Below are 115,343 nucleotides of genomic sequence, written 5' to 3' on the forward strand. Positions count from 1 at the left end.
AAATGAGCAAATTTATCGTCCGCGGTGGCAACAGATTGACCGGGAGCGTGAAAGTAAGCGGCGCAAAAAATTCCGTACTACCGATCATAGCCGCCTCTCTATTGGCAGAAGAAGGAGTTAGCGTCATTGTGGACGCACCTCCGCTAGACGATGTAATGACTATCAGCAAAGTGCTGGAATCTCTGGGTGCAGGTGTTACATACCAGAACGATATCATCGAGGTTGATGCTAGAAGCATCACATCCTGTGAAGCGCCTTATGAATGGGTGCGGAAAATGCGGGCTTCTTTTTTGGTAATGGGCCCTTTATTGTCCCGTATGGGTCATACACGCATTTCTTTGCCCGGCGGCTGCGCCATCGGTACAAGGCCGATTGACCAGCATCTGAAGGGATTTGAAGCGCTTGGTGCCGAGATTAGCTTGGGCCAAGGCTACATTGAAGCGAAATCAAACGGTCGACTGCGTGGAGCCAAGGTGTATCTGGATGTGGCCAGCGTTGGCGCGACTGAAAATATAATGATGGCCGCAGCACTCGCCGAAGGCGTGACTGTGATTGAGAATGCCGCGAAAGAGCCGGAAATTGTCGATTTGGCTAACTACCTGAACGGGATGGGCGGCATTGTACGTGGAGCTGGGACCGGCGTCATTCGTATCGAGGGCGTAGAACGGCTTCATGGTGTAAAACATCATGTGATTCCTGACCGGATTGAAGCAGGTACCTACATGGCAGCTGCAGCGATCACAGGCGGGGATGTATATGTTGAAGGTGCGATTGCTGATCATCTCGGACCTGTAATTGCCAAGATGGAGGAAATGGGCGTTACGATCATTCCTGATGAGAATGGCGTGCGCGTCATCAGCGACAAGCCACTGAAGGCTGTTGATTTGAAGACATTGCCGTATCCGGGTTTCCCTACCGATATGCAGTCGCAAATGATGGCGCTGCTGCTTCGCTCCGTAGGTACCAGTGTCGTAACGGAGACCGTTTTCGAGAACCGGTTTATGCATGTGGATGAATTCCACAACATGAACGCCGAGATCAAGATTGAGGGCCGTTCAGCGATTGTGACCGGCAATGCTCAGCTTGTCGGCGCTAAAGTGTGCGCTACGGACCTGCGTGCAGGCGCTGCGCTTATTTTGGCGGGACTCGTTGCCGAAGGGACTACGGAAGTGAGTGGTACGCATCACATTGACCGCGGGTATGTGAATCTGGCCGAGAAGCTGTCGGGACTTGGTGCAGACATTTGGCGGATTTCCATGGAAGAGTCGGTTGTAGCGGCATCCAAAGAAGAAATCGCCAAACCGGAAGCTACCAAAAGCGAATCGTTCAAAAGCGATGAGCTGAAGCCGCGCTTTCAGATTCAGCCAACCTGGGTATAATCGTAAATAATATAAATGGAATAGGCTGCTCCGCATTTGCGGTGCGGCTTTTTTTTAATATAAAAATTTCTATGCTTCACGCTATAAATTATCCTTCTATTTCTCACTGAAACGGATACCGTCCTTTTGGGGACGGCAAAGCCGTTTCCACTTGTGCTGATTGAGAATTTTGCTAACTTCACGGCAATTTGATTCTCTCACTCTCAGAATAGCGTTCTAGCAGTTGTGGAAAACTCATATCTATAAGAATCACCGGTGACTTACGGAAGGAGCCATAGAGATGAAAGATTTCCACTACTTGCGGCGCAAATTCAAACGCCGTTACGCACGCACCCGGCGCGGAGGACCCCGTATCCAGCGGCTGGCCCCGGCCGCCTGGCTCGCAGCGCCGCTGCTGGCGGCGCTTCTGCTGCCGCTGGCGATTGTCCCGCTGCGCGGAGGCGGGCAGCCGGTGCCCAAGGCCGTGCCACAGGCCACGGAACGGCCTGTGCTGCCTGAGGCGGCTGCGGGGGAGGCCCCGCAGCCGGAAGTGCATGTCTATTTGTCGCAGAGCGGACAAATAGAGACCCTGCCGCTGGAGGAGTACGTCAGCGGCGTGCTGGCGGCCGAGATGCCGGTGGACTTTGAGCTCGAAGCGCTCAAAGCGCAGGCCGTGGCCGCCCGCACGTTCATTATGCGCCGCCTAGTGGCCGGCGACAGCAGTGGCGTGCCCGTTCCGGGCGCGGATGTGACCGATACGGTAAGCCATCAGGCTTACGTCTCGCAGGCAGCGCTGGAACGGGATTGGGTGCGCGGCGGCAAAAGCGCCGGGCTGGCCAAACTCCGCCGCGCGGTCCGCGAAACGCGCGGCGTCATTATGACCTATAAGGGGCAGCCGATCACCGCCTCCTTTTTCGCCTCCAGTGGAGGCTATACGGAAAATTCGGAAGACTACTGGAATGCTGCCGTGCCTTATTTGCGCAGTGTAGCCAGCCCCTGGGAGCAGGAGATTACACCGAATCTCGCGGCAACCTATACCTTTAGTATTTCAGAGCTGATAGGCAAGCTGGGGTTAAGCGGCAAGGCTTTACCTGCTTCCAAGGATCTTGCAGCTTCCGGAGGGGCGAAGCCGGTCTCCTCTTCCTCTGCTCAGATGCCTGTGAAAGTGCTGTCGCTGACGGCGGGACACCGGGTCAAGGAAATCTCGATTGGAGGAACCGTATTTACCGGACGGGAGGTGCGCGAGAAGCTGGGGCTGCGCTCCAGCCAGTTTACCTGGAAGCGAAAGGGCAGCGAGATTATAATCACAACTTACGGGAATGGACACGGAGTCGGCATGAGCCAGTGGGGGGCAAACGGCATGGCCAAGGAAGGCAGCACAGCGACGCAAATTCTCAAACACTATTACAGCGGTATCTCTTTTGTTCAAGTCTCAACTCTTCTGAAAAAATAACTTGAAAGATACGTATAAAAGCGAAGCGCCCGGTAACACTGGTTACTGAGGTGATAAACATATGAATGAACAAGAAAAAAACAAATCAACCCATGATGAATCTCTCAAAAACAAGCAGGGAGATTCAGGCGCTAAGCCTTCTTCATGGAACAGGCTGTTCTCCAAACGGTGGGTATTCCCGGCAGTCTACACGGCGGCAGCGGCTATTATACTAACCTTGGTGTGGGTCTATCAGGATGCCGGCCAGAAGCCGCTGAACTCCGACACCAACGCAGTCGTTTCACTGGATGCCGCTAAACCCAGCAAAGAAGCCGGTGCAGCAAACGACCCTGAGGCTTTGGAAGTTGTCGCTTCGGCAGAAACTCTGACCTGGCCTGTAGCCAGTCCCGGAGAAGTGGAAGTGGTAAAACCGTTCTATGATGAGAATGGGACGGAAGAGAATCATGTAGCGGCTATGGTGCAGTACAATGACACCTTCGTGCCGAATGTCGGAATCGACATCGCACGTGAGGACAACAAGACGTTTGATGTCAAGGCAGCGCTTAGCGGTGAAGTAACACGGGTTGAAGATGTTGCAGTGTTCGGCAAGGTTGTAGAGATTACCCATCCGAACAATCTGAAGACGGTATATCAAAGCCTCGGCGACACCAAAGTGAAGCAAGGCGATGAAGTGAAGCAAGGCGACACGCTGGCAACGGCCGGACGCAGTGAAATTGAGAAAAATCTTGGCAATCATGTGCACTTTGAAGTGTACGAGGATGGCAAGGTAGTCAATCCTTCGGATCTGCTGCCGCAGCGTTAAGCATAACTTTTAGACAGGAGGCGAATGCCTCCTGTTTTTTTGTTGCTGTTTTCCGCCGAAATGGGCCCTTCTTACGGTTGTCCAGGAAATAAAATGAGCCTTCCAGGGCTTGTCATCCCCTGAAAGCGCGAATATATAGGCCCGCCCCTCATATAATGTACCAAACTATCCACAGTTGGGAGGCGGGAGCGTGCACGATTACATCAAAGAACGTACGATCAAAATCGGACGCTGCATCGTGGAAACCAGGCATACAGTCCGGACCATTGCCAAGGAATTTGGCGTTTCAAAGAGCACGGTGCATAAGGACTTAACCGAGCGTTTGCCGGAGATCAACCCTGATTTGGCCGATCAGGTGAAGCACATTCTCGAATATCACAAATCAATCCGTCATTTGCGGGGGGGAGAAGCCACAAAAATTAAATATAAGAAAACGACCGGTAAAAAACGTGAGGTTGCCGTAGCCGCAAAGCCATGATATTTTCGGAATTTTAAGCAAAAATTCAGGTTTACTACATTGTGTATATCCCCTAAAGTATGGTATTTTTAAATGTGGTACTCACTAACTAATCTCATTTAAAATAACACTTTGGGGGCTCTTTCATTATGCTTAGCAAGGATATCGGAATCGATCTCGGTACGGCCAATGTGCTCATTCATGTTAAAGGGAGGGGAGTCGTTCTGGATGAACCCTCCGTGGTCACACTTGAAAGTGATACGAAGAAAGTCCTTGCGGTAGGTGAACAGGCGCGTCGCATGGTAGGGCGGACACCTGGCAACATTACAACCATTCGTCCTCTTAGGGATGGCGTTATTGCTGATTTTGCCGTTACGGAAATGATGTTGAAATATTTCATCGACCGCGTTGGCGGCCGTACCTGGTACGCTAAGCCCCGCATTTTGATCTGTGCCCCCACGAATATTACATCAGTTGAACAGAAATCGATCCGTGAAGCGGCGGAACGCAGCGGGGCCAAGGATGTTTATATGGAAGAAGAACCCAAGGCCGCGGCAATTGGAGCGGGTATGGATATTTATCAACCAAGCGGAAATATGGTCGTCGATATCGGCGGCGGAACGACGGATGTAGCTGTCCTGTCCATGGGCGACGTCGTTACCGCCTCCTCCATTAAAATTGCAGGGGACAAGTTCGACGATGCCATTTTAAGATATATCAAACAGAAATATAAACTGCTCATCGGTGAGCGCACGGCTGAGGATATTAAAGTCACCATCGGAACAGTCCGGCCGGGCGGCATGCAGGCAGAAATGGATATTCGCGGCCGGGATATGGTCAGCGGACTTCCACAAACACTGACGATTAACTCCGGTGAGGTTAAAGAAGCATTATGGGATCCGGTTTCCTCTATTGTCGCTGCGGCAAAATCAGTGCTCGAGCGTACACCGCCGGAGCTGTCGGCCGACATTATCGACCGCGGGGTTGTACTGACCGGCGGCGGCGCACTGCTTAACGGGCTGGACGAGCTGCTCTCGGAGCAGCTGCATGTTCCTGTCTGGGTAGCTGAAGATCCGATGCACTGTGTGGTCAAGGGAACGGGGATTATGTTGGATCATTTGGACAAGGTCGTTAAGAAAAAGTTCTAAGCTGCCGATAATAAAGGATAATAGCAGATTCAGGAAGGGGAATTGCCCTCATGATTAGAGGATTATATACGGCCGCTGCCGGGATGGTCACGCAGCAGCGCAGACATGATACGGCGACGCAAAATATTGCCAATTTGAATACAACGGGGTACAAGCAAGTCGATAGTGTCAGCCATGCCTTTCCCGATGTATTGATTTCAGCCATGAGTGGCGGCACCACGAAGCCGGTAGGCCGCCTCAACACAGGGGTTTTTGCAGAACAATCTGTTTCCCAATATTTGCAGGGCGATCTGATTGAAAGCGGAAAGTCGATTGACTTTGCCTTGTCTACTGACTTACAGGTTGCGGACCCTGCTACCGGAGACAACATAGCTTTTGACGGGTCGGGCAAATATGTAACTCCTGAAGGCGAGGTTATCTACCGGCCGCAGGCATTTTTTACAGTTCAAGATAACGAAGGCAATAATTTATATACACGCAACGGAAGCTTCAGCGTTAGCGCGACCGGACAGGTGATCAGCGCCGGAGGATTTAATGTTCTAGATGCTAACGGCAACCCGCTGGTCTTGACAGGCCCGCAGGATAATCTTAAAGTGGACGGGCAGGGCAATCTGATCAATACGGCTACAGGGCTTCCTTCCGGAACCAAAATTGGCGTCAGTGTAATCACGAGACCGCAGGAACTAGTGCGCGACGGTAACGGTGTCTTCCATGCCGATGATATTGAGGCTGCGGAAATCCGCTATGCTAACGCAGGAGATAACCTGCAGGTGCGCCAGGGATATTTGGAGAATTCCAATGTGGACCCTACCCAGGTAACGGTTGATATGAATGCTGCATACCGGGCGTATGAGGCGAACCAGAAAGTCATTCAATTCTACGACACCAGTCTGCAGAAGACCGTCAATGAAGTCGGTAGAGTATAGAGGGGGATTAATCCATGAACAATTCGTCAATCAGCGCTTCTGTCTCGATGTCCAGCCTTCAGCAGCGTCTGGATATTATCGCGGATAACGTTGCTAATATGAGTACCAATGGCTATAAGAGCAAAGAAGGTTCGTTTGAGGACGTTCTGACCCGTGTTCAGCAGCAGTCCAAAGACTACGATCAGCCCGGCCGCAGCATGCCGCTTGGCTTCAATATCGGCTTTGGGGTCCGTGTGCCTGGGGTCTCGACCAACTGGGAAGAGGGTCCGCTTCAAGAAACAGGGAATCCGACGGATCTGGCGCTGCAAGGTAACGGGTTATTCGGGGTTCAGGTGAATGGAGCTACCGCTTATACACGTCAAGGGGATTTTCATTTTACACCGGATGCCTCCAACCCCGATAATATGATGTTGGTAGATAATACAGGCAATCCTGTATTGAATACAGATGGCAACCCTTTAACAGTACCTGCGAATGTAAGTGCCGCTATTGATGAGAGCGGCCGTGTACTCACGAAGACCAGCGAGAATGCGCCTGCCCGGGTAGCGGGTACAATTATGATTGTAGAGCCGCTAAGCAAGAGTGCGATGCAGGCAGTCGACGGTAATTTTTACGTGCTTGCTGACGGAGTCACAGCGCAGCAGGCCTTCCTCCAAAGAGCACCGGGTGAAGCCTCTGCAGTAGGAGTGCGTTCCGGATATCTGGAACAGTCCAACGTTGACCTCAGCAAGGAAATAACGGAAATGATGCAGATTCAGCGCACCTATCAGCTTGTCTCACGGGCACTTTCCTCCAGTGACCAGATGCTTGGCCTGGCCAATTCTATGCGCGGGTAGGTGAAGGAATGAGTCGTCAGGACAATAGGAAACCGGAAGAAGATCAACGGCAGCCGGTGAAGAAGCGGAGAGTATCCACATGGGCCATTATCCAGTGGATTATGATTCCCTTGCTGCTTGTAGCTGCGCTTGCGAGTGGTCTTGTAGTCGGTTACGTCGTTCTAGGCAAAAAGGAATTCAGTGATGTGCTTCTGTGGAGTACCTGGAAGCATGTATATGATTTGGTGTTCGCACCTTAAATATGAGGTGTTTTAAAGCTCCCTGGTTGTCTAAGGGAGTTTTCTTTTTTATGCTGGAAAATGTATAATGATTGGGGACCAAGGAACGCCAAAAGGGCCCTCTCCGCCATGCTGCCGCGTGCGGTGGAGAAAGCCCCTTATCTTAACCTCCACTGCTGCAGGTGGTGAAGGATAATTATAGTTTTTACCGAAGCCGCCAATATTTATGCAGACTTTGTAAAAGAATAAAACCAAAGTACTGCCCAGCGGATTGTTTAAATACGCGGTTACATCCGAAAGGAGCTTTGCGACAATGCTGGATATCAATCAAATTCAAGAAATAATACCCCATCGGCCTCCATTTCTGCTGGTGGACAAAATTACAGAAATAGAAATGGGCAAACGGGCTGTCGGCATCAAAAATGTGACGGTAAATGAACCGTTCTTCACCGGTCACTTTCCGGGTTATCCGGTAATGCCCGGCGTTCTGATTACAGAAGCTCTTGCACAGGTAGGCGCCGTAGCTATTCTGGGACTTGAAGCCAACCGGGGCAAGATCGGTTTTCTGGCCGGACTGGACGGTTTCCGTTTTCGTGGCCAGGTAGTACCGGGAGATACGCTAACGCTTGAGGTGGAGATTACCCGGCTTAAAGGGAGCATTGGAAAAGGCCAAGCCACCGCGAAGGTGGAGGGCAAGATTGTAGCCTCTGGCGAAATTATGTTCGCGCTCAGCTAGCACCTGTTATACAATCATATATCATAATATGGATAAGGAGAGATTCATATGACTGAATTAAGCCCGAAAGCGCTAGAAACATTGACACGTTGGCTGCAGGACCCTTCTGTGGATGAGAACACGAAGGCAGAACTGAACCTTCTTGCGAATGAAAAACAGGAACTGGAAGAACGCTTTTATAGAGATTTGGAGTTTGGTACAGGCGGATTGCGCGGGGTTATCGGCGCAGGCAGCAACCGGATCAACCGATATACAGTAGGCCGGGCCACTCAAGGTTTCGCTAATTATATACTGGAGCAGCATACTGGAGAATGCAGACCTTCCGTAGTCATCGCGCATGACTCCCGACGCTTCTCACCCGAATTTACGCTGGAGGCTGCGCTTGTGCTGGCCGGAAACGGCATTGAGGCACATTTGTTTCCATCCCTGCGTTCGACGCCGCAGCTTTCCTTTACTGTCCGTCATTTGAAGGCGTCAGGTGGCGTTGTTATCACGGCAAGCCATAACCCGCCGGAATACAACGGCTATAAAGTTTATAATGCCGAAGGTGGACAGCTGGTACCGGACGAGGCGGAGAAAGTCATTTCCTACATATTGGAGGTTGATTCCTTCAATGGCGTAAAGCGGATTTCCCGTGAAGATGCAGAAAGTCAAGGCTTGCTGCATTGGCTGGGAGAGAAAGAAGATGAAGCTTTTACAGATACAGTAGCTGCTGTGAGTGTTGCCCGTGAAGAGATCACTTCTACTCTCGGCAAAGATTTCAAGATTGTGTACACTCCGCTGCATGGAACGGGCAATTTGCCGGTCCGTAGTGTGCTGAAGAAGATCGGCTTTACGCAGGTCCATGTGGTGCCGGAGCAGGAGCAGCCGGATTCTGAGTTCTCGACGGTGAAATCACCGAATCCCGAGGAGCGGGAAGCCTTTACCCTGGCTATAAAACTTGGAGAAGAATTGAACGCCGACCTGCTGATCGGTACCGACCCTGATGCAGACCGGATGGGGGCCGTCGTACGGGACAATGAAGGGAACTTCGTTGTTTTATCTGGTAACCAGTCCGGGGCCCTGATGATCCATTACTACCTGAGCCGTTTGCAGGAACAAGGCAAGCTGCCGAAGAACGGTGCTGTTGTCAAGACCATCGTGACGAGTGAAATGGGCGCGGCGGTTGCCGAGCATTATGGTGCTACTGTATTTAATACGCTGACTGGCTTCAAATATATCGGGGAGAAAATGACCCAGTTCGAACAGTCCGGGGAGTACACGTACCTCTTCGGTTACGAAGAGAGCTATGGTTACCTTGCCGGCAATTATGCCCGGGACAAGGATGCCGTTCTGGCTTCCATGCTGATTGCAGAAGCTGGGGCATACTACAAAGCACAAGGCAAGACGCTTTATGATGTGCTTCAGGAGCTGTACAGCAAGTTTGGCTTCTTCCTGGAAAGCCTGGAATCACGCACGCTGAAGGGTAAAGACGGTGTGGCCCAGATTCAGGCAATCATGAATGACTGGCGCAGCAATCCCCCGCAGGAAATCGCGGGTGCTTCTGTAAGCGAGGTTCTGGATTACACTCTGGGGCTGAATGGCCTGCCTAAGGAAAATGTGCTGAAGTATCTGTTATCCGACGGCTCATGGTTCTGCCTGCGGCCTTCCGGCACAGAGCCGAAGATCAAGGTGTACTTTGCGGTTCGCGGTGAATCGCTCCAGAATGCCAAGGATAAGGTTGCTGCACTTACGCAGCAGGTTATGGCCCGCGTTGACGGGAAATAATACGAGATAGCTAACTTCCCGCAGAAACGGATACTGCTCCTAACCGGATGCACATCCGTTTCTGCTTGAGTTTAGAGCGATTTTAATTAATATGTAGCTTGGCAGTGAAGACTGTTTTATAAACGGTACTAGGCTTCAAAGTGAAAGAGGAGGTACTTTTGGTGCAGCAGAAATGGCAACGATGGAATATAGCTTCGCGAAAGTGGTTGTGGATTATCGTAATAATTGGTGTCTTGGCTGCGCTCCCGGTTGTTTATGACCGGCTGCAGACGGAGAAATCATCCAAAACGGTTGAATTTGTATTTGATTACCGCGATCTGGTTGAAGTGGCCAGCTACCGCTCTAATCCGAAGGATTATATTTCCGACCAGCTTGACCGTTTAAAGGATGCCGGCGTTCAGAGCATGGCAATTTATGAAAGTACGCTTGAGGATTACCGTAAGGCCCGCCGTTTGATGTTATGGGGAGCGGCTGATATCGCTAATCTTACCGACACTGTGATTCCGGAGAATGAGAACTATACATATGTCCTCTTTACGAGCGCAGATAATAGTGATGCACTCTCGTCGATGATACGTGAAGCGTTCAGCGGTCTTGACATTGGAACAGAGGACTGGAGTTTCCGCGGACAGCAGGGTCTGATCATCAAGACTCCGATTGAAGATGCTACAATGAAACCGCTACAGCCGGATCCGATGACGCTGGACATGCTGCATGGCAAAGGGTTCAACATTGTCCCCCGTCTAGTGGACTCCTTAAAGTATAACCAGGAAGCAGTACAGAAACTGCTGGACCGCTATGAGGAACTCGGGGTCAAGCGGATTCTTTTCGAAGGCGAGTCGGTCAAGGGATATAATGATGACGCTGACTTAAAGAGTTTAGACGCCTTTGGAAAACTTATGAAGGAACGCGGAATGGGGATTGCTGCAATTGAGAATATTAAGGCCCAGCAAAAAGGTTTTAATAAACTCGCCTATGAGCTCGACTATAACGTCGCACGGTTGTATTCTCTCAGTGAAAAAGATTCCGGCTTGTCACCGGAAATCATTGCTGACCGTTTCGCGCTTGCAACCAAAGACCGTAATATCCGGATGATTTATCTCAATACGATTCCGGCAAGAAACACCGCTAAAGCTCAGGTGACCGACACGTTGGATAACCTCATAACAAGTCTAAGCGATCCCGGGGGTGCTGTAGATAAAATTGAGGATAACGGTTTTACCCTGGGACAAGCTACGGCTTTTGAAGTCGTAGACTCCTCCTATCAGCGGTATTTCAAGCTTGGGGCTGTGATTGGTGCGGTATCCATGGTTGCTTTGCTTGTCTCTTTTTTCATTCCATGGCTCACACTTCCTGCCTGGGTACTGGGATTGCTGGGAAGTGCCGGACTGCTTGTAGTAAAGCCTCAGCTTTTTGAACAGGCGTTGGCACTTGCGGTAGCTATCAGCGCCCCGACTGTGGCGACAGTAATGGCGATCCGCAAAATTAATGAACAGGGACCGCCGCTTCGAACCAATAAACTAACCTATACGGTCATGAGTCCCAAGCGGCGTTTGGTGCACAGTCTTGTACTTTATGTGAAGACAGCACTGATCTCGCTTAGTGCCGTACCGTTTGTAATTGCACTTCTGAACAACATTACGTACAGCCTTGTGCTCAATCAGTTCCGTGGTGTCAGCCTGCTGCACTTGGCGCCGATTGCCTTGACTGCGCTGTATGTACTTCTGTACCGTGGTGAATTCACTTTTAACAAGACAGGCCAGCTGCTGCGTACTCCCATTACACTCATAATGGTTATCGCTGCCGGCGTTCTGGCGATCATGGGCTGGTATTACTTAACCCGGACCGGCAACAGCGGCAGTGTAAGTCCATTGGAGATGACTCTCCGGACCTTCCTGGAGAATACAGTTAATATCCGGCCGCGCAATAAAGAATTCCTGCTGGCACATCCGCTGTTCATTTTAGGTGCTTTCATGGCCTATAAATACCGGAATGCTGCGTTTATTATGATTATTGCGGTTATCGGCCAGCTTTCGATGGTGGATACCTTTGCCCATATCCATTCTCCTGTGTTGATCTCCCTGATCCGCGGATTGCTTGGGCTGGGAATTGGTCTGATTATCGGGCTCATCGCTGTTGGCGTATGGCAGATTGCAGAAGGGTGTTGGAAACGATGGTCGCCGCTGCTCAAAAAATAATCCTCTCTGGCTATTATGGTTTCCGCAACAGCGGGGATGAGGCAGTGCTGCAGTCCATTCTAGATGCGCTGCAGAAGCATTCACAAGCTGCCGGCATACCGGTTGAACCTGTTGTATTATCCATTGATCCGGAGTGGACAACGGCCACTTATGGTGTGAAAGCTGTCCACCGGATGAAGCTGGGTGAGGTACGCCAGGCCATTTACGAGAGTTCAGGTCTCATCAGCGGCGGCGGAAGCCTGCTGCAGGATGTGACGGGCAGCAAGAGTATTCCCTATTACCTTGGGATTATTAAGCTGGCTCAATGGATGAGAAAGCCGACATTTATTTATGCCCAGGGCATCGGTCCGGTAAACCGGAAGCTGTTCCATCCGTTGATCAAATCCGTTTTCCGTAAATGCAGCTATGTGTCTGTGCGGGATGAGCAATCTCGCCAGCTGCTGCAGACTATGGGTCTTGACCGGAAACTTGTTGAGGTTGTTCCTGATCCTGTGATGGGACTCTCTCTTCCAGAGGGTTCCCAACCCTTAGAGGAGATTACCGCCGACACTGCATTGAAGACCGTCGGGATATCGGTCCGTTACTGGGAGCAGTCCCGTAAGGAATTGGATGCCATTGCGCAAGGCCTGCTAAAAGCCTGTGGGCAAGTTCCGCTGCATCTGCGTTTCCTGCCTTTCCATCATCCCTCAGATAATGAGGCTTCGCGTTATGTGATGCAGAAACTGGAGGAAGGTATTGCACGTCAGGGCGGCAGGATCAGCATCTGTGAAGATGCGCTCCATCCCCGGCAGATGTTGCGCGAGGTAGGAGAATGCGATATGCTGATCGGGATGCGGCTGCACAGTCTCATCTATGCTGCCGGAAGGCGTGTGCCGCTGATGGGGATCTCCTATGATCCTAAGATTGATCATTTTCTTGAGCGGGTCGACTGTCGTCCCATCGGTTCTACGACTTCGCTGGACGGCGGAGAAGTTGCCGCTGAAGTCCTTCATCTTCTGGAAGCAGGAGATGATTGGAAACGTAAGCGTGAGCCGCTAATTGCTGCCTTAGTAGAAGAAGCCGAGGCTCCTGCCCGGCAAATTGTTGAATATTTCCACCGCAAAGGATGATTGATAGTGAAAGCAGAAAGTCCGGTACCTACAGTTCCAATTTTTGGCATCAGGGTGTCTAAAATCGATATGAAAGCCACAGTCGCTTATTTGACAGAAGCTGTCCGCAACCGTGAACCGCATCAGGTAATTACTGCTAATCCGATCATGGTTATGACCGCGCTGGAGAATCCCGCTTACATGGAGATCATGAAATCGGCGGAGCTGGTGGTGCCTGATGGGACAGGCGTCGTATGGGCTGCGGAATATTGTCGTGAACCCGTGGCGGAGCGTGTGGCCGGATTTGATCTTTTACATGAATTGCTGCGCCAAGGCGAAAGATATACCTGGAAGGTCTATCTGCTGGGCTCTACCCCGGAAGTGATTCACGAGACGTCTTCCCGGTTACAAACTCAGTATCCCGGGATCGTAATCTCGGGATATCATGATGGTTTTTTTGGACCCGACGACGACGAAAAGATTATTTCTGGAATTCTGGAGGCTCAGCCGGATCTGCTCTTTGTTGCCAGAGGCGCTGACAGCCAGGAACCTTGGATCGCCAAGTACAAATCCAGACTGAACATTCCGGTGATGATGGGGGTCGGAGGGAGCTTTGATGTGATCTCGGGCAAGACCAAACGGGCTCCCATAGCCTTCCAGAAACTTAGAGCGGAATGGTTATATCGTCTTCTTAAAGAACCGACACGCTATAAAAGAATGCTTGCGCTGCCGAAATTCGCAGTAAAAGTGATGCGTGAGAAAGATAAAGTGACAAAAGCTCAGTAAAATGCGGGTATTCACCGTGAAAATAAGAATAGCAGCCCAAAAACGGAATTGGAATTTGTATTTAGTTCAGCGTATAATTCAATGCGGTAGAGAAATGGGGGTCGACTGATCAAATGTTAATCATATACATCGCCGGATTTATTGTGTGCATGGGACTCGCCTTACTCTTGACGCCGCTGGTGAAGAAATTCGCTATTAAGATTGGCGCTACAGATGTGCCGAATGCCCGTAAAGTGCATACGAAGATTATGCCCCGCCTTGGCGGACTTGGTATTTTTCTGGCGTTTGTGTTGGGCCTGCTTGCCGTATTGCCAATTATTCCTTATGACTTCACTCCGCGGGAGGTAAGCTTCATCAAAGCGCTGCTGTGTGGTGGCGGAATGATTGTTCTGATCGGCGGTTTGGATGACCGGTTCGAACTTTCGGCAAAGGTGAAGCTGCTGGGCCAGATTGCGGCTGCCTGCATAGTAGTCTTCGGTTTTGGTATTACTGTTGATTTCGTAAATATTCCTTTTCATAATACGTATTCTTCGCTGGAAAGCTGGATTGCTATTCCACTGACTATTTTCTGGATTGTGGGTGTCACGAATGCCGTTAACTTGATTGACGGGTTGGACGGGCTTGCTGCCGGGGTATCCGGTATCGCAATTGCCACCATTGCAGTGATGGCCTTCTTGATGGGAAATACAATGGTTGCACTCCTGTGCCTCTTGCTGCTGGGCAGCATCATAGGATTTCTGTTCTTTAATTTTCACCCCGCCAAAATTTTTATGGGTGATACAGGTTCACTGTTCTTAGGTTTTTGCTTGGCTCTGCTTGCACTTCTTGGGTTTAAGCAAATTGCCGTCGTTTCTTTTATTACACCGCTCCTCATTATAGGGGTGCCTTTGTCTGATACATTCTTTGCTATCGTACGCCGCAAGCTGCAGAAGAAACCAATATTCGCACCGGATAAAGGCCACCTGCATCATTGCCTGCGCGAACTGGGGTTCAGCCACCGTCAAACGGTACTGATCATTTATGGAATTGCTACATTTTTCGGTGTATTGGCTGTTATCCAGACCTCTGCCTCACTTTACGAAGCAAACTGGGTTACTTTTGTAGTCATTTGCGTAATGCTGTTCTTCCTGCAAATTGGTGCGGAGATTACCGGTGTCATCAGTAAGACCAAACGTCCTGTGATTGACTTTTTCCTGAGAATGCGAATGAAGGTTAGTCAGGAACGAGGCTCGAAGCTGTAGGGTTTGTTTATAGATTTGTAGTGCTATTATATATTTTTTTTGAAAAGCTCATCCTGATGAAGGGTGGGCTTTTTGCATTTTAGAGGGTGTTTATTGAAGGAATATGTTGAAGCACGAATGATAAGTGTATAGAAAATTCAAGGAATTCCTTCAAATTATCTTCTCTAGGACCGATAAAATAATTAATATCATCAAAAGGGAGAGATTAATGACATGCAGCGCATGAGAAAGCCATTTGTATGGACGCTTCTGTTCGCCTTAATTGTATCTTTAATTCCAACTGGACTTATGAATACTGCAGTGGCTGCAGATACGCTTAAGCCTACCAGTTATTTTACGCCAGATAATACGAAATTGAGAAACACTGTTGATCTGACATTACTGCCTCCAATAGAAAAACAAATCTCAAGAACCAATGTATTGCAAGTAACGGATGCTAATTTACCAGTTACAGGAACGTTTACGAAAGTTACGAGTTCTACTCTGGGGGCCAATGTACAACGTTTGAACTGGGATGATGGGAAATGGGTAGAAGATGCTACACATGTAACGCCAGGTGTTGTTCAGTTGGATATTGACAGCCCTGACAACCGCTTTAGCGCAAATCTGACATTGTTTCCAGGCATGAACAAGATTACTCTTACGGGGTCACAGGGAAGCAATGACCGTTCTGAGGCTTTTTATGTACTATTTGATCAGGTTCCTTATGTCGAGAGACTTCAAGTTCTGGGTGGCTCAGAGAAGCTTAATTTGAACGAAGGAGCACAATTAGTCGTAGCCACCAAAGAAATTACACTTGAAGGTAAAGCGTTAAATGCAACAAAGGTTACTGCTGCCATTAATAATGAAAGTGCATCAAACACCTCTTTACTGCAGGATGGAACGTTCTTCTCGCAGCGTATGGCGCTTAATCCGGGTGTCAATAATCTGAAATTAGTCGTGCAGAATGGCTCAGATACGTTGAGCTTTGAATATACGCTTTTTTATTATGATGAGAAGAATCCTATAGTTAAAATGTATTTGGTTGATTCGCACAATCAGGGTCAGGACCTGCTGGGTGGTCAGCCGGTGATGACAGAAGGTTCAGATACTGCAAAATTAATGGTTCAAATGATGATTGAGGATACTGCGGGAGTCCCTTTTGCGGGTTCGGCAGTAGTGAAAATGAATGGAGCAGTATCAACGCCTACCTATGGGAGCGGTATAACATTGGACAGCGCTGGTCTTATCGCATTGAACGCGGGAGATGAGGTTTTGGTACCCTCTCCTATCAAGAATGCACCGTCCTATCGGCTGGTTTCTTTTGAGATGCCGCTGGCCCTAAACAAAGACAATGCAACGCCAGCGAACAGATTAGAGACGCAAACACATAATCTTTCGGTAGCTTACGGAACTAAAACTATAAATCGTTCTTTTGATTTTCAGTATATGAAAGATAGAATCGTAATCACGGATATGAAATATCTTGCAGGATACGATGGAACTGGCGTTATTCCACCCGGGATAGCTCTGAATGGGGCTAAGGTGGATGCCAGTGAGTTCTATATCTCGGTTAAAACAAATGCAGCAGTGACTAGCCCGGCGAAACTGATTGCGAAATATTTACCGATTTCCACTGCAGGTCTGACACCGGAGTTGGTAACTTCTGTTTCAGATACACAGCATATCTTTAAAATAAAGGATTTCCAAAACGGGAACCAGACCGTTAGATTTAACATTGAGGGTTCCTCTGCATATAAGGATGTTAATATTTCCTTTGCCTCTAAAAGCTATATTTATGTATCCAACCTTACAGATGGACAGACTATTGTTATTGATTCCGAGGCTGGCAAGAGCCTTGCTATTAAGGGGCAATATATTGATTTCAATTCAAACTCCGATTACTTCGTGGCTGAAATGTATGTGAATGGAACAAAAGAAAGATCAACCGGCTTAGATAAAACTTGGTTTAAAAGCGCCGCAGGTGGATTTGAAGTTAATTTAGCGATTAATGCGACCACGGGTCCATTAGTGTTTGGAGAGAATAAAATTGTCTTTACAGGCACAGGTACGGATGAAAAGGGGCAAACCCGGGAAGTCCGCAAGGAACTGCGCATTTACATTCTCGATGAGAACGTATCAACCATAAGTAAGTTTCAACCCGCGGTGGGTACTGCTAGAAGTACGTTTCCTGATCGGGAGTTTGGACCAACGGATGAACTGCTGACCAAACTATTTAACTTAACTCCTGATTTTATATACAAAGATAATCAGTATACTACCAGCTTGAAGACTTATGATCTGGTACTTAGAGGAAGCGGTGCGGTAAAACTCAATTTGAATATGGGAACAAAAAATATCCTGTCACTTGATATTCCTGCCATTCCCAATCCACCGATTACTCCCAGCCCGAGTTTTGCAGATAAACGCTATACCACCAGTTTTGCTGGGAGTCAAAAAGATTTTGTAATGCGGATTCAGGATCTTGTGAATGATACGCCAGGAACGTATATTTACACTCTTGAGCTGATAAATAGTACAGGAGCCAAAACCAGTCAGAAACTGGAGATTGTTAGAGAAGTAAGTGCGTATCGTATTCTCTCTCCTCAGCCTTCTGTAGGTACTCAATATGTTGTTAATAAAAACTTTGTTCATTTTGATATTGAAGCTGAAGGGGCTACAGATGTCATCATAGACAAAGAAAAAGCAGTCAAACGTACGGATTTGGGGCCAGGGAGATTTGCACTGGACTATGTAGGGTTGAAGGCAGATAAAGCTAACAGCATCAAAATTCAAATTGTTCGCGGTGCTACGACAAGTACAGACACTATTTCAATATTCTATACCGGTACAGTAGCAGTCGATGCACAATACATGTCACCTAAAACAGCAGACAAATACAGTGTGTTTAACAAAGCAGTGGAATTAACCTTCCCTAAAGGAACGGTAATGCAAAGTACGGATACGCGTAATTTGACGAAGTACTATCCTAATAACAAGTTACGGTTTGGGATTGCAGACCCAGCCACGGGTGTTGTAGAACGGCGTAACGATTATGGGAATGTCATCGGCTTCCCTGAAACCTTTAAAGAGAGTGGCATACCAACTTGGACGATTCCAGATGAATTTACGCTCCGGTTCAATTCTCCTTATGAGAGCAGCAATTTTGGACGTATATCGGAAGTGTATTGGATCAGCGGAGGATTGGGTGAGCTTGGAACCACATCAACGCCAGGGCATATTCCAGCTACGAATGGTTTGGCTCCTTATTCTGTAGATGGATTGTTTGGGGATCCACAGACTCCTGCGGAACGTATCATTACACCGTCTAAGCGGGGGAAATTGACATTAGCCTTTGATCCGAATGTTGTACAAGACGCGGGAACTATTGTTACAGTCTTCAAATACAACAATAAACGGGAATGGGAGAATATTGGCGGTACTGTAGATACCAATAAGCACACGATCTCCGTTCCTTTTGATGAATTTGGGTATTATAAGGTAATGAAAATGAGCCGAGGCTATAATGACGTTACGAATCATCAATGGGCGAGAAATATTTTGAACGCTCTTTACTCAAAGGGGATTATGAAAAATCTTCGGTTTGAGCAATTTGGAACAGACGATCAAGCGACACGAGGTGAATTCGCAACACTTCTGGTTAAAGGGTTGAATCTTCCACTTAACTATGATGACAACAAGACGTATTCCGATCTGGTGCCTGGAGCAAGTTCAATCACATGGGACTACGCTCATATTGAAACTGCGTCGAGAGCAGGCATAGTGACTGGACTTACCGATGGAGTATTTGCTCCGGATCAGCCAATTACTCGTGAGCAGGCAGCTGTAATGATTGCCAGAGCCCTGAAATTGAAATTGGCAGCTAACGATCAGAAATTAAAGGATTCAGTCGCCAAGTCGTTTTTGGATTCCGGTAAAATAGAATCTTACGCCTTGTCGGCAGTCCAAGCAGTTTCGAAGGCGAAAATTATGAATGGTGCTGAAGTAAGCATAGCTGGTCAAAAGAAGGCTTCTTACAACTTTAATCCTAAGTCTAATATGACCAGAGCTGAGGCAGGAAAGATCGCAGTAGAACTGTTAAAGAAGAGCACCACCATCTTCCCTAAAACCCTGAGCTAGATACATTTTAATTTGTTATGATATTACGGAGGGCTGGTTACTTGCCCTCCGTTTTGTATGCAAATGGAGTTGTTAAGGGTATGCCTTTATAAATCAATTTTCTTTGGGTATAATAAGAAACGAACTATATATAGTTCTTCGGAGCAGCTGTGACTTCATGCAGGTTGCATTTCCATTTAGATAACTTTGTAATCTGCTCCCATTTACGTTACAATAATATTGAAAATAATATTTTCTGAAAGGTGAAAGCCATCCATGAAACCGATTTTAGCAAAAGCACAATTGGATTATATGAAAGCAAAGAATACGTTTGAGAATAGAGCGAAAATCCTGGAAAAGGAAATCACAGCAAAAAGAGCGTTGCAGGAAATCTCACAGGATCTAATGGAGGAACTTGTACAAGCTACAGGATTCCATGATGCATACAATGATCTTGTTATTGCGGAGAATGCATTAATTGAATGGTCTCATACTACAATTAAGCATGAGAAGAGCTATCGGGAGAACCGCGTAGCGATTGACACTATGTACGAGAGTGTCAATTCAAGCCCTGAGAAGCGGCAGGAATTGATTCAGCTATCGATGAAGATCCGTTAGTTATATGCTATAAAGTGAAAGCGCCGGTTACGGCGCTTTTTTGTTTTGGCTGATAAAGAAATTTCTGGGTTTGAAAAAAGGTGATTATGTTTATTAACTTAACAAATATTGTTTAATGACGTTTCGAAAGTTCATGTGCTATACTGTTTCCCGTAGTCACCCATGATTAGCAATAGTTAGTAGAACTACATATGCTCTTCTATTGGAGCGGCATCGGGATGCCAAAAAAACTTTTTATGAGTAAGGCGCAACTTTTCCGGAACTTCTGCGTTTAAAGTGTAGAGTCATTTGCACCAGACATTTGGGATGACCCAAATTAATGAAGGCGCAGTGATTGGAAAAATTAGCTTTACGTGACTTGAGGCACATTGTATAATACTTAGGTAGAATTAGGAATCTAGTATTGTCATGCCTTAAACCGGTTTACAAGTTTCTGTGATACCCGTCACAGACATTATTTATACTTAATATGCTCAACTCGGGAAAGGGGGTGCATCGGCTAATGAGTGACATGAGCTACCCAACTAAAGAAAAATCTCAGTTCATGAACGTCCAAGGAGGAGAAAAAAAGGTTATGAAGAAAATTTTATCCGTAGCATTATCTACAGCAATGGCATTCTCGATGTTTGCCTCTGTAGCATTTGGTGAAACTGCAACAACTCCACAAGCGAAATTTGATGCTTTGGCAGCGAAAGGTATTCTTGAAGGGTACCCAGACGGTCAATCTCATCTTGAAAAAGATCTGACTCGCGCTGAATTCGCGAAGATCATCACTAAATTGTTTGATCTTCCAGAAGTAACTCCTACAACATTGTCTTACAAAGACAAAGGTTACACTAAAACTATGTGGGCAGCGCCATACATTGAAGCTGTAACTGCAGCTGGATACATGAAGGGAACTGACACTGTAAAAGGTCTCTTTAACTTCAATGGTAAAGTTACAGTGCAAGAAATTGCAGCTGTACTGCACCGTGCTTTGAAACTTGAAACTCCTACTACAACTGACAACAATGCAGCTGTATGGGCTAAAGGTTACGCACAAGCAGTTGTTGACGCTGGTCTAGTTGCAAAGGGTCTTGATTTCAAATCCAACGCTACCCGCTCTTTGGTAGTAGAAGCGGCTTATGCTGCTGCTAACTACTCGAAAGCTCCTACAGTAGTTTCGGGTGAAGCTTTGAACCCAACTAGCGTATTGGTGACTTTCTCTGATAAATCTACAACAACTGTAACTCTGACTACCGCTTTGGTAGAAGGCGTTGAAACTACAGTTCCTTTCAAACACAACAACGTTGATTACACCGTGAAGGTTACTCTTGCAGCTCCTAAGGTTGTTTCTGTAAATGCTCCAAATGCTAAGCAATTGCAAGTAACATTCAACCGTGCAATTGATACTTCAACTGTAGTTTCTAGCGATAAGCTTAAAACTGGTGTTATCAGAGTAATTCCTTTGAATAACCAACCTGCTATTACTGTAGATGGTGCTGAAGTGAGCGTTAACGCTGCTGGAACTGAAGCAATTGTTACCTTCCCGGGTCTTGAATTCCTTAAAGGCCAATACACTGTTGTTGTAACCGATGCAGTTAAGACAACTGCTGGAACAGCTCTTGCTCAGTACAGCCAGATGTTGACTGTTGCTGATACAGTGGCTCCAACAGTTGCAAGCGTAACTGCTGTGGCTAAGGATACTACTAATAAAGTGCTTGTGAAGTTCAGTGAGCCAGTTAAACCAGCTGGAATCATTGCTAGCGTGAACGGTGTGTCCGCTTCAGTAACTCGTGAAACTTACGACACCTTCAGCTTGACTGCAGGAACATTGAAGACTGGTACAACTTATGATGTATCCTTGTTGAATGTTAGTGACTTTGCTGGCAACCTGATAAGTCCTAATCCGATCAAAACAAGCGTAGCTGTAACTTCTGATACTGCTGCTCCTGCAATTACTTCTGTTACTGCAACTGGTGATAGCCTTATCACTGTTAAGTTCAACAAGAAAGTTAACTATCAGTCCTTGATTGGTAACGTTAAATTCTTGAATACTTATGGAGAGTCCCAAGGAACACTTAGTGTAGAAGCAACTGCTGACAGCGACACTGTTAAGTTTAAAGTTCCTGCTGGATTCAAACTGCCAGATTCCGGTTCTTACACTGGATCACTTGTTTTCGGAGCGACTGTTAAAGACACATTGGGCAACACGCTTGGTACACCAGTGACTCAACCGATCACACTTGTGAAGGATACTACGGCTCCTGTAGCTTCTAATGCATCATTCAGCACTGATAAAGGTCTGGTTGTACCATACTCCGAAGATGTTACGCTGGTAGGTGGAACACCAACATTGATTAGTGATTCTACTGGTCTAGTAGTAACTGGTATTGATTTCAGTGGTGCTAAGATTGTTGACGGTAGTAAGCTCACATATCCAAATGTGAAGGGTCTTAGTGGAACTTATACTCTGCGTCTTCCTGCTGGTCTAGTAACAGATTTGGCACTTGCTAAGAACAAATCAGTTGGCACTACTGTTAATGTTACTGCAGCAGCTGCAACTACAACTGACACTGAAAGACCTGTAGTTACAAGCATCACTTACTCTGAGGGTGTTAAAGCTGATACTGAAGTTGTCTTCACCGTAACAGTTAAAGACAACGTTGGTCTGAATGTGGCATCCCTGCGTGATTTGAATAGCTATACTTTGGGCAGCAAAGCACTTCCTATCAATTCCTATCCGCAGCTATTGTCATCTAAAGGAACTTCAACAGCTCCTACAGAAGCAGTAGTTGAAGTACGCGTTCCTAAAAATGCAATCAGCAAAACTGAAGCAATTGAATTTATTGCATCCGGTATTACTGATACTGCAGGAAATGGTACTTACGGTGCTACTATTAAGCCAGTATTGGCAGATGGTGTTAAACCAACCTTGGATTCAGCAGCTGTCTCTTCTGGAGATACTTCACTTCTGCAATTGACATTCTCTGAGCCGATCAATGCTGCTACTCTTAAGGCTAGCGACTTCGTAATTATTGTGAACAACAGCTCGACTGGAACAGCAATTACTGGTGGTTTCATCGCCGGTGTTGGTAACGATGCAGGTAAATATTATGTTAGACTTGCAGGATATCCTGACCTCAATGCTAACAACGTAAACAATATTTCTGTTAAAGTTATCGATGGTGCAACTGCTACAGATATCGCAGGTAACACTATCGTTGGTGATAAGACAGTATTCGCTAAGTAATCTCCGATTACCGAAGCAAAGAATAGCCTCTTCGGAGGCTATTCTTTTTTTTTTAGATTTTTATGTAATAAGGCTTACAATCCCAGTACATTGGAGGTTAGTATGAAACCAACTTATAAAATAATGACAGCAGCTGTGCTTATTACAGGCAGTCTGTGGGGTGGATCCCTCTTTTTTGGTGAAGCTGACGGTGCAGGTGTAGGCAACCAGCCAGGAACGTCCGAAGATCCAGTAGTTACTAAAAGCTATGTAGATCAACAGATCCAAAAAGCGATTCAGGGCGGAACTATCGCTACCCAGGCTCCAGCGGCCACACCAACGCCTGCAGCAATCCCTACCCCTACAGCAACACCTAGCCAGAATAAAGGCGATGAAGTTGAGATCGTTGATGTGAAAGCAGGTCAGACTCTAATTGCCGGAGCGGGTGCCGAGTTTATTGTTCGCGCCGGAAAGGCGGCTATTTATTCTCAGGACAGCAATGGTGTTGCTGATTTAACGGATGGAGCAGATTTGGTTAACGGTACTGCAGTACCATCCAATCATCTGTTATCTTTCCCTCGTGCCGGACGGGGCATAGTGGTGCAAGAGGGTCAGGCCGGTGGTCTGGTTGTCATGGTACGCGGAGCCTACACATTGAAATAGGCTCGAATATAAATAGGATGTCCTAATATCGGATTCGTCATACTTCGGCACAGTTTACCACTGTTGACAAACATTGAGGCGATTGGGGCCCTGGTAAAGAGCACACAATAATTCCTGTAATCTTAAAAAAATTCAGGAGGTGCTGTAACATGGCACGTACTAATCGCACAGTTGTACCGGAGAGCCGGGCAATGCTTAAACAGATGCAATACGAGATCGCTGCTGAATTCGGACTATATGGAGCTTCTTATGGTGGCGGGGCTGACACCGAGTTTGCTTCTGAACTTGGGGTTTTGGGCGGTGCTGGTGGGATAGGACGAAGTCAGTATCTCGGACATCTTACATCCAGAGACAACGGATCCGTGGGTGGGGAAATTACCAAGAGACTTGTTAAACAAGCAGAGCAGTCTTTGTTAACTTAATATCCGAACACTCTAGGGTTTGCTTACGGGATTTACTGTTTTATTAAATAAGCTACTGCCTTACGCAATGACGGGTAACACTGGCTATAATTGACACCATCCGGCAAATAAGATAATATGACTTTTGAGGAAAGCCATAAACCTTTTCCATGCGGAAAAGGTTCATTTTTTTAAGTTATGCGGTATTCCGATATTTATACTATACTTATTTTATGTGGCCTGTTATTTGTTAAGGAGCCCCCTTATACAGTGTCAGACTATCCATATGGGAGGTTATTGTACATGTCGATTAAAGGACGTCATTTATTTACTTCCGAGTCCGTAACGGAGGGACATCCGGACAAGATCTGCGATCAGATCTCTGATGCGGTACTGGATGCTTTTCTGGCTAATGATCCAAATGCACGTGTCGCCTGTGAGGTAGCGGTAGCAACGGGTCTTGTGCTCGTCATTGGCGAAATTAGTACAAAGTCGGAGTATGTAGATATACCGGCCATTGTACGTAATACGATTAAGGAAATTGGCTATACACGGGCGAAATATGGCTTTGATTATAATACTTGTGCCGTTCTCAGCTCGTTGAATGAGCAGTCTGCAGATATTGCCCAAGGTGTAAATGCTGCGCTGGAGAACCGCGACCCTGCACAGGTTGCTGAAGAAACCGCCAACATTGGTGCCGGTGATCAGGGGTTGATGTTCGGGTTTGCTACGAATGAAACGCCTGAACTGATGCCGTTGCCCATTGCTTTATCCCACCGTATTGCCCGGCGCCTGTCTGAGGTCCGTAAGAATGGCACTTTGGAATATTTGCGTCCTGATGGCAAGACACAGGTGACCATTGAGTATGATGGCGAAAAACCGGTACGTGTAGATACTGTAGTGGTATCCACACAACATGCCGAAGAAATTTCGCTTGAGCAAATTCAGGCTGATATTAAAGAGCATGTTATATTGCCGGTTGTTCCTGCCGAATTGCTAGATGAGAATACCAAATACTTCATTAATCCGACAGGCCGTTTCGTTATTGGCGGTCCGCAAGGTGATGCAGGCTTGACTGGGCGTAAGATTATTGTCGATACTTATGGCGGATATGCCCGTCATGGTGGAGGGGCATTCTCAGGGAAGGATCCGACTAAGGTCGACCGTTCCGCAGCTTACGCCGCCCGTTATGTCGCCAAGAATTTGGTGGCCGCTGGTCTTGCCGACAAATGCGAGATTCAACTGGCCTATGCCATTGGCGTTGCTAATCCTGTCTCGATTAATGTAGATACATACGGAACAGGTAAAATCAGTGTGGAAAAAATGGCTCAGTTAATCAGCAGCAACTTCGATTTGCGGCCGGCCGGAATCATTTCCATGCTGGATCTGCGCAAGCCGATTTATAGACAAACTGCAGCTTACGGTCATTTTGGACGTACAGATATTGATCTTCCTTGGGAACGTGTGGACAAGGCAGAAATGCTTAAAGACCAGGCTGGAATATAAATTATAGCTTTAGATCAGGCCTGTAAAGGCAATTCTTCTTATCATGGAAGAGCTGCTTTTACGGGCTTTTTTGTATGGTTATGCTGAAACTATAAATAAGTGAACTTATCTTATAGAGGAACTCTTCTAAACTTTGGAAGCCGTTTAGCCGAAATATAAGAATATATGTAAAGACGAAAGTATGGCTTGAGAGGAGTCTATCACCGCATGAAAAGGAAAATTTCAATATTAGCAGCACTCATTCTGGCAGGGGATCTGCTGCTCAGTGCAGGGTATTCGTCAATCGGTCCCGGGAATTCAGCAGTTTATGCTGCAAGCGAATTCAGCATGGCAACTTCACCAACAGCAGGTGAGGTCAATGTAAATGTATCGTCCTCCATTAAGCTGAAATTCGATCGTCAGGTGTATCCGCAGAGTGGAGATATCACTCTTACTACGCGAGACTCAGGCACGCCATATGTGACGGTGCCTATCGGCAGTTCTGGGCTAATCAGCAATTCTACGGAATACGAAGTTAAATTAGGCAAGCAGCTGGAGAAGAACAAAACCTATACCGTCACTGTTCCCAGAGGACTGTTTAAGGACGGGGCGGGTGCTGACTCAGCGGCTGCTTCATGGACATTTACCACATCACCTGAAATGAACCTGAATATTGGGGCAAGCGAATTCAATCCGGCGAACTATTCACGGGTAGATTCCGCAACACTGACTCAGCTTAGCTTTAAGCTGAACAAGAAGCTGCAAAAGAGCGGTGGATCCATTAAACTCATTTCCTCGGCAGACAATTCGGTTGTTCAGGAATTCAAGGTCAATGATGGAGATTATTCAGTCAATTTGCAAAGCGATGACTCTTCCACGATAGTGAGATTGAATCTTGCTAGTAGACTTACGGCAGGAAAAAGTTATTATGTTCTAATCGATCCTTATGCCTTTAAGGATGATGAGAATAAAACCTTCGCTGGAATAACTAGTGGGAACATTTGGAGTTTTTCCACAAAGGGAACAGGCGCTGCGGTAAATGTATCCCCAGCCAGTGGTGCTACTGCCGTATCCCCAGCCGGCAACATTCAGCTGAACTTTGACCAGCCGATGACGCCGGTTAATGGAGTGATCAAATTATCTTCCACTAATGCAGCGGATACAAGATACTTTGATGTGAACTCCTCGGCTGTTACCGGTGGTGGGACCAGAACCATAACGGTGGCATCGACATCGGCGACGAGTCCGCTGATGAATAATACTATTTACACAGTCACTATTCCTGCAGGCGCGTTTAATGACCAAGATGGCAATGCTTTTCCTGCCTCAGGAACACCATATGTATGGAGTTTTACAACTACCTCACAAACAGGTTACGCTGTAGACTCGCTCAGCCCGGCAGACCGCAGTGAATCTGCGGCGCTTGATCAGCCCATTAAGATTACCTTCAACCGTCCAAGTAAATATATTGAGACGAATCCTGTGAGCCTGTATAAGAGCAATGGAACTAAATTAGGATCAAAAGTAATCGGGAATAACGACAGTGAATTCGTAATCGTGCCTTCAAATACGCTCGAAAACGATACGGTTTATTACGTTGATGTTCCTCCAGGTGCTTTTGTTGAAAAAAATAATCCGAATTCATATGAGGGACTCAGCGGGAAAAACTCTTGGAGTTTCCGAACGGTGGCATTAGATAAGAGGGCACCGGTTCTGGTGTCTACACAGCTCGAAAGTAACCGCACGATCCGGCTCAAGTATGATGAAGCAATTCGTCCGTCAGTTGCTCTGCTGTCTTCTAGCTTTAATGTAACCGTCAACGATGAGAGAAGGACAGTAGAGAGTGTATATATCCAAGGCGACAGTGTGTATGTAACCCTTAGCACGGGTGTAGCAGTAGGCCAAGTTGTCAAAATAGCCTATACGGGTGGCCTTAGAACGATTCAGGATGCCGCCGGCAATGCAGCATCTACGTTTTCACTACGACAGGTAACGAATACAGTCCAAACGGCACTTCCTGCACCTAAGGACGGAATTTTGTCAGGAAAAACACTAACGCTGAATTTCAATGATACGCTTAAAGCGATTTCCACCAACGCCTTCAGCCAGTTTTCTGTTTATGCGGATGGTGTTTCGCTTGGAGTGGTTTCCTCCACTTCCAGTGGCTCCACGGTGATTCTGGGGCTAAGTAGTGATGCACCGAATGGACAGACGATTCGCCTAGCCTATTATGCCGGATCTTATCCTGTCCAAGATCAATATAGCCAGAATATAGCGAATTTTAACGATTTTTATATCCGTAATACCAGTGATTCAACTGCACCTGTCTATCAAAGCGCTGCAGGCTCTGGAAATAAGATTGTGCTTACATATAATGAGGGATTGTCAACGGCTAATCTGCCGATGAACAGCCAATTCTCCGTACTTGTGGGGAATACACCTAATTATGTGACAAACGTAGAAGTAAGCGGGAATCTGGTAACCTTGACGCTAGCGAGTGCCTTGAACACGAATAACTCGACTACGATCTCTTATGTACCGGGAACGGCCGGAGTTAGTGATCTGAACGGCAACCGGGCCGCTTACATTAACCTGCAGCCAGTGTCGGTTTCAGGCACCAGCAGTAACAGTAACGGTACAACAACAGTGCCGTTTATTAATTCAGCGACCATCTCCGGTGATGAGCTTATTGTAAACTTCAGCAAAAATATGCAGGCGTCCTCAAGCTTGTACACCAACCAATTTGGTGTGAGAGCTGATGGTAGCAGCGTGGGTATACAATCGTATACTGTATCGGGAAGTACATTGAAGCTGCTGTTGTCCACGGTAGTCAAACCCGGACAAACCGTCGTTTTATCCTATATGTCCGGTTCCGGTAATATTCTGGATCTGAACGGCAGTGCGCTTGCCTCATTCAGCTCACTTTATGTTCAGAATCTCACCGGTGTAGGCACATCCACAACCGGGCGTCCTTCGTATCTGGGAACTCTGGCAGCAAGTGAATTTGGCAAAGAGTATCCGCTATTGAAAGGGGACTCCGCAGCTTCTGCGGAAGACCGTTCCTTATATAACCAGTCGGTAAAAAGATATACCCTTACGGCTGACCGATTGACTGCCAGCTATGATTATCTCAATAAAACGGGCAGTCCGTCTCTGGCATTCGAAGTCCCTTCCACGGAATTGGGGGCCTATGTAGTTGTACCGTTCAAGCCCCTGCTGGAAGCAGTCAAACGCGACAGTAAGGCAACCTTTGCTATACGTTATGGAGACAGCCTGTACAATCTAGCACTAAATGACATAGATATGACCGGCCTTGCGTCCAAATTAATTGCAGACAGCAGCAATATTTCGCTGGTGTTAAGACTTGAAAAGGTACCTGCCGGCACGTTTGGGCCATTAGAGGCAACGCTTAAAACTCAGGGACTGCAGAGTGTAACCAGCCTTATGGATATCCGTTTGACCGCTGCGGTCAGCGGCAATTATTCTAATAGTACGGTTCTAAGTGTTCCGGGTGAATATACAGCCCGTACAACTTCTTCTTTAGTCAGTGACCAGACATTAGCGGCGAGACTGGATCTTGTCTACTCTGAAGCGGCATATCTGCCTAGCAAAATCAGCGGGGCAGGAAGCTATACCTTCATTCAGGCGAAGGTGGTAGGCAATCAGGTGGTAGGGACGTTCCTGTCTACCCGTGGCTTTTCAGATATGAGCAGGCACTGGAGCAAATCAAGTGTAGCGTTGCTGGCAGCCAAAAACATTATAGACAACAGCTACGGCAGCACCTTTAAGCCGGAGCAGAAGATTACCCGTGCCGAGTTCGCGGTGATGCTAAGCAGAGGACTTGGGCTGCTTGGTGACCGTGAGACAGCACAGCGCTTCAGTGATGTTCAAGCCTCTACCCAAATTGGGGATGCTATTGGTGCTGCGGCCAAGGCCGGAATTATAACCGGCAATACAGATGGCACGTTCCGTCCCAACGCCAATATTACCCGTGAGCATATGGCGACAATGATGATTCGGGCTATGGAATACACCAAAAATCCGATTACGCTTAGCGGCACATCAACATCCGTACTTTCGGCCTTTAAAGATAAGAGCAAGGTTTCGGGGCAAAGTGCCGAGTTTGTGGCCAAAGCTGTGCAGGAAGGAATTATTCTGGGTATGCCTGGCGCCCAGTTTCAGCCTCAAGGCAATGCCACCCGCTCTCAAGCAGCAGTAATGCTGCAGCGGATGCTGACAAAGGCCGGTTTTTTGTAAAAATATAAGAATTTATATGCTTCAAGCTATAAATTATCCTTCTATTTCTCGCTGAAACGGATACTGTCCTTTTGAGGACGGCGAAGCCGTTTCCACTTGCAAGCGCATGAGTATCCGAGTGTGCCATTTCTACCGACAATAGTTGTATGTCCGCTCTCAAGCGTCCGGTTTTGCGCCGGGCGCTTTTTGTCAGTTCAAATTGATGAATCTAGTAATATTCGCAACTTTTTCCCATAAATTCAGTCTATTAAAGGTATAACGGGAACATAGAAAACGGTTTATAGATTTTTGAAAATAGATGTGAACCTATGGGGAAGTTTAAATTTTTAACAATGAGATGGGAGAGTTACGCTGAAATGAATGAAGTATTCAAGGACAAGAATAGCAGAGCAGATTTACGGGGAATGAAAATGTCGCCAGCTAAAAGATGGATCGCCGCTTCATTGGCAGGAGTGCTGTGGATCATGCCGGTAATCGGCAGTGAAGGGTTGCCTCATTTCGGGCCAGGAACCGCATCGTTGGCTCAAGCAGCAGCCTCTATCAAAGTAACCAAATTGGGTGAAGAGGTAATCACTTCAGGGGCAGTGATGATGAAATATAAATTCTCCACCACCCGCTCCGGCAAGAATGCGACAGGGCTCGCGGATGTAATTCGTGTAGATCTGAATAACCCCTACGTATCTCTAGACGTTATGACCGGCAAAGGCGGCAACTTGACTACGCGCCAAAGCACAGGCGGTATGGCTGCGGAAACCGGAGCAGTGGCGGCAGTTAATGGAGACTATTTCAATACAAATGGTGAAGGCGCGCCTATCGGTGGACAGGTAACGGGCGGAGTCGTTGTTTCAACGCCGTCGCAGCTTAATGGAATGTACGCCTTTGCTGTTACCAAGGACCGCAAGCCTGTGATCGACGAATATACGTTTGAAGGGCTGGTGACGGCGGAGGATGGTTCACAATTCCCGTTATCCGGCATCAACAAAGGAGCCTATACTCCGGATGGAGGCGGTTCCACATACAGCCATGCCAATGCAGCCTATGTTTATACGGATGCCTGGACAGCGCGGGAGCGGCCAAAGGACAGCTCGGCCAGCCCCACAGAGGTTCTGGTTGAAAATGATATCATTACCCAGATTTCAGAAGCCGGTAAACCTCTGGCAATAGCAGTTCCTAAAGGTGCCTATATTCTGCGGACACATGGACTAGCTTCGCAGTTTGTTACGGGGCACCTGGCTGTAGGGCAAAAGCTGGTCACAGACTATACGCTACGCTCCAAAACAACGCAGCAGGAGCTCGATCCCGCCAATCTGCAGATGATGATAGGTGGACATACGATACTGGTCAATGGCGGCCAAGCTGCGACCTTCTCGCGCTCAACCAGCAGTCTTGGCGGTTACCGTGCCCGCACAGCACTGGGGTATTCACAGGATGGACAGTATGCCTATGTTATCGCAGCCGAGAAGAATGAGAACAGTGCCGGAATGTCGCTGGCAGAGCTGCAATCCTTCATGACGAACATCGGTGTCTGGAAGGGGCTTAATCTGGACGGAGGCGGCTCTACAACGATGGTAGACCGGCCTTTGGCCGAAACCTCCACCACTCTAACGTTTAATACAGAGTATGGCAAAGAGCAGCGCAGCATTGTCAACGGGCTTGGAGTATTTACATCTGCTCCAAAAGGCGAAGTGAAAGGGATTAAAATCAGCGGCAGCCCGGTGCTTCTGATCGGACAAAAGGAAAGCTATTCTTTAAAAGGCTATGATACGTACTATAATCCAATCGATGTAGCTGCAGCAAACCCGGCTTGGGTAGCAAGCAATGGCAGTGCAAGTGTAAATACAGGGGAAGTGACCGGAGTGAAACCGGGGACAGTCACTTTGACAGCGACCAGCGGTACCGCCAGCGCGTCTACTAAGGTCACTGTTCTGGGTGGTGAAGATCTGAACGGTCTGTCTGTCGGAACGGCTACAGCGCCTCTTACGGCCGGTGCATCGGTATCCGTGCCTGTGACGGCAGCTGCCAAGAGCGGAGCGACAATTTCAGTACCGAATTCAGCACTCAAATGGGAGTTCGTCGGTTTTAAGGGCAGTGTGCAGGATGGCAAGCTCACAGTTGATTCTGTCAATCCTGGTGTGACTACCGGATATGCGATAGCCCGTTATGATGGTTTCAGCACTGCAGTTGTATTGTCGGCAGCAGCAGCTTCTACCTGGGAAGACTTTGAGAATGTAACCTATCCGATTGCCTTTACTTCCAATGTCAACACTGTAACAGGATCTGTGGGGGTTACGGCCGGCAGTGCTGAACGGGCAGGCTCCAAGGTGCTGTCGCTCAGCTATGATATGACGGCCGGCAGTGGCAAAATGTATGCCTACGCCCAATTCAATGGTACGGGCGGTAAAAGCATCCCGGCAGCAGCGACCTCAATGTCGCTTGATGTCATGGGCGATATGAGTTTAAATTGGCTGCGGGCTGAAGTAGTGGACAGCAGCGGAACTACAGCTTATATTGATTTGGCCAAAGTTATCGACTGGAACGGCTGGAAAAGCTTGAATATTGATTTGTCAGGCTCCGGAATTAAATTCCCTGCTTCCTTAAAGAGATTGTATGTGGTGAATGTAGAGGAAGGACAAGACGAGCGGGCCAAAACCGGCACCGTTGCTTTTGACAATCTTTCCTTTGTGATGCCGTCGCTTTCCAGTGAAGCCGGACTTCCGAAGGGAACCGCTGTAATGAAAATTGGTTCCAAATCCATGGCGCTGAACGGAACGGATAAACCCATTGACGTAGCTCCGGTTGTTAAGGGGGAGAGTACTTATGTGCCGATTAAATATGTGATGGACGCGTTTGGCGGCAGTGCGGGTTGGAATTCGAGCACCAAGAAGATCTTGGTATTGCGCGGTGCAAAAGTTATGGAACTTACTGTGAATAGCAAGGAATATGTGTTGAACGGGAAACGGCAGAGTGCTGAAGTAGCTCCTTTGATCCTACAGGGCAGGACTTTAGTACCTCTAAGATTGGTCTCAGAACAGCTAGGTTTGACCGTAAAATGGGAACAGAACACGAAGACCGTAACTATCGAATCGTGATATGTTAGTATAAAGGAAAGCCTTTAATACGATTCGATAGAAATGGGGCAAGCATCCGTGGAATTTCAGGCCGATGCGATAGATCGCGTCATTAAGAATACCATCGACGTGATGGAGAGCAGCAAGTATCAGATATTTGAAATATTGCAGGTTGCACGGGATGAGCTTGTTGCACTCACCAAAGAACTGCAGCGCGTTATGGAAGAAACGGATGAAACATTGCAAAAGGTAGACAAACTGGAGCTGCAGTACCACCGCTCCCGCATCCGGCTGACTGAGGTTAGCCGGGATTTTGTCCGCTACTCGGAGAAAGATATCCGGATTGCTTATGAGAAGGCGACAGAGCTTCAGCTTGAGCTCATGATGACAAGGGAAAGGGAAACCTATCTCCGGAGCAGACGGGATGAACTGCAACAGCGGGTTCGAAGTGTGGAGAACTCAGTGGAACGTGCCGAATCGATTGGTTCGCAAATGAGCGTTGTCCTGGAATATTTGTCCGGAGAACTAGGACAAGTGACTAGAATTGTCGAAACTGCGAAGAACAGGCAGATGATCGGACTAAAAATAATCCTGGCTCAAGAAGAGGAACGGAAGAGAATTGCCCGGGAAATTCATGACGGTCCCGCTCAAATGCTGGCGAATTTAGTCCTTAGGACGGAAATTGTAGAAAGAATGCTGGTAAAGCAGGAATTTGCCCTGGTGCAGGACGAAGTAATAGACTTAAAGGGACAGGTTCGATACAGCCTCGAAGAAATGCGCAAGGTGATTTTTAATTTACGTCCGATGGCTCTCGATGATTTGGGGCTGATCCCGACACTCCGTAAATACGTTCATGATTATGAGGAGAAGACGAAGATCAGAACCTCCTTTGAAACGAGGGGCAAGGAGCACAGGCTGTCTTCTGCCATGGAGGCGGCGGTGTACCGCCTGGTTCAGGAAGGCTTGTCCAATGCGGCCAAGCATGCCTTTCCCAGCTATGTGCTAGTAGAGATCACTTATCAGGCGCAGCTGATTAAGATCGTCGTAAAGGATAATGGATTAGGCTTTAATGTTAAGAAGGTAAGCGAGCAGAGCAACCGTGAAAGCTTTGGACTGGTAGGCATGCGGGAGCGGGTGGAACTGCTTGAAGGAAGAATGGAAATTTTGTCAGCGGAGAATCAGGGCACAACAATTGTAATCCACATTCCGACGAATGTGGATAAGAGAAAGGAGTAATGTGATGGAGAACACAAGTTCTGGCAAATCGCCCATTCAGGTTCTTTTGGCCGATGATCATCAATTGTTTCGTGAAGGGCTGAAACGTATTTTAAATATGGAGGATGACATTGAAGTCATTGGCGAATGCGGTGACGGCATCCAGGTGTTGGAGTTTTGCAATGTCAATAAACCGGATATCGTGCTTATGGATATCAATATGCCTATCGAGAACGGTGTGGAGGCTACTCAAAAGCTGCGTGAAATGTTCCCCGAAGTCAAGGTTATTATTTTGTCGATTCATGATGATGAAAGCTATGTATTTGAAACACTGCGCAAGGGTGCCAATGGCTATTTGCTGAAGGATATGGAGGCAGAGTCGCTTATTAACGCCATTCGTTCCGTCTGTGAAGGCCATGCATTTATCCATCCCAAGGTTACGGGCAAGCTGATTAATCAGCTGCGGCGCATGACCTATCTCAATGAGACGGGAGCAATGACCGAAACGGCCGTTAAGGAAGCAGGCGTCAAATTCGTCGCAGGCGACAACAATCCATTGACCCGGCGCGAGGCAGAGGTACTGCGGCTGATGGCCGAAGGCAAGAGTAATAAGATGATCGGAGAGTACCTCTTTATTAGCGAGAAGACCGTTAAGAACCATGTCAGCAGTATTTTGCAAAAAATGGAAGTTGACGACCGTACTCAAGCAGTCATTAATTCTATCAAATACGGCTGGGTAACCCTATAACAGGCTTAACCTTAACTGAACGTTTTGGAGAATCCCAATGATCCGGAACAACATTACATAACAGACTGCAGCGATTCAGCTGTAATCAAACGTATTGTTTCAGTGCGCAGTTATATTCGATTTGGCAAAACGCTGATGTAAATATGTACCCGGCTATACCCAGTCTTGTTGGAACCATGGGCAGGCACCGACCTTTTAACTCCGGCATATAGTGTCGGTATACAGAGGAGGTGCATCTCCATGGTAGCCCAGTTAATCTGGATTGCGGTTATATACGGATCCGCAGTTGTCCTTGTTCATATTTTGCGCAACCGGGAACTGACCCGGCAGACGGCACGTTCTGGGAAGCGGCTGCATTATATTCTCATTACCCGTAATCATGAAGCTGTTGTCGAGTGGTATATCCGGGTAATCGGTATTCATGCTTTTCTGACCGGAAAGTTATTTCGGGTGACAGTAATGGACGATGATTCAAGTGATGCTACGATAGCTGTGGCTTCCAGGTTGGCTTGCAGCGGTTCTTCCATTGATGTGGCCCGGTTCATGCACAATCGTAGCTTACAGGCAGAAAGCCCGTTACAGCAGGGTATACTGGTCGATTTGCGGTTTCCCGGCACAACTGCTCCGCTGCCGTTTATGCGGATGCCGGAAAGCGGGGGATATCAATCAGAGCGCGGCGAATGAGAACTAAATACGCAAGAATCGGGTGAAGCACACTCTCCATGAATGGAGTGGTGTGCTTTTTTGTGTCTCAGGATAAATTAAGGAGGGATTGCGGATGAGGGTTGCCCTATATGCTGTGAAGGATAAGGAACGCTGGCACCTGTGGGTTTCGCTGAATATCCAGGTAGACAATGTCTGGTGGAGCGGGGCGGGAGGTGAAGGCTGGAATGGACAGTCTGCGGACAAACGGGTATTGCTTTCTGCGGATCTACCGCTCGGTTGGGCAGTCAAACTTCGTGACAATGTCAAACCTGTGAAGGGCATGCAGGAATGGACGGAAGAACATTGGGCTGGTTATCTGGCTAATCTATTGCAGGCTGAGATTAATGGGGAGCGGGAAGCGGGGGGCGAATGGAAGAACAGTACCCAGGTTCATCCAACCGCCAGTTTTAAGGAGCGGACTGAGCGTTTTGCACTCAGCGCGCAGGCGGATCGTTTAGTGGAGGCGCTGTCCGGCCGGTCTTTGCTGCAGTCTGAAGTTGAAGCGCTACTGGAGGAGAAGGATCCGGAACTGGCAAACACTTGGCAAGCTGCAGCGCAGCTCGCACATTTGCAGGGGCGGCTGAAGCTTGAGGCCGCTTGCAGCAGGGAACTGGGTGGTGCTACATGGAGAGAGAGCGAAGGCAAGGATGTCCGTGCGCGGCTGCCTAACGCAAGCAGCCTCCTGCGTGCGGCGGCGCTTCGCCTGCCGCGGCTCCGCTTGCCCCTGCGCGGCGCTGTCGCCCGCCGCGCGGACATGCGCTGCCTGCGCTGCGGCAGCGCCGCCACCGGCCGCACGGCATGCGCCGCGTGCGGCCTCGCCGGCTGCGCCTACTGCGAGGCCTGCCTCGCGCTCGGGCGCAGCCGGGCCTGCGCGCTGCTGCTGCGCAGCGCGGCCCTTCCGGCCGTACGGTGTACGGCCGGTGTCAGTCCCACCGTAGCAGCGCGCCGGTGGGGACTGAGCAGCGCGCAGGCGGGAGCCGCCGGCGCTGCACTGGGGTTCCTGGCGGAGCCGCGCCAGCGCTCCGCCGCCCAGGGCCCAGAGCGGTTCCTGCTCTGGGCGGTTACAGGAGCGGGAAAGACGGAGATCACTTTCCCGCTCCTGGAGGCGGTGCTACGCGCCGGGGGACGCGTGCTGATAGCGACACCGCGGCGCGACGTCGTACTGGAGCTGGCTCCGCGGCTGGGCCGGGCGTTCCCGGACAGGACGCTCTCCGTGCTATACGGCGGCAGTCCGGACCGCTGGGGCCAGAGCCAGATGGTGCTGGCGACCACCCATCAGCTGCTGCGTTTTCATCAGAGCTTTGATCTGGTCATTATTGACGAGCTGGATGCGTTTCCCTACATAAATGATCCAATGCTGGCCTTTGCTGCCGAGCATGCGTGCAAGCCGGATGGCCGTTTTATCTATTTGTCGGCGACGCCGCCACCGGAGCTGCAGCGCCAAGCGCATAGCGGCAGACTTCCGCATGCCAGAGTACCTGTGCGTTTTCATGGTCATCCCCTGCCCGTACCGCAGCATCTGACCATGGCGCCGGTACAGCTATGCTTGAAGCGCAGAACTCTGCCCGGGAAGCTTAAGAAGGCGCTGGGCAGGTCTTTTGCCCGGGAAGCGCAAATATTTGTGTTTGTGTCGCGGATTTCCCATATTGCCGGACTGCTGTCACTTCTGCGCCGGAGTTTTCCGGGCAAGACCATTGAAGGCACCTCATCCCAGGATCCGGAAAGAGCAGAGAAGGTGGCCGGATTCCGCAGCCGGGCAATCTCCCTGCTGGTGACAACTACGATTCTTGAACGGGGAGTGACAGTCCCGCGAAGCGATGTGTTTATTCTGGATGCTGACAGTGGTCTGTTCGATGAGGCCTCACTTGTCCAGATGGCAGGCCGGGCAGGGAGGTCGAAGGACGATCCAGGCGGATCGGTGATCTTTTTATCTTCTCAGTGGACAAGGTCACAGCGCGGAGCCATTTCGCAGATTCGGACAATGAATGCCATTGCCCGCAGGCAAGGGTTGATAAGCAAGGAGAGATGGATATGAAATTCTCACGCTTAAGGCTGGCAAATGTTCGATCCTTATTTGCCCCTTCCCTGCAGCAGTGCCTGATCTGCGGGAAACACAGCCAGCCCGCAACAGAACTGCCTGGAATCTGTGCGGGCTGTGAAGCGGCTATTCCCTGGATTCGCTGTCCACGCTGCAGTAAATGCGGACGCCATGTCGGCTGTCCCGATTGTACCCGCAGCAGCGAGCCAGGTCCAATTGTGTGTAACCGCAGTGCGGTTGCTTATACGAGTGTGATGCGTGAGATTCTGGGACGGTACAAATATCGCGGCGATGAGAAGCTGGCTTCAATGCTTGGCCTGATGCTGGACAGGGCATATTCCATTCTGAAGGAAGAACGGGAGCAGCTAATGCACAGCAGCCGTCCGGTGCAGAGCAGATTCTCAAACACCACACTTCCTGCCAGAAAAAACGAGCGGAATCGCTTCTGGCAGGCCGACTTGCTGGTTCCTGTTCCTGTCAGTGACTCCCGGCTCGTGGAGAGAGGGTTCAACCAGGCCGAGCGGCTGGCGGAGATTATATCCCGGCGCAGAGGGATACCACAGCTCCCGCTGCTGATCCGTACCCATCATACCGGCAAACAGAGTTTTAAGACCCGGGCAGAGCGGCTGGCAGATATGAAGCACGCTTTTGCCGCTAGCCGAGATTCTAAAGTTCTGTCAAGTTTTGAAGATCTGTTGGAATCATTGAATCCGCAGGACCGGCCTTTGCAGATTATCATTGTTGATGATATTTATACCACAGGAAGCACCATACGTGCGTGCGCGGAAACGGTAATCCGGCTAAGCGCGAGTTTGGGCTGCACTGCGGAAATATACAGCCTGACCTGGGCCAGATCTTAGAACGGTCATTTCACTTCCATTTTGAAGGTATGCGTGAGCAGCGCAGCCAGTGAGACCGGGAACACAATTACAATCAGCATTACGATCTTTCCGGTCTCGATGGTTCCAATACCGGATACATAGGGAGCAGCCACCACGGAAAAAGGCGAATACCAAAAAAATTTGCTGCCGCTGAGTCCAAGGCTAAGATTAGTAATCGTAGCGGCTACTGCCACCAGCACGGGTACAAGCAGTGAGCGGCTGAGCTGGCTGAGCAGAGCGAACAGAGGCAGAACCGCAAGCTGACCCAGCAGGAACAGCCCTGCGCGAGCCAATTGATCGTTCAACAGTTCTGTAGGCAACGGCTCTCCTTTAAAAATCCAAATGGTAATATACATCCCTATAAACTCAATAAACGTGCTGACCAATAAAATCAGGAAAGCTATGAATAGTTTGGTGAAAATAATCGACATTCTGGAGCGTGGATAAGTGTATAACACGGAAGCCGTAAAATCTGTATATTCCTTGGAGATGATCTGACTGGCTATTAGAGCTATCCAAAGGGTTACCATCATGAATGGATACATCAGCTTTTCATTCGAGAGATAGCCTTCCCAAGACATTGGCTCTCCGAGGCGCATTACCATAAACAACAATGGGCCAAACAGGCTTACTGCGGGGAGAGGCCAGAAGAGCGGCGATTTTCGGAACTTGAGCCATTCACAGTACAGCATGTTAGTTCAGCTCCTTTTGGCTGGTGACATGAATGAAGAAATCCTCGAGTGAGTCGGCGCGGATGGCCAGCTCTTTCACTTCAATCCCGTGCACCACCAGCTGGCGGTTGATTTCACCGCTGTAGTCGAAGCCCTCGTACAAGCGGAGCACCCCCTTTTCCCACACCTGGAACTTGTGAATTCCAAGCTGGTGCTCCAATAGCACGGCCGTCTGCTGATCATCGTCTACTTTAAGCTCAAGATAGTGGCGGTTTTTGCCCTGGATCTCTTCGTAATCCAACTGCTCAATGAGTTTGCCTTTATGCATAATACCGATCCGGTTGGCCATAAGCTCGATTTCGCCCAAAATATGACTGGAGATCAGCACGGTCAATTCCCGCTTCTTCTGCAGGTCTACAATAAGCTCGCGGGTATCCTTAATGCCAAGGGGGTCAAGCCCATTAATCGGCTCATCCAGGATGAGCATGTCCGGGCGATGCATGAGTGAACGGGCAATGCCGAGGCGCTGGCGCATGCCGAGTGAGAGCTGTTTTGCTTTTTTATGTGCGGCCTGCTGCAGACCGACCAGCTTCAGATGCTCCATCACGGATTCCCTCTCGGGAATGCCGCTCATCCGGCGGTGAATTTCAAGATTCTCGGCGGCTGTCAGATGTGGATAGAATCCCGGAGTTTCGATAATAGAGCCAATCCGGCTGTAAAGCGTTCTGTGCAGCGGATTGCCAAGCCATTCGATGCTGCCTGAGGTAGGCTGGATTAATCCCAAAAGCATGCGCAGAGTTGTAGTTTTGCCGGTTCCGTTCTGGCCGAGAAGACCATAAATATCACCTTGGCGCACGGTCAGGTTCAAATTTTCAACCACAGCCGCATTTCGGTAGTGCTTGCTTAAGTCACGGGTTTGCAGAATAGGAATCATTGAATGTCTCTCCTCAGTAAAGGTATGGACTCAGCTTAGAGGAATACCCTTACTTAACTATGACTTAATTCTTACTTTTTCTTTAATATTCCATAATTCAGAGAGAGGAAGCCTTAGGCAGCTGTAAAATAAAAGAGGTGCGTTCCCCTGGTATCGAAGCGGCATGGAGACTTCCCCCCTGCTTGAGCGCCAGCTGTCTGGCTATCGTGAGTCCCAAGCCGCTGCCGCTGCTGCCGGATGTGCGTGCGGGTTCAAGCGTGTACGTTCTTTCGAAAATAAGCTTCAAGTTCCCCGGTGAAATCCCCGGTCCGTTATCCCAGATTTCAAGCGAAATGTGATCCTCCGTTTCGGTGAGCCGAGCCCCGATCTTTCCGGAGGAAGCACCGTGCCGCAAGCTGTTGGACAGCAAATTGCCTACGATGCGTTCCACGGCCATGCTATCGCCAAGCGCATACAAGCGTTTTTCCGGAATCTCCACAACAGGCTCCAGGGACAGGTTGAGAAAAATAGGATAGAGGCCGACCAGCATTTCCTTGGTCAATCTGTTCATGTCAATGGGGACGTTTTGCAGGGGGAGATCCCCGGCTTCAATCTTCGCCAATTGAAAAAACTGATCCAGCAGCTCATACATCGAGCGTGATTTTTTATAAGCGATGTTCATGAATTGTTTCTGCTCCGCACCGCTCAGATTCTCATCGGTTTGCAGTACCTCCAAATAGCCCATCACAGAGGTCAACGGGGTGCGTAAATCATGTGAGATATTCGATACCAGCCGTTTATGCGCGTCCTCTGCTTGCCTTGTACGGGATTCAGCATTTTGCAGACGATCCAGAAGACTGTTAATGCTGGAAGCTAACTTGCGAAGTATAGGGTTTTCGCTAAAGGTCCGAACTCGCTCATTGGGCAGAGTTTGTCCAGGTTCTGTGAAGGTAGTCTTGTTCAAAAGAAACTCATGGACATGATTCAGTTCGCGATGAAGCCGCAGTAAGCGGAAGGCAAGGACAATGGCCAACAGGACAGCAAGCATCAGGCTGATAAGAAGGACAAGAACCGTCATGCTTCACCCCATTTGTAGCCCATTCCCCAGACTGTGATGATATGCCGGGGGAGGGAAGGATCCTCTTCAATTTTGGAGCGCAATCTGCGGATGTGTACAGAAATGGTGTTTTCTGCACCCGCACCTGCATAATCTTCACCCCAGATTCGGGTATATAGATTTTCCCGGGTGAACACTTTTTTGGGATGAGAGGCCAGCAAATAGACGATTTGAAATTCCGTGGCCGTCAGACCGAGGGAGACACCGTTTTGCAGGACTGAGCATTGCTCGGGATCAATTAGAAGATCGCCGCAGGAGATGTATGGATTGCTTTGTTCAAGTAGGGGATCGGCTGAAAAATCAATATACCGCCGGATAAGCGCCTTAGCACGGGCTATTAATTCAAAGATACTGAAAGGCTTAATGATATAGTCATCAGCTCCGCTGCCGAGACCGATGATTTTATCCGTTTCCCCGTCTTTGGCGGTCATAATTAGCACGGGCACGTAGCTGACCGCACGGATTCTTCTCAGCACCTCCAGTCCATCCATACCTGGCAGCATCAGATCGAGCAATACAAGCTGAAAAGGGCCGTTGCTCTCAAAAGCTGCCTTTGCCTCAAGACCGTTCCCGATCCGTATGCATTCCATGCCTTCCTTATGAAAATATCGTTCGAGCAGTCCGGAAATTTCCTGATCATCTTCAATGACAAGAATACGAATCATGTGATTTCTCCTTTGATATGACCGTTTAGCATATTTTTTGCTATTATAATATAATTAAAGCGATTTTTTAGCCGATACTAATCATAGACGGAATTTCAGCTATCATGTAATCTAGAGCATAAGACGTGAATTCACTGTAAAGAATGTAAGAAGGGAGCCGCTGCCGAAATGAATTTAGACAATTGTCCAAAGTGCGGCCGGTTATATGTCAAAAATATCATGGACCTGTGCCAGTCCTGTCTCAAAGAGCTTGAACATCAATATGAAATCTGCGTAGAATATCTGCGCAAAAACAGAGGCACCAATATTCAGGAGCTGTCCGATGCTACGGAGATTCCGATCAAGGAAATCACCCGTTTTATTCGCGAAGGCCGAATTTCCATAGCAAATGCGCCTAATATGATGCTGCCGTGCGAAGTGTGTGGAACCTTGATCCGTGAAGGTCATATGTGCGACAGCTGCCGCTCCCGTCTGACGAAAGATCTTGCGAATGCTGCTAAAGAAAGTGCTGCTGCGGAACCTGTTAAGAAGTCATCTGACGGTGCCTACCGGGCAGTAGATAAGCTCCGCGGTATATAAATTCTGTAAAAAAACGTTTGCAGCTATAAAGAATGTTTCAACGTAGGCCGATAAACTTAGTAAAGATTATCGGCTTTTTTATATCAAAAGGAAGGTGGAAGTTATGAAAATTAACGAGACCGGACGAATTAATGCGATTAATCCGTATCAACGCAGTGCGGAATCGCAAAGGCAGGAACAAATGAAGAAGAGTACGCGTAAAGATGAGGTTTCTATTTCCGACGAAGCTATTAAGCTCTTGCAAGCCCAGAACAGCGGCAAGGTTGATGCAGAACGCGCACTTAAGATTGACAGCTTGAAGCAACAGGTCTCCGCAGGTACCTATGAAGTAGACGCAGCCAAACTCGCAGAGAAACTCGCCCCTTATTTTAAGCAATCCTCCGAGAATTAGGTGAACCCATCCATGACACTTACACCATTGTTAGAATCCTTGGAACGGCTGGATGAAGTACATGTTCATATGCTTGCTCTGGCCGATTTTAAGAGGCAGACCATTAAGGAAAACAAGGTAGAAGATCTTATCAAGATTCTCAACAAGGAATCTAAGCAATTAAAGCTGATCGAACAGCTGGAAGAAGAGCGGGGGCAAGCGGCGTATGCTTTTTTGCGGGGGGTCGGGATAAATTCCAACCTGAACCTCAATCTGACCGAACTATCCCGGCTCGTGTTTGATCTGGAAGACAAACACAAACTGCTGGAGCTCCAGAAGAAGCTTTCAGGAACCTTGCAGAAGCTTAAAGAAGCAAATACGCTGAACCAGCAGTTGCTGCAACAAGCGCTCTCGTATATAGATTTTTCGATTGAAAGCATGTCTTATTATTCTGAGACAGAAGCTACTTATCATCATCCGGCGGGAAAATTAGCTGGGGTGCAACGCTCCGGACTTTTTGATTCTCGGGCCTAATTTTGGAGGAGTAAAAGATGACTTCAACTTTTCACAGTATTGAAACCGCCAAACGAAGCCTGAATACACAAACGGCAGCGTTAAATACAACAGGACATAACATCGCCAACGTAAATACGGAAGGCTACTCAAGACAGGTTGTGAAGATGCAAGCCTCGCTTTCAATGGAAGCTTATGGATTCTTGCGCTCAACAGCAGCCGGTCAGATGGGTGCTGGGGTCGAATTCACATCGATTGAACGGGTGAGACAGAGTTTTCTGGATGATCAATTCCGCAATGAAAGCTCAAATTCAGGCAGCTGGGATGTCAGATTCGATACCCTGCAAAAGCTTGAATCTATTGTGAATGAGCCATCAGATACTGGTATTCGCAAGGTTCTGGATAATTTCTGGAGTGCCTGGTCTGATCTAAGTCAGGACCCGGAGAATATTACCAACCGTAAGATTATCAAAGAAACGACCCAGGCGCTTACAGATGCAATGAATCAAATCAGCACCCAGTTGGATGCCTTGACCTCTGACCTGACCAGTAATGTTTCTCTCAAAACTACAGAAATTAATTCTTTATTGCAGACTGTAGCAGATCTTAATAATAACATTACCAAACTGGAAGGTTTGGGAGATAATCCGAATGACCTGAGGGATCAGCGTGACTTGGCGATCGATAAGTTGTCCAAGCTTGCCAATGTTCAAGTCACCCAGCTAAACGATGGCTACCAAGTCACTTTAGGCGGACAATTGGTCGTAACCGGTGATCAGGTCACAGCTGTGACAACAGAGAGTCTAAAGGCTGCTTACGACGGCGGGACATTGAATGGCGGCGAAGTCTATGGGATGTTCATGTCCAGAGATAAATACGTCTCCGATTATAAGGTCCAGATGGACCAGTTAGCCAATACCCTTGCTAATGGTGACATTGAAATCACCTTGCCTGCCGGAACAGTTTTACCTGAAGGTACTGTCCTGAATACCGGAGCCAATAACACACCTGTTACATATTCGAATGCGAATAATAACCGGACGATAACAGCGGACACCAAAGTAACCGTCAAAGGAATTAATGGACTGCTGCAATTAGGTTACACTGTGAGCGGCACAACACCGGAGAAGGGGCTCGCACTCTTTACTTCCAAAGATAGTGGAGCAATCACAGCGGGCAATATTACGCTTAATCCGTTAATTGCAACCGACCCTAACAAAATCTCCACATCCATGCGTGTCACTGGGGTTGGCACCACCAACGAGAAGGTTGTTATCGGAAATAACGATATGGCATTAGCTATGGCAGGACTAAAGACAGCCAAATTTGACTTTGGAGCTGCTTTGTCTACACCAGGCACAGTTGATGATTATTTCAGCTCTATAGTAGGACAACTGGGTGTTCAGACACAGGAAGCTGAACGTCAAGCCAAGAATGCGGAACAGCTGACAGAGCAGGTAGCGTTGAATCGTGCTTCAGTCAGTGGAGTATCGCTGGATGAAGAAATGACAGATCTGATCAAGTTTCAGCATGCGTACAGCGCAGCTTCCCGGTTCATGACCACGTTTGATGAGCTCCTTAACAAACTAATTAACGGAACAGGCCGAGTAGGTCTCTAATCTACGGAAGGAGGTACATCAATGTCTATACGCGTAACTCAAGGAATGATGAGTATGCAGACGCTCAGCAATCTGAACAGAAATAACAGCACTAGAAGTGATCTGTCCAATCAGGCCTCCACCGGCCGCAAGATCAATAAGCCTTCCGATGACCCGGTGGGTGTGACATACTCACTTCGTTACAGAGCGGAGCTTGCTTCTAATGAGCAATTCCAGAGCAATGCTGACGCAGCCGTGAGCTGGCTTGATTTTACGGATACAACCATGCAGCAGGCAACAAATGTGATGAAACGGATGAAAGAATTAACGATACAAGGATCTAATGGAACACTACCTCAATCCGGCCGAGATGCAATTAAGTTGGAAATTCAGCAATTAAAAGAACAAATGGGCAATATTGGTAATGCTCAAATAAGAGGAAAGTATATTTTTAATGGTCAAAATTATGATAAGGTTCCATATGAGTTATCTGGCACAGTAACGAGTTTTTCTCAAATTGATACGGATTCTGGTTCGGTTAATTATGCCATTGGTGATCAATCGACATTCCAAGTGAATACTCCAGGTAACGATTTTTTTGGGAAATCTACGGATGCTGATAACGTTTATAAAGTAATGGATAATTTAATAGCTGCACTTGCAAGCGGTGATACGTCACAAGTAGCCGCACAAACTGCTAATATGGACTCGAGAACTAATAAAATGCAGTCTGCTCTGTCTGAAGTGGGAGCGAGGACAAATCGAGTGGAATTGGTTCAGGCCCGGTTAGATGACCGTAATTTAAATTTAACTACGCTGCAGTCCAAGGTAGAGGATGCAGATATTGCCGAAGTGTTAATTAAGTCAACAACTGCTCAGACTATTTATGAGGCTGCTTTAAAATCTTCAGCTCAAATATTACAACCATCGCTAATGGATTTTATGAGATAGACTTGATTCTTTGAAACCGAAATGAGAAGCTATGGACAAAGCAGTCCATAGCTTCTTTTGTTAATATCCCAAGGAGGATGAGAGAATGACATCAGACCACGTACATCATGAGGGAGCAAATTTAACTATAACACCCATATATTCATTTCCAAAAGGATTGCCAGGTTTTGATCAGTTGAAAGAGTTTTTACTTCAGGAGCACAACGAGGTATTCAGCTTATTAAGCGCTGTAGACCAACCAGAGATTAGTTTTATTATGGTTAATCCATTTGATTTTATACCAGATTACGAATTTTCCCTGTCTGATGATACGATGTTGGATATAGAAGTCAACAATCCCGAACAAGTTGCAGTGCGTTGTATCGTGACATGGCATAGTGAGCGAGAGAAGATAACGATTAATTTGCTAGCCCCTCTTATCTTTAATGTTGAATCTTTTAAAGCCAAACAAATTGTATTACAGAATACCATATATACTACTAAACATCCTTTGTGGTCAGAGTCTGAAATAGATGGTGAAGGCGGTGATTCCTGATGCTGGTGCTCACACGAAGAAAAGGGGAGTCTATTGTTATCCAGAATGATATCGTGATTACAGTGCTCTCTGTTGAAGGCGACGTCGTAAAAGTTGGAATCTCTGCTCCGAGGGATATTGATATCTATCGAAAAGAGATTTTCGAAGCTATCCAGCAGAATAACCAAAGTGCAGCTATGGATTTGGAAAAAATAAAGAATGTTATGTCAGATCTCGATGGAACAAACAAATAATAATCATCAGAGATTGAGAAGTATGCATTGATTTGGTATGAATTCCTCTACGGATTAAAAATAATTACTAAAGTCAAAAAAAAAATGATATTGACTATAAACAATGCTACCCGTTAAGTCGATATATAATTTAGAGCGGTAATTCTTCAGGGCGGCCGACCTGTGAAGACGCTAATACCACATGGATGTGGGAATAAAACCATTTCAGGGAGGAAATATCAAATGATTATCAATCACAATCTACCGGCTTTTAACACACACCGTAACATGGGTCTGAATAATGCTGCAGCAAGTAAGAACATGGAGAAATTGTCTTCGGGTCTGAAAATCAACCGTGCCGCTGACGATGCTGCAGGTCTCTCCATCTCCGAAAAAATGCGCGGTCAAATTCGCGGTTTGGAACAGGCACAACGTAACGTTCAAGACGGTATCTCATTCGCTCAAACAGCTGAAGGTGCAATGAACGAAGTTTCCTCCATGCTGACTCGTATGAAAGAATTGAATGTACAAAAACTCAATGGTACTTATGGTGCTGGCGATAAATCTAATATCAATGCTGAATTGAATCAATTAGGTTCGCAAATTGATAGCATCATGTCTAAAACTACATTCAACGGAATCAAAATTACTTCTAATGTTAGTGTACAGGCTGATGACAGTAAATTTACAATTGCTATCGCTGGTGTAGCAACATCTGGCTTTACTGGTCTTAAATCTACAACTGTTCTCTCTAACGTAAGTGTTGCTATTGAAAAAGTTGCAACTCAACGGGCTAACCTCGGTGCTGTACAAAACCGTCTGGAATACACTTCCAACAACCTGGGGACTACTGTTGAGAACTTGACAGCCTCCGAATCCCGTATCCGTGATACTGATATGGCTAAGGAAATGGTTGCTCTCTCCAAGAACAACATCTTGCTGCAAGCATCCCAATCTATGTTGGCTCAAGCTAACTCCGCTCCACAGGGCGTATTGTCCCTGCTTCGTTAATTTTTACTTTAAGCATTTCATTCAAAGATCCTGCATTTGCAGGGTCTTTTTTTTTGTTATTTCATAAACATTTCAACAGGTTGACCGATATATAAAGTAACAGCTTGGGATTATTAACCGGACAATATTATGTAGATAACCTAGAGACAAGCGAGGGATTAGATATGGACTCATGGATTTCTGCCAGTTCAGGAGTAGGTGCACAGGTACAACATCCGGGTTTTGGAAAAAAAGATGTTGTTATGAGTGATGACCCGGCATCATCTATAGCACAGAAGACAACCCAATCTGTGAGTACAGGGGATAGCCAAAAGTCACATGAACAACTAGTTGCAGAACTGCAAAAAGCAATTGATGCCATCCAAGGGCCGCAAAAGTCACTGGAGATCTCTGTACATGAAAAAACGCATGCCATTATGATCAAAGTACTTAACAAGGAGACAGGCGAGTTAATACGCGAAGTGCCACCAGAAAAAATTCTGGATTTAGCAGCACGGATGATGGAGATAACAGGAATAATTGTTGATAAAAAAGTATAAGGAGGCGCTTTATGGTTACAAGAATTAGCGGATTAGCTTCAGGGATGGATATTGACTCTATAGTAAAAAAATTAATGACAGCAGAAAGTGCACCCCTCAATAAATTAAACCAACAAAAACAACTGATGGAGTGGAAGCGTGATAACTATCGTCAAACCAGTGTTAAGCTGGTTTCATTCCTCCAAGATAAACTAGATACGTTAAGTAAAAGCAGCTCCCTCAGTGCACAAAAAGCTACTACGACAGGTAATACAACTTCTGTTAGTGCTATTGCTACACCCTCAGCTAGTGGTTCCCTTGAGGTCACAGTTACTTCATTGGCTACGGCTGCTAGAATAACCTCCTCAGCACCCCCTACCAAAAGTGATGCAACAACCACTGATTGGGGAAATGTTAAACTATCAGCAATTACAGGTTCTGGTATTGATTCCAATAGTACTGCCAAAGTTGCAGTTACAATTGGTGGCGCCAGTATCGAAATAGATCCCCAGACCGAAACTTTAAGTTCTTTTGTTAAAAAGATCAATGACAGTACAACTGCTGGTGTATCTGCTCTGTATGATTCTGCAACTGGTCAAGTATCCATAACAAGCAAGAGCACTGGGGTACAGGGCAATGCTATTAAGTTAGATGGAGCTGGAGCAGCAGTATTTACAGCATTAAAGTTGAATAGCTCATTTTTAAGTGGAGGGGCAGATGCTAAGCTTAATGTTAATGGCATGGAGATTACCCGTTCGACTAACAGTTTTACTATGAATGGCGTTCAACTGACGCTTAATAGCGGCAGTGGAGGGGTCTCTACTAAAATTGAAGTGAACAAAGACGTTGATACACTTGTTTCTGCTGTAAAAGGTTTTGTGGATGCATATAATGAAGTTTTGACCTTTATGAATAGCAAAGTTAGTGAGGAACGTTATACCAAGTACACACCTCTTACTACTGAACAAAGAAAGGATATGTCCGATTCCGAAGCTGAGCTTTGGGACTCTAAGGCAAAGAGCGGAATGCTCAAAAATGATAGTATTTTAACCTCAGCAATCTCAAGCATGCGAACAGCAATCGTAGAAGGAGTTCAGCTAGCTGACGGTTCGAAAATAGACTTTACTCAGTTGGGTATAACAACGGGAACCTATGAAACTAAAGGTAAATTAAGTCTGAATACGGATAAGCTGAAAACAGCATTAGAAAAAAATCCAGATATAATTAATAATTTTCTGGGGAAAAACTATTCAATTTCATCTTTGAATAACACATATACATCAGATGATGGTATATTAGCGCGTATGAAGAAAATCTCTAATTCAACACTTGTGAAATTAGCTGAAACTGCAGGTACATCTAAGATTAGCTCTGATTTAACAGCATCTTTCATGAGTACTAGTATGATGGGGGAAACACTGACTAGCTTGGATAAAAGGATTAGCGAACTTACAGCTAAATTAACAATGAGGGAAACGAACTATTACAAAAAGTTTACAGCAATGGAAACAGCCATAAGTAAGTACAATAATATATCATCAAGTCTAATAAGCTCTTAATAATAAGGGGGAGGAAATTTGATTAACTCGCCGTATCAAAAATATCAACAAGCCCAGGCACAGACGGCATCTAAGCCAAAACTTTTAATCATGCTTTATGATGGTGCTATTCGTTTTGTGAAGTTAGGCATGGATGGCATTTCACAAAAAGATTATGAGAAAGCTAATAATAACCTTTGCAAGGCACAGGCTATTATTAATGAGTTGATCTCAGCTTTGGATTATAATTACCCTATTTCAAATGATTTGCTTAAAGTGTACGAATATATGCAACATAGATTGATTGAGGCAAATGTAAATAAGAAAAATACTCAGGCCGAAGAAGTTCTAGAATATTTAATAGATCTTAGGGAAGCTTGGTTCGAGGCCAGCAAGTCACAGGGATTAAATACGGTGCAAGATGGAAGATAAACATTTCCAGTTACTCTTTACAGAGTTACAGAGAATATCGGCGCAAGCAATAAGTGATATTTTTGCAATGGATGCAGATGAATTAGTGGCATTTGTAGAACGGAAAGAAGAGATTGTATGCGCAATGAAGCCCTATCTATCTTTGATTTCTTCCAAAGATAAACAACTAATTAACCAGATGCTTAAAGATGAGAAAGTTATTGTGGATAGAATGTATGAATTGAAGAATGAAGCTGGAGAATGGCTTCAAAACCTTAGTACCGTCCGTGTTCAACAAAATGCATACAAACAATCTTTTTCGATAGACAGTCTATTCATAGATCATCGTAAGTGATAACAAATAAAATGAAAACCCTCAACCATTTTATGGATGAGGGTTTTCATTTTTAAGAGGTTCATTCTTAGGGGATAAAGTCCGATATATACAATATAAATTAATCCGGAATGGTGGTATCGCCGTGTCATATTTCCAACAGAATCAGGCAGTGTTACGACTACGTTTTCCTCATGTTGCTGATAAAGTATCTAATATAGAAGAGCAAGATATTGAATTAATTAAGTATTCTGAACCGGTTGAAAAAGATGAGAATTGGCTGGAAGCGGTAAGAGGTTCGGTAGGTGACCTAAGTATTATTCTTTTGTATGGATTTGGACAGGGGATTAGCATAGCTGATTTAGTGGAAATGTATCCAGATCGTTTATTATTTGTATACGAACCAAATGAAGAAAATTTCCATGATAGTTTGAATACGATGGATTTAACGCTGATATTGGAGCATCCAAATCTATATTTTTTAGCGGTTGGTAAATCACAGTTAAAAGCTCTATTTCATTCTATTTCTACACACATGCGTAAAGATATGGCTTTTGTAGCGTTAAGACATTACCTGGAGCGCAACGCGGATTCTCTCCAAGATATAAAAAAGAAATTTCAAGAGTACTCTGAAACGTTTGATTCAAACAAACTTACACGAAATTTATTTCGTAGGGATTGGATCCGAAACAGTATGTATCATATGGCAGGAATGCTGTCTTCGCCAAGTATTAAAGAATTCTATAAAGAATATGAAAATGCTACAGCTGTTATCATTGCTTCAGGCCCATCTTTGCAAGCGGATATTGAATGGGTAAAGCGAATCAAACCCCATGCGTTAATTATATCTGCTGGTTCAAGTATTCAAGCATTAGTCAAGAATGGAATAGAACCCCATTTAGCTACTCTTTTAGATGGTGGAGCCATTAATAACAAAGTTTTTGCGGATCCTGCTGCTTTAAAAGCTCCTTTTCTATTTGTTTCATCATCTTATTACGGAATTTCAGATAAAAAAGATAAGCACAAGATTCACGCTATCGTTAAAAATGATGAAGTTGCACAATACTATATGGGTATAGAAGCCGATGAGGCTGAGATCATACCAACCTCAACAGTGACTGGAACTGCTATACAAGCGGCAGTATGGTTAGGGGTCAAAAGAATTGTCATGATGGGGCAGGATCTCTCCTTCCCGAATAAAAAGTATTATGCTGATGGTGTTGGTCATAGTGAACTTAATATACTAAATGCTATGGTGAAAAATTCTGATCACAAGGTATTAAGTGTTCAAGGAAATTACAATGCTACTAGTTCGGCTTTTATGTCCATGAAAGACGGATTGGAGAATCTAATTTTATCTCTTCCTGATATAGAATTCATAAACTCTACTCGTAATGGCGCTGTAATTGAAGGAACTTTGTGGAAACCAATTGAGCAAGTATATGAGCTGTTAGCTGATGAAATTATAGATCAAAGAGCAATAGAAAATAAAATTGATAATAAAGAGTTTGCTGGATATAATGAAGCACTTGAAAAAGTGGAAAACAGAATTTCTTCAACCTTACGTGATTTTCCTGAGATTATTCGGGAGTTCAAAATCCTCAAGAAATTATTTAGTGATATAAGAGAACTTAGTCGTACCAATCCTCTTAAATGTCAGCGTAAAATCGTGAAAATTGAGCAAGTATGGGGTGGTGTTGTAAACCGTCCTTGGTTTGAAGCATTGATTGAAACATTATTGCCTATAGAATTGCAGGAATACGATAGGGAATTGCCCTCTATTATATTGGAGAAAAACTTAGTGCAAAAATGTAATCTTATTGATAAGTATCTTGGAACACTGGTTAAACAAATTGAAAGTGAAATTCCCTTCCTGGAAGAAGTATTTATAGAATCCTTGCGAAGAATTGAAGCATTAAGCGATAAAGTACAAGGGGGCAGATAACTTGGAAGAGGGACTTTATAATGGAAAGAGGATATTAGTAACTGGTGGAACAGGTACGATAGGCCGCCACTTAATACAAAGGCTATTAATGGAAAACCCGAAGGTTATACGTGTCTTTAGCCGGGACGAACACAAACAATATGAAATGGGTATAGATTTCAAACAAGATTCAGAACATTTAAGATTCCTAATTGGAGATGTTAGAGATCAGCAGCGTCTTAACAGAGCCATGGAAGATATTGATTATGTATTTCATTGTGCAGCCATGAAACATGTTCCTGCATGTGAATACAATCCTTTCGAAGCAGTGCAGACAAATGTAATAGGGACGCAGAATGTTATTCAAGCGGCAATCGAAAACAAAGTGAAGAAGGTATTGTTTATTAGCACAGATAAAGCTATTTCTCCCACAAATACTTATGGTGCCACTAAATTAACAGCAGAGCGCTTAATTTCGGCTACAGAATATCATAAAGGAGCAAAGTCTACAATTTTTTCATCTGTACGCTTTGGAAATGTAATGGGTTCCAGAGGATCTGTTATTCCTTTATTTCAGAAACAAATATCCGAAAAACGTATGATTACACTGACTGATCCAAATATGTTAAGGTACATGATGACTCCTTCTCAAGCTATTGAACTTATACTAAAGGCTAATGAGATGGCCTTAGGTGGAGAAGTATTTGTGTTAAAAATGCCACTAATAAAAATAGGTGAACTAGCTGAAGTTCTTATAGAAGACGCTAAAATAAGAAATGGAATTATCGAAGAAATTATTATTGATGTAATAGGACTTCGTCCAGGAGAAAAAAGGTTTGAAGAACTGATGACAGATGATGAGGCTATAATTGCTTATGAGACTTTTGATATGTACATTATCCCGCAATTTGGGATGAGTAATTCTAGTCACTGGAGAGAGTATGATAAAGTCCTGGAGAAACCTTTTCCAAATGAAGCCCAAATTATTAAAAAAGATCAAATAAAAGATTGGTTGATTACAGAGCAAATAATGTAAGGTGATAAATGATGCGCTTGAATTGTTTTTAAACAGCTACATGGAACAGAATAAATCAAAGGAAGTTATTTGATGAAGTATTTTATTCGTGCAGATGCATCGGAGAAATTAGGTATAGGACATGTTATGAGATGTCTAGCATTAAGTTCAGAACTCATTGAACAAAAGCATGAAGTGATATTCATCAGTAGAGAGCTTAACCCATTTGTTTCTGAATTAATTAATATGCAGGGTTGCTCAATTATCCAAATTGAACCCCCATTACTCTTGGGAAGTGCTTTGGAATCAGAGCTTATTATCCAACTCATCAATAAGAACTATAGACTAACAAAAGAAGATTGGTTAATTATTGACCATTATTCTCTGGATTACAGGTTTGAATCTCACCTTAGAAGCTTGTTTAATAATATTTTGGTCATTGATGATCTAGCTGATAGATTTCATGATTGTAATATTTTACTGGATTCTGGCCTAGACAAAACTAAGGAGATTGAATACAACAGGTTAATTCCTAATTCAGCAATAAAACTCTTAGGCCCGTCGTATGCTTTACTTAGGAGAGAGTTTTCCGATGTGAGTCAAACTATAAATAATATTAACGAAGAACGTGTACGGAATATTTTGGTTTGTTTTGGCGGAACGGATCCTACGAACGAAACACTAAAAACGATCAGAGCTTTGGAACCTTGTCTAAACGATATTAGTAACGTTAAAATTATCTTAGGAAAGACGAATCCTCATATAAAGGAACTAACAAATTTATATAAGAAAAATAATAAACTGCAATTCTTAATCCAACCAAGCTCAGTTGCATTAGAAATGGCTTCTTGTGATTTAGCAATCTGCGCAGGTGGAAGTATGACCTGGGAAAGATATTGTCTGGGTTTGCCCGGAATAGTCATAGCTATAGCGGATAACCAATTAAAAAATGCTCAACAAGGTCAATTAATGGATATAGATAAGTATTTAGGCTTTCATCAATTTGTAACAGAGGAAGATATTAGACAGACATTTGAAAGTATAATTCATTCAAAATCGTGGCTTCAAAGTGCTAGGCAAAAAGCTAGGATGATAGTTGATGGTAAAGGGGTATCGAAGGTAGTGGATCTATTAAGCATGAAGCAGAATCCCCTAGTGCTACGAGATGTAGAACGGAATGAAATTTTATGGATGTGGGAATGCCGGAATGATGCTGAATCAAGGTCCAATTCAGTTCATACTGATGAGATACCCTATAGCGAGCATGTCAAATGGGTAGAACAAAGTAAATCAATGTTAAATAGAAAATTGATGATTGCTTGGGATGGAGAATTTAAGATTGCAGTGGTGAGATTGGATAAAGATGGCGATAGTGCTATTGTTAGTCTAAATGTGGCAAAGGAGCATCGAAACAAAGGGAATGCTCTGGAAATATTAAGAGAGCTTGAAACTACAGTAATAAAGTGGGATCGCAGGATCCATACCTTACATGCCCTGATAAGAACAGAGAATACAGCTTCAATAAGGGTGTTTTTAAAAGCAGGTTATAAACAATGTAGCAATGATAATGAATTCATAAAGATGCAAAAAAAATTGTTTGAAGAAGAAGGTTAGAAGATGAGGATAGATGACATGAATATAATTATAGATGGCAGAGTAATTGGGAAGGGATTTAAACCATTTATCATCGCAGAGATGTCTGGAAATCATAATCAGTCTTTGGAACGAGCGTTGTCCATTGTAGAGGCTGCTGCAAAAACAGGAGTGGACGCTATTAAGTTGCAAACGTATACCGCTGATACAATGACACTTAATGTTGACTCCTCAGACTTTATGATTAGTGAGGAGAAAAGCTTATGGAGAGGGAATTCATTATACAATTTGTATAAACAAGCATACACTCCGTGGGAATGGCATTCAGAGATCTTTAGAAAGTGTAAAGAATTGGGTCTCATTGCCTTTAGTTCACCTTTTGATGAGTCAGCAGTAGATTTTCTAGAAACGTTAGAGGTGCCTGCATATAAGATTGCCTCTTTTGAGAATACAGATCTTCCACTGATTAAAAAGGTGGCTGCTACTGGTAAACCTATAATTATGTCTACAGGTATGGCGTCTGCTGCTGAATTGGATGAGGCAGTACAGACTCTTAGAGAGTCAGGGTGTGAACAGTTAGTACTATTAAAATGTACTAGTACTTACCCCGCAGAGCCTACTAATTCAAATCTTGCAACCATCCCACACATGAAACAGCTATTTAATTGTGAAGTAGGATTATCGGATCACACTTTAGGAATTGGAGTATCGATAGCAAGCGTTGTTCTGGGAGCAACCGTAATCGAGAAACATTTTACATTATCAAGAGCAGAGGGCGGTGTGGATTCTGCTTTTTCTATGGAACCTCACGAAATGAAAAGTTTAGTTGAAGAAACTACAAAGGCATGGCAGTCGATAGGTCGGATTTCCTATGGTGCTACCGAAAGTGAAAGGGATTCACGGAAATTAAGAAGATCTATTTATGCATCTGAAAATATAAAAAGCGGTGAGAAGATTAGTATGGGAAATATAAAAATAATTAGGCCTGGTTATGGCCTCCCGCCAAAATTTTTAGATATGGTAATGGATAGAACTGCTGCGGTAGATATCCCAAAAGGGACACCAATAACTTGGGATTTAATCTAGTAGACTAAAAAATCGGGGTGCATGATGAACTTTGTTGCCATTATTCAAGCTCGTATGGGATCTACCCGTCTCCCAGGCAAGGTGTTAATGCCGCTTGGTGATACTTGTATTCTTGATTACGTTGTTACTCGTTGCCAAAAGATTCAAAAAGTTTCGCAAGTGGTAGTCGCTACTTCAATTTTGAAACAGGATGATGATATTGAAAATTGGTGTAAATTAAATGGTGTGAGTTGTTTTCGTGGTTCGGAAGAGGATGTATTAGAACGGTACTATGTATGTGCTCAAAACTATAAAGCCGATTATATATTACGAGTAACAGCTGATTGCCCATTCGTAGATTATGAGTTAGCCAGTTTAATGATTGAAGCTATGGTAACTAATCCATCCGATATATTGTTATATGAGGGGCAGATACCCCGTGGGTTGGCTGTTGAAGTGATTTCCTTACAAGCATTGGAAAAGGTTAATCTTCAAGGGACTGAGTCTAGGCATCGTGAACATGTCACTTATTATGCCTACGAAAACAAAGAAAATTTCACCTGTGTCTCGTTAAAGTTACCTAAATATTTAGATCACCCTCAATTAAGAATAACAGTGGATACCCCTGAGGATTATGAGGTTTGCCAATTGATAGCAGAAAAGTTTGTGGATAATAATACAATTAGCTCTGCGGAAGTGATTCAATATCTTTTGGATTTTCCCAAGGTATCTGAGATTAATGCACACATAGAACAAAAACCTGTAATTTAAAAATTAATTAAGTTTATAGGTAATCATGTATATCTAAAAGGAGTGGGGATAATAAATATTTTACTTACTGGAGGAGCCGGTTTTATCGGTCGTTGGGTTGCAAAGAGGTTATTGGACGAAGGGCATCAGTTATGGATTATAGACGACCTATCTAATGGTCGAGAAGAAAATATTGAGGAATTCCGCGAACATGCGTGTTTACATCAATTTATTAATGGAACAATCCTAGATGTTGCTCTTTTAAGTCGTTTGTTTAGTGAAAACAATTTTGAAGTATGCTACCATTTGGGTGCTTCAATTAATGTACAGGATTCCATTGATAATCCATCCACCACATTTAATAACGACACTGTAGGCACATTTAATATTCTGGAGCAATGCCGTAAATATCGTACTAAAGTGGTATTTATGAGCACCTGTATGGTATACGACCAATGCAGCAAAGGAGACGGTATATCAGAGCTACATCCTACAAAGCCAGCCTCCCCTTATGCTGGCGCAAAGGTTGCCGCCGAGAATATGGTTCTCTCGTATTTTTATGCTTATAATCTGCCTACGGTGGTAATACGTCCCTTTAATACTTACGGACCGTTCCAAAAGACAGGTGGAGAAGGCGGAGTAGTTGCGATCTTCATTAAAAATCAATTGAGTGGTAAGGATCTTAATATTTATGGAGAAGGTACGCAAACTCGTGATCTTTTGTATGTAGAGGACTGTGCTAAGTTTGTAACAGCGGCAGGTTTCTCCGATACAGTAAACGGAGAGATTGTAAATGCTGGATTAGGACGGGATATTGCAATTAATGATTTGGCACTGCTTATTGCAGGAGATTCATCGCGAATTAAGCATATAGAACATATTCATCCGCAGAGCGAAATTCAGAAGTTACTATGTAATTCGTCGAAGGCCAAGCTTCTGCTGAATTGGGAGCCGGAAATTAGTTTGGAAGAAGGAATTGCACGTACTACCGAATGGATTAAGTCTGGAGGTCTTGATTAAAATAAAGAAGCTCAAGGGGGAGACTTAGTGTCTGATAAATCTAATGGATTTTCTACCAATCCGGTTCGCTCAACGATGTTGCCATATGGACAGCAATGGATTGACGAACAGGATATTGAAGCTGTTGTAGAAGTACTTAAGGGAGATATGATTACCCAAGGGCCTGCTATCGAAGCGTTTGAGAATAAGGTTGCTGCGTATGTAGGAGCTAAGTATGCTGTTGCTTTCACAAATGGAACTGCTGCGCTTCATGGAGCTTGTTTTGCTGCTGGGATCGGGGAAGAGGATGAAGTGATTACTACACCCATTACTTTTTTGGCCAGCAGTAATTGTGTACTCTACCAGGGCGGGACCCCGGTGTTTGCAGATATTGACATGAACACGTATAACGTAGATCCAGCAAAGATAGAATTGAAAATTACAGAACGGACAAGGGCGATTATAGCTGTAGACTTCACGGGGCAGCCTGTAGAAATTGATCGGATTTCAATGCTTGCTCGTGATCGGCAACTGGTGCTCATTCAAGATGCAGCCCATTCTCTTGGAGCTAGTTTCGGGGGGCGAAAGATTGGTTCATGGGCAGATATGACAATGTTTAGCTTCCATCCTGTTAAGCATGTAACAACAGGGGAAGGGGGCATTATCACAACCGATAATGAAGAGTATTATCGTAAGCTTATGCTATTTCGCAGCCATGGGGTGACTAAGATTCCGGGAGAACTGACTAAGAATGAAGGACCTTGGTACTATGAAATGCAGGAGCTAGGATATAATTACCGAATGACGGATTTGCAAGCTGCACTAGGTGTAAGTCAGATGGATAAATTGGATGGTTTCATTGCAAGAAGGCGTGAGATTGTATCAATGTACAATGAACGGCTGAGTAATTTACCAGGTGTTATAATTCCGATGCAGCATCCTAAAGCGGAATCCAGCTGGCATCTCTACGTTATACGTATTCTACCCGCATCTTCTCAAGGAAGCCGTCGGGAGTGGTTTGAGGCACTTCGTGCAGAAGGAATCGGTGTCAACGTACATTATATTCCAGTGTATCTCCAACCCTTTTATAAAAAAATGGGTTATCAGTCAGGTTTATGTGAAAATGCAGAGCGTTATTATGAAACTGCAATAACGTTGCCTTTATTCCCAAAAATGAGCAATAGTGATGTTGATGATGTAGTAGCAGCTCTTGTGAAAGTATCCAATAGATTTTCTTGAAAAAGAGTTATTTTTAATGAAGGATTCTATTCAAAGTTTAAGGAGATATTATGAATCTCACAAGTGAAATTCTAAAAGATTTAATTTATAACTCCGACCTTTCATAGGACAAAGTATTAAACAGTTAGAAAATCGTTTTTTGAAATAAGGAGATCTGAAAAGGATTATGCACTGAAAGATATTATTGCTGCAATAGATGATAGTTCAAAGTCAATGAACTGGAAGTTAGAGTGCTATATCCTTTCTTTTTTACTAGACTACTCTGGAGAAGAAAAATACTTGAATAAATAAATGTATCATTTAGAGTCCAATCCTGAAATTGATACCAATGAGTATAACTTCTTGTACTGGCAGCTAACCAAAACTATGTTTGTGTCACCCAAATTAAATACGAAGAATTTTCAGATTCGGATGCGGATGATATATGCTCAAATGTTAAATTTTTTAATGAACAGTTCAACAGGAAAACAATTGGATTCCTTCGGACGAGAGGGATCAAGGGTAGTTATCGTTATGACTGGCCAATTGACGTCGCTGCAGCATGCTCCTAGGCAAATTGCTTTAGAAAATTGCTATACACTTATTAAAAATTATAATAAGAAAGTGTTACTGATAAATGCTGCTAATATGCCTAGAAGTTTTCTTCACTCCCTGATTCAATAGATTAATAGTGGGTTAAATTACAATAAACTATGCTGTGCTATTGTGGTTTTCAATAAGAGTCTTTTGTAGAATAATGGTGAAAGCAATAACTTAATGTTTTAATGGTATTTTATTGCAAGTAAACATTTTCTTTTCCAATTGACAATAAAGAAGCAGCGGTGGTATAGTCGACTTGTGAGCAAGACTCACGTTCATCTGATGACGAAGGGAATGTTTAATCAATGGAAGGTAAAGTTAAATGGTTTAACGCAGAAAAAGGTTATGGCTTCATCGAAACTGCCGATGGTGGCGACGTATTTGTACACTTCTCCGCGATTCAAACTGACGGTTTCAAGACTTTGGATGAAGGACAATCCGTAGAGTTTGATATCGTAGAAGGCGCACGCGGACCACAAGCAGCTAACGTCATCAAATTATAATCATCCGGCGAAGCCGACCTACATATATGGTAGATGGTTAGCAATTGAGACTACGCTAGCGCGGACCTTGGGATTACTCCCGAGGTCCTTTTTTGTTGTTCAGGTAATTAACAGAGTAGCAAAATAAGAAAGAATGAGCGTAGGTTAAATCAACAGTTCCCAACATTTTACCAATTTTTTGTTAGATTCACCCTTGTAGAGGGTAATGTAAGACGTTGGGCTCTCAATGTGCCTCGACATACACAACTATGGCGTATGCTTCCGGGAGGATGTGGAAGAAGCGATGAGTGAAGCCTATGCCCATCAAACACTCAGGAGGATGAACAGCTGAATGAAGAAAACATGGCGTGGATTTATGACCGTACTACTTGGAGTTAGCATGTTGTTCGGGGCTCTGGGCAGTGTTTCTGCCGCTTCTGTGCCAAAGGATATTAAGGGACACTGGGCACAAAGCCAACTGCAGAACTGGCTGGACAAAGGATATTTGGGTGGATACCCTGATGGTACGGTTAAGCCCAATAAGGTGATTACCCGGGGCGAATACGTTGCTTTTGTAAACCGCCTCTTTGGATTCACGGATACGGCGGCTATCAGCTTCAAGGATCTTCAAAAATCCTACTGGGCTTACAATGAAGTAGCGAAAGCTGTAAAAGCCGGATATATCGCCGGTTTTAGCGACAAAACCTTTCGCCCTTTAAGTCCGCTGACAAGACAGGAAGCAGCAGCAATTACTGCCAGATTACTTAGTCTGAACACAGGCAGCACTACACTTGCATTCAAGGATAGTGCCCAGATTTCTGTGTGGGCACGGGGATCCGTTGCTGCGGTAGCCAATAAGAAGATTATCAACGGGTATACAGACGGAACCTTCGGCCCTAAGAAATCGCTAACAAGAGCCGAAGCGGTTACCATCATCGGAAATTCGGTAGCTAACCGGCCGGGTGGCTCTGGTGGTACTGTAACACCTACACCTACACCTACGCCAACAACAGCGCCAACCGCGACACCTGCACCTTCGGCAACACCTGCACCAACGCCAATTCCAACTAGCGGTACAGGCGGAGGCAGTGGTGGTGGAGGAGGCAATGGCGGTGGCATCACTGTTCCATCTGTAAGTGGTGTAACCTACGGCCATGTTGGTGTTGTTACAGCAGATGTGTATCTTACACCTTCAGTGACTGGCGATGTCTATTATGTTGTGGCACCTTACAGCAGTACTGTATCGGCACCGAGCGCTTTGCAGATTAGAGACGGCCTGAATAGTGCCGGAACAGCTGGTGTCAATAGCGGAAAGACAGCAGCGACGGGCAATACAACGGTATCTTTCTCTGTGTATGGCTTGCAGGCGGGTACTGAGTATGCAGCTTATGTAACGCTTGCTGATTCATACGGAAACTGGTCAGAAGTATCGACACTGCGTTTAACCACTGCTGCAAGCAGTGCAACGTCCATTACTGCTGTTAAGCCAGGAGAGATAGGCACAGTTACAGCAGATGTTTATGTCACCTACGGGCAAGCAAGTGGAACTGCTGCACCGGTAAGATATGTGGTGTTGCCGGCTAATGCAGCTGATCCGAGTGCAGCTCAAATTGCCCAAGGAAAAGATAGTGCAGGAACAGCGCTGTCAGCTCCTTGGACGGGTTTAATCAGTCCTGCACCTGCTCCTGGAGTAAGACAGACGCTGGGCTTAACCGGCCTGACTGCGAATACCAGCTATAAGGTATATCTCATTACCGGCAGTGAAAAGACATGGTCACCGGTGGAGATCCTGCGCATTCATACGAAGTAGAAGTAACTGACTTTGGTCCGGAAGGGTAATTAATAACTACCCCTTCCGGGCCAATTGTGTATTTTCGGGGAATTCATAGCATCTTATGTTAGCTAAATGTAAAGGCTGTCATGATTTGTTTTTTACTTAGCGCTGACAATTTGGTATAATGAAAATGTAAACAAAGGAGGAGTGCCCATGCAATTCAGCATTCGAGGTCAACAAATTGAAGTGACCGACGCTTTGAGAGAATATGTTGATAAGAAGCTCAGCAGACTTGAGAAGTATTTCGATGCACCCCCTACCTCAGAAGGATATGTGACGCTTGGCGTTGTCCGCGGCCTTCATACGGTGGAGGTAACCATTCCACTGGCAGGTGTGACGCTTCGTGCCGAAGACCGCAGTGATGACATGTACGCTTCCATTGATGCTGTTGTGGACAAGCTGGAACGCCAAATCCGCAAGCACAAGACCAAACTTAATCGTAAGTTCCGCCAGGAAGGAAGCCTGAAGACGCTGTTTGTAGAAGGATCCCCTAGTGCTGTTGCCGTAGAGGAACAGGATTATGATGATTTGGAAGTTGTACGTAACAAGCGGTTTACCTTGAAGCCTATGGATGTCGAGGAAGCGATCCTGCAAATGAACATGGTTGGACATAATTTCTTTGTGTTCTCCAACATCGACACTTCTGAAGTGAGTGTTGTTTACAAACGGAATGACGGAAAGTATGGCTTGATTGAACAGAACTAGATTCTGAAAATCAACAAGGCAATAGCTGAGGCGGCGGTAATCGTTTCAGTCTGACGTAGAAAATTAACCGAGCCCCTATTCGTGTGAATCGAATAGGGCTCTTGTGCGTATATAAACGGAGACAGAAAAAAGGGCGACATTGCCCTCCAAAGGTAGAGCGGCATTTCAGCGAAAATATGAAGTTAAAACGCGACTGAACTTTTTTTGTAAAATAAGGTTGCGGCCTGCTCGTATTGCGGCATCTCTTACAAACTGTTACAATTTATGAAGCAGCGGAATCGAAATAATATATGGCCCTTTCAATTTTGTGGGATGGGCTCGATTCCACCATCTGTGTTGCATGAAAGGGGTTAACCATGCTAGGACTTGTAAAGAAAATATTCGGCGACACCAATGAACGGGATGTCAAACGTCTAATGAAGACGGTCGAAGTAATTAATGGACTGGAGCCGGATTTTGTGGCGCTTTCGGATGAAGCGCTCAAAGCTAAGACTGAAGAATTCCGCGCCCGTATTGAGAAGGGCGAAACCTTGGAAGAGATTCTTCCCGAGGCCTTTGCAACCGTACGCGAAGCTTCCAAACGGACGCTGGGCATGCGGCATTTTGACGTACAGCTGGTTGGGGGAATGGCGCTGCATGAAGGCCGGATCTCCGAGATGAAGACAGGTGAAGGTAAGACACTGGTAGGAACGCTGCCGGTATATTTGAATGCATTGCTGGGTAAAGGCGTGCATGTTGTAACCGTAAATGACTATCTCGCTCAGCGCGACAGTGCGCAAATGGCACAAATCTATAACTTCCTGGGCTTGACCGTCGGGGTGAACCTGAACGGTATGGACCATGCTGATAAACAAAGCGCTTATGCCTGCGATATTACGTATGGCACGAACAATGAATTCGGCTTCGACTACCTGCGTGACAACATGGTGCTCTACAAGGAGCAAATGGTACAACGCCCGCTATACTTCTGTATTATTGATGAGGTTGACTCCATCTTGATTGATGAAGCCCGTACCCCTCTTATTATTTCCGGACAGGCTGAGAAATCGACAGAGTTGTATTACGCCGCAGACCGTTTCGTGAAGAAGCTGACTGCTGAAGAGGACTACACGATTGATATTAAAGTGAAGTCCGTGGCTTTGACCGAGAAGGGTGTCGCTACGGCAGAACGTGCTTTTGGCATTGAGAATCTATATGACCATGCCCATGTAACCTTGAATCATCATATCGTACAAGCCCTCAAGGCCAATGCTATTATGCGCCGCGATGTGGATTATGTAGTAAATGATGAAGAGGTTGTTATTGTCGATGAATTCACGGGCCGCCTGATGGCCGGACGCCGTTATAGTGACGGACTGCATCAAGCGATTGAAGCCAAGGAAGAGATTCAGGTACAGAATGAGAGCATGACGCTCGCTACAATTACGTTCCAGAACTACTTCCGGATGTACCGTAAGCTGGGTGGTATGACAGGTACTGCGAAGACGGAAGAAGAGGAATTCAAGAAGATCTACGGGCTGGAAGTTCTCCAGGTGCCGACCAATAAACCTAACAAACGTGATGATATGCCAGACGTCGTGTACAAGAGCGAAAATGGCAAATTCAACGCTGTAGTAGCGGAGATTGTAGAGCGTCACAAAAAGAACCAGCCGGTACTGGTAGGTACAGTATCCATCGAGAATTCCGAACGCGTATCTGAAATGCTGAAACGCAAGGGTGTTAGACACCAGGTACTGAACGCCAAACATCACGAGGCGGAAGCAGAAATTATCTCTCATGCCGGACAACCGGGAACAGTAACTATCGCTACGAATATGGCTGGCCGTGGTACGGATATTGTACTGGGTGAAGGTGTGACCGATCTTGGTGGCCTGCATATTATTGGTACGGAGCGGCATGAATCCCGGCGGATTGATAACCAGCTGCGTGGACGCGCGGGACGTCAAGGCGACCCGGGTTCAACTCAATTTTATCTGTCGCTTGGCGACGAACTGATGAAACGCTTCGGAGCGGACAATGTCCTGAATATGATGGACCGTCTCGGATTTGAAGAAGATCAGCCGATTGAGAGCCGTATGATTACCCGTGCAGTGGAATCTGCCCAGAAGCGGGTAGAAGGCAACAACTTTGATATCCGTAAGGTCGTATTGCAATATGATGATGTAATGAATCAGCAGCGTGAGATTATCTACAAACAACGCCGCGAAATTCTGGAGTCTGACAACATTAAAGATATCGTAGTGGAAATGATCAAACCTGTCATTGACCGTGTGGTTAACGCCCACTGTAGTGATGATATTCCGGAAAACTGGGAGCTTCAAGAGGTTGCTGATTATGTAAACAGCAAACTGTTGGAAGAAGGCGTTTTGACACGTGACGATCTCTGGGGCAAGGAAGTTGAAGAGATCATCGAGTACATCTTCACCCGTGTGCTGGAGAAATATGCAGCCCGTGAAGAACGTCTGGGTGCCGAACTGGTACGCGAATTCGAGAAGGTTATCGTACTTCGTTCCGTAGACAGCAAATGGATGGATCATATTGATGCGATGGATCAGCTTCGTCAAGGGATTCACCTGCGCGCTTACGGCGGTACCGATCCGCTTCGCGAATATCAATTCGAAGGCTTTGAAATGTTCAATGCCATGACCGCCAGCATTCAGGAAGAAGTAGCGACCTACATTATGAAGGCACACATTGAGACGAATCAGGAACGCCAGTCGGTAGTGGAAGAGGACAAAATCTCCACTAATGCCGAGCCTGCCGAGAAACGTCCGGTGCATGTGGAGTCTGCGATTGGGCGCAACGACCCTTGCCCTTGCGGAAGCGGCAAGAAGTATAAGAACTGCCACGGACAGAACGCGTAAGACATAGTTAGTACTTGATTTTATGATTCTGTTAAAACAGTGAGCGAGTACGAAGTGGCGAGTGCATTTTAATGCTTCGCGCTTTAGGTCTTGTCCATTGCTTCAAAGGTTATAATGACAATAAAATGCGGCTGGGCCCGGGGGACTCCCCCGTTTTGCGGCCCGGCCGCTTTTTTGGACTTTGGGATCTTTTGGTGACCATGAAGCGGAGCAGAAGGAACTGTTCTTGAGAACTTTAACCATGAAGGTGAGAGTAACGGAGGGGAAGTTTGGAACTGTAGGAGCGGTAGCGTCCGCCTTTATGTTTGGATTTCTACCGTGACTATATAAATTAAACTTAAATACTTGAGATAAGGAAAAGGAGCAATGGAGGGGGATTTTGGAACTGGAGGAGCGGTAGTATCCGCCTTTGTCTTCGGATTTCAACCGCAAATAGCGGTATAAATCAAGAAATCTGAAGACAACAGCGGCCGGAAGTCCAAACATTCCCCGCAGTTACGGGCATCACCGAATAATACGCTTTGTTCTGAAGAACAATTCCGCCAGCGAAGCGCGTTGGACTCCCATGTCGCCTAAGTCCAATAAGCCGCCCGGCGCAACCACTTATTTTTGAAAGGTGAAGTGAACCATATGATCGATGCTAACGTGAAGCAAGACCTGCGTGAAATAGGCAAGAAACTAACCAACCTTAGGGGGTCTCTTTGACTTAGATCTGAAGCAGGAGATGATCGCAAACTTTGAGGAGAAAATGGCTGCTCCCGGATTTTGGGATGATCCCGAAAAGGCGCAAGGTGTAATCGGCGAGATGAACGCGGTAAAGTCCAGCGTGGATCAGTATGAGAAGCTGCAGCAGGATTATGAAGATGCCGCAATGATGGCTGAGCTTGCCGATGAAGAAGGCGATGACGCCCTGGCAGCAGAGATTGCCGGAACCATCCGCAGTGTGGGCAGTAAAGTCGATGAGTTCGAGCTTCAGCTGTTGCTGAACCAGCCGTATGACAAGCTGAATGCAATTTTGGAGCTGCACCCGGGTGCTGGCGGAACGGAATCCCAGGATTGGGGACAGATGCTGCTGCGGATGTATACGCGGTGGGCGGAAAAGCACGGATTTAAAGTAGAGGTGCTCGATTATCTGCCGGGTGATGAAGCGGGGATTAAGAGTGTTACACTGCTGATCAAGGGTTTTAATGCCTATGGCTATTTAAAGACTGAAAAAGGGGTCCACCGGCTGGTGCGCATTTCACCGTTCGACTCTTCCGGAAGACGTCATACTTCTTTTGTCTCGTGCGATGTCGTTCCGGAAATATCCGATGATGTAGAGGTGGAAATCCGTACAGAGGATCTGAAGATCGATACGTACCGGGCGAGCGGCGCAGGCGGTCAGCATATCAATACAACCGACTCTGCCGTGCGGATTACCCACTTGCCGACAGGTGTGGTGGTAACCTGCCAGAACGAGCGCTCGCAGATCAAAAACCGGGAACAGGCCATGAAGATGCTCCGTTCCAAGCTGTATGAGCGTAAACTACAGGAACAACAGCAGCATTTGGATGAGATCCGTGGCGAGCAATCTGATATTGCCTGGGGAAGCCAGATTCGCTCTTATGTGTTCCATCCCTATAGCATGGTAAAGGATCACCGCACTTCCGTGGAAACCGGGAATGTCGGAGCGGTCATGGACGGCGATTTAGATCTGTTCATTGACGGGTACTTGCGGAGTCAAATCAAAACAGAGGTTGAATAAGCGGAACTGTATTCCTACGCGTCTTCGGAGGTGTAGGAATTTTTGTGATGCAAGAATGAAATACCTGTAATTCCCGCAAAGTAGATGAAACGCTTATATAAGCAAGATCACATCTTAAGGAGAAAAGGCATACATGCAAAAAATCAATTCACGCAACAAACCCCCGTTGATCCCGCTGAACGGGCCGCTGCGCCATACCGTAGATATTGTGCTCATCCTGGTCGGGTCGCTGATTACCGCGCTTGCTTTTAATCTGTTTTTCTTGCCGAACCAGATTGCATCCGGCGGGGTATCGGGATTGTCCGTGCTTGCCGAAGCCTGGTTTAGTGCGGAGCCGGCATTTACGCAGTGGGCGCTGAATATCCCGCTGTTTGTGCTGGGGATCATCTTTCTCGGCAAGCAATATGGAATCCGCTCCTTGCTGGGGAGTTTTGTGCTGCCGCTGTTTATTTTCCTGACCAAAGATGGGCCTGTTCCTACAACAAACCCGCTGCTGGCTTCTATCTATGGTGGTATCGGCGTGGGTCTGGGGCTGGGTCTGGTTTTCCGCGGGCGCGGTTCGACAGGTGGTTTGACCATTCTGGCGCAGATTATCCAGAAGATCACCGGATTCAGCTTCTCACTCTCCGTTGTGCTGCTGGACGGTACGGTCATTACGCTGGCTGCTTTTGTACTGGGGATGGAGCAGGCGATGTACGCATTGATCGGGCTGTTTGTTACAGGCAAGGTAATCAACGCGCTGGAGGTAGGCTTCAGCACGACCAAAGTTGCGTATATTATTTCGGACCAGACGGAAGAGATATCTCAGGCGATCTTAAACGACCTGGACCGTGGTCTGACCAAGCTGAAGGCTGAGGGCGGATACACTGGTGACAATCGTACGGTTCTCATGGCAGTTGTCGGGCAGAACGAGATTACGAGGCTGAAGGCCATTGTCCGCTCGGTCGATCCGGGGGCGTTTGTCATTATAACGGAGGCTCATGAAGTATTGGGCGAAGGCTTTAAAAGAGAAGCATAGATTTTTCCTTAGGGGAAGCTCAACGCTTCTCTTTTTTCTTAGATATCGGGTCACGGGCTGCGGTGGAAATCTAAAAATGCTTGGAATAAAGTTGACGCAACGTGTTGTATTTATATTAATTCGGACGTATAATAATACATATTTGCAGGACGGTATTCATTCAATTCATGAAGCAGGAAGTGGGGATGACAGTGGAAGGCAAGCTGAGAGCGGCAATTGTCGGATCAACGGGTTATGGAGGCGTGGAGCTGATTAGGCTGCTACAGAACCACCCTGATATAGAGGTTACGTCAGTGATCTCATCATCGAGTGCGGGCGAACCCATTGAGAATGGATTCCCCCACTTAACGGGAATTATCCAGCGCAATCTGGATGGTGTAGACCCGGCAGAGATCGCCGGAAGGGCGGATGTCGTGTTCACGGCTACGCCGTCGGGAGTCAGTGCAAAGCTGGTGCCGCAATTGCTGGAGGCAGGACTGAAGGTCGTCGATTTATCGGGTGACTTCCGGCTGAAAGACGGTGCGGAGTATGAGCAGTGGTATAAGCATCCGGCTCCCCCTCAAGCTTACCTGGAGCAGGCGGTCTACGGCTTATGTGAGGTATTCGGGGAACGTGCCGCCGGCGTGGATTTTATCTCTAATCCGGGCTGTTATCCTACGGCAACACTGCTGGGGCTGATTCCGGCGCTGAAGGCAGGCTGGATTAAGCATGACAGTATCATTATTGATGCAAAATCGGGAGTTTCCGGAGCAGGCCGCGGAACGAGTCTAATGGTCCATTTTGCCGAGATCAATGAGAATCTCAAAGCCTATAAAATCAACAAACACCAGCATATCCCCGAAATTGAGCAGGTCCTCACGGAGATTGCCGGAGAGAAGGTAACCGTAACGTTCACCACGCATCTGGTTCCGATGAACCGGGGGATTATGAGTACGATGTATGCCGGGATGAACGGAAATTATAGCGAGCAGGATTTTGTGGAATTATACCGTGAGTATTATGAAGGCAGACCGTTTGTCCGTGTCCGCGGGGCTGGCGTGGTCCCAGCGACGAAAGAAGTCAGCGGCTCCAACTACTGCGATATCGGGTTTGCCACAGATGCCCGTACAGGTCGGGTTACCATAGTGTCCGTGATTGACAACATCGTTAAGGGCGCAGCAGGGCAAGCGATTCAGAACCTGAATTTGATGATGGGATGGGAGGAAACCCGTGGCCTTGGCTACACGCCTGTGTATCCGTAAGGTTCAGCGGTCAAACATACAATGAACGAGATTAAAGCTTATACCGTCGTGGAAGGCGGAAGTATAACTGCACCGAAGGGTTTTACCTCTGGAGGGCTGCACTGCGGCCTCAAAAAAACCGACCGCAATGACCTTGCGGCCATCCTTTGCGAGGTGCCTGCCACGGCTGCTGCTGTCTATACGACCAATGTATTTCAGGCTGCTCCGCTGAAGGTGACACGGGAAAGTCTGGCGAACGGGGTATTGCAAGCAGTAATCGTAAACAGCGGAAACGCCAATGCCTGCACCGGTGAACAGGGAGAAGCCGATGCCTACGAAATGCGCGCCGCCGCTGCACGTCATCTCGGTGTGAATGAGCTGGATGTTGCGGTTGCTTCTACCGGGGTAATCGGTGAGCTGCTGAAGATGGATTGTGTACGTAGCGGAATTGGCGGACTTCCGGAGAAGCTGGATGGGGGAGCGGCTGGTGCGGAGGAATTCTGCCAGGCTATTTTGACTACTGATCTGGTGAAAAAAGAATGCTGCGTGAAGGTACTGGTCGGCGGTGAGGAAGTTACAATTGCCGGAGCGGCTAAAGGTTCGGGAATGATTCATCCCAATATGGCCACGATGCTGGGCTTCATGACCACGGATGCGGTCATTGATGGTGAAGCTCTGCTGACCCTGCTGCGCACAGCTACCAATTCGACATTTAATATGATCACGGTGGATGGAGATACGAGCACCAATGATATGCTGGTAGCGATGGCCAGTGGTCTGGCCGGCAATGAGAAGCTGACGCGGCTGCATCCGGATTGGGACGCTTTTGCCGCTGCATTTATACATGTCTGCAAGACGTTGGCCAAGGCTATTGCCCGTGACGGCGAAGGTGCAACGAAGCTTATTGAAGTGCAGATCAGCGGGGCAGTCCATGATGAGGCTGCAGGTGCGATTGCCAAAACGGTGGTCGGCTCCAGTTTGGTCAAATCGGCGATATTCGGTGCGGATGCCAACTGGGGAAGAATCATTGCTGCGGTGGGACGCGCGGGAGTGCCTGTATCACCAGAGCGTGTAGACATTTCGCTGGGAGAGATCGAGGTGCTGAAGCAGTCGCGTCCGGTTGCTTTTGATGAAGAGAAGGCACTTCACTATTTGCAAAAGAGCGATACGATATTGATTACCGTAGCTTTATCTGATGGGGACGGTACGGCTACAGCCTGGGGCTGTGATCTCACTTATGATTATGTGCGGATCAATGCGGCCTACCGTACCTGACCAACCTGTTGCATAAGTCCATGGGAAGGATACCGATACTATGACCGATGAACGTATAGAGAAGAATAAGGCCGGCGGGCTGTTCGTGATGAAATGCGGCGGCAGTACACTGGCGGCATTGCCTGACTCTTTTTTTGAGGATTTAAGAGAGTTGCAGAGCAGCGGTGTGAAGCCTGTGATCGTTCACGGCGGTGGCCCGGCGATCTCTGGAAATTTGGCGAAGCTGGGTATTGAGAGCCGTTTCGTGAATGGCCTGCGGGTGACGACCGAGGAAGTGCTGGATGTGGTGGAGATGACCTTGGCCGGGAGTATCAACAAGGCGATTGTCCGAAGAATTCAGGGCAGCGGCGGGCAGGCACTTGGCCTATCTGGTGTAGACGGGAATCTCATCATGGCCAAACCGGTAGCGAACAGCGATGAAGTGGGCCAGGTCGGTGAAGTAACCGGGGTTAAAGCAGAGATCATCAAGGGTATTCTTGATTTGGGTTATATTCCTGTAATTGCTCCTATCGGTGTGGATGCCGCAGGCCAGCGCTACAATATTAATGCGGATACAGCAGCCGGAGCGGTGGCTTCTTTTGTGGAGTCGCCCAAAATGATTGTAGTGACGGATGTTCCCGGCATTATGCGTACAGTGGAAGGACAGAAGATCGTGCTTCCGTCGGTGACGGTGGCGCAGATTGAAGAATTGATCGAAAGCGGCGAAATCTACGGCGGGATGATTCCTAAAGTGCGGGCCGCGATGGACTGCATTCAAGGCAGTGTGTCAGAGGTCGTTATTGTGGACGGTAAGGAGCCGAAAGTGCTTAGCCGGGTGCTGCAGGGCGAAGAGCTGGGAACAAGAATTATTTCTTCCTAATATAAGTTGAACAAAAGAACTACCTAGGGGCAAAAGCAGCGGCCGGAAGTCCATATATTCACCGCAGTTGCGTTCCATGCTGGATCGGTAAATCTAAAGTTCAACTTATATAGCTGAATTTGATAGAATGCAAGAGAAGATATACTGCACAGCCGCATTCTAATTGGAATCACAAAATACAGCGCTGCCGGAATACCGGAAGCAGCATGGTGGGAGAGTGACTAAGAATGAGTAAGCTAACGCAAGCGGAAAAGGATTCTTTGACAGGGGCAACGGAAAACCGTTCAGCGGAACTGGAGGATCAGGGGGCTGCTCCTGCCAAGCTGGGTGCGGTATTCCCGTCCTACGCCAGATATGACATTAGTCTGGTCAAGGGCAAAGGCAGCTGGGTATGGGATGATCAGGGCAATAAATATCTCGATTTCATGTGTGGTCTGGCTGTGACCAGTCTGGGGCACGCTCCGGAGAAGGTTGGCGCGAAGCTGAAGGCGCAGATTGATACGCTATGGCATGTGTCGAACCTGTTCCACATTCCGGGCCAGGACCGGGTAGCTGCGCTGCTTACGGGCAACAGCTGTGCGGATCAGGTATTCTTTTGCAACAGTGGAGCAGAAGCGAATGAGGCTGCGATCAAGCTGGTCCGCCGCTATCACCAGAAGGTAAAAGGCACGGGGCGTTATGAGGTCATTACGTTCGAGCAATCCTTCCATGGCCGCACATTGGCGACACTTACGGCTACCGGCCAGCAAAAGGTTAAAGAAGGCTTCCTGCCGCTTCCGGCAGGCTTTAAGACAGTGCCTTTGCATGATCTTCCGGCGCTTAAGGAAGCGATCTCCGAGAATACCGCAGCCATTATGCTGGAGATGGTGCTGGCGGAAGGCGGCGTGCTTGAGGTGCAGCAGGAGTTCCTGGACGCAGTGGTGGAACTGTGCAAGGAGCATGGTCTGCTGCTGATCGTCGATGAAGTGCAGACCGGCATGGGCCGTACCGGCAAGCTGTTTGCACATCAGCATTACGGCATTGAGCCGGATATTTTCACTTTGGCCAAAGGTGTGGCCAGCGGTTTTCCGGCGGGGGTCATGCTGGGCAAAGGCTATTTGCGTGAAGCCTTCAGCCCGGGCAGCCATGCGAGCACCTTCGGGGGCACGCCGCTTGCCGCAGCGGTAATGGAAGCGACCATCGAGACGATGCTCGAAGATGAGCTGCCGCAGCGCGCAGCCGAAATGGGCCGGTACCTCACCGGATTGCTGGGAGAGAAGCTGGCAGATACGCCATTTGTGAAGGAGATTCGCGGCAAAGGCTTGTTGATCGGCATCGAATGCCAGTCGCCGGTAAGCGATATTGTGCTGGCCGGACAGAAGCAGGGATTGCTGTTCGTACAGGCCGGACCGAATGTGATTCGGCTTCTGCCTAATTTATATGTAAGCAAAGAGGAGATCCACCAGGCGGTGGACATCCTTTCCGAACTAATTCATACTTATGCTAACAAAGAAAACGGGGAGGCAGGTTCATGAGCCAGGGTGTACAAAACGCTGCGAATACAATCGCACAGCAGCTCAAAGGCCGTGATTTACTGGAGCTGAACGATTACAGTCCGGAAGAAATCACGTATTTGATTAATTTGGCCATCGAGCTGAAGCAGAAGCAAAAGAACGGCGAGGTCTACCAGCCGCTAAAGGGCAAGACGATCGGGCTGATCTTCGAGAAATCCTCGACCCGCACACGCGTTTCATTTGAAGTGGGAATGTATCAGCTGGGCGGACATGCGCTTTTCTTAAGCAAAAATGACATTCAGCTTGGACGCGGAGAAACGGTCGGCGATACGGCGCAGGTAATGTCCCGTTATCTTGACGGCATCATGATCCGTACCTTTGGCCATGATAAAGTGGAGGATCTGGCGCGTTATGCCTCAGTTCCTGTAATCAACGGACTAAGCGACCTGGCTCATCCTTGCCAGGTGCTGGCCGATTACCAGACGGTCTATGAGCACAAGGGTAAGCTTAAAGGGCTGAAGCTGGCTTATATCGGCGACGGCAACAACATGGCGCATTCCCTGCTGATCGGCGGAGCCAAGCTGGGTGTGCATGTCTCCATCGCCGGACCGGAAGGCTATGAGCCGGATGCCGCTGTCGTCGCGGAAGCGCGGGAGATCGCCAAGGAGACCGGCTCTGTCATCGTCATCACCCGCAGCCCGCAGGAAGCGGTGCAGGATGCCGATGTCATTTACACGGACGTGTGGGCGAGCATGGGCTTTGAGGCCGAGCAGCTGGCCCGCGAAGCGGCGTTCAAGGACTATCAGGTCAATGAGGAACTGGTCAAAGGTGCGAAGAGCGACTACCTGTTCATGCACTGCCTGCCGGCCCATCGCGAGGAAGAGGTCAGCACCGGTGTAATCGACGGGCCGAATTCGGTCATTTTTGACCAGGCAGAGAACCGCCTGCATGCGCAGAAGGCCTTGATGGCCGCGCTGATGGGCTAATTAATTTAGCCTTAGGTTTAGAGTGAATAAAGATTGATCTTGCAAGGGTCTTGCTTGGTCTTATACTATATAAAACACTATATAAGATGAACTGTTATAAATAATAGGGTGAAAAGGAACGAAGGGGAAGTTTGGAACTGTAGGAGCGTAAGCGTCCGCCTTTGTCTCCGGATGTTAACCGCTATAACGGTATAATCAAAAACATCTGGAGACAACAGCGGCCGGAAGTCCAAACATTCTCCGCAGTGACGACCAGAGCCCGATTGTTGTATAGTAGTTCATCTTATACCCCCCACACGAAAGGAAGTTGCTTCTTCATGGCTAAAGAAAAAATTGTACTCGCCTATTCCGGCGGACTGGATACCTCGGTCATTCTGAAATGGCTGAAAGAAACCTATGACGCGGAGATCATTGCTTTTACAGCCGATATCGGCCAGAAGGAAGAGCTGGATGGTCTGGAGGAAAAAGCACTGGCGACCGGCGCCTCCAAAGTTTACATTGATGATCTGCGCGACGAGTTCGCGAATGACTTCATCTACCCGATGTTCCAATCGGGCGCACTTTATGAAGGACAGTACCTGTTGGGCACCAGCATTGCCCGTCCGCTGATCGCCAAGCGGATGGTGGACATTGCCATCGCTGAAGGCGCTACGGCAATTGCCCATGGCGCAACAGGCAAAGGCAACGACCAGGTACGCTTTGAGCTGGGTGTAGCTGCACTGGCTCCGAACATCAACGTTATCGCACCTTGGCGGCTCGAAGAGTTCCGCAACCAGTTCCCGGGCCGTGCAGAAATGATCGCTTATGCGGAAGCCAACGGAATTCCGGTACAGGCCTCAGCGGCAAAACCGTATTCCATGGACCGCAATCTGCTGCATATCAGCTATGAGAGCGGCGTGCTGGAGGATCCTTGGTTTGATCCAAGCGCACCGGAGAACAAGGGAATGTTCCTGCTCAGCAACGCGCCGGAGGATGCTCAGGACGAGGCGGAATATTTGGAGCTGGATTTCCTCAAGGGCGATTGTGTTGCGCTGAACGGCGAAGCTTTGACCCCGCTGCAAGTCATGGAGAAACTCAATGAACTGGGCGGCAAGCACGGTATTGGTCGCGTGGATATGGTGGAGAACCGTTTTGTCGGTATGAAGAGCCGCGGCGTGTATGAAACTCCGGGCGGAACGATCCTGTTCACGGCACACCGCAAGATGGAGTCCATCACCATGGACCGTGAAGTGATGAACCTGCGCGATAGCCTCATTACCCGTTACAGCACTTTGGTATATAACGGCTTCTGGTTTGCGCCTGAACGTCTTGCTCTACAGGCTCTGGTCAAAGAAAGCCAGCAGAACGTGACTGGTACGGTGCGTCTCAAGCTCTACAAAGGCAATATCATCGGTGCCGGCGTTAAGAGTCCGGTCAGCCTGTACAACCCGGATATCGCGACGATGGAAGCTGATCCAACGCAAGCGTATGACCAAGGCGATGCTACAGGATTTATCCGTCTAAATGCCCTGCGTCTGAAAGTATCAGCAGGTGTAGCGGAATCCAAGAAGTAGAGTATTTTAACCGCGCGGCGGTATTAGTCAAGAAATAAGTTCAGCTTAATTAAGCAGACATCCGAAGGCCGTTCCTCCCGTCAGGACAGGAGCGGCCCTTCTGGCGTCAACAGAGGAGGAAACAACAGGTGAGCAAGCTTTGGGGCGGACGTTTTACCAAAGGAACAAACAAGCTGGTGGAGGAATATACGGCTTCCATCGGGTTCGATAAGGCTTTGGCCGAAGAGGATGTGCAGGGCAGTCTGGCCCATGTCACAATGCTGGGCAAATGCGGGATTTTGCCGCAGGACGATGTAGAAACGATCAAGGCAGGCCTGAATAAGGTGTTGGATAAGGTTCGGGCGGGAGAGATTGTTTTTTCCGTAGCGGATGAAGACATTCATATGAATATCGAAAAGAACCTGATCGAGGAAATCGGTCCGGTCGGCGGGAAGCTGCACACCGGACGCAGCCGCAACGATCAGGTGGCGACCGACATGCATCTGTACCTGCGTAATCGGGTAGTAGAGCTGGTTGGGCTGCTGCATGAGCTGCAGGAAGCGCTGATTGGACAGGCGAAGGATAATGTGGAGACGATTGTTCCCGGTTATACGCATTTGCAGCGGGCACAGCCGATTCTGTTCGCCCATCACCTGCTGGCTTATGTGTCGATGTTCCGCCGGGATGCGGAGCGCCTGACGGACAGCTACAAGCGGATCAACGTGCTGCCGCTGGGAGCGGGTGCGCTGGCGGGGACTACGTTCCCGATAGACCGCCATTTTGTAGCGGAACAGCTTGGCTTCGACAGTGTGTACGAGAACAGCCTGGATGCAGTCAGCGACCGTGACTTTATTGTTGAGTTTCTCGCCAACGCCTCACTGATCATGACCCATCTGTCCCGGCTCAGCGAGGAGCTGGTGCTGTGGAGCAGCACGGAATTCAGCTTCGTGGAGCTGGACGATGCCTTCTGTACTGGCAGCAGTATTATGCCGCAGAAGAAGAATCCGGATGTGCCGGAACTGGTGCGGGGCAAAACCGGCCGCGTCTACGGCAACCTGATTGGCCTCCTGACCGTGCTGAAGTCCCTGCCGCTGGCTTACAACAAGGATATGCAGGAAGACAAGGAAGGCATGTTCGATACAGTAGCCACTCTTACAGGGGCGCTGCAGCTGTTTGCACCGATGATCTCCACCATGAAGGTGAACAAAGGGCGGATGCGTGAAGCGGTGAATACCGATTTCTCCAACGCGACCGATATTGCAGACTTCCTGGTCGGCAAAGGCTTACCTTTCCGCCAGGCCCATGAAGTCATTGGCAAAACCGTACTATTCTGCATTAACGAAGGGAAATTCCTGCTCGATCTGACGCTGGAGGAATTCAAGCAGTTCTCGCCGCTGTTCGACGAGCAGATCTATGCAGTCCTGCAGCCGGAAGCGGTGGTGGATGCGCGCAACGTATACGGCGGTACAGCCACTGTGCAGGTGAAAGCAGCGATTGAACGGGCAGAGGGCTCCTTGCTTGAGGCCAATAAATGGGTAGCGCAGCATGGGAACGCCGCTGAATAGTTAACTTTTGGCCAACGCATCATCGAAAGAGCTTAAATCAATAAAGACTGTCTTCAGCCGTATCTTAGATGCGGGAGGACAGTCTTTTTTTTTCTATGCTAGGGGAATGTCTCTGCATTGGCAGAGAAAAGCCTATTTCGATAATGGCAGCCAGGCCAGCACATCGCGGATCTTGGTGTCCCAGTAGCCCCATTCATGTTCGCCCGGGCCTTCCTCATAAGTGAGGGGCAATGACGTCTTGCTGCAGGCTTCACGGAAGGCCTGATTATCCTCGTACAGGAAATCCTCGGTGCCGCAGCACTGGTAGAGCAGCGGTTTGGGTCCCTTCGAGCCGTCAGCTTCTTGAAGCAGCCACAATAAGTCATCTGGAGTGCCTGCGATGTCTTTCTTGCCAAAGATCAGTTCGTACTCTTTACTTTTCTTCGAGGCATCTTCCCAGTTCAAGAAATGATGGGCCATATCGAGTGCCCCCGACAGACTTGCAGCAGCGGCAAAAACCTCCGTCTTGCGCAGCCCCAGCTTGATCGCCCCATAACCACCCATCGAGAGGCCAGCCACGAAGTTATCCTCACGTTTCGGTGACAACGGGAAAAAGGAGCGCGCCAGCGCAGGCAATTCCTCACTGATAAACGTCCAGTAATTGCCCCCTGAGGCCATATCCGTATAAAAGCTGCGATGTACCTGCGGCATAACCACAGCAATCCCCAGTTTCGCTACATACCGTTCGATTGAAGTCCGGCGCAGCCAGATGGAGTCATCATCAGACAAGCCATGCAGCAAAAACAGCGTCGGGTGAAGATCACCCCGTTTTACATTGCTGAGCCCGATCTGTGTAGTGGTTTGCTGCGGCAAAATGACAGTCATCGAAGTGTTCAGTCCCAATACTTCCGAATAAAATTTGCATTCTATTAAAGCCATTTATTCACTCCTCCTCTCAGCCAAATAATAGCACAGTGCAAATCCGATATACATCCTCGGCGGAGCTTTTTTTGTACTTGCCGGACATTAATCCGTTTTCATAAGAAGCGGGATTGGGTATTTTAGCTTACGGGACACCGTAAGCTATAAAGTAGCTATCGCTGCAATGGAAGCATTTGAGCTCTGCTAATTTTTAAAGACAATGAAGGAGGCGTTTAAAGGATGAACAAGAAGTGGATGATCGGTTCATTAGCTCTCTCCCTGGGGCTGATATCTGCGGGAAGCGGGGCACTGGCGGCTTCACCGCCGCTCTCGAATACAGCGGTAAAAAGCGTGGCCGCAGTGGCACCGGGCAAAGAGGGGCCGGCACTGATCAATAATTTGACAGTCAATAGCGTGGTTCCGCTTGTGGCCCATGCCAAAGCTTTGTATACGTATACGCATCGCGGAGGAAGTGCATATATGCCGGAGCTTTTTCAGTATAATGCTATGGAATACCGGTTTCTTTCCAGTGATCTCGGAACGAAGCAGAAGCTGCTCAGTTACATAAAACGTGCGTATACCCACAAGGCGGCAGCTTATTATGTACAGAATCAATTTCTGGAGTATAAGGGGAGAATGGCGCAGGTGAATGCCGACATGGGCAATTCACTGCAATATGAGAAGGCCAAGGCCAGAATGGTTTCCAAAACCACAACCTCAGCAGTGTTCGAGATTACTGTGCCTTATCCAGAGGGCCAGGGCCCGACAGAAGATGTAATAGTCAACCTGAAAAAAGTGAACGGGTACTGGAGGATTGACACGTCACCGGACATTCTTTTCTAAGAGGCAGTGAAGTGGGTTTACTATTCGGGCTGAGGTAGATCTGAAGGGTAGACAACACCGACGAACTTGCCGTTGCTCGTAATAATAATGCAATCATTTCTCATAGGCTCGGGGCGGTTCAGTGCTTCAGCCTGCACGTTGTCTGGGGAGGCGGAGATGTCTGCAATCAGCGGCTTACGGTTCATCAGCTTGGTTATAGATTCTCTGTAGAAATGATCCATGCCCAAACGTCCGGTAGCTTTCAAAAAGAAGCGCTCGCACATCAGCAGGCCAACCGGTTCATTCACGGAATTGCAGACGACGATGCATTTGGATTCCGGATGCTGAAACATGACACGCAGCGTTTCACGGCAGGTGCGGGAGGCGTAGACGGCAGGAGCGCTGCGGACGACGGAGGGTAGTCCGGATGCAAGTATTGTGCTCATAGTAGTTCATCCTTTCTGATATTAGTTTACTGTCAGTGTAACGTCCGATCATTAACTGCGGTGGCGCTGTAGATTATCAGAGTGTAAAATGGATATAAACGGGCGTGCAACGAATGCTTTCTTATACTTCCCAAAAAGACGGTCAGAGCATTCGCTGCTGACCGTCTTTTTCGAATTTCCGGAATGCCCGCCAGTATAGGGAAGGCTCACTGCTGTTGACTGCTGCGTACGCCATCCTCAACCAGTTGCTTTTTGGGCGATTCCGGCAGGGTGGATCTGCTCATGCCGCCGCGGTTGATGGCGATGACCCGTTTTTGCGCCGGATAGACATCGCGTGAGAGCTTTGTCTTCTCTACGGCCTTGCCGTCCTCATAGCGGGTAATATAGGTCTCAACCACATAGCCGGTTTTGCCGTTCTGCAGTACCCGTGTTCCGCCGGGAGGCAGCGAGGAGTCGCCTACATATTTATCGGTTGGCGGCAGCACCTCCACGGTCTGGGAGTGGACAGCATAGGAAACGTTCTTCGGGAACGTTCCGAACAGCTTTACAGTTAAGGTGCGTCCCTGTACCGCAGCTTTAATAATCAAGTATTTACCGGTGTTGTTGCGGAAGCGGAAATTGATGTAGCCCTGGGCGAAAGTTGCATCCTGTCCCTTGGGCAGATAGCTGACCGGCAGCGAATGATTGCGCCGCTCCACAATTTCCAGCCCCGAGCGGAGTGCGGCGTTGTAGAGGGTGCTGGAGACCTGGCAGATTCCACCGCCGGTGCCGGGCTGCAGCTTTCCGTTCACAATGACCGGTGCTTCACGGAAGCCGTATTCAACCTGAGCTTTTTCAATCGCTTTACCGTAATCGAACACAGCGCCCGGCGGGAGCATTGTACCGTTGACGGCTTTGGCGGCGGCTTCTACGTTAAAGGACCTCCCGGGTCCGCTTGTACCGAGTGAAGTGCTGAATTGGGTGATTTTCCGTTCAATCCCCTGGTCTTTCAAAGCTCTAAGTGTGACTGCTGGCTCCTGGACGGCCAACGGCACTTCAAGAGTGATTCCCTTGCCTTGCAAAGAATCTACGGTACTGAGTCTGGTTGGCAGGGCCGCCCGGAGGGCAAGCTCCAATCCGTGCCAATCTACCTCGTAGGAGGTCTTCTCTGGTGTGTAGACTACCCGGTCATCCTCAGTAATCCGCCGCGTGGCGTCAACGGGAATACCAAAAGACTCTCTTTCCCAGGCCGGGCTTAAGCTGTTCTGGAGCTGGCTGATCTCCAGATGGGCACCGAAGCTCCAGCTGCGGGGGAAACTCCGGCGGGCACGCACCCGGTCCAAGAGTCTTCCGTCTGTCAGCTCCTTCAGTCCCCGGAGGAAATGTTCCGCTTCGTAGGTCATTCCCGCTTGCTTCAGCGTGAGGGTCAATTCCGTATTACCCTCCGCCTTCAGGATAAGAGGGACCGCCTCCAGCGCCTCCAGCCGCGCATTTAATCCATTGCGGACCTCGTTGATGTCCATTCCGCCGATGTTCCAGCCTGCCAAATGGGTGTCCTTCGGAATGGTTTTCTGGCTCCCATATAAATGAAGCGCTCCGGCGAAAAGAGAACCGGCAAGGATGAGCCCGATCAGAGCGATAAGCGCAGCGTGGATTTTTTTCATGAAAATTCTCCTTCTGGGGGCGTATTGGCGCTTGAAGCGGCGCGGGCCATAGTAACAATGCTAGTAGTAACAATGCTTAAAGAACGGTTTCTGTAACCGATATATATGTACAGGGGACAACAATCAGGCTTTTATATATGTATATGTGCGGCTCCGGCAAAACTTTCGGGTACTCAATCGGTTACGGATTTGTTACAATAGATACGCCTGCGATAATAATGCAGTTTATGGAAGCTCCCGCTGTTTACTGTCGAAAGGCAGGGGCCGGAGCAATATGTCAGAATCGGGAAGTGATAAGATGATCGAAATGCAGGATGTATGGAAGACCTACCCGAACGGAACCCATGCCCTTCAAGGTGTATCCGTTAAGATCGATCGCAATGAATTCGTTTATATCGTCGGACCGTCCGGCGCAGGGAAATCAACGTTCATGAAATTAATTTATAGAGAAGAAACTCCGACCAAAGGACAGATATCTGTAGGCGGGTTTAATATAGGTAAGCTTAAGCCGCGCAAGATCCCTTATGTCCGCCGTAATATCGGCGTTGTGTTTCAGGATTTTCGCCTGCTGCCCAGGCTGACAGCTTACGAGAATGTCGCTTTTGCTATGGAGGTTATTGAAGCACCGAAGAAGATCATTAAGAAACGTGTCAATGAAGTGCTCGACCTGGTAGGTCTCCGCAGCAAAGCGGGCCGTGAGCCCTCACAGCTGTCGGGCGGGGAGCAGCAGCGGATCGCGATTGCCCGGGCCATCGTCAACAATCCTTCCGTTATTATTGCGGACGAGCCTACCGGCAATCTGGATCCCGAGACCTCATGGGGAATTATGCAGCTTCTTGACGAGATTAATTTTCGCGGCACGACCATTGTCATGGCTACCCACAACAGAGATATTGTCAACAAAATGCGCAAGCGGGTGCTGGCTATAGAGAACGGTAACATTGTTCGAGACCAGGTGAGAGGGGAATACGGTTATGAGTTTTAAGACCTTCTTGCGGCATGTGCGGGAAGGCTTCAAAAACGTATTCCGCAACGGTTGGATGTCGGTGGCTTCCATCACATCCATTGTCGTCTCTCTCTTCGTCCTAGGCGTATTTATATTGCTAGTGCTTAATGTTAATTCCGTCGCAGACAAGGCGGACAGCCAGGTGCAGATCAATGTGCATTTAGCGCTGAATACGGATCAGAAGATGCGTGAAACGGTGGAGAACGAAATCGGCAGCATGCCGGAAGTCAGCAAGGTTGAGTTCGTCTCCAAGGAGCAGGGGCTAAAGGAATTCCGCGAAGATATGGGCCCGGATGCCGCCGAGCTTTTGGAAGGTTTTGATGTAGACAATAATCCGCTGCCGGACAAGCTGCTGGTGGAAGTGATCGAACCCAAAACTGTTCCATTCGTATCCGAAAAGATTGAAGCACTCAACAAGACCCACAAAGAGCAGCCAATCTTTAAAGTTAACTACGGCAAAGGATCGGTAGAGACGCTGTTCAAAGTAACGCGTGCTGTGCGCAACATCGGCTTTATTTTTGTGGCAGGACTTGCGCTGATGTCGATGTTCCTGATCTCCAATACGATCCGGGTGACCATTCTTGCCCGCCGCAAGGAGATTGGCATCATGAAGCTGGTGGGTGCGACGAATTATTTTATCCGCTGGCCGTTTTTTATTGAAGGTGCACTCATTGGTCTGATCGGCTCACTAGTCACCTCGGGTGCGCTCTACATCGGTTACACCGGTCTGGTGTCTTCCGTACAGGGAGATCCGATGCTTGGGCTGAAACTTGTTCCGTTTGAGGATATTTGGATAATGCTCTGCGGGCTGCTGGTTGGCCTGGGTGTGCTGATCGGTGTGTGGGGAAGTACCGTGTCGATCCGCAAGTTTTTGAAAGTGTAAGTTATCATTTAATATTACTGAAAATTACGAAACGCTAAATATTTGAGAACAAAGGATGGGGAGTGCGAGTTGAAGAAGATTGCCGCCGGATTAGCCGCTGCATTGCTGGCTGTCACTTTAGTAGGACCCTCTGACGGATACGCCAAGAAGACAAGTGTCGCTGAAATTGACAAGCAATTGAAGAAGCTGCAGCAAGAGGTGCAGGCGGCAAAGGCCGCACAGAACAAAGCGGAATCGCGCAATCAGGAAGCCCAGCACTATAAGAACAAGACAACGCTTAATCTCCAGCTTGTGCTGGAGCAAATAGATCAAGTGAAAGGCGAAATGAAGACCACCTCCGGCAAAATCGCCAGCACCGAAGAGTCGCTAAATGTTACTGCTGCCGAGCTGGATGAAGCAGAAGCGCGTGTAGCTTCCCGGGAGAAATTGCTGGAATCTCGCGTTCGGCTGATGTATACAGATGGGGCGGTATCGTATCTTGATGTGCTGCTCTCATCGAAGAGCTTTACAGACTTTCTCGACCGGGCCGATTCGCTGAAAATGATTGTGGATCAGGATCAGGATTTGCTGGTGCAGCACAAAGTGGACAAGCAGACCGTTATTGTGAAGAAGAAGGAGCTTGAAGGGCAATATGCCCAGGCCAAGCAGTTGTACACGAATCTGGAATCCCAGCGCAGCGTGCTTAAGGAAAGGGAAGCGCAGAGACAAGAACTTATTGCTTATTATGACAAGGAAATACAAGATACGGATGATATCAGTGAAGAGCAGAACGCCAAGCTAGTGCAGCTTGCCAGTGAACGTTCCGCTTTACAAGTGCAGAAGGATAAGATTAAGGCTGAAGAAGCGGCACGCAAGGCAGCAGCAGCGAAAGCGGAGGCGGCCCGCAGAGCGGCGGCAGCGGCAGCTAGAGCGAAGGCTTCAAGCGCCAGCAGCTCCAGTTCTAGCTCCAGTTCCAGTTCTTCGGAATATGTTGGAGGCAGTGGTCCTTTCCTGATGCCGGTAGGCCAGGCGCGTATTTCTTCTCCTTTTGGTCCGCGTACCCATCCGGTGACAGGAGAGGTTGGTAAAGTGCATACCGGTGTGGATTTTGCAGTTCCGCAGGGGACGAGCATCCATGCAGCGGACTCCGGCACCGTTATTATTGCAGAATGGTGGAGCGGTTACGGAAACTGCGTAATTATTGACCACGGCGGCGGTGTCTGGACATTGTATGGACATATCCGCGAAGGCGGCATTAAGGTGAGAGAAGGCGAACAGGTAGAACGAGGCCAAGTAATTGCTGAATCGGGATCGACAGGTCGTTCAACGGGGCCCCATCTGCATTTTGAAGTCCGGATTGATCAAAAAGCGGTTAATCCAATGCCTTATCTCTAATTTTTAGCACTAATAAATATAAATTCGTTATACGGCATATACTGGGAGAGATACCGTTCTTTCCTGGACGGACTAATGTGGGTTTTACGAGATGGACAAGAAGGGACGGTGGGAACGTTATGTTAAAGAAAAGCACAGCGGCCTTTATGATCGTCGCCGCCTTGCTGTGCGGCAGCCTGCTGACCTTAGGCGTAACCGGATATGTGCAAGTATTTGGACAAGCCGCAGGCGAAGGCCTGGCGGCGTCGGTGCGGCCGACCGGTGGCCTGGAGGACAAGGAGTCACAGAAGCTTGGAACCGCTCTGAGTTTGATTGAGGGCAATTATTACGAGACTGTGGACCGGGAAAAGCTGATAGATGGTGCGGTCAACGGTATGATGGAAGCCCTGGGCGACCCTTATTCCAACTATATGGGCAAGGAAACGGCAGAGAAGTTTGAGGAGAGTATCGAAGGCTCCTTCTCGGGAATCGGTGCGGAGGTTTCCTCGGACAACGGCAAGGTAGTGGTGGTGTCCCCGATTAAGGGCTCACCTGCCGAAAAAGCCGGAATTCAGGCCAAGGATGTTATCCTGTCGGTGAACGGGGAATCGCTGGAGGGGTTGGAGCTGAATGCGGCTGTAGCCAAGATACGCGGCCCGAAAGGCAGCGAAGCCACGCTTCAAATCCAGCGGGCAGGTTCTGCAGTGCCGCTGAAATTTGTAATTACCCGTGCTGACGTGAAGCTAGAGACTGTGTATGCGACCATGGAGAAGAACGGGGTGGGTGTTATCGAAGTGACCCAGTTCTCCATGAATACCGCCGAACGCTTCAAGACAGAGCTGGCTAATCTGGAGAAGCAGGGCATGAAGGGACTTGTCCTTGATGTCCGCAACGATCCCGGGGGTGTACTGCAAAGAGTCATTGAGATGGCAGAGCAGTTCGTACCGTCCGGCAAAACGATTGTCCAGGTCGAAAATAAGGACAAAACGCGCGAGGTCAGTACCTCAAAGGGCTCAAGCAAGAAATACCCGGTAGTCGTACTGATGAACAAAGGCAGCGCAAGCGCATCGGAGATTCTTGCCGGGGCATTGCAGCAATCGGCCGGGGCCAAGCTGATCGGTGAGAATTCATTCGGCAAGGGCACGGTGCAGACCAGTTTTGAAAAGGAACTTGGCGATGGCAGTCTGCTCAAGATTACCATTGCCAAGTGGCTGACGCCGGATGGCACCTGGATTCACGGCAAGGGAATCAAGCCGGATATCGCGGTATCCCAGCCTGATTACTTCTCGGTGGCACCTATTAACAAAAGTGTGGCACTGCAATACAACATGAACAGTTCCGATGTGAAAAGCGCACAGACGATGCTAGAGGGTCTGGGCTACAAGCCGGGCCGCAAGGATGGATATTTTGATGCAGGCACGAAGGAAGCAGTCAAGAAATTCCAAAGCACGGCGAAGCTGAAAGCGACGGGTGTCATTGACGCCAAGACAGCAGAAGCCATGGAGCTGGCGCTGATCAAGGTTATTCAGGACCCGGTCAATGATAACCAGCGGAACAAGGCAATCGAAGAGATTCAGAAGGAAATTAAGGCAACAGCGTCGAAAAAGTAAGAAGGCTGAATTCAGCCTTCTTTTTTTCTATGACGGGTAGACGATAGTGGATTACACTGCAATAGGAGTCAAGCCAGGGAGATAAGGAGTGTGACGAACGCATTGAATGTGATGACGGAACTGCTTACAAGCTGGGGGAATGCGGTCATACATCTGCTTCTTCAGCCTTATTACTATATCGCACTTATATTTATAGCACTGTATTACCGCAGGCAGGTTGCACTGGAGCGGAAGCTGATTCATGTGAAGCAGCATAGCTGGGGGAAGGAAACATGGCGGACGATCTGGAGCGGGCTGGTCATGGGGCTGCTCGTCTCGCTTGCCGCGGTCGCGCTGGGCATTTCACTGCACGGGGCTGCAGTAGCCCTCATTTGGGTGGTCAGCCTGGTGTTGATGTTGTTCCGTGTGCGGTTTTTATGCTTTGCCTATTCCATAGGCATATTGGGAATTGCGCAATTTGTGCTCTCCTTCTTTCCGGATAGCCTGCAGAGCGGCAGCGCAGGCACCTTCGCGACGGCGCTGCGGGATATGGATATCCCGGCTCTGCTGGTACTGGCCGCGCTGCTTCATCTCGCGGAGGCGCTGTTGGCGCGCTGGCAGGGCGCGCGCCTGGCAACCCCGCTCTTCCTGGCAGGGAAGCGCGGCAAGGTTGTCGGCGGCTATCAGCTGCAAGCCTTCTGGCCGCTGCCGTTGTTCCTGCTGATTCCCTCAGGCACGGGAATCGGCGACCTGCCCTGGCAGCCGCTGCTGGGCGGCGGCCTTGGGCTGGTCTCACTGCCGGTGATCATCGGCTTCAGCGAGATGACCCAGAGCATGCTGCCCGGGCGCAAGGCGGCCCGCACGGCAGGACGGCTGCTGTTATACAGCATCGTCCTGCTGGGCATTAGCCTGCTTGCGGCCTGGTGGAGCCCGCTGACCGTGCTCGCGGCGCTCGCCGCTGTTCTGCTGCACGAAGGCTTAAGCTGGTACAGCGCTCTGGAGGAGCGCAGTACCAGTCCCATCTTCGTGCATCCCCCGGCCGGCCGCAAGGTGCTTGCCGTGCTGCCGGACAGCCCCGCGCAGGAGATGGGCATCCTGCCGGGCGAGATTCTGCTGAAGGTCAACGGGGTCCTGTTGACCGAAGCGGCGCAGCTGCATGAAGCGCTGCGCATGAACCCGGCGTTCTGCAAGCTGGAGGTAAAGAACCGGGAAGGCGAGAGCAAATATCTGCAGCGGGCGATATATGACGGCGACCATCACCAGCTCGGGATGATTTTGGTGCCGGAGCCGGATGAATTGCGTACTGCTGAGGCCAAACCTTCCAGCATCTTCAGCATCATCGGGATGAAGAGCGGAACCCGTCGCCGCAGCCTTCCGGCAGATGGACTCAAGCGGACCAAACCTGCCGGAGCTGAGCCCAAACAGGAAAACACCGGAGGCTGACCTGCTGCAGAATTCGCAAGTGGTTGCATCCACACACATCAACTAAACCAATAAAAGGCCTGCATTCCCGCGTAACTGCGGGAGGCAGGCCTTTTTCTAATTGTACTGAGTAAATCTATGTATTCCTATCCATAGAGAAACCAGGAACGCCTCTCTGTCCGCGAACTACTTCTCCGTTCCACAACCGTTCTCTGTAACGTAAACCCGGCTGGCCATCACTTCTCCTGCTGTTTTTTCAAATAGAATATCGCAATCTGTGTCCGGTCGCGCAGTCCGAGCTTACTGAGAATATCGGTAATGTAGTTTTTCACGGTACCTTCACTTAAGAACAGCTTGGCGGCAATTTCTTTATTGGTAAGACCTTCGGCAATGGAAGCGACGACGGCCAGCTCCGCTTTGGTTAGGCCGAAGGATTCCAGCGGCCGGCCCTGTGCGGCCTCTGTACGTGAGGCGGGCTGCAGAAATCCGGCCATTTTGCGGGCGATGTCGGGGTGGATCAGCATGTTGCCTTCATGCACCGTCTTAATGCCCTGGATGATACGGTCCGGCGGGATGTTCTTGAGCAGATAGCCGCTGGCGCCGTTACGGAGTGCCTCAATGATATATTCATCATCATCAAAGGTGGTCAGCATGAGCACGGAGATATTGGGATAAGTCTCCTTGACGAGACGGGTGCCCTCCACGCCAGAGCAATTTGGCATTCGGATATCCATTAGTACCACATCTGTTTGCGGCAGCGACTGCAGCAAGGCTAATGCTTCATTGCCATCACCTGCTGCGCCAACAACCGCAATGTCGGGGTCCAGTCCTACCAGTACTTTAAGGCTTTCGCGGATAAAAGAGTCATCGTCAACAATTACTACATTAATCATAGCGGGCAAACTCCTTATCTCTAATTTATGATCACTTGCTGCACCCTACGGTTCTTCATGCAACGTTACCTAATCTCCACCTGCCTATAAACCGGCAGACGGGTAATTGCGGTGAATTGCGGCTCCGTACGCAGCTCCAGTGTTCCACCGATCAGGTTTGTCCGCTCGGTCATACCTTTCAGGCCCATGCCGCCGCTGCCCTGCATTCTTCGCAGCTGGTCGCCTTCGGGCCGTTTGCCGTTGTTGCCAACCTCCATCACAACCTCTTGCTCACTATAGGACAGTGTGATCCATACTGCCGCTGCTTTTCCGTGCCTTAGGGCGTTTGTGATGGCCTCCTGGGCATTTCTATAAAGTACGACCTGGGTACTTGGGTACAGCGGATAAGGATAACCATGAATGGAATACGTGGTTTCAATACCCGTATCCCGCCCGATTTCTTCCAGCAGGCGGTCCAGGGCATAAGCCCCTTCAAGCTGCGGAGCATAATTAATCCGTCTTACGGCAGCTCGCATATCGTCCATGCTGGCCGCGAGCTGATCGCGGATCTGGCCCATCATCTTCATTCCGGATTCAGGAGCAGCCGGCAAGGTATGAATGGCAGCTTCAACCATCATTTTGACCCGGATCAGCCTGTGGCCGATATCATCATGAAGCTGGCGGGAAATCCGTACCCGTTCCTCCGATTGTGCGGCATTCTCTACCTGAGAGGTGAACTGCAGCAGCCGGCTACGGGCTTCTTCCAGCTCAAAATGCTTGCGGCGCAGCTCATCATAGAGAAACTGCGTTTCCTCGCGGCCGCGGCCGGTCCGCAGCAGCAGTACATTAAGAAAAACAGCCAGCAGGAAGGTAAGATTCATCACTCCCCATTCAACAGGTGTTGATTGACTGAAGGCGATATTCAGGACAGCCAAATGAACGTAAGTGAATACGACGGATACCGTCTTTGACTGTTGCCGTGAATAATGCAGCAGCGCCGAGATGGCCGGGAATATCATCAGAGTACCATACTGGCGGCATAGCCAGGCCGTGAAGAGCAGTTCTATGCAGGCCAGCAGCGGCAGTAATTTCGGCAGCCGGTACTCAAGCGTCACCACAAGCAGCAGCAGCAGGAAATGCAGGGTGAATAATTCATAGTCGGCATAGTCGTAGATGTATATAGTGATCACCGCAGGGAGCAGAATGAGGCCGCAACGCAAAGAGTTCAGTTCTCTAATCAATAGAAGTCATCCTTTTTTCAATGGAATGCCCGAATCTATCATGTTTTATATAAGTTGAACTTTAGCTTACCGATCCGGCATAGAACGCAACTGCGGTGAATGTTTGGACTTCCGGCCGCTGTTGTCTACAGATTTCTCTTGATTTATACCGCTATTTGCGGTTGAAATCCGTAGACTGGTTATGCTTCTGAAGCGAGCTTTCCTACGGAAAGCTTTCAGGCGGTCACTATCGTTCCTACAGTTCCAAACTTCCCCTCCGCTGCTTTTGCCTCTAGGTAGTTCTTTATTTCATCTTATATTTTTGTTCTTATGTTTATCTTAGCATATTCCCCGGCCATTTCAGGAGATGACTTTAGTCACCCCAGAAGATGACCTTTCGTACCTTCGGTGATGTTGTTGGCGCGTTACAATAAGAGCATAGAGATTGAGGAACAGGGGAGATGAAGAGATGACACTTGCGGTACTCAGTAATGTAGTGAAACGGTACGACCAAAAATTAACGGTAGATCATGTGAATTTGAGCATCGAGGAAGGCGAGATTTTCGGTTTGCTCGGCCCAAACGGCGCCGGGAAAAGCACAACCATCAGTATGATCTGCGGCTTGCTGAAGCCTGACGGCGGCGAGATTATAATCGACGGGCTGTCGGTGGCAGCAGCTCCGCTAGAGGTGAAAAAAAGAATCGGTCTGGTTCCGCAGGAACTGGCCTTGTATGAAACGATGACGGCTGAGGAAAATGTGAGATTTTTTGGCAAGCTGTATGGCCTGCGCGGTAAGCTGCTGAAAGAACGGGTGGAAGAGGCGCTTGAATTCACCGGACTAAGCGACCGGACGAAGGATAAACCGGCCACCTTCTCCGGGGGAATGAAACGGCGGCTGAACATTGCCTGCGCGATCATGCACCGCCCGAAGCTGATCATTATGGATGAGCCTACGGTAGGCATTGATCCCCAATCGCGTAATCATATTCTCGAGTCGGTCAAGACGCTGAACAAGATGGGGTCGACCATCATTTACACCAGCCATTACATGGAGGAAGTCGAGGCGATTTGCGACCGTGTAGCAATCATGGATAAAGGTCATGTTATTGCCTGCGGCACAGAGAAAGAACTGCGGGAGAAGGTTGCCCATGAAGAAAAAATTGTCATCAAGGCTGTCAATATCTCGGCTGCCCTGATTAAAGAGCTTAGTCTTCACCCGCGGATTAACCGCGTCAAGGAAGTGGAGCAGGCGGTGGAGCTGTACCTTCCATCCTCACAGAGTGAGCTGCAGGACATTTTGTTTATCTTTTCCAGGCATGAGGGGATCATTGTCTCCCTGCATATCGAAGAGCCGGACCTGGAGACGTTGTTTCTGAGCCTGACCGGACGGACCTTGCGCGATTAAAGGAGGGGGAACCTGAAATGAACATTTTGATAATTGCGGTGTACGAACTGCGCAGGCTGACCCGTTCACGGTGGGTGCTGATGACTTTATTCCTGCTGCCGCTGGTGCTGATCTTCCTGCTTGGCGCGTCGCTCTCTGAGGTAGTGGGAGACAAAAAAGCTGAAACCATAGAGCCGGTGAAGGTAGCTGTAGTGAATGCCGGGGGGACAGGAAGTTCCGAGATGATGAAGGCCTTTTTGGAATCAGCCAATATCAAGGATTATATTATTCCCCATGAGGCCAAAACCAGGCAGGAAGCAGAGAGCGGGCTGCGGTCCGGGATCTACGGCTATGCGGTGATTGTGCCGAAAGCTTTTGACAGCGGAGTACAGAGCGGGGGGGAGGCTGAACTGGAATTCATTCTTGGCAAAGACCGGATGGATAATACCATTGCTGGAACAGCCTTTGATAATTTTCTCAGCATCATGAATTATAAGCAGGCCGCAGCGATGACCCTAGGACCGGAAGCTGTTGCCGCCGGAGCTGATTCCCACCGAGAAGGGACAGCCGTAAAACTTGGCGATTTGAGTAATGGAGGAAGAACTTACACGGCCTCGCAATTTTATGCAGCATCAATGCTGCTGATGTTTCTGCTGTATAGCGGCCTTACGGTGACTCATTCGCTGTTCAGCGAGAAGGACAATCACACGCTTTATAGAATCAACTCCATGCCGGTTAAAGGGTCGGATTTGTTTATAGGAAAAATGCTGGGCATTGCGATTGTTACCATGGTTCAATGTGCGGCCATCATTCTGTTGTCTCATTGGCTGTTCGGCGTATATTGGGGCAATCGTCCGGGTCTGCTGGCGCTGTTCTGCCTGCTGATGATCCTCGCATCCCTGACCTTTTCCGTGATTGTATGCATGTTCAGCAAAAAAGAGACAGAAGCCACGAGTATCATCAATGTCATTACAGTAGGCATGACCTTTCTTAGCGGCGGCATGGCTCCGCTTCCTGATTCCTGGGTGAACAGTATTGGTGCGTTTACACTTAATCATTGGACACTGCAAGCCGTAATCCGAATGATGCTGCATTCAGATCTAGAGCAGATTCTGCCGAATTTATGGATGCTGCTGCTGATCTGCCTGATTCTATTCGTTGCGGCAATTCTCTCATACCGGAAGGTGGGATACCGTGAATAACATATTTACGATTGGCTGGAATATGGTCAAGCGAACGATAGGTTCCCGCAAAGGGCTGCTGCTGCATATCCTGTTGCCCTCTTTAGTGGTAGCCGGTATTGTCTCCGTTACCGGCGGCATGGAAGATAGCGCGGCGGTTCTGCTGTATACCAACAAGGATACCGGAGCAGCCGGGAATCATCTGATTGTTGAACTGGAAAATAGCGGGGATTACAAGCTTATCGAGCGCAGCGATGAGGCTGATTTGAAGGAAGGTGTCACCTCGCAGGACGGTGCGGCCGGATTGTGGATTCCGGAGGGCTTTACCTCGGGAATTCTGCAGGGGAAAGCGCCGCAGCTCACCGTATATGAGCTGAAGACGACAGAGGATTCTATACTAATCAAGATGAAAACCGATGCTGTCGCTGTAGAAATGCTGTCAACCGCAGCTACGGTGAGAAAGGCTTCTGCAACCGGGAGTACGGATTCGGAGGAGAGATTCACCGCGATTCTGAAGCAGGCGGAAGAGCATAATGTAGGCAGTATCCGAACCGACTATAATCTGTACCCGCGGCAGACACTGGGTGTTATTACAGGTATGACACTGATGTTTCTGATGAGCCTCGTGACCAGCAGCGTGTCGTTGATTATGGCGGACCGCAGGGGGCGGACGATGATGCGGATGTTCAGCGCACCGGTACGTTCCTATGAAATTGCGCTCGGCAATTTCCTCGGCAGCTTTATGGTAGGACTGATCCAGATCGCTGTTGTGCTATCGCTGGGCAAGTGGGTGCTCCGTTATGATTATGAGGTGCCAATGTATTTGTACTTCCTGGTCCTCGCTGCATTCATGCTCGTATCCATGGGAATCGCCGGTACGGTGGCGGGTCTGATCCGGAATCCGAACAATACCGGGATGCTGAATACGCTGATTCTTACACCGACCTGCATGCTGGGCGGCTGCTTCTGGCCGCTGTCCATCATGCCGGATTACATGCAGAAGGCGGCCAATTTCATGCCGCAGAAATGGGCAATTCAAGCGGTGGACATCGCCGCAGCCGGTGGAGGCTGGGATGAGCTATGGCTGCCCTTTGCCATTCTGGGCCTGATGGCCGTTATTCTGCTGGCCATCGGCTCCGCGATTCTTCGCCCTAATGAAGCGGGGATCAACGCGTAGGAAGAATGAACTGTAACACAAAGCCTTTATTTCTCACAGCAGCAGAAGAGGGACTGCTGCTGGCGGGGGATAAAGGCTCTTCGTTCTGAATGATCCTCTGATTACCCAATATTCCCCATAAAAAGAGTTGCTAAAGTTATGATGGAAGCGGTATCATTAAATCTTGCGAAGCAAGTTTTAATGCTAACAAAACTTTTGGGAGGTCGGGAAGATGAGCAGCAACAAGTTGGCTTGGACCTGGAAGGTGAAGGAAGAGTACCTGGAGGAATATGTGGCGATGCACCTGAACCCTTGGCCGGAAATCCTTGAGGAGCACAGCAAAGCGGGAATCAGCAATTATTCGATCTTCCAGAACGGCAATCAGTTCTTCTACTGCTTTGAATGTGACGACAAAGAGGCGGCTTTTGCCTACATTGCCCAGAGCGATGCCTGCAACCGGTGGAACGCCATTACCTCTAAAATGGTTGAGGGCTCCTTTGATTTTAACGAAGAAACACCGATGGAGCCGCTCCGCGAGGTATTTTATTTGAAATAGTACGGTTGCTCATATAAACATTTTCTTGATCAACCGAATATTTGTTTGAATTTGAAGAAGCCTGTCCATATGGGCTTCTTTTTTGTTTTTTATGGAAAGATTGTACTGGCGGTTTGGGGCAGAGCGAGTGGATTATTTAGGTTTATATTGTGTTGCTTCGGCCGGGCTTTGGCTTATTTGGAGGGGCTCAATCCCGGGAATGGGATCACCTCCGCCTCGGGACTGAGCGCGAAACCCTTCGTTGGGCGGTTTTGACTTCGGCTAAAAGCTACTACACTAAAGCAGGAAAGCAATGCTTGATACATAAGGGATCAGTCTTAAAGAGAGCAATCAATAATGGAGTGGAAGGGGAAAAAGAAATGACATGGTTAACGAAATGGTCGTTTGGCAATAAGGGGGCGGTAGGTCTTCTAGTTGTCATGGCACTGGTGGTGGGGATAATGAGCTACACCTCGCTGCCGATGGAATTCATGCCGGAGGCCGATAATCCACAGATCACGGTTACAGTGCTTGGACCCGGCCAGGATGCGCATTCGATGGAAACTTCGGTTACCAAGCCGATTGAGGCGGCGACCTCTCAGGTGAAGGGCAAGACCGAACAAATGTCTACCTCCGGAGACGGATATGCCAAGGTAGACATATATTTTGACGGCAAGTCTGATATGAAGGAGGCGGCGCAGGAAGTCGAGAAAGCTGTGGGTACGCTGCAGTTTCCCGAAGGTGTGATGGACCCGTTCATCATTCAGCTGAACACCTCAATGATTCCTGTCTCCCAGCTTACGTTGTCGTTCGATGATGGGCTCACCAAGGATAACCTTGAGATTGCCGAGAATACCATCATCCCTGAGCTGCAGAAGATCGAAGGGGTAGCCAGCGTAGCTTTGTATGGCAAGACAGCTCCTCAAGTTAGAGTGAAGCTTGATCCGAAGGCGTTGGCCGCAAAAGGGGTAACCACTGCGCAGGTATTGGGGCTGCTTCAGGGGCGCAATGTTTCCGCCTCCATCGGCGAGCAGACGATCGGCGGCCAGACGGGGAATGTGAATGTAATCTCCTCGATAGACAGTATAGATACCTTGAAGCAGCTGCCGGTCGGGGCTGGAGCAAAGCTGCAGGATATTGCCGCTGTTGAGGCCAAGATAGACCAGGAGAGCGTCAGCCGCTCCAATGGTAAAGATGTGCTGTTCGTCGTAATTACCAAGGAAGCGAATGCCAATGCAGTGGATGTCGGCGATAAGGTGCGCAGCGCTGCAGACGATATCAATGACAGAATTAAAAATGCCGAGGCCTCCGTCATTTTCAGCACCTCTGATATGGTGGTCACCTCCGTCAACAGCATGATGCGTGAAGTCCTGCTCGGTGCGTTGTTTGCGACAATCGTAATCCTGCTGTTCCTGCGTAACATCCGGGCTACGCTGATCACGGCGATATCCATTCCGCTGTCCCTGGCGGTTACCCTTTACCTGCTTAAGGTATCGGGAATTACCCTGAACATCGTTACCTTGGGCGGGGTTGCCGTTGCTGTCGGACGGCTGGTGGATGACAGCATCGTGGTCATTGAGAATATTTACCGGCGTATGCAGAAGGAACCCTTGTCCCGTGATATGGTGATCAGCGCAACCCGCGAGGTGGCCAGAGCCATAACCAGCTCAACGCTTGCTACGGTGGCGGTATTCCTGCCGATGGGGCTGCTGCGCGGCGGACTGCAGGCTTTCTTGCTTCCGTTTGCCTTGACGGTAACTTACTCCTTGCTGACTTCGCTTGTTGTGGCGCTGACTGTCGTTCCGCTGCTAAGCTCCTGGCTGCTGCGCGGCTCTTCCCTGAAGGAACATGAGCCCGCCGGATGGTTCACCCGTTTTCTCGATTGGAATCTGCAGCGCAAATGGCTCACGCTGAGCCTGGGTCTGGTGCTGTTAGTCGGCTCTATTGGCGCTTATATTGCTATGCCGAAGGCCGCGCTGGATGCTAGCGATGCCAGCAATGTATCCGTTCAACTGGTATATCCGAATGATGTTCCGGTCGCGGAGGTGTTGAAGAATGGCAAGTTGCTGGAGCAGGAGCTGATGAACCAGCCGCAGGCCCAGACGGTCATCATGCAATCCGGGAACAGTGCCGATTCGGCGAAATGGGGCAGTGTTACCTCGCTGACCCAGGTGGATTATACAGTAATGATCAAAGAAGGAACGGATGCGCAGGTGTTTTTGGATCAAGTCCGTAGTCTTCAGGCTTCCTATACGGGGGCAACGCTGACCGCAAATGAAGCCAGCATGATGGGCTCAAGCTCCACCAGTGAATATGTCGATATTGTCGGCAATGATGTCGCAGCTATCAATACAATTGCTGAAGAGGTCGCCGCCAAGGTGAAGAGTATAGAAGGTGTGCAAAAGGTCGGCAGCAACATGGAGGATACCAAGCCGGTATTTGCCTTCAAGGTGAATCCTGCTGAAGCTGACGCCCAAGAAATCTCCATGCAGCTGGGGGCGATGCTCAATCCGGTTCCGCTGGGACAGATCGAGTTGGACGGTTCTCCTGCCGGCGTTATCCTTGAACCTGTTATTCAGGCGGAATCACAGGAAGACCTGAAGAATATGACCATCATGACCGCCGCTGGTCCGCAGCCATTGTCGCAAGTGGCAGCCCTTGAGGTCACGGATCAGCCAGCCATGCTGTACCATAAGGACGGCAAGCCTTATGTGCGGATTACCGCAGAAGTGGATCCGAAGAAGGTATCGGCCATCGGTGCCGATATTAAAAAGCAGACAGACGGCATAACGCTGCCGGACGGTGTAACTCTGTTCGCAGGCGGAGCATCGGCAGACCAGGCCGGGGACTTCGGTGACCTTGGAATGACGGCGCTGATCTCAATCGGCCTAGTGTACCTGATTATGGTGCTCACCTTTAAGACGCTGCGTGCACCACTGGCAATTATGTTCTCGTTGCCGCTTGCAGCCATCGGAGCGATTGTAGCCCTGATCATATCCGGGGTAACCCCTGACTTCACCGCGTTGTTCGGTGCATTGATGCTGATTGGCATCGTGGTCACAAATGCGGTGGTGCTGATCGACCGCATCAAGCAGAATGAAGCGCATATGTCGATCCGCGAGTCCATTCTCGAAGCAACCGGCACACGGATGCGCCCGATTCTAATGACGGCGATTGCCACTGTCTGCGCCATGTTACCGCTGCTCTTCGGACATTCCGAGCAGGGCAGCATTGTCTCGCAGAGTCTGGCCATCGTAGTAATCGGCGGATTAACCGCAGCCACTCTGCTGACGCTGCTGGTCGTGCCGGCCATCTACGAGCTGCTGTACTTCCGCAAATCTGCCAAGGAACGTAAAAAGGCGGCAAAATCTGCGGTTGCAGCATAGGCCGAACAAGGCAGGGAAGGCTTGTATCAGTGACAATTAAAGTCTTAGCCTGTATTCCACACTTCCATTACGGAATGGTGGAGTTCACGAGCTAAGACTTTTTCATTTATCCTTATAAAATATTTACAATCAATAATATACATATAAAAACAAAATTTCCTACTGAATTATGTAAAATAATATGATTTTTTGTGTAAATATATAGTTTTAACACATATTAATATATAAAATACTTGTTTTTCCATGGGAATATATGTATGATTAATCTTGTAATAAAATAATAGGCGAGGGGGGAAGTTATTCTTTTCGCTACACAATTTCTATCGCCCGGTTTAGTAGTATTCTTGTAAGCTGCAAGGATATGGTGAAGGATTCATTCCAACTCAAATTACTAAAGGAGATGTTTAATTGTGAAAAAGTTTCAAAAAACAGCAGTTGCCGCACTTTCTTCCATGGCTTTGCTCTTAGGATCTGTACCGGCTGCGTTCGCAGATGAAGCCGTTACTCCTGCTGCTGCTCCTGCGGCACAGGAAGTTCAGGCAGCGAGCGGAGTTGTTACACCGCTGGCAACACTTTACGGTTCAGTAGGAACTCCTACTACGGATATATATTTCAATGGCGTTTATACAGTCGAGATTCAAGGCGAACCAGGCGGTAATTACGTAATCTATGCCATCGATCCCAGTAACAATTGGTACTATAGAACAGAGATTATTGGTTCAGGTAAGTATACAAGCCAATTATGGGGCTATCATAAAATTTATGTAACTTCAAGTTTCGGAGGGAACTTTAAAGTTATCTATTAATAATTATTGATTGATTTTAACGTAATCGTAATTACTATCTTCATATAAACGTCAAAACCCCACCGGCCCAAATGGACAAGTGGGGTTTTTAGTATTTTCATTCTGCTCTTTAATAATCAGTCCGCTCTTTGCGGCTCAATTCCCCGTGCTTTCATACCGTGACAGCCCGAAGCGGAAAATGCCGTAGGCCGCAGCTGCACTTCCTATCGCAGCTACCGGGGCCAGCATCCACCAGCCGGACCATTCGCTTTTGCCAAAAATATATGTCGCCGGATAAAAGCTGATAAATGCATAAGGAAGCACGGTAGAAATAAACACCCGCACGGCCTGCGGGAACAGCGTGATCGGATATTTGGCCAGGTCGGCCAAATTATGCACCATTAAGGGAAAGGCATTGCCGGCATTGCGGATCCAGAAGGCTGCCGAATTTCCAGCCAGATTGATCGATACGCGGATAACTACTGCTGTCACAAGGAGCAGGGCAATAATTATGATTTTGCCAAAGGTCCAGTGGAGATGGGTGTGGACCAGCGATTGCCAGACAATAACGCCGCCGATCAGCAGATTTCCGAGGCCGTTAATGCCGATGCCGGTACAGAACACCTGAAGCACGACAGGCACCGGCCGCAGCAGATAACGGTCCATTTCTCCCATGTTGACCAATCTGCCCATACGCCAGGTCCCCTCGAAGAACAGGGAGGCAATGCCTTCGGTCAGAAAGATCATCGCGTACATAAAGGTGACTTCCCAGAACTGCCAGCCGTTGATGTCGGGAATCCGGTCATAGATGACCCAGAGGAAGACGAATCCCAGCACCTGTGTTAAGGCAGCTGAACACATTAGGATATAGAAATCCTTATTATATTCCATGATGGCTTTTAACTGCTGTATGTAGAGCCTTTTGTATAGATAGAACATGCGTGATAACTTCATGCTTCGCTCTCCTTCCGCCTAACCTCCATGAATCGTTACCTGACGTACTGCCCAGTTCCACATGCATTTTCCGGCAATCCAGAGTGCAATCCCCCAGAAGAATTGCAGGCCGATCAGCCTGACGCTCTCCCAAGTGTCCGCCTGTTCCAGAAAGATCATCGTCGGTGTGTGAATAATGCTCTGAAAAGGCAGGAATAATGCGAGCTTCTCCAGCCAATCCGGGAAAAAGGCCAAGGGTACCAGCGCTCCGGATAGCAGGTTAGTCAGGGCGATTCTTGTCCAGACAATACCCATGGAGCCGGTCGACCAGAAGCATAATAATGCCGCAAGATAGACAACGCCGAACTTTACCAGGATCGCTCCGAGCAGACTGACTGCGAACAGCAGATAGACCAGGGCCGACTGCGGGAAGGTTACACCGGTCAGGAAGGTGGCAAACAGAACGAGCAACACCGTGCTCATTCCTCCCTCAAGCAGGCTGGAGCCCAAGGTTTCCGCAAATCTTGCGCTTTGAAAATCAATGGGCTTAAGCAAATCTACGGCAACGCTCCCGTCGAGGATTTTGCCGGAAATAGATGTTTCGGAATACCAGGACAACACAGAGTTGGCCAGAAAGGTAACGAGCAAGTAGGTTTTCATCTGGTCCCACGAATACCCGCCTACGATATCGCGGCCGCTATAAATGCCCTGCCATAAAAAGTAGATTGCCAGCAGATTGATCGAATTGGCCAGAAAGGTGATCACGTAAGAAGTACGGTAAGCGAGAACATTTTGCAAGGACCGGTTGGCAATACTTCTGTATTTCTTAAGATTGGGTACAGGCATGACTGCGTTCGCTCCTCCTTATGCACCGGTTTCGTTCAGGTTCAGATTTCCGTCGTATACGGCTTTGATGACTTGCTCGATATTGGCATCCTCCATCCGGAAGTCAATCACCTCGCCATGTTTCATCACCCGGCTGACCACTTCGCTGGCGGTATATTCATAACGGTCAAAGGATACGGAGAACTCCTGATCATTCTGCAAGTCCAGCTTCATTCCCGGAGTCTGTGAGAGCTGCTGGTACAGCTCGGGCAATGGCGAGCCCACCTGGAAGAAGATCACCCGGTTTCTGGCGAAACGGGATTTGACTTCACTTAAGCTGCCGTCATAGATAATGGAGCCGTGGTCGATGATAATCAGCCGTTTGCACAGGTCCTCAATATCACCCAGATCGTGGGTCGTCAGCATAACTGTAGTCTGCTGCTCTTGGTTGATCTTTTTGATGAATTCGCGGATCTTCTGCTTCACGGAGACGTCGAGGCCAATCGTCGGTTCATCCAGATACACAATCGGCGGGTTATGTAATAAAGCAGCAGCCAGATCCGCTCGCATACGTTGGCCGAGGGAGAGCTTCCGGGCGGATAAGTGAATAAATTCACGCATACCCAGCATCTCAATAAACATCTCCAAGTTGGTCTTGTACACAGCCTCGGGGATCTGATAAATATCCTTCAGCAGGGAAAAGGACTCCACAATCGGAATATCCCACCACAGCTGTGTGCGCTGCCCGAACACCGCTCCGATCTGGGCGGCATTCTCCATTCTTTTCCGGTATGGATTGATACCGTTTACAGAAATACTGCCCGCGGTAGGCATCAGTATGCCGGTCAGCATTTTGATCGTGGTAGACTTGCCTGCACCGTTCGGCCCGACATAGGCCACCGTCTCACCTGCCTCGATGTTAAGGTCCAGCGAATGCACCGCCATCTTCTCAATATGCCTGGGGATCAGCAGATGTTTGACCGCGCCTTTGAGGCCGGGCTCCTTCACCGCCTGCATAAACGACTTGCTCAGTCCGTTAGCTTCAATAATACTCAAGGGTCATCCTCCTTCAGTGTTGATATTCTATAAAAAGGCGTGTTCCGTTAATATAGCATTGCTGTAATGTCGAAAACTATCACAATAAATCGAAAGAATAATATTTTTATTAGTTTATGACGAATCCTGCAAAAAAACCTCTGTCTGATGAACATGCGGATTTTATAGTGGAGCTTTATCTGTCCATCATAGACAATCTAATGATGCATGTTCTTACTTCTCTGATTTATGTTATAATACGTTTTTCTAAAATCGATTATAATAGATTATGGTAAAAATGGAGGTGGAGCTATTTGAGTATCTTTGACAAGACGAGAGTCTGGTGCCTGCCCGGGGACTTGAAGGAGGAGCAGCTTAAATTATTCCAGCCAGTCGCCAAACAAGAAGGAGCTATACCTGCTGAATTGACAGCGGTTTCTTCGAGTGAAAAATGCAAAGACCGTATTTATCATACAGCAATGATTGCTTCCATCCGCAACGAAATGAAAAAAATCAGCCATTTTATCTCCATTCCTTATGTTGTGTTCTTAACTGGCAAGGAGGGCGTCATTCTGGAGCTGGTATCTTCCTCTCCGGATCTTCAAGCGGATATGCTTCAGGCCGGTATGGGTGTCGGTGTCAGCCTAGGAGGGCAATATTCTGGTTTAAATGCGGTCTCGTTGGCTATGGAAATGAACTGTATAGGTGTAGTGAGAGGCGAGGAACATTCCAATATTGTATTTAAAGGATGGAATTGCGTATGTGCTCCGCTGCAGAGGGATGGCAAAGTGTATGGTTATGTGGATATTTCCTTCAATAAAAATGAACAGATTGAATTTGCCATCCCCTTCGTGCAGCAGGTGGCTGAGAACATTTCGGAGAAGTGGATGGAGCAGCACCCGGAGATGCAGCAGTACCGGCTGGAGGCCAGTTTTCAGGAATTTAGACTGACTGCGCGCGAACAAGATGTGTCCCGGTTATGGCTCATGGAGAAAAGTGCGCTGCACATTGCCAACGAGCTGGGGATCAGCGAAGGCACAGTGCGTAACATGGTCAAGAACATCTACAGTAAAATGCGTGTAAATGACCGGTGGCAGTTCACCAAAAAGCTTGCGCATTAACAGATTTTTATACATATAAAAAGAGCCGGCCCGCGATAATTGGTATCCAGGGCCGGCTCTTATTCAATTCTTATAGGGCCGGTTTAGGGATAATCAGCTTTAACCGCAAGAGCAGTTCAGTACTGGCTTGCGTGCGGCCTGCGTTTCATCCAGACGGCTGATTTCCGTAGTGTGCGGAGCATTGATGACGATTTCCGGAGTCTCCTGGGCTTCCTTGACGATTTGAATCATCGTTTCGATGAAGCCATCAAGCGTTTCCTTGCTTTCGGTTTCGGTCGGCTCAATCATCATGCACTCTTCCACAGTCAGCGGGAAGTAGACCGTTGGCGGGTGGTAGCCGAAGTCGAGCAGGCGTTTGGCTACGTCCAGCGTGCGCACGCCGTATTGCTTAAGATTCTTGCCGGACATCACGAACTCGTGCTTGCAGACACCCGGATACGGAATTTCAAAATACGGTGCCAGCCGGTGCATCATATAGTTGGCATTCAGCACGGCGTTCTCGGAAACCTCACGCAGGCCGTCTGGCCCGTAGGTACGGATATAGGCATAGGCACGGACGAGAATTCCAAAGTTGCCGTAAAAGGCCTTGACCCGCCCGATGGATTCCGGGCCGCCATAGTTCAGCGAGAAGCTGTCATCTTCATTCTTGACCACTGTAGGCTGCGGAAGAAAAGGAATCAGCTTCGCTTTCACGCCAACAGGTCCGGCTCCCGGACCGCCGCCGCCGTGCGGGGTGCTCATCGTCTTGTGCAAATTCAAATGCACCACATCGAAGCCCATATCGCCGGGACGGGTAATGCCCATAATGGCATTGGAGTTGGCTCCATCGTAATAGAGCAATCCGCCCGCTTCATGTACAATTGCGGCAATCTCCACGATCTGCGTTTCGAACAGGCCGAGTGTGCTGGGGTTGGTCAGCATCAGCGCGGCGGTATCGCTGCCGACAGCTGCCTTCAGCGCTTCAAGATCAACCATTCCTTTATTATTGGAAGGAATCGTCACCGTATCGAGTCCGGCTGCTGCGGCGCTGGCCGGGTTGGTGCCATGCGAGGAGTCCGGCACAATCACCTTCGTGCGTGTCTCGCCGCGGCTCTCGTGGTAGGCGCGGATCATCATCAGGCCAGTCCATTCACCATGTGCGCCTGCGGCAGGCTGCAGGGAGACGGCATCCATGCCGGTCAAAGCGGAAAGATCATTTTGCAGGGTGTACATCAGTTCCAGAGCTCCCTGAATGCTTTCTTCCGGCTGGTAAGGATGAATCTTGGCCAGTCCCGGGAAGCGGGCAACATCTTCGTTGATCTTCGGATTGTATTTCATCGTGCAGGAGCCGAGCGGATAGAATCCGTTGTCGACGCCGAAGTTACGCCGGGACAGCGCGGTGTAGTGGCGGATGACATCCACTTCGGATACTTCCGGCAGCATGACCGGTTCGCTGCGCAGAAGTCCTGCAGGGATCAGTGCATCAAGGTTCTCGTCCTGCGGAACATCACACTCAGGCAGGGAGTAGGCCGAGCGGCCGGGACGGCTAAGCTCAAAGATCAGACTTTGTTCCGGTTTCATAAACAGCCCTCCAGTGCGCTGGCGAATTGGTCAATTTCGGTTTTGCTTCTTTTCTCCGTGACGGCAACCAGCATATGTCCGGCAAGCTCCGGATAATCACGGCCCAGATCGTAACCGCCGAGATAACCTTCTTTAATGAGCTTGGAATTAATCCTGCTCACTTCACTTCCTTCGGGAAGCTTCAGGACGAATTCGTTAAAGTAAGGAGCTGAGAACGCAGCCGCAGCACCGTTAATTTCGCCGAGCTTGCCGGCGGCATAGTGGCTCTTGCGGATGTTCAGCTCGCCAACCTCGCGCATGCCTTCTTTGCCCATCACGGACAAATAGACGGAAGCGCATAGCGCCAGCAGCGCCTGGTTGGAGCAAATGTTCGAAGTGGCTTTTTCGCGGCGGATATGCTGCTCGCGGGCCTGCAGCGTCAGCACGAAGCCGCGTTTGCCGTTCCGGTCAACGGTCTGGCCGACAATCCGGCCCGGCATGCGGCGCATCAGATGCTCCGCTACGGCGAAGAATCCGCAGGTTGGTCCGCCCAGCGAAGCCGGAATGCCCAGCGGCTGCGCGTCACCGACGACGATGTCGGCGCCGAGCTTGCCCGGCGTTTCCAGCACGCCGAGCGCCAGCGGGTTGGCGCTGACAATGAACAGACCTTTGACGCCGTGGATCAGCGGCTCGATGGCACCGAGATCTTCTATCGCGCCGAAGAAGTTCGGTGACTGCACCAGGACAGCCGCCGTGTCGCCGTCGATGGCTGCGGCAAGCTTCGCTTGGTCGGTTACACCGTCTTTATAGTCAATCTCTACGACATCGAGGCCCCAGGCACCTGCCGAAGTGCGCAGCACCTGGCGGGCCTCCGGATGCACGGTTCGGGAGACAATCAGCTTTTTGCGTTTGGTGGCACCAGCTGCAAGTACTGCCGCTTCCGAGAAAGCCGTAGCGCCATCGTACATGCTGGCGTTGGCCACCTTCATGCCGGTCAGTTCACAAATGTAGGACTGGAATTCAAAGATCGCCTGCAGCTCGCCTTGGCTGATTTCCGGCTGGTAAGGAGTATAAGCAGTATAGAATTCCGAACGGGAGATGACATGATTGATGACGACCGGGATATGATGGTCATACAGGCCGGCGCCGAGGAAGCTGGCGTGGGTATCGAAATTGGCATTTTTGTCGGCCAGCTCTTTCATATGGCGCAGCAAGGCGTATTCATCCAGCGCCTCCGACATCGGCATAGTTCCCTGATAACGGACGGCCTCGGGAATATCGGAGAACAGCTCCTCCATGGACTGAATTCCGACTGCTTCCATCATTTCGTGGCGGTCTTGTTCAGTCATTGGCAGATAACGGTGCTTCATTGCGGCTTCACTCCCTGGCTCTTTTTGTAGAATGGCGCTTTGACCACGACAGCCTTGAGCTGCTTGCCGCGGATCTCTACGTTTACCTCTGTGCCTATTTCACTGTAAGCTGCATCCAGCAGCGCAAGTCCGAGATTGCGTTTGAGTGTCGGAGACTGTGTTCCGGTGGTCACTTCACCGATCTTCACTCCATTCCCGTATACAGGGTAGTGGGAACGCGGAATGCCGCGGTCGATCATTTCCAGACCAACGAGGCGGCGGGGCAGACCGTCAGTCTTTTGCTTCAGCAGCGCCTCACGGCCGATGAAATCTTCTTTGTCCAGCTTCACGAAGAATTGCACGCCCGCTTCTAGCGGCGTAATATCCGCCGACAGCTCCTGGCCGTACAGCGGCATCTTGGCTTCAAAGCGCAGCGTGTCGCGTGCGCCAAGACCGGCCGGTGTCAGGCCGTGCGGAGCACCCGCTTCCAGCAGGCCGTTCCACAGCGCAGCCGCCGTATCCGGCGGCGCGTAGAGCTCGAATCCGTCCTCGCCGGTATATCCGGTGCGGGAGAGCAGAACGTTCACGCCGCACACCTCGGCGTTCTCGATGAAGTGGAAAGGCTTCAGCTCAGCAATGGGAGCCGCTGTAACTTTGGAGAGGATGGCCTCAGCCAGCGGGCCCTGCAGGGCGAGCAGAAGAGTCTCATCCGAGATATTGCTCAGGCTGACGCCGCTGAATTCCGCGGTGAGATGCTCCTGCAGCCATTGAAAGTCCTTGTCGATGTTGGAGGCGTTCACGACAAGCATGTAACGCTCTTCGCCAAGACGGTATACGAGCAAATCATCGACAACACCGCCGTTTGGATATAGAAGCAGCGTGTACTGCGCTCCACCGTCTGCCAGCTTGCTGACATCGTTGGTCGTCATTTTTTGCAGGAAGGCTTCCGAGCCGCTGCCGCTAACCATGAATTCACCCATATGCGACACATCGAACAGTCCGGCTTGCCCGCGGACGGCCTCATGCTCCTTGACGATTCCTGTAAACTGCACCGGCAGCTCCCAGCCGCCGAAGTCAATGCATCTGGACTCCGCATAAGCAGAATAAAGGTCATAAAAAGGCGTTCTTTTCAAAGCGTTCATGTGCTCACTCCCTTGATCTGATTACATGCAAGCCTAACGGGATTTCCTTTGCCGGCAGGGACGGAGTCCGTTTCTGCCCATTAAAAAAAAGGACAGGCGGAAGCCAAATATGCGCACGCGCATATTTAGACTTCCGCTCTGTCCTTTGTACCTGAGAGTTACCCTGCTGTGAACCCGGCAGGTTTCCCCGTTGGTGACCAGTACGCTGCAATGGCAGGGCCTGATGCTCTCCAGAGATGCGTCCGGCAAAGGTCCTTTTGCCTGAGAGATTCACCCCGTAGAGGGCTTACTCCTTCGGCGCCGTCTTCAAGAGACGGTCTCTCCCTATGCCATCATTCGCAAACCGTATAATTTTCTGCTGACTCCATTAAAACGGGTATGGAGGTGCACTGTCAACAAAAAAACGTCAAAAAGATGACAAATTTAAATTTCCTGTCAGTTATATTGACATTGAGCAGGACGATAACTTAGTCTATAACTAAATTTACAACTCCAATTCGGAAATGAGGCGGCTTGAAATGAGTGAAGTGCTAGATAACCTGCTGTACAGCGAAGAGCATGAATGGGCGCAGCAGGGTGAAGGACGGTTAATACGTGTTGGGATTACGGACCATGCCCAGCATTTACTGGGCGATATCGTATTTGTGGAATTTCCTGAAGTTGGATCGGCTATTTCTGCCGGGGACAGCGTGGGCAGCATTGAATCCGTAAAGACGGTTTCCGAATTATATTCACCGGTATCGGGAACGGTGACCAAGATTAACGATGCACTGGAGAACAGCCCGGAGCTGATTAACGATCAGCCGTACAGCGGGGGCTGGATTTTTGAACTGGAGATCGAAGGCGAGTATGCCGACGCCGTATCGGGACTGCTGGACGCAGCCGCTTACCGTGAACGGGTTGGGGAATAGCAATTGGTTTTATAAAAAAATTATTAAAGACGGATTTCGCGCATTAGCTGCACTAATGTGAGGAGTCTGTCTTTTTGCGCTTTCAGCGGCTTGGAAAATCTGCAAGTCCCGGATAAAAATGTGGAGCCATCCGCCACAAGAGGGGCAGCAGTGCAAGGCCAATCAGGATGAATAAACAGCATAGAAGGATAAATCTGTAGATTTTGCGAGGGGGTGCAGCCGGTCTGAGCACAAAGTAATAAACGCCGATAGAGTAAAAGGGATACAGCAGGACAGCTGCCATGGCCATACAGACAAAAAAGGTCATCTCACCGGCTGAGCTGGGAATCATTGCGTCCGGGTAATACACGGGATCAAGCTGCAAAAAGATAACGACAAACGGCACGTAAGCGAAAAACAGGTGCAGAAAAAAGCAGCGGATGCGTCCGTTGTCGGCCAGACCGTAGAGCATCCACCAGACTCCCAGCCAGGGCAAAGCAAAAGCGCCGCCCGCAAGCAAAAAACGAACGGCGATTTGAATCAGCTTGCTTAGCGGATACACATTGGCTTGTTCGCCCCAGAAAAGGGAGTACGACGAGAGTAAAAGGAAATAAGCCATGCCCCCAACGAAGAAAGTAATGATTCCCTGGAGAAACGCCGTAACCAATAACGAGACTAGTAGACGCAGATTTTTTAATAATCGGGTGGGATCAGGTGATGTTCCGTTTAGAGTTTCCATACCTACTCAGACTCCTTTAGAAGCAAATGTAACCTTTCATCATCTGCTGTTCTGGGCTGATAGGCGGAATTGTTCTTCGTCTTGAAGCTGCCGCAGCACGATTAGCTCGACTCGGCGGTTTTTCTGTTTTCCAAGCAGCGTAGTATTGTCGGCAGCGGGCCGGGTATCGGCATAGCCGGCATACTGGAAGGTATCCGGATCCAGTCCTTCATTGTCGAGGAAGAAACGCAGGATGGAGAGTGCCCGCGCGCCTGACAGCTCCCAGTTGTCGTTATAGCGCGAGCCAACCGACACCGGGGTATTGTCAGTATGTCCCTCGATGCTGATGGATGCGCCTATGCCGCGGAACAGGCCTGAGAGCTGGCGGAGCGCAGGGAATGCAGGTGCTTTCAGCTCGGCTTTGCCGGCATCGAACAGGAACCGGTCGCTAAGTGTAATGGCAATGCCCTGTGGTTTATCTGCAACAAAGATCTGATCTCCGAGGTTGTTGTCTTCAACATATTTGGTGATGACGCCCATCAATGAGGCCAGCTTCGCTTCCTGTTCCTTGAAAGCCAGTTCACGTGACGAAGGCGGCAGAGCCGCCTCTCCGGCATCGGCTGTGCCTGCAACATTATCTTGAGTGCCTTCGCCAGCGACAATTGCAGAATTGCTTCCTTGTTTCTGACTGTTTGCTGAGCCGCTGTTTTCCGTTTCTTGTTGGGTCTCCAGAATACCATCGCCACCTTCAAGCACAGGGTTGCCGCTCCTGAACGTTTCCGAAAGGGAACCGGTGACAATCTTGTATTTCTGCACGTCCAGACTGCTCATGGCGAACATAATGACGAAAAATATAAGTAAAAGTGTAATGAGATCGGCATAAGTGATCATCCAGCGGTCATTGCTCTCCCGGCCTTCGGCGTGCTGCTCACGCCGGTTTCTCTGCCTCATAGCAGCCCTCTTGCATACTCACGCTCACGGCTTCCGGCAGAATCCGCAGTGAAGGAGCTAAGCTTCTTGCGCACCAGCTGCGGATGATCCCCGTTCTGCAGGGCCAGAATGCCGACCAGCAGCATCTCCATGCCAGCCAGCTCGGTTTGGCTGCGGGATTTGATCTTGGAGGCAATGGGTAAAAATATTAGATTAGCGCTGGCTACACCGTAAAGCGTCGCTGTAAAAGCGACTGCGATGGATGCTCCCAGATTGGAAGGATCGGTCAGATTGCTGAGTACATGGATCAGTCCCATGACCGTCCCGATAATCCCCATCGTTGGTGCGTAGCCTCCGGCCGCCTCAAATATTTTGGCGTAGCCGTTGTACTTCAATTCTTTGGCGTCCATGTCCAGCTCCAGAATCTGGCGAACCTCGTCAGCATCTGTGCCGTCGACGATCAGCAGCAATCCTTCACGGGTAAAGGGATTGGGATGTTCTTCGGCTTTTTGCTCCAGCAAGAGCACGCCGCCGCGCCGGGTAATAGCAGCCATGGAGATCAGCTCCTCCGCGTTCTGCTCACTCAGGTCCGGATGCCTGCCAAAGGCCATGCGCAGTGCAGCAGGGATGTGACGCAGTTTAGATGCGGGAAAGCTGATGAGAACAGCGGCCAATGTGCCGCCAAAGACAATCAGTGCAGCATTAGGCTGCAGCAATCCGGAGAGATTGCCGCCTTCCCAAAAGAAGCCGCCGATCATAGCGGCCAGTCCAGCCAGGAGGCCGATAATTGCGGTGATATCCATAGGTTATGACTCCTTACTTTTCTATATATTATGGTTTGCATGAATGTAGGCAACACTGTATAATAAACGGGAACAAGTATTCTTATCTTCCATATTTTTCAGGATTGTATGGAGAGCCAGTACTTAGGGCCACAATTATACTATACTACTATATTTTAGACGATAGAGGGGAGACGGGCAAATGAGTGATATTGTCGTCAGTACGAAGACTTTTGAACTGGAGTCCGAATACACACCCCAGGGCGATCAGCCTCATGCCATTGAGGAATTATTGGACGGCATCCGGCAGGGCAAGAAGCACCAGACGCTGCTGGGAGCGACGGGCACAGGTAAGACATTCACCGTCGCACAAGTGATTTCCAAGTTAAACCGCCCCACGCTGGTAATAGCGCACAATAAGACACTTGCTGCACAGCTGGCGAGTGAATTCAAAGAGTTTTTCCCGAACAATTCGGTAGATTACTTCGTCAGTTACTACGATTACTACCAGCCAGAGGCTTACATTCCCTCCTCCGACACCTACATCGAGAAAGATTCCAGCATCAATGAAGAGATAGATAAGCTGCGCCACTCCGCGACCAGTTCATTGTTTGAACGGCGTGATGTCATTATTGTAGCGAGTGTGTCCTGCATTTACGGTCTCGGTTCGCCGAAGGAATACGGAAGCCTCCTGCTCTCGCTGCGGGTAGGGATGGAGAAGCCACGTAACCAGATCTTAAGCAGACTTGTAGATATCCAGTATCAGCGAAATGACATGAATTTTGTCCGCGGTACATTCCGTGTGCGCGGCGATGTGGTTGAGATCTTCCCGGCATCACAGGGAGAACATGCCATCCGGGTAGAATTGTTCGGCGACGAGATTGAACGAATTACCGAGATTGACGTGCTGACCGGAGAATTAATCGGTGAACGTGAGCACATCGCGATCTTTCCGGCCTCTCACTTTGTAACCCAGGAAGAAACGATGAAGGTTGCGATCGTCAACATCGAACGTGAACTGGAGGAACGGCTGGCCGTTCTTCGTGACGCAGGTAAGCTGCTGGAAGCCCAGCGGCTGGAGCAGCGGACGCGTTATGACATCGAGATGATGAAGGAGGTCGGCTTCTGCTCCGGGATTGAGAACTATTCCGGACCGCTCACCTTCCGTGAGCCGGGTGCAACCCCTTATACCTTGATGGACTACTTCCCGGATGACATGCTGATTATTATTGATGAATCTCATGTTACCCTTCCGCAGATCAGGGCCATGTACAACGGTGACCGTGCGCGGAAGACCGTCCTGGTAGAGCATGGATTCCGCTTGCCGTCAGCGCTGGATAACCGGCCGCTTCAGTTTGAGGAGTTCGAAGACAAGGTAAGCCAGATTGTCTATGTATCCGCTACGCCAGGTCCATACGAAATGGAACACTGCGATACGATGGTGCAGCAGATTATCCGCCCTACCGGTCTGCTTGATCCGATTATTGAGGTGCGTCCGACAGAAGGCCAGATCGATGATCTGATCAGTGAAATCCGCGACCGTGTGGAGCGCGATGAACGGGTACTGGTAACGACACTTACGAAGAAAATGTCCGAGGATCTGACCGATTACTTCAAGGAGATCGGGATCAAGGTCCGATATATGCACTCTGATATCAAGACGCTGGAGCGGATGGCGATTCTGCGTGATCTGCGTCTCGGGACGTTCCATGTCCTCGTGGGTATCAACTTATTAAGAGAAGGACTGGACTTGCCAGAGGTATCCCTTGTCGCGATTCTCGACGCCGACAAGGAAGGTTTCCTCCGTTCTGAACGCTCACTGATTCAGACTATCGGCCGTGCCGCCCGTAACTCAGGCGGCCGCGTCATTATGTATGGTGACCGTATTACGGATTCCATGGAGAAAGCTATGAGCGAAACCGAACGCCGCCGGGAGATCCAGATTGCCTATAATGAGAAGCATGGAATCACCCCGACGACGATCAACAAGAAAATCCGCGAAATCATCGAGGCGACCAAGGTCGCCGAATCCAAGGCCGAATATCTCACCGGCGTGGGCGGCAAGATGAACAAGAAGGACCGCCAAAGCCTGATGCAGCGTCTGGAGGCCGAGATGAAGGACGCCGCCAAGAACCTGCAATTCGAGCGCGCCGCCGAGCTGCGTGATGCTTTGCTGGAGCTACGGGCCGAGTAAATATTTAAGCGAGTACCGGAACGGCGCTTCCCAGGCCGTTCTTTTTAGATAAACTGCTCCGTTGTCTTGTTGCCTGTTGTCAGCGCATCCCGCAGGGACAGCCGTCTTGGCGGTTTCCGGTCTTAGCGCATCCCATAGGGACAGCCGCTCTGGTGGTTTCCGGCTTTAGCGCATCCCGCAGGGACAGCCGCTCTTGATGGTTTCGGTTCTAGCGCATCCCGTAGGGACAGCCACCCTGGCGGTTTTCGGTTTTAGCGCATCCCGTAGGGACAGCCGCCCTGACGGTTTTCAGTTTTAGCGCATCCCGCAGGGAGAGCCGTCCTGGTAGTTTCCGGTTTTAGCGCATCCCGTAGGGATAGCGTCCCGGCACGCAGCAGCATGCAGCGTGCCGACCAGCGGAGCACGGACGTTGAAGCGGTCCCTTTAGGGACAAGCGCTCCGAGCACCATAACAGCTAAGTACAGCCCCACCCATCTCCTTCACCAACCTTGCGGGTGTCCAGAGGGCGGAGCCCTTGGGGCCCTCCCTTGGGAGGGAGGGTTTGGGAGGGATCGAAAATATTTTGAAATGTAGCTTTTAAATAAGGCTTTGAACTAGTTTTGAACTAAATGATTTATATAAAGGAGAGGTACCGTTGGCGAACGAAAATATAGTAATCAAAGGCGCGAGGGCGCATAATCTCAAGAACATTGACGTAACGATTCCGCGGGACCGCTTCGTCGTGCTTACGGGACTTAGCGGCTCCGGCAAATCGTCGCTGGCGTTCGATACGATCTACGCGGAGGGACAGCGCCGTTATGTCGAGTCCCTGTCGGCGTATGCCCGCCAGTTCCTGGGCCAGATGGAGAAGCCGGACGTTGATTCCATCGACGGATTATCTCCGGCAATATCGATCGACCAGAAGACTACAAGCCGCAATCCGCGCTCAACGGTAGGTACGGTTACGGAGATTTATGACTATTTGCGGCTGTTGTTTGCCCGGGTCGGCCATCCTCATTGCCCGGATCACGGGATCGAAATTACATCACAGACCGTCGAACAGATGGTGGACCGGATTATGCAGTATCCCGAGAAGACGCGGCTGCAGATTCTGGCACCGGTTATTTCCGGGCGCAAGGGTGAACACAAGGGGCTGTTTTCGGATATCTCCAAGCAGGGATTTGTCCGTGTGCGCGTTGATGGCGAGCTGCGGGAAGTCACTGAAGATATTCAACTGGAGAAGAACAAGAAGCATACCATCGAGGTCGTGGTTGACCGTATTGTCATCAAGGATGATATGGAGACTCGTCTGACCGACTCGCTTGAAACAGCCTTGAAGCTCTCGGGTGGACAGATTCTGGTTGATGTTATCGGCCAGGAAGAACTTCTGTTCAGTTCGAATTTTGCTTGTCCGGTATGCGGATTTAGTATTGAAGAGCTGGCACCGCGTATGTTCTCCTTCAACAGCCCTTTCGGCGCTTGTCCAGAGTGTGATGGACTTGGTATGAATATGGTTGTCGATCCAGATCTATTAATTCCGGATTCCGAGAAATCGATTGAAGAAGGAGCGTTTCTGGCCTGGACCGGCAGCACATCGAACTACTACCCGCAGTTTCTGAAATCGGTCTGTGAGCACTTTAAGATTCCGCAAAATGTTCCTGTAAGCAGCCTGACTCCCGAACACATGAACAAGCTGCTCCACGGCACAGGCAGCGAGAAGATCCGGTTCCGGTATGAAAATGACTTCGGCCAGAAAAAAGATGCGCTGGTTGCCTTTGAAGGAATTATTCCGAATCTGGAACGACGTTACCGCGATACGGCATCGGATGGAATCCGTGAGTTTATCGAAGGTTTTATGAGCGCCAAGCCTTGTAATGTATGCAAGGGCAAACGGCTGAAGAAAGAAATTCTTGCGGTCACAATTAATGAGCAGAATGTAGCGGATGTTACGGATCTCTCGATTGGCGACTGTTTGGACTTCTTTGATAATCTGGTGCTTAGCGAGAAGGAAACAGCCATTGCCCATCTTATTCTGAAAGAGATTAGCAGCAGACTTGGCTTCCTGGTGAATGTGGGTCTGAATTATTTGACGCTCAGTCGTGCGGCAGGTTCACTCTCCGGCGGTGAGGCGCAGCGGATCAGACTGGCGACGCAGATTGGCTCCAGCTTGATGGGCGTTCTGTACATCCTGGACGAGCCAAGTATTGGTCTGCATCAACGAGACAATGACCGGCTGATCGCCACACTGGGGCATATGCGCGATCTCGGCAACACATTAATTGTGGTTGAGCATGATGAAGATACGATGATGGCGGCAGACTATATTATTGATATCGGACCGGGTGCCGGTATCCACGGCGGACAGGTTATTGCCCAAGGAACGCCGCAGGAAATCATGAAAGACCCGAATTCCTTGACCGGAGAGTACTTAAGCGGACGCAAGTTTATTCCGGTTACGTCCAAACGGCGGCCAACCGATGACCGCTGGCTGGAAATTCGCGGAGCCAAAGAGAATAACCTGAAGAATGTAAATGTCAAGATTCCGTTAGGTGTCTTTACTGCAGTGACTGGAGTTTCCGGTTCTGGCAAATCGTCGCTGGTTAATGAAATCCTCTATAAGAGCCTGGCCCGTCAGTTGAATAAGGCCGTTAAGGTCCGTCCCGGTCTGCATAAGGAAATTCGCGGTCTGGACAATTTGGACAAGGTCATAGAGATCGACCAATCGCCGATCGGCCGCACGCCGCGTTCCAATCCGGCTACCTATACCGGGGTGTTCGATGATATTCGTGATCTGTTCTCCAAAACCAATGAAGCCAAGGTGCGCGGATTCCAGAAGGGCCGCTTCAGCTTCAACGTCAAAGGCGGCCGTTGCGAGGCCTGCCGTGGAGACGGAATTATCAAGATTGAAATGCACTTCCTGCCGGATGTCTATGTTCCTTGCGAAGTATGTAAAGGCAAACGTTACAACCGCGAAACACTGGAAGTGAAATACAAGGGCAAAAACATCTCTGATGTGCTGGAAATGACGGTAGAGGATGCAACCGGGTTCTTCCAGAACATCCCGCGCATCCACCGCAAAATGCAGACCTTGCTGGATGTGGGTCTTGGGTACATCAAGATTGGCCAGCCGGGAACGACGTTGTCCGGGGGTGAAGCGCAGCGCGTGAAGCTGGCTTCCGAGCTATACCGCCGCAGTACCGGCAAGACACTGTACATTCTGGATGAACCGACAACAGGGTTGCATGTGGATGACATCGGCCGCCTGCTGGAGGTGCTGCACCGCCTGGTGGATTCCGGCGAATCCGTTCTGGTCATCGAACATAACCTCGATGTGATCAAGACGGCCGATTATGTTATTGATATGGGACCGGAAGGCGGCAGCGGCGGGGGAACGGTACTGGCTACAGGGACACCGGAGAAGTTAATCACCGTTGCGGAGTCCTATACCGGCAAATACCTGAAGCCGATTCTGATCCGCGATACGGAGCGGACTAAAGCTCTGCAGCTGCAGACGTCGGAGACAGTATAACTGCACTTCATGAAGAACAAAAGAGCCACAGCATTTTCGCCGTGGTTCTTTTAGTTTTTCGGCCTTATTTTTCAATAATCATTCGGATAATGTTCAGCCCGTCTTTCTGCACTTTGCCAAATTAAAACTTGGCCAGCTCAGCAAGCATTGTACCTCAACAGGCTTGAAAGCCATCATAGAAATAAGGACAGCTTAATGGTTGAATCAGGCATATTGGGAGCATGTCCGCAGTAAGATTCAAAGAGAAGGATTTGCGTTGAATGATTAGCAGGGATGGAAAACAGCCTTACATATAATTCGCTCTTTGAAAAATCAATACAAAACATGGTGTCAATGAAAAATATCATGATTTTTGGCCCTGAATCCGCTGCGAAAAATATTTATCGTGACTTTTACATAAAATTTATGCAATTCCTATTGCGTCACTGAAATGGTAGCGATAACATAGAGGGAGATATGGATTAGATGAACTTGCTTGACAACACTTTCGAGGAGGTAATGCCATGCTGCTTGCAGAAGCTGCTGCGCAAGAACCGTCTAAATTTCATACCTTCGATGTATTTATGATCGCCTTTACCATCCTGATACTCATTGGGGTCATCCGGCTGCTGCGGGCTCCGCAGAAGAACAAATTTGCGATTGGCTTCGGAGTGGTAAGCTTGCTGGTATTTGCGGTTTCGGATTACGCGATGCTTATGCACTGGTTAAGCTGACA

Annotated in this window: 95 protein-coding genes and 1 riboswitch; of the genes, 76 read left to right on the plus strand and 19 right to left on the minus strand. The window is 48.5% G+C overall.

Translation table 11 applies throughout. The features are described from left to right. The first annotated feature begins 2 nt into the window (after positions 1-2). The 27 genes from murA (at position 3) to ACQ76X_RS08685 (ending at position 38,381) form a co-directional block, all read left to right on the plus strand. Positions 3-1,379, plus strand: coding sequence for a UDP-N-acetylglucosamine 1-carboxyvinyltransferase (gene murA / locus ACQ76X_RS08555; RefSeq protein ID WP_438492973.1), 1,377 nt, complete (start codon positions 3-5; stop codon positions 1,377-1,379). Between the two features lie 280 nt (positions 1,380-1,659). Next, the gene (gene spoIID, locus ACQ76X_RS08560; RefSeq protein WP_438492975.1) at positions 1,660-2,811 is read left to right on the plus strand and encodes a stage II sporulation protein D; all 1,152 of its coding nucleotides are present in this window, start codon (positions 1,660-1,662) and stop codon (positions 2,809-2,811) included. Positions 2,812-2,872: 61 nt separating this feature from the next. Continuing rightward, positions 2,873-3,613: a peptidoglycan DD-metalloendopeptidase family protein gene (locus tag ACQ76X_RS08565; RefSeq protein WP_438492977.1), complete on the plus strand. Its 741-nt coding sequence runs from the start codon at positions 2,873-2,875 to the stop codon at positions 3,611-3,613. Between the two features lie 190 nt (positions 3,614-3,803). Further along, entirely contained in the window at positions 3,804-4,091 is a 288-nt protein-coding gene (gene spoIIID / locus ACQ76X_RS08570; protein WP_038597396.1) for a sporulation transcriptional regulator SpoIIID, read from the plus strand. Between the two features lie 128 nt (positions 4,092-4,219). Then, a complete protein-coding gene (locus ACQ76X_RS08575) occupies positions 4,220-5,218 on the plus strand; it encodes a rod shape-determining protein (RefSeq protein WP_438492979.1) in 999 nt (332 codons plus the stop codon). Between the two features lie 50 nt (positions 5,219-5,268). After that, positions 5,269-6,144, plus strand: a complete 876-nt coding sequence (locus ACQ76X_RS08580; RefSeq protein WP_438492980.1) for a flagellar hook-basal body protein — start codon at positions 5,269-5,271, stop codon at positions 6,142-6,144. A 14-nt stretch (positions 6,145-6,158) separates the two neighbouring features. Further along, a complete protein-coding gene (locus tag ACQ76X_RS08585; protein ID WP_438492982.1) occupies positions 6,159-6,980 on the plus strand; it encodes a flagellar hook-basal body protein in 822 nt (273 codons plus the stop codon). Positions 6,981-6,988: 8 nt separating this feature from the next. Next, positions 6,989-7,219 (plus strand): DNA-directed RNA polymerase subunit beta, encoded by a 231-nt coding sequence (locus ACQ76X_RS08590; RefSeq protein ID WP_076109651.1) that lies wholly within the window; start codon positions 6,989-6,991, stop codon positions 7,217-7,219. A gap of 292 nt (positions 7,220-7,511) precedes the next feature. After that, entirely contained in the window at positions 7,512-7,934 is a 423-nt protein-coding gene (fabZ, locus tag ACQ76X_RS08595; RefSeq protein WP_038597382.1) for a 3-hydroxyacyl-ACP dehydratase FabZ, read from the plus strand. 48 nt (positions 7,935-7,982) lie between these two features. Then, positions 7,983-9,701: a phospho-sugar mutase gene (locus tag ACQ76X_RS08600; protein ID WP_438492985.1), complete on the plus strand. Its 1,719-nt coding sequence runs from the start codon at positions 7,983-7,985 to the stop codon at positions 9,699-9,701. Between the two features lie 161 nt (positions 9,702-9,862). Continuing rightward, positions 9,863-11,899: a DUF5693 family protein gene (locus tag ACQ76X_RS08605; RefSeq protein WP_438492987.1), complete on the plus strand. Its 2,037-nt coding sequence runs from the start codon at positions 9,863-9,865 to the stop codon at positions 11,897-11,899. Next, positions 11,875-13,008: a polysaccharide pyruvyl transferase CsaB gene (csaB, locus tag ACQ76X_RS08610; RefSeq protein WP_438493168.1), complete on the plus strand. Its 1,134-nt coding sequence runs from the start codon at positions 11,875-11,877 to the stop codon at positions 13,006-13,008. Before ACQ76X_RS08605 ends, csaB begins: the two co-directional genes overlap by 25 nt. Beyond that, a complete protein-coding gene (locus ACQ76X_RS08615; RefSeq protein ID WP_379145783.1) occupies positions 13,009-13,773 on the plus strand; it encodes a WecB/TagA/CpsF family glycosyltransferase in 765 nt (254 codons plus the stop codon). It begins immediately after the preceding gene. Between the two features lie 113 nt (positions 13,774-13,886). Then, the gene (locus ACQ76X_RS08620; RefSeq protein ID WP_038597370.1) at positions 13,887-15,014 is read left to right on the plus strand and encodes a glycosyltransferase family 4 protein; all 1,128 of its coding nucleotides are present in this window, start codon (positions 13,887-13,889) and stop codon (positions 15,012-15,014) included. Between the two features lie 213 nt (positions 15,015-15,227). Continuing rightward, complete coding sequence (locus ACQ76X_RS08625) at positions 15,228-19,133, plus strand: S-layer homology domain-containing protein (RefSeq protein ID WP_438492989.1); 3,906 nt, start codon at positions 15,228-15,230, stop codon at positions 19,131-19,133. Between the two features lie 255 nt (positions 19,134-19,388). Further along, a complete protein-coding gene (locus tag ACQ76X_RS08630) occupies positions 19,389-19,730 on the plus strand; it encodes a hypothetical protein (protein ID WP_438492991.1) in 342 nt (113 codons plus the stop codon). A 502-nt stretch (positions 19,731-20,232) separates the two neighbouring features. Then, positions 20,233-22,962 (plus strand): hypothetical protein, encoded by a 2,730-nt coding sequence (locus ACQ76X_RS08635; RefSeq protein WP_438492993.1) that lies wholly within the window; start codon positions 20,233-20,235, stop codon positions 22,960-22,962. Positions 22,963-23,064: 102 nt separating this feature from the next. Continuing rightward, positions 23,065-23,604: a hypothetical protein gene (locus tag ACQ76X_RS08640; RefSeq protein ID WP_438492995.1), complete on the plus strand. Its 540-nt coding sequence runs from the start codon at positions 23,065-23,067 to the stop codon at positions 23,602-23,604. A 149-nt stretch (positions 23,605-23,753) separates the two neighbouring features. Continuing rightward, positions 23,754-24,026, plus strand: a complete 273-nt coding sequence (locus ACQ76X_RS08645; RefSeq protein WP_438492996.1) for a small, acid-soluble spore protein, alpha/beta type — start codon at positions 23,754-23,756, stop codon at positions 24,024-24,026. Between the two features lie 282 nt (positions 24,027-24,308). Then, the gene (gene metK, locus ACQ76X_RS08650; RefSeq protein WP_438492998.1) at positions 24,309-25,511 is read left to right on the plus strand and encodes a methionine adenosyltransferase; all 1,203 of its coding nucleotides are present in this window, start codon (positions 24,309-24,311) and stop codon (positions 25,509-25,511) included. A 207-nt stretch (positions 25,512-25,718) separates the two neighbouring features. Further along, positions 25,719-29,747 carry an Ig-like domain-containing protein gene (locus tag ACQ76X_RS08655; protein ID WP_438493000.1) on the plus strand — a complete coding sequence of 1,343 codons (4,029 nt, stop codon included), beginning with the start codon at positions 25,719-25,721 and terminating at the stop codon, positions 29,745-29,747. 356 nt (positions 29,748-30,103) lie between these two features. Next, entirely contained in the window at positions 30,104-32,836 is a 2,733-nt protein-coding gene (locus ACQ76X_RS08660; RefSeq protein WP_438493002.1) for a stalk domain-containing protein, read from the plus strand. Positions 32,837-32,893: 57 nt separating this feature from the next. Next, entirely contained in the window at positions 32,894-34,051 is a 1,158-nt protein-coding gene (locus tag ACQ76X_RS08665) for a sensor histidine kinase (protein ID WP_438493004.1), read from the plus strand. Positions 34,052-34,055: 4 nt separating this feature from the next. After that, complete coding sequence (locus tag ACQ76X_RS08670) at positions 34,056-34,778, plus strand: response regulator (RefSeq protein WP_438493006.1); 723 nt, start codon at positions 34,056-34,058, stop codon at positions 34,776-34,778. Between the two features lie 240 nt (positions 34,779-35,018). After that, a complete protein-coding gene (locus tag ACQ76X_RS08675; protein WP_438493007.1) occupies positions 35,019-35,462 on the plus strand; it encodes a hypothetical protein in 444 nt (147 codons plus the stop codon). 94 nt (positions 35,463-35,556) lie between these two features. Next, positions 35,557-37,518: a DEAD/DEAH box helicase gene (locus tag ACQ76X_RS08680; RefSeq protein ID WP_438493009.1), complete on the plus strand. Its 1,962-nt coding sequence runs from the start codon at positions 35,557-35,559 to the stop codon at positions 37,516-37,518. After that, the gene (locus tag ACQ76X_RS08685) at positions 37,515-38,381 is read left to right on the plus strand and encodes a ComF family protein (RefSeq protein WP_438493011.1); all 867 of its coding nucleotides are present in this window, start codon (positions 37,515-37,517) and stop codon (positions 38,379-38,381) included. The genes ACQ76X_RS08680 and ACQ76X_RS08685 overlap by 4 nt, the downstream gene beginning before the upstream one ends. Before the next feature lie 5 nt (positions 38,382-38,386). Here ACQ76X_RS08685 and ACQ76X_RS08690 read toward each other — a convergent pair whose 3' ends face one another. The 4 genes from ACQ76X_RS08690 to ACQ76X_RS08705 all read right to left on the minus strand — a co-directional run bounded on the left by ACQ76X_RS08690 (position 38,387) and on the right by ACQ76X_RS08705 (position 41,768). Then, the gene (locus tag ACQ76X_RS08690) at positions 38,387-39,094 is read right to left on the minus strand and encodes an ABC transporter permease (protein ID WP_438493012.1); all 708 of its coding nucleotides are present in this window, start codon (positions 39,092-39,094) and stop codon (positions 38,387-38,389) included. Between the two features lies 1 nt (position 39,095). Continuing rightward, positions 39,096-40,007 (minus strand): ATP-binding cassette domain-containing protein, encoded by a 912-nt coding sequence (locus ACQ76X_RS08695; RefSeq protein ID WP_438493016.1) that lies wholly within the window; start codon positions 40,005-40,007, stop codon positions 39,096-39,098. A gap of 97 nt (positions 40,008-40,104) precedes the next feature. After that, complete coding sequence (locus ACQ76X_RS08700; protein WP_438493018.1) at positions 40,105-41,064, minus strand: sensor histidine kinase; 960 nt, start codon at positions 41,062-41,064, stop codon at positions 40,105-40,107. Then, the gene (locus ACQ76X_RS08705) at positions 41,061-41,768 is read right to left on the minus strand and encodes a response regulator transcription factor (protein ID WP_438493020.1); all 708 of its coding nucleotides are present in this window, start codon (positions 41,766-41,768) and stop codon (positions 41,061-41,063) included. The genes ACQ76X_RS08700 and ACQ76X_RS08705 overlap by 4 nt, the downstream gene beginning before the upstream one ends. Before the next feature lie 168 nt (positions 41,769-41,936). Here ACQ76X_RS08705 and ACQ76X_RS08710 point away from each other — a divergent pair, with 168 nt between their 5' ends. From ACQ76X_RS08710 to argH, 32 genes are all read left to right on the plus strand, one after another. Then, entirely contained in the window at positions 41,937-42,347 is a 411-nt protein-coding gene (locus tag ACQ76X_RS08710) for a TIGR03826 family flagellar region protein (protein ID WP_438493022.1), read from the plus strand. Between the two features lie 103 nt (positions 42,348-42,450). Then, positions 42,451-42,738 (plus strand): flagellar biosynthesis anti-sigma factor FlgM, encoded by a 288-nt coding sequence (flgM, locus tag ACQ76X_RS08715; protein ID WP_038597336.1) that lies wholly within the window; start codon positions 42,451-42,453, stop codon positions 42,736-42,738. Between the two features lie 12 nt (positions 42,739-42,750). Continuing rightward, positions 42,751-43,251, plus strand: a complete 501-nt coding sequence (locus ACQ76X_RS08720) for a flagellar protein FlgN (protein ID WP_438493023.1) — start codon at positions 42,751-42,753, stop codon at positions 43,249-43,251. Positions 43,252-43,268: 17 nt separating this feature from the next. After that, the gene (gene flgK / locus ACQ76X_RS08725; RefSeq protein ID WP_438493025.1) at positions 43,269-44,849 is read left to right on the plus strand and encodes a flagellar hook-associated protein FlgK; all 1,581 of its coding nucleotides are present in this window, start codon (positions 43,269-43,271) and stop codon (positions 44,847-44,849) included. A gap of 21 nt (positions 44,850-44,870) precedes the next feature. Further along, the gene (gene flgL, locus ACQ76X_RS08730; protein ID WP_438493027.1) at positions 44,871-45,779 is read left to right on the plus strand and encodes a flagellar hook-associated protein FlgL; all 909 of its coding nucleotides are present in this window, start codon (positions 44,871-44,873) and stop codon (positions 45,777-45,779) included. Positions 45,780-45,864: 85 nt separating this feature from the next. Next, positions 45,865-46,314, plus strand: coding sequence for a flagellar assembly protein FliW (fliW, locus tag ACQ76X_RS08735; protein ID WP_438493029.1), 450 nt, complete (start codon positions 45,865-45,867; stop codon positions 46,312-46,314). After that, complete coding sequence (gene csrA, locus ACQ76X_RS08740) at positions 46,314-46,547, plus strand: carbon storage regulator CsrA (protein ID WP_340896280.1); 234 nt, start codon at positions 46,314-46,316, stop codon at positions 46,545-46,547. Before fliW ends, csrA begins: the two co-directional genes overlap by 1 nt. A gap of 222 nt (positions 46,548-46,769) precedes the next feature. Further along, complete coding sequence (locus ACQ76X_RS08745) at positions 46,770-47,537, plus strand: flagellin (protein ID WP_438493032.1); 768 nt, start codon at positions 46,770-46,772, stop codon at positions 47,535-47,537. Positions 47,538-47,701: 164 nt separating this feature from the next. After that, complete coding sequence (locus tag ACQ76X_RS08750; RefSeq protein ID WP_438493033.1) at positions 47,702-48,076, plus strand: flagellar protein FlaG; 375 nt, start codon at positions 47,702-47,704, stop codon at positions 48,074-48,076. Between the two features lie 11 nt (positions 48,077-48,087). Continuing rightward, a complete protein-coding gene (gene fliD / locus ACQ76X_RS08755; RefSeq protein ID WP_438493035.1) occupies positions 48,088-49,614 on the plus strand; it encodes a flagellar filament capping protein FliD in 1,527 nt (508 codons plus the stop codon). Positions 49,615-49,632: 18 nt separating this feature from the next. Further along, positions 49,633-50,025, plus strand: a complete 393-nt coding sequence (gene fliS, locus ACQ76X_RS08760) for a flagellar export chaperone FliS (protein ID WP_438493037.1) — start codon at positions 49,633-49,635, stop codon at positions 50,023-50,025. Continuing rightward, positions 50,015-50,359: a hypothetical protein gene (locus ACQ76X_RS08765; protein ID WP_438493039.1), complete on the plus strand. Its 345-nt coding sequence runs from the start codon at positions 50,015-50,017 to the stop codon at positions 50,357-50,359. The genes fliS and ACQ76X_RS08765 overlap by 11 nt, the downstream gene beginning before the upstream one ends. A 124-nt stretch (positions 50,360-50,483) precedes the next feature. Continuing rightward, positions 50,484-52,283: a motility associated factor glycosyltransferase family protein gene (locus tag ACQ76X_RS08770; protein ID WP_438493041.1), complete on the plus strand. Its 1,800-nt coding sequence runs from the start codon at positions 50,484-50,486 to the stop codon at positions 52,281-52,283. Between the two features lies 1 nt (position 52,284). Then, a complete protein-coding gene (locus ACQ76X_RS08775) occupies positions 52,285-53,298 on the plus strand; it encodes a UDP-N-acetylglucosamine 4,6-dehydratase family protein (protein WP_438493043.1) in 1,014 nt (337 codons plus the stop codon). A 72-nt stretch (positions 53,299-53,370) separates the two neighbouring features. Further along, positions 53,371-54,891, plus strand: coding sequence for a UDP-2,4-diacetamido-2,4,6-trideoxy-beta-L-altropyranose hydrolase (gene pseG / locus ACQ76X_RS08780; RefSeq protein WP_438493045.1), 1,521 nt, complete (start codon positions 53,371-53,373; stop codon positions 54,889-54,891). A gap of 3 nt (positions 54,892-54,894) precedes the next feature. After that, on the plus strand, positions 54,895-55,956 hold the full coding sequence (pseI, locus tag ACQ76X_RS08785; protein ID WP_438493047.1) for a pseudaminic acid synthase: 1,062 nt from the start codon (positions 54,895-54,897) through the stop codon (positions 55,954-55,956). A gap of 24 nt (positions 55,957-55,980) precedes the next feature. After that, the gene (locus ACQ76X_RS08790) at positions 55,981-56,706 is read left to right on the plus strand and encodes a cytidylyltransferase domain-containing protein (RefSeq protein ID WP_438493170.1); all 726 of its coding nucleotides are present in this window, start codon (positions 55,981-55,983) and stop codon (positions 56,704-56,706) included. Between the two features lie 51 nt (positions 56,707-56,757). Continuing rightward, positions 56,758-57,705, plus strand: a complete 948-nt coding sequence (locus ACQ76X_RS08795) for an NAD-dependent epimerase/dehydratase family protein (protein WP_438493172.1) — start codon at positions 56,758-56,760, stop codon at positions 57,703-57,705. A 75-nt stretch (positions 57,706-57,780) separates the two neighbouring features. Beyond that, on the plus strand, positions 57,781-58,923 hold the full coding sequence (gene pseC, locus ACQ76X_RS08800) for a UDP-4-amino-4,6-dideoxy-N-acetyl-beta-L-altrosamine transaminase (RefSeq protein ID WP_438493174.1): 1,143 nt from the start codon (positions 57,781-57,783) through the stop codon (positions 58,921-58,923). A gap of 884 nt (positions 58,924-59,807) precedes the next feature. Beyond that, positions 59,808-60,005: a cold shock domain-containing protein gene (locus ACQ76X_RS08805; RefSeq protein ID WP_019915069.1), complete on the plus strand. Its 198-nt coding sequence runs from the start codon at positions 59,808-59,810 to the stop codon at positions 60,003-60,005. A gap of 331 nt (positions 60,006-60,336) precedes the next feature. Then, positions 60,337-61,794 (plus strand): S-layer homology domain-containing protein, encoded by a 1,458-nt coding sequence (locus tag ACQ76X_RS08810; RefSeq protein ID WP_438493048.1) that lies wholly within the window; start codon positions 60,337-60,339, stop codon positions 61,792-61,794. 177 nt (positions 61,795-61,971) lie between these two features. Next, positions 61,972-62,523, plus strand: coding sequence for a ribosome hibernation-promoting factor, HPF/YfiA family (hpf, locus tag ACQ76X_RS08815; RefSeq protein WP_038597313.1), 552 nt, complete (start codon positions 61,972-61,974; stop codon positions 62,521-62,523). A gap of 356 nt (positions 62,524-62,879) precedes the next feature. After that, positions 62,880-65,387 (plus strand): preprotein translocase subunit SecA, encoded by a 2,508-nt coding sequence (gene secA / locus ACQ76X_RS08820; RefSeq protein ID WP_038597310.1) that lies wholly within the window; start codon positions 62,880-62,882, stop codon positions 65,385-65,387. Between the two features lie 630 nt (positions 65,388-66,017). Next, positions 66,018-67,131, plus strand: a protein-coding gene (gene prfB, locus ACQ76X_RS08825) for a peptide chain release factor 2 (protein WP_438493051.1) whose coding sequence is annotated in 2 segments (ribosomal slippage) — positions 66,018-66,089 and positions 66,091-67,131 — 1,113 coding nt in all. Because the reading frame shifts where the segments join, the coding sequence is not laid out codon by codon here. Between the two features lie 133 nt (positions 67,132-67,264). Further along, the gene (locus ACQ76X_RS08830; protein WP_438493053.1) at positions 67,265-68,149 is read left to right on the plus strand and encodes a YitT family protein; all 885 of its coding nucleotides are present in this window, start codon (positions 67,265-67,267) and stop codon (positions 68,147-68,149) included. Positions 68,150-68,334: 185 nt separating this feature from the next. Next, positions 68,335-69,390 carry an N-acetyl-gamma-glutamyl-phosphate reductase gene (gene argC / locus ACQ76X_RS08835; RefSeq protein WP_076109618.1) on the plus strand — a complete coding sequence of 352 codons (1,056 nt, stop codon included), beginning with the start codon at positions 68,335-68,337 and terminating at the stop codon, positions 69,388-69,390. Positions 69,391-69,411: 21 nt separating this feature from the next. Then, positions 69,412-70,644: a bifunctional ornithine acetyltransferase/N-acetylglutamate synthase gene (gene argJ / locus ACQ76X_RS08840; protein ID WP_438493054.1), complete on the plus strand. Its 1,233-nt coding sequence runs from the start codon at positions 69,412-69,414 to the stop codon at positions 70,642-70,644. A gap of 40 nt (positions 70,645-70,684) precedes the next feature. Further along, on the plus strand, positions 70,685-71,503 hold the full coding sequence (gene argB / locus ACQ76X_RS08845) for an acetylglutamate kinase (RefSeq protein ID WP_438493056.1): 819 nt from the start codon (positions 70,685-70,687) through the stop codon (positions 71,501-71,503). A gap of 227 nt (positions 71,504-71,730) precedes the next feature. After that, a complete protein-coding gene (locus tag ACQ76X_RS08850; RefSeq protein ID WP_438493058.1) occupies positions 71,731-73,017 on the plus strand; it encodes an aspartate aminotransferase family protein in 1,287 nt (428 codons plus the stop codon). Continuing rightward, entirely contained in the window at positions 73,014-73,982 is a 969-nt protein-coding gene (argF, locus tag ACQ76X_RS08855) for an ornithine carbamoyltransferase (RefSeq protein WP_438493059.1), read from the plus strand. Before ACQ76X_RS08850 ends, argF begins: the two co-directional genes overlap by 4 nt. A 317-nt stretch (positions 73,983-74,299) precedes the next feature. After that, positions 74,300-75,535, plus strand: coding sequence for an argininosuccinate synthase (locus ACQ76X_RS08860; RefSeq protein ID WP_438493061.1), 1,236 nt, complete (start codon positions 74,300-74,302; stop codon positions 75,533-75,535). Positions 75,536-75,663: 128 nt separating this feature from the next. Continuing rightward, positions 75,664-77,079 carry an argininosuccinate lyase gene (gene argH, locus ACQ76X_RS08865; protein WP_438493063.1) on the plus strand — a complete coding sequence of 472 codons (1,416 nt, stop codon included), beginning with the start codon at positions 75,664-75,666 and terminating at the stop codon, positions 77,077-77,079. Positions 77,080-77,211: 132 nt separating this feature from the next. On the opposite strand, the gene ACQ76X_RS08870 is transcribed toward argH, so the two are convergent. Next, positions 77,212-77,997: an alpha/beta hydrolase gene (locus ACQ76X_RS08870; RefSeq protein ID WP_438493064.1), complete on the minus strand. Its 786-nt coding sequence runs from the start codon at positions 77,995-77,997 to the stop codon at positions 77,212-77,214. Between the two features lie 222 nt (positions 77,998-78,219). Between ACQ76X_RS08870 and ACQ76X_RS08875 the strand changes: the two genes are divergently transcribed. Next, positions 78,220-78,822, plus strand: a complete 603-nt coding sequence (locus tag ACQ76X_RS08875; RefSeq protein WP_438493066.1) for a DL-endopeptidase inhibitor IseA family protein — start codon at positions 78,220-78,222, stop codon at positions 78,820-78,822. Positions 78,823-78,842: 20 nt separating this feature from the next. On the opposite strand, the gene ACQ76X_RS08880 is transcribed toward ACQ76X_RS08875, so the two are convergent. Together ACQ76X_RS08880 and ACQ76X_RS08885 are read right to left on the minus strand one after the other, a co-directional pair. Continuing rightward, complete coding sequence (locus tag ACQ76X_RS08880) at positions 78,843-79,247, minus strand: hypothetical protein (RefSeq protein ID WP_438493067.1); 405 nt, start codon at positions 79,245-79,247, stop codon at positions 78,843-78,845. Positions 79,248-79,453: 206 nt separating this feature from the next. After that, complete coding sequence (locus ACQ76X_RS08885; protein ID WP_438493069.1) at positions 79,454-80,890, minus strand: VanW family protein; 1,437 nt, start codon at positions 80,888-80,890, stop codon at positions 79,454-79,456. A 298-nt stretch (positions 80,891-81,188) separates the two neighbouring features. Here ACQ76X_RS08885 and ftsE point away from each other — a divergent pair, with 298 nt between their 5' ends. The 5 genes from ftsE (at position 81,189) to ACQ76X_RS08910 (ending at position 87,164) form a co-directional block, all read left to right on the plus strand. Then, on the plus strand, positions 81,189-81,875 hold the full coding sequence (ftsE, locus tag ACQ76X_RS08890) for a cell division ATP-binding protein FtsE (protein WP_038600957.1): 687 nt from the start codon (positions 81,189-81,191) through the stop codon (positions 81,873-81,875). Further along, a complete protein-coding gene (ftsX, locus tag ACQ76X_RS08895) occupies positions 81,865-82,779 on the plus strand; it encodes a permease-like cell division protein FtsX (protein WP_438493071.1) in 915 nt (304 codons plus the stop codon). The genes ftsE and ftsX overlap by 11 nt, the downstream gene beginning before the upstream one ends. Positions 82,780-82,848: 69 nt before the next feature. Beyond that, positions 82,849-84,153, plus strand: coding sequence for a murein hydrolase activator EnvC family protein (locus ACQ76X_RS08900; RefSeq protein WP_438493073.1), 1,305 nt, complete (start codon positions 82,849-82,851; stop codon positions 84,151-84,153). Positions 84,154-84,272: 119 nt separating this feature from the next. Continuing rightward, on the plus strand, positions 84,273-85,742 hold the full coding sequence (locus tag ACQ76X_RS08905) for a S41 family peptidase (RefSeq protein ID WP_438493075.1): 1,470 nt from the start codon (positions 84,273-84,275) through the stop codon (positions 85,740-85,742). A 111-nt stretch (positions 85,743-85,853) separates the two neighbouring features. Further along, positions 85,854-87,164 carry a PDZ domain-containing protein gene (locus ACQ76X_RS08910; protein ID WP_438493176.1) on the plus strand — a complete coding sequence of 437 codons (1,311 nt, stop codon included), beginning with the start codon at positions 85,854-85,856 and terminating at the stop codon, positions 87,162-87,164. Between the two features lie 215 nt (positions 87,165-87,379). Here the strand turns inward: ACQ76X_RS08910 and ACQ76X_RS08915 are convergent, their stop codons facing one another. Next, the gene (locus ACQ76X_RS08915; protein WP_438493077.1) at positions 87,380-88,036 is read right to left on the minus strand and encodes a response regulator transcription factor; all 657 of its coding nucleotides are present in this window, start codon (positions 88,034-88,036) and stop codon (positions 87,380-87,382) included. Between the two features lie 65 nt (positions 88,037-88,101). Further along, positions 88,102-89,256, minus strand: a complete 1,155-nt coding sequence (locus tag ACQ76X_RS08920) for a sensor histidine kinase (protein ID WP_438493079.1) — start codon at positions 89,254-89,256, stop codon at positions 88,102-88,104. A gap of 448 nt (positions 89,257-89,704) precedes the next feature. Between ACQ76X_RS08920 and ACQ76X_RS08925 the strand changes: the two genes are divergently transcribed. The 6 genes from ACQ76X_RS08925 (at position 89,705) to ACQ76X_RS08950 (ending at position 97,683) form a co-directional block, all read left to right on the plus strand. Next, positions 89,705-90,640: an ABC transporter ATP-binding protein gene (locus ACQ76X_RS08925; protein WP_438493081.1), complete on the plus strand. Its 936-nt coding sequence runs from the start codon at positions 89,705-89,707 to the stop codon at positions 90,638-90,640. A 17-nt stretch (positions 90,641-90,657) separates the two neighbouring features. Next, positions 90,658-91,821 carry an ABC transporter permease gene (locus ACQ76X_RS08930; protein WP_438493082.1) on the plus strand — a complete coding sequence of 388 codons (1,164 nt, stop codon included), beginning with the start codon at positions 90,658-90,660 and terminating at the stop codon, positions 91,819-91,821. Next, the gene (locus ACQ76X_RS08935) at positions 91,814-92,977 is read left to right on the plus strand and encodes an ABC transporter permease (protein ID WP_438493084.1); all 1,164 of its coding nucleotides are present in this window, start codon (positions 91,814-91,816) and stop codon (positions 92,975-92,977) included. The genes ACQ76X_RS08930 and ACQ76X_RS08935 overlap by 8 nt, the downstream gene beginning before the upstream one ends. Before the next feature lie 211 nt (positions 92,978-93,188). Further along, positions 93,189-93,512, plus strand: coding sequence for an L-rhamnose mutarotase (locus tag ACQ76X_RS08940; protein ID WP_438493086.1), 324 nt, complete (start codon positions 93,189-93,191; stop codon positions 93,510-93,512). Between the two features lie 359 nt (positions 93,513-93,871). Next, on the plus strand, positions 93,872-96,877 hold the full coding sequence (locus ACQ76X_RS08945) for an efflux RND transporter permease subunit (RefSeq protein ID WP_438493088.1): 3,006 nt from the start codon (positions 93,872-93,874) through the stop codon (positions 96,875-96,877). Between the two features lie 410 nt (positions 96,878-97,287). Further along, positions 97,288-97,683 carry a hypothetical protein gene (locus ACQ76X_RS08950; protein WP_341379972.1) on the plus strand — a complete coding sequence of 132 codons (396 nt, stop codon included), beginning with the start codon at positions 97,288-97,290 and terminating at the stop codon, positions 97,681-97,683. A 135-nt stretch (positions 97,684-97,818) separates the two neighbouring features. On the opposite strand, the gene ACQ76X_RS08955 is transcribed toward ACQ76X_RS08950, so the two are convergent. From ACQ76X_RS08955 to ACQ76X_RS08965, 3 genes are read right to left on the minus strand one after another with little or no spacing between them, the layout of a single operon-like run. Next, the gene (locus ACQ76X_RS08955; protein WP_438493090.1) at positions 97,819-98,616 is read right to left on the minus strand and encodes an ABC transporter permease; all 798 of its coding nucleotides are present in this window, start codon (positions 98,614-98,616) and stop codon (positions 97,819-97,821) included. Between the two features lie 18 nt (positions 98,617-98,634). Then, positions 98,635-99,441 (minus strand): ABC transporter permease, encoded by an 807-nt coding sequence (locus ACQ76X_RS08960; RefSeq protein ID WP_379147274.1) that lies wholly within the window; start codon positions 99,439-99,441, stop codon positions 98,635-98,637. An 18-nt stretch (positions 99,442-99,459) separates the two neighbouring features. Then, positions 99,460-100,476 (minus strand): ABC transporter ATP-binding protein, encoded by a 1,017-nt coding sequence (locus ACQ76X_RS08965; protein ID WP_438493093.1) that lies wholly within the window; start codon positions 100,474-100,476, stop codon positions 99,460-99,462. Positions 100,477-100,769: 293 nt separating this feature from the next. On the opposite strand from ACQ76X_RS08965, the gene ACQ76X_RS08970 reads away from it, so the two are divergent. Continuing rightward, on the plus strand, positions 100,770-101,576 hold the full coding sequence (locus ACQ76X_RS08970; RefSeq protein WP_438493095.1) for a LuxR C-terminal-related transcriptional regulator: 807 nt from the start codon (positions 100,770-100,772) through the stop codon (positions 101,574-101,576). 99 nt (positions 101,577-101,675) lie between these two features. On the opposite strand, the gene gcvPB is transcribed toward ACQ76X_RS08970, so the two are convergent. Genes gcvPB through gcvT form a run of 3 tightly spaced genes read right to left on the minus strand, consistent with a single transcriptional unit; the run spans position 101,676 to position 105,606 of the window. Then, on the minus strand, positions 101,676-103,136 hold the full coding sequence (gcvPB, locus tag ACQ76X_RS08975; RefSeq protein WP_438493096.1) for an aminomethyl-transferring glycine dehydrogenase subunit GcvPB: 1,461 nt from the start codon (positions 103,134-103,136) through the stop codon (positions 101,676-101,678). Continuing rightward, positions 103,133-104,485 carry an aminomethyl-transferring glycine dehydrogenase subunit GcvPA gene (gene gcvPA / locus ACQ76X_RS08980; protein WP_438493098.1) on the minus strand — a complete coding sequence of 451 codons (1,353 nt, stop codon included), beginning with the start codon at positions 104,483-104,485 and terminating at the stop codon, positions 103,133-103,135. The genes gcvPB and gcvPA overlap by 4 nt, the downstream gene beginning before the upstream one ends. Further along, positions 104,482-105,606: a glycine cleavage system aminomethyltransferase GcvT gene (gene gcvT, locus ACQ76X_RS08985; protein ID WP_438493100.1), complete on the minus strand. Its 1,125-nt coding sequence runs from the start codon at positions 105,604-105,606 to the stop codon at positions 104,482-104,484. The genes gcvPA and gcvT overlap by 4 nt, the downstream gene beginning before the upstream one ends. A gap of 239 nt (positions 105,607-105,845) precedes the next feature. Next, positions 105,846-105,942: riboswitch (glycine riboswitch) on the minus strand. Between the two features lie 182 nt (positions 105,943-106,124). Between gcvT and gcvH the strand changes: the two genes are divergently transcribed. Beyond that, a complete protein-coding gene (gene gcvH / locus ACQ76X_RS08990) occupies positions 106,125-106,517 on the plus strand; it encodes a glycine cleavage system protein GcvH (RefSeq protein ID WP_038597232.1) in 393 nt (130 codons plus the stop codon). An 82-nt stretch (positions 106,518-106,599) separates the two neighbouring features. On the opposite strand, the gene ACQ76X_RS08995 is transcribed toward gcvH, so the two are convergent. The 3 genes from ACQ76X_RS08995 to ACQ76X_RS09005 are packed head-to-tail and all read right to left on the minus strand — an operon-like array spanning position 106,600 to position 108,947. Next, positions 106,600-107,235, minus strand: a complete 636-nt coding sequence (locus ACQ76X_RS08995) for a hypothetical protein (protein ID WP_438493102.1) — start codon at positions 107,233-107,235, stop codon at positions 106,600-106,602. 39 nt (positions 107,236-107,274) lie between these two features. After that, positions 107,275-108,165, minus strand: a complete 891-nt coding sequence (locus ACQ76X_RS09000; protein ID WP_438493104.1) for a flagellar motor protein MotB — start codon at positions 108,163-108,165, stop codon at positions 107,275-107,277. After that, positions 108,162-108,947 carry a flagellar motor protein gene (locus tag ACQ76X_RS09005; RefSeq protein WP_076109591.1) on the minus strand — a complete coding sequence of 262 codons (786 nt, stop codon included), beginning with the start codon at positions 108,945-108,947 and terminating at the stop codon, positions 108,162-108,164. The genes ACQ76X_RS09000 and ACQ76X_RS09005 overlap by 4 nt, the downstream gene beginning before the upstream one ends. A 181-nt stretch (positions 108,948-109,128) precedes the next feature. Here ACQ76X_RS09005 and uvrB point away from each other — a divergent pair, with 181 nt between their 5' ends. Continuing rightward, positions 109,129-111,120, plus strand: a complete 1,992-nt coding sequence (gene uvrB, locus ACQ76X_RS09010) for an excinuclease ABC subunit UvrB (protein ID WP_438493106.1) — start codon at positions 109,129-109,131, stop codon at positions 111,118-111,120. Between the two features lie 251 nt (positions 111,121-111,371). Here the strand turns inward: uvrB and ACQ76X_RS09015 are convergent, their stop codons facing one another. Continuing rightward, complete coding sequence (locus ACQ76X_RS09015; protein ID WP_438493108.1) at positions 111,372-111,590, minus strand: hypothetical protein; 219 nt, start codon at positions 111,588-111,590, stop codon at positions 111,372-111,374. Between the two features lie 164 nt (positions 111,591-111,754). Between ACQ76X_RS09015 and uvrA the strand changes: the two genes are divergently transcribed. Then, positions 111,755-114,628: an excinuclease ABC subunit UvrA gene (uvrA, locus tag ACQ76X_RS09020; protein ID WP_438493110.1), complete on the plus strand. Its 2,874-nt coding sequence runs from the start codon at positions 111,755-111,757 to the stop codon at positions 114,626-114,628. 503 nt (positions 114,629-115,131) lie between these two features. Next, on the plus strand, positions 115,132-115,341 hold the full coding sequence (locus tag ACQ76X_RS09025; protein ID WP_038597219.1) for a hypothetical protein: 210 nt from the start codon (positions 115,132-115,134) through the stop codon (positions 115,339-115,341). The last annotated feature ends 2 nt before the right edge of the window (positions 115,342-115,343 follow it).

The organism is Paenibacillus sp. IHBB 3054 (assembly GCF_051594305.1).
In the GTDB taxonomy this organism is placed as follows: domain Bacteria; phylum Bacillota; class Bacilli; order Paenibacillales; family Paenibacillaceae; genus Paenibacillus_AQ.

Bases quoted from the DNA above. Each gene is read 5' to 3' on its own strand.
- murA (WP_438492973.1), top strand. From the start codon at position 3: ATGAGCAAATTTATCGTCCGCGGTGGCAACAGATTGACCGGGAGCGTG.
- spoIID (WP_438492975.1), top strand. From the start codon at position 1,660: ATGAAAGATTTCCACTACTTGCGGCGCAAATTCAAACGCCGTTACGCA.
- ACQ76X_RS08565 (WP_438492977.1), top strand. From the start codon at position 2,873: ATGAATGAACAAGAAAAAAACAAATCAACCCATGATGAATCTCTCAAA.
- ACQ76X_RS08575 (WP_438492979.1), top strand. From the start codon at position 4,220: ATGCTTAGCAAGGATATCGGAATCGATCTCGGTACGGCCAATGTGCTC.
- ACQ76X_RS08580 (WP_438492980.1), top strand. From the start codon at position 5,269: ATGATTAGAGGATTATATACGGCCGCTGCCGGGATGGTCACGCAGCAG.
- ACQ76X_RS08585 (WP_438492982.1), top strand. From the start codon at position 6,159: ATGAACAATTCGTCAATCAGCGCTTCTGTCTCGATGTCCAGCCTTCAG.
- ACQ76X_RS08590 (WP_076109651.1), top strand. From the start codon at position 6,989: ATGAGTCGTCAGGACAATAGGAAACCGGAAGAAGATCAACGGCAGCCG.
- fabZ (WP_038597382.1), top strand. From the start codon at position 7,512: ATGCTGGATATCAATCAAATTCAAGAAATAATACCCCATCGGCCTCCA.
- ACQ76X_RS08600 (WP_438492985.1), top strand. From the start codon at position 7,983: ATGACTGAATTAAGCCCGAAAGCGCTAGAAACATTGACACGTTGGCTG.
- csaB (WP_438493168.1), top strand. From the start codon at position 11,875: ATGGTCGCCGCTGCTCAAAAAATAATCCTCTCTGGCTATTATGGTTTC.
- ACQ76X_RS08620 (WP_038597370.1), top strand. From the start codon at position 13,887: ATGTTAATCATATACATCGCCGGATTTATTGTGTGCATGGGACTCGCC.
- ACQ76X_RS08625 (WP_438492989.1), top strand. From the start codon at position 15,228: ATGCAGCGCATGAGAAAGCCATTTGTATGGACGCTTCTGTTCGCCTTA.
- ACQ76X_RS08630 (WP_438492991.1), top strand. From the start codon at position 19,389: ATGAAACCGATTTTAGCAAAAGCACAATTGGATTATATGAAAGCAAAG.
- ACQ76X_RS08635 (WP_438492993.1), top strand. From the start codon at position 20,233: ATGAGTGACATGAGCTACCCAACTAAAGAAAAATCTCAGTTCATGAAC.
- ACQ76X_RS08640 (WP_438492995.1), top strand. From the start codon at position 23,065: ATGAAACCAACTTATAAAATAATGACAGCAGCTGTGCTTATTACAGGC.
- ACQ76X_RS08645 (WP_438492996.1), top strand. From the start codon at position 23,754: ATGGCACGTACTAATCGCACAGTTGTACCGGAGAGCCGGGCAATGCTT.
- metK (WP_438492998.1), top strand. From the start codon at position 24,309: ATGTCGATTAAAGGACGTCATTTATTTACTTCCGAGTCCGTAACGGAG.
- ACQ76X_RS08655 (WP_438493000.1), top strand. From the start codon at position 25,719: ATGAAAAGGAAAATTTCAATATTAGCAGCACTCATTCTGGCAGGGGAT.
- ACQ76X_RS08660 (WP_438493002.1), top strand. From the start codon at position 30,104: ATGAATGAAGTATTCAAGGACAAGAATAGCAGAGCAGATTTACGGGGA.
- ACQ76X_RS08670 (WP_438493006.1), top strand. From the start codon at position 34,056: ATGGAGAACACAAGTTCTGGCAAATCGCCCATTCAGGTTCTTTTGGCC.
- ACQ76X_RS08675 (WP_438493007.1), top strand. From the start codon at position 35,019: ATGGTAGCCCAGTTAATCTGGATTGCGGTTATATACGGATCCGCAGTT.
- ACQ76X_RS08680 (WP_438493009.1), top strand. From the start codon at position 35,557: ATGAGGGTTGCCCTATATGCTGTGAAGGATAAGGAACGCTGGCACCTG.
- ACQ76X_RS08685 (WP_438493011.1), top strand. From the start codon at position 37,515: ATGAAATTCTCACGCTTAAGGCTGGCAAATGTTCGATCCTTATTTGCC.
- ACQ76X_RS08690 (WP_438493012.1), bottom strand. From the start codon at position 39,094: ATGCTGTACTGTGAATGGCTCAAGTTCCGAAAATCGCCGCTCTTCTGG.
- ACQ76X_RS08695 (WP_438493016.1), bottom strand. From the start codon at position 40,007: ATGATTCCTATTCTGCAAACCCGTGACTTAAGCAAGCACTACCGAAAT.
- ACQ76X_RS08700 (WP_438493018.1), bottom strand. From the start codon at position 41,064: ATGACGGTTCTTGTCCTTCTTATCAGCCTGATGCTTGCTGTCCTGTTG.
- ACQ76X_RS08705 (WP_438493020.1), bottom strand. From the start codon at position 41,768: ATGATTCGTATTCTTGTCATTGAAGATGATCAGGAAATTTCCGGACTG.
- ACQ76X_RS08710 (WP_438493022.1), top strand. From the start codon at position 41,937: ATGAATTTAGACAATTGTCCAAAGTGCGGCCGGTTATATGTCAAAAAT.
- flgM (WP_038597336.1), top strand. From the start codon at position 42,451: ATGAAAATTAACGAGACCGGACGAATTAATGCGATTAATCCGTATCAA.
- ACQ76X_RS08720 (WP_438493023.1), top strand. From the start codon at position 42,751: ATGACACTTACACCATTGTTAGAATCCTTGGAACGGCTGGATGAAGTA.
- flgK (WP_438493025.1), top strand. From the start codon at position 43,269: ATGACTTCAACTTTTCACAGTATTGAAACCGCCAAACGAAGCCTGAAT.
- flgL (WP_438493027.1), top strand. From the start codon at position 44,871: ATGTCTATACGCGTAACTCAAGGAATGATGAGTATGCAGACGCTCAGC.
- fliW (WP_438493029.1), top strand. From the start codon at position 45,865: ATGACATCAGACCACGTACATCATGAGGGAGCAAATTTAACTATAACA.
- csrA (WP_340896280.1), top strand. From the start codon at position 46,314: ATGCTGGTGCTCACACGAAGAAAAGGGGAGTCTATTGTTATCCAGAAT.
- ACQ76X_RS08745 (WP_438493032.1), top strand. From the start codon at position 46,770: ATGATTATCAATCACAATCTACCGGCTTTTAACACACACCGTAACATG.
- ACQ76X_RS08750 (WP_438493033.1), top strand. From the start codon at position 47,702: ATGGACTCATGGATTTCTGCCAGTTCAGGAGTAGGTGCACAGGTACAA.
- fliD (WP_438493035.1), top strand. From the start codon at position 48,088: ATGGTTACAAGAATTAGCGGATTAGCTTCAGGGATGGATATTGACTCT.
- ACQ76X_RS08765 (WP_438493039.1), top strand. From the start codon at position 50,015: ATGGAAGATAAACATTTCCAGTTACTCTTTACAGAGTTACAGAGAATA.
- pseG (WP_438493045.1), top strand. From the start codon at position 53,371: ATGAAGTATTTTATTCGTGCAGATGCATCGGAGAAATTAGGTATAGGA.
- pseI (WP_438493047.1), top strand. From the start codon at position 54,895: ATGAGGATAGATGACATGAATATAATTATAGATGGCAGAGTAATTGGG.
- ACQ76X_RS08790 (WP_438493170.1), top strand. From the start codon at position 55,981: ATGAACTTTGTTGCCATTATTCAAGCTCGTATGGGATCTACCCGTCTC.
- pseC (WP_438493174.1), top strand. From the start codon at position 57,781: ATGTTGCCATATGGACAGCAATGGATTGACGAACAGGATATTGAAGCT.
- ACQ76X_RS08805 (WP_019915069.1), top strand. From the start codon at position 59,808: ATGGAAGGTAAAGTTAAATGGTTTAACGCAGAAAAAGGTTATGGCTTC.
- ACQ76X_RS08810 (WP_438493048.1), top strand. From the start codon at position 60,337: ATGAAGAAAACATGGCGTGGATTTATGACCGTACTACTTGGAGTTAGC.
- hpf (WP_038597313.1), top strand. From the start codon at position 61,972: ATGCAATTCAGCATTCGAGGTCAACAAATTGAAGTGACCGACGCTTTG.
- secA (WP_038597310.1), top strand. From the start codon at position 62,880: ATGCTAGGACTTGTAAAGAAAATATTCGGCGACACCAATGAACGGGAT.
- ACQ76X_RS08830 (WP_438493053.1), top strand. From the start codon at position 67,265: ATGCAAAAAATCAATTCACGCAACAAACCCCCGTTGATCCCGCTGAAC.
- argC (WP_076109618.1), top strand. From the start codon at position 68,335: ATGACAGTGGAAGGCAAGCTGAGAGCGGCAATTGTCGGATCAACGGGT.
- argJ (WP_438493054.1), top strand. From the start codon at position 69,412: ATGAACGAGATTAAAGCTTATACCGTCGTGGAAGGCGGAAGTATAACT.
- argB (WP_438493056.1), top strand. From the start codon at position 70,685: ATGACCGATGAACGTATAGAGAAGAATAAGGCCGGCGGGCTGTTCGTG.
- ACQ76X_RS08850 (WP_438493058.1), top strand. From the start codon at position 71,731: ATGAGTAAGCTAACGCAAGCGGAAAAGGATTCTTTGACAGGGGCAACG.
- argF (WP_438493059.1), top strand. From the start codon at position 73,014: ATGAGCCAGGGTGTACAAAACGCTGCGAATACAATCGCACAGCAGCTC.
- ACQ76X_RS08860 (WP_438493061.1), top strand. From the start codon at position 74,300: ATGGCTAAAGAAAAAATTGTACTCGCCTATTCCGGCGGACTGGATACC.
- ACQ76X_RS08870 (WP_438493064.1), bottom strand. From the start codon at position 77,997: ATGGCTTTAATAGAATGCAAATTTTATTCGGAAGTATTGGGACTGAAC.
- ACQ76X_RS08875 (WP_438493066.1), top strand. From the start codon at position 78,220: ATGAACAAGAAGTGGATGATCGGTTCATTAGCTCTCTCCCTGGGGCTG.
- ACQ76X_RS08880 (WP_438493067.1), bottom strand. From the start codon at position 79,247: ATGAGCACAATACTTGCATCCGGACTACCCTCCGTCGTCCGCAGCGCT.
- ACQ76X_RS08885 (WP_438493069.1), bottom strand. From the start codon at position 80,890: ATGAAAAAAATCCACGCTGCGCTTATCGCTCTGATCGGGCTCATCCTT.
- ftsE (WP_038600957.1), top strand. From the start codon at position 81,189: ATGATCGAAATGCAGGATGTATGGAAGACCTACCCGAACGGAACCCAT.
- ftsX (WP_438493071.1), top strand. From the start codon at position 81,865: ATGAGTTTTAAGACCTTCTTGCGGCATGTGCGGGAAGGCTTCAAAAAC.
- ACQ76X_RS08905 (WP_438493075.1), top strand. From the start codon at position 84,273: ATGTTAAAGAAAAGCACAGCGGCCTTTATGATCGTCGCCGCCTTGCTG.
- ACQ76X_RS08910 (WP_438493176.1), top strand. From the start codon at position 85,854: ATGACGGAACTGCTTACAAGCTGGGGGAATGCGGTCATACATCTGCTT.
- ACQ76X_RS08915 (WP_438493077.1), bottom strand. From the start codon at position 88,036: ATGATTAATGTAGTAATTGTTGACGATGACTCTTTTATCCGCGAAAGC.
- ACQ76X_RS08925 (WP_438493081.1), top strand. From the start codon at position 89,705: ATGACACTTGCGGTACTCAGTAATGTAGTGAAACGGTACGACCAAAAA.
- ACQ76X_RS08930 (WP_438493082.1), top strand. From the start codon at position 90,658: ATGAACATTTTGATAATTGCGGTGTACGAACTGCGCAGGCTGACCCGT.
- ACQ76X_RS08940 (WP_438493086.1), top strand. From the start codon at position 93,189: ATGAGCAGCAACAAGTTGGCTTGGACCTGGAAGGTGAAGGAAGAGTAC.
- ACQ76X_RS08945 (WP_438493088.1), top strand. From the start codon at position 93,872: ATGACATGGTTAACGAAATGGTCGTTTGGCAATAAGGGGGCGGTAGGT.
- ACQ76X_RS08955 (WP_438493090.1), bottom strand. From the start codon at position 98,616: ATGAAGTTATCACGCATGTTCTATCTATACAAAAGGCTCTACATACAG.
- ACQ76X_RS08960 (WP_379147274.1), bottom strand. From the start codon at position 99,441: ATGCCTGTACCCAATCTTAAGAAATACAGAAGTATTGCCAACCGGTCC.
- gcvPB (WP_438493096.1), bottom strand. From the start codon at position 103,136: ATGAAACCGGAACAAAGTCTGATCTTTGAGCTTAGCCGTCCCGGCCGC.
- gcvPA (WP_438493098.1), bottom strand. From the start codon at position 104,485: ATGAAGCACCGTTATCTGCCAATGACTGAACAAGACCGCCACGAAATG.
- gcvT (WP_438493100.1), bottom strand. From the start codon at position 105,606: ATGAACGCTTTGAAAAGAACGCCTTTTTATGACCTTTATTCTGCTTAT.
- gcvH (WP_038597232.1), top strand. From the start codon at position 106,125: ATGAGTGAAGTGCTAGATAACCTGCTGTACAGCGAAGAGCATGAATGG.
- ACQ76X_RS08995 (WP_438493102.1), bottom strand. From the start codon at position 107,235: ATGGAAACTCTAAACGGAACATCACCTGATCCCACCCGATTATTAAAA.
- ACQ76X_RS09000 (WP_438493104.1), bottom strand. From the start codon at position 108,165: ATGAGGCAGAGAAACCGGCGTGAGCAGCACGCCGAAGGCCGGGAGAGC.
- ACQ76X_RS09005 (WP_076109591.1), bottom strand. From the start codon at position 108,947: ATGGATATCACCGCAATTATCGGCCTCCTGGCTGGACTGGCCGCTATG.
- uvrB (WP_438493106.1), top strand. From the start codon at position 109,129: ATGAGTGATATTGTCGTCAGTACGAAGACTTTTGAACTGGAGTCCGAA.
- ACQ76X_RS09025 (WP_038597219.1), top strand. From the start codon at position 115,132: ATGCTGCTTGCAGAAGCTGCTGCGCAAGAACCGTCTAAATTTCATACC.